Here is a 91,110-nt window from a genome sequence, read left to right as displayed (position 1 = left end):
AAGACGTTCTTCCCTGGCAACAGAGCTTTACGATCCGAAAACCTTCATCACTCACGCGGCGTTGCTCCGTCAGGCTTTCGCCCATTGCGGAAGATTCCCTACTGCTGCCTCCCGTAGGAGTCTGGGCCGTGTCTCAGTCCCAGTGTGGCCGATCACCCTCTCAGGTCGGCTACGCATCGTCGCCTTGGTAGGCCTTTACCCCACCAACTAGCTAATGCGCCGCAGGCCCATCCACAAGTGACAGATTGCTCCGTCTTTCCTCCTTCTCCCATGCAGGAAAAGGATGTATCGGGTATTAGCTACCGTTTCCGGTAGTTATCCCTGTCTTGTGGGCAGGTTGCCTACGTGTTACTCACCCGTCCGCCGCTAGGTTATTTAGAAGCAAGCTTCTAAATAACCCCGCTCGACTTGCATGTATTAGGCACGCCGCCAGCGTTCGTCCTGAGCCAGGATCAAACTCTCCATTAAAGACCAACCGAAGCTAGTTTATTAAAAGAGCGATTAGCTCATGTTGAAACTGACGAGATAAAATATCTCATGTTTGATTTTGCGAACAAAATCAGTTTACTCACTCGTTGTTCAGTTTTCAAAGATCAAACTTTTTTCTTCGCCGCATTTTTCAGCAGCTATAAGATCATATCATGTTCGCTCCAAAAATGCAAGGGTTATTTTTTTCTTTTTTTTACGAAGATCATTTCGCCCTAGTTATTTTCTTTTGAAACGGCTGTTTTGTTGTCAGCTAAAATAATATATCATATTCCTTAGCAACTTAGCAAGCACTTTTTTTATTTTATTTTCAGAATAAATCCGCTCATTTTCACTTCATAAATCAATCAAGGGGTTAGCTGCCCCTTGATTGGCTGGTAACTCCCTCTGCTTCGAACACTTCTGCTGGCCAGTGCAGCTCCACACCTTGACGAAGAAGAATATTTTGAAAGCGTCCAAGATGTTCTGCTGACCGGCCCACTTCAATAGGATATAACCCGTTAGAGACACAGTAAGCCGCCAAGCTTCCCGATGATTCTCCTATATTCCACTCTGTAGGATGCAGACGATAGCAACCATTGGCTATTTGAGTCATACCTATATTTTTGCAAGCTGGAAGCAAATTACGTACCCTCACAGGAATAAGTGAGCCCAATGGAATTTCATAAGGATAGTTAGGGATGTAAAAGGTACGCTGGGATACCGTGGTCGGATGAAGATCTAAATGATAGCTTCCCACTCCTACACTATCTGAGTACCGTTTGGGTCCCTCTTCCCCCCGAAGTTCACGGCTTACATCAAATTCGGAAATTGTATACTCGGCTTTAATTCGGCGCGACTCACGAATATAGGCCGTTTTAGCCAGCCCGTCAGAAGTGCCGAGATAATCACCTCGTGGTCGAATTCCCGGGTAGCCGAATCCTCCATCTAACCGGGGAGCTTCGGTTTGAAGCCAATATATTAATGAGCGGGTCAACTCACGTGCTCCTTCGCGATGTCTCGCCTGCTCCTCAGCAGTGACACCGATCAGGGGTCCTAGGTAATAATCATTTTGCGCCCAGTTTAGAAGAGTTACTTCGCCATCATTTAGCGGTACGCTCCATATAGAGGGATCTACGATACGACGATAATCCCACAAGGATACAATGCCCTGATCGTTAGGGAATAATGTGAACTGTTTTAGTTTACTGGTATCATCTGCATCGGTAGCAAACCAGCTTAAAATCGGAAACCGGGAAAAAGAAGGGATGTAATTTCTCCAGAAGTCATATTGTTGCGGTCGCTCTATAATGAAGCTTTCCTGGGGAATGTAGTCTACAGCCGCCACATGCGTGACAGACTGCATATCAAGAGGGTTGGCGCACCCCAGTGCATGAGGCTCCCCCGTTGCTGCCTGTGATTCTGCTCCACTCGTATGCTCCACACCTGCCATAGGAAGGAGATCACCACACTCTGTGGCATCCAGATAAAACGTACCATGCAACACTCTGAGACCACTCTTATGATCAGGATTATGCGAGGTACGAACGGTCACAGAAGTAATACAATCTCCATCGGTATGAGCAGCAATAGGCACGGTGTGATAATATACACGAACACGTCCCGTATTCAGATACGGAGCAAGCATATCCTCAAGCACCTGTAGAGCTACCCGTGGCTCATGGGCCAGACGGCTTACCCAGCCGTTTCCTGGATTAAGAAGGGGATCATTATGAGCTTCTTCGGTTAACGGATAGTTCTGACGGTAGTAGTCACGCACACGATTGCGGAACTGACGATATGTTGCTGTGCAACCAAACTGTTCGATCCAGCGGTGCTCATCCGGGGGAACAGCCTGCGAAGTTAACTGCCCTCCCAACCAGTCCGTCTCCTCTGTTACGATGACTCTCATACCAGCTTTTGCCGCAGCTAAGGCTGCTGCTGTCCCCCCCAGACCTCCGCCAATCACAACAATATCGGCATCGAGCCGTTTTTGCGTCATGGTTCGTTCCCCTTTCATTTTTGTTCTAAGATTCCGTCATTTCAAAAGCAAGCCTGGCAGCGCCGATGAACCCAGCGCGATTCCCCAACATTGCCCGACTGACTTCTGTCTGAACTCCCAATAAAGCAATATGCTTTTCCAGCAAGGGCCACCAAACCTCTCCAGCATCTGCTACTCCTCCCCCAACAATGATCAGCTCAGGATCAAGAGTCACCGAAATATTAGCCAGAAGCACAGCTAAATCTGCTGTGTAGTCATCTAGCGCCTGAATTATCCTCAGGTTGCCTTGAGCGACCTCTTTCACAATCTCGCTCCCCGAACGGTACAATGTTCCGGTGTATTCACTGCCACGGCGTAACAGGGCGCTACCCGATACGTATTGCTCGGCACATCCTTTTTTTCCACAGTTGCAGGAGTGGCCTCCAGGAAATAAGATGCTGTGCCCCCAATCGCCACCGCTCCAGTGAGCTCCTCTACACAAGAGGCCATTTTCCATATATGCGCCGCCGACCCCAGTTCCCAAGGTGAGCATAGCCAAGCGCTGTTTGCCTTTCCCTGCCCCCAGCCACGCTTCTCCAAGTAACGCAGCGTTCGCATCATTATCAGCAACCGCACGTAAAGCCAGCTTTTCTCTCGCCCAGCTCACCAAGGATGCCCCCTGCCAGCCGGGCAGGTTATCAGTGGCGTACACAACCTCACCACTCTCCACATTCACTCTGCCAGCAGTAGCAATGCCTAAAGCGACTATACCTGCAGGAGTACCCACACTGGTATCTCCATGAGAACGCATCAGTCTGCATACGGACTCAGTCACACGCGACAACACCCGTTCACGTCCACGAGAGGCATCCGTATCCATTCGAATTTCGTCCATTACTGATCCATCCCTTGCCACTATGGCGGCCTTAATAGAAGTGCCTCCAATGTCGATCCCAATGACTTTACTCAATGCAACTGCCACCACCACATCCTCCTTGTTCCCCCCATATAAAAGCTTATGAGTTCTTAGCACAAACCTTCTATAGATAGAAAAACATGATGAACTGCCGGAGCGTACCGTATTCCAATCTACGATCGCAGAATCTCAATAACTTCGTTCAATAACCGCCCTCGCTGTTTTTTCCTTCATCTGTTCGGTGCGGCTCGTGTGCTTGCGAGCAAGTCCTTCGCAGATGAGGTCAATAACGAATAGCTGTGAGATTTTAGCACCAATTGAACCGCCTTCTATCGGAGCTTCCTTACCTGCGGTTAGCAGAACAATATCTGCAATGGAGGTGATAGGTGATTTTGCATAATTCGTAATTGCGATAACTGTTGCACCGTTCTGCTTGGCCTTGTGCAGCATATCGTTCGTATCCAGCGTACTTCCTGATACACTGATGCCAATAGCAACATCACCAGGGTTCATGGTCACCGCCATCATCGACTGAATATGTCCGTCTACCACAGCCTCGGCGCGCCGCCCAATCCGCAAGAAGCGGTTTTTAGCATCCTGAGCGGAAATTCCCGATGCACCTACACCGAAAAATTGAACATAACCCGCTTGATCGAGACATGATATCGCACGACTAAGCTCCGAACGGTCAAGGAGTCCCATGCTGGAGTGCAAAATATCAAGCATATTGTGATACACCATACGGGTAATATCATGTTCGTGATCTGGGTCGATGTCCTCCTCGCTCATATCGCTTTTGCGATAAGTCTGGTTTTGTGCTAACGACAGTCGGAAATCCTGATACCCTTTAAAACCAATTTTCCGGCAAAAACGCATAACCGTCGTTTCACCTGTACCTGCGAAGTCAGCTAGCTCCGTCACGGAGAAATATATGATGTCTGCAGGGCACTTCATTACGCACAACGCGACTTTCTGCTCCGATTTTGTTAATGAAGGATAATATGTGTTAATTCGGTCGTTCATCTCCATAGATGCATTTCACTGCCTTCCTTGCGGCATCGGCAAACCGCTGCGTAATCAATTGGGGCCTAGTAATCGCCGAGCCTACAACAACTGCATGTGCACCCATCCGAAATGCTTCCTCTACTTGTGCCGGATCATGGATTCTCCCCTCTGCAATGACAGGAACAGGAACCAGCTCCGATGCTCTTCGAACCAATTCCAGATCCGGACCCCCTATCTGATTAGAGTATGGCGTATAACCGGATAACGTCGTGGATACACAACCTACACCAAGAGACGCTGCATGAAGCGCCTCCTCTAGCGTCGATATATCCGCCATGGAAGCAACTCCGCGCTCATGGGCGTAATCTATGAGGCGCTTCAGCTTGCACCCCGCTGGGCGGGGTCTCAATGTAGCATCCAGCGCAATGATATCCGCGCCCGCCTCCACCAGTTCCTCCATTTCAAGAAGGGTAGGCGTAATGTATATATCAGAATCATCATAATCCCGCTTAATCAAACCAATGACTGGTAGAGGGATTGCCTGTTTAATCGCACGCACATCCGATGCACCATTGGCACGGATCGCTACAGCTCCACCCTCCAGTGCAGCACGCGCCATTTTGACCATAGAATCTGCTCCATGCAACGGTTCGCCTGGTAGCGCCTGACAGGAAACGATCAGTCCATGTCGAACCTTGGATAATATATCTTCCATCTCCATCGGAATCACTCCCTCTCCTCAGCATAATGCCGAACGGTCAATCCAACTTCAAAGGTACGATTCCACGGCATGTAGCAATCCATAATTTCCACGCACCCCTCCGGTCCGTTCACATATTCATCGAGCGCCTGCTCCAGACGTCCGCGAATGACTGCCGCTACCGAGCCTCTAGGTCCATCAAGCATAAACTTGTTAAAACCCATCTGCTCCACGATCCCGTTATTCATAGCTGTACGTACCACAGCGCAATAACAAGCATCCTCAGCATAGCGCAGCCCTAGAAAATCCAGGTGTTCCTTCGTAGGACCATAGCGAACATATAGCATGGACTGAGCAATGACAGTACCGAGCGTATTAGAACTGGTATTCCAGCCTGCATAGCCTGCCAGCTTAAATAGCAGTCCTTTTTGCTTCAATAATCTAAGCAGCTTGAGATCGGCTCCATTGGCATAGGCTACATCAGCAATAGCGACATTTTTATTGGCATAATGCTGCATATAAGCTCCGTACTCTACTAGTTCTACTAGATTTCGTTGTACATCATATCCGGTCATCGCATGCTGCTGGGAGGAGGCCTCTGCCATCGTGTCGCCAGGCGTGTTAGCTAGCAAAATCAAATCAGCCTCCGCTGCTGAGGAAGCAATCAGCCCACCTGCTGCTATAATCTGATACTTTAATGTCTCGTAAAAATAACGATCTTCAAAAAGCGGGACTACAAAAGCTCCCTGCAAAGCAGACAATCGAGGATACACCAGTGGAACGACATGATTCATCCGATTCACCCAACGAGCTAGCAACGTACAACCCACTTCGTCTGCCCCTGGATACATGTATACTTTTAGATCGAGCCCAAGCTCGGAAATACGCCCCCTTAGCTGCTGCTGATCCTTGGCGGTATAGCCGTAGGGAGCCGAATCATCCTGTGGGATGATCATAAAATCAATCACACCTTCTGCTACCAGTTCCAGTGTGAGTTGATTGGCTTCCAAATTCACACGGCGACGTCCCAGATAATCTTCCAAAATCTCTATAGGCAAACGCCCGTTAATGTCTGCTAATTCCAGCAACTCTTCTGCGGTAGCGATCGCTAGCTCCTGACGATGCTCGATGAAACCCTTTCTGAATATCTCACGACCCCAATCAGCATAGTAGTCTGGTTCCTCATCAGCCAAAGAGTATTGCGGACAACGCATAATCAATTGAAATGCATACAAAGTCAGTTGCGGGTACAACTGCTTCAACCTGCGAAGACGATTAGCCCTGTCCCTGACCTGCTCACTCGACATTCCGTGTAGCCGGGAGGGTACGATTCCCCCGTACAGCAGCGTATCCATCGCAATAATGGCTCCATCAGCAGTCGCCGCACGTTCTTCAAGCCATGCCCATAGTCTTGTCGTATCACCAGGGATTTTCTTTTGTCCCATCCATTCTAAAGGAGGGCGCTCCATTTCAAGCTCTGTACCCTGTGCCAATAAATAAGGAAATTGATAATTGCAGGGTCGCTCATCCAGCGGTACAAAAAGTAATTGGGTATTCGGCTTCACCATACGTTCCACCTCTCCTGAAAATTTCCGTTATCCTAACGGCATGGTTATTTTCAGGGCAGCTATGCTGCCTTGGTTCTCTTTTCCATGCAAATACTCACAAAATCAGTCGATATTTGCCCTTTTCATCCTGATTGACATAGCCCCACTGCGCAGCAGCGCGGATCGCCGGATCGCTCCCCAGCCGAGCCTCCGCTTCTAGGCAAGCCGTAATACCGCGTCGCAGTTCGTCGACGATCTCCCCCGTCAAAGACTGCGACCCTTCGCCGCCAACTGCATTGCTCTGCATGCGGCTTCCTTGCAGTTGCCCATCGTTCTGGCGCTCGCTGCCGAGCGCAGCTTGGCGCAGCACTTGCCACAGGTTCACGTCCAACTTGGCACGTTCCAGCCAAGGTCTCGCCTGTGCTACGAACCCCGCCACCGGATCACCAGCAGACATGTTCTGGAGGATGCTCACGGCATGTAGCAGCCGCTCAAAGTAGATATCCAGCGCAGGGATATCACGCATTTGCAAGGCAAGGTCTACGTCCTCATACGTGCAGCTACCCAATCGGCTGTTCCTGTTTTGGCGACAGAAAAACATCAGTTCATCGGAATGCTCTCCTGCTAACTCCCGCACAGCCCATTCCCACGACAGCTCCGGCATATACCGCTCACTGTTCCACATATAGTGGGACATTGTAATGAGCGTCACCTTGGAGCACTCCCACTGGTTCATCGGGTTGGTTACCATGCCGGTATGTCCGCAATCTGGAAGACCGGGATACCGCCCGCGCAGTGGATCGAGGAATAGCCGATCATGGTCACAATCATTCACCGGGATGTTATCCCACAGCCACAGTTCATGCCCATAGAACGCATGATTATCGGCAGCATGCTGGCGACTAATCTGTGGAGCAAACACAAAGTATCCCGTCCAGAACACCTTAATCTCCGAATGCAATCGCTCCCGGAAATCCCTTTTGTATTCGGTATCCCAATAGGACCAATACTCTGAAGGACAGACCGTCAGCGTAAATTCAGGCAGCCGTTCAGCCAACCATGTATGAACCTTATTCGTCAAAAAGACATGAGCGTGGCCCGAGCGGCCCAGCAAATGTCGATTTCCCCCTTTGAGTACGTAATCAATATCATCCATTAATACAGAAAAGTGACGCACGCCTATCGCTATCATGGCTGCCAGCTTTTCCGTCAATTTGAGAAAATCTTCATCGCTGCCAAAGTTCAGATCATTCCCTGGACTGATACAATAATGAAAATCAACCTCGTGCCGTTCACAGACCTCCTTTAATTCGCAGATTTGCGCAAACATCTCCTCAGGGTACGGTTCCCTCCATAGCTCACGATGATATGGATCATCCTTGGGGGCATACATAAACGTATTCATCCGATGCGCCGCCATAAACCGGACGGCATCCAGCCGATCCGCGAAACTCCACGGCTTTCCGTAGAAGCCTTCAATGATTCCTCTGACCGGAAAGGAAGGCTCATCCCGAATAGATATCACCGGCAGCGTACATCGTTCCTGTTCTACTTGGAGCAGGAGATGTAGGGCATCCATACCGTATTTAAGGCCTCTTTTATTGGATGCATGGATTTCAATTTTCCCTTCCTTCTGAATGTCCAAACGATATCCATCCGCTGTAAGCGTCCCGTCATATTCGAGCACCAACTGCACGCTTCCTCTTGTTTCCGTCGGAACACCGGGCCCCGGAGGTGCAATGAGTCTAATCGGTCCCTCGGGGTCCAGCACACCTTCATACCCCTGATTCATTGCGAAGCGAGAGGAAAGTTCACAGATCAGGTTTGGTTCATTGATAACCAATTTGTCCCCACTGTCATACGCATCACGAAAATAATATTGAACCTCCTGCGCTGTTAGTCCTCCACCTGAATTAGGCCTCATTCCTTTGGACAGTTCCATCGCAATCGTCTCCTTCCATTTACGGGCTCTCCGTAGCCGAGACTTCCGAATTATCCTTTTACCGCTCCCGCCAAGCCTTCCATATAATAGCGCTGTGTGAACAGGAACAATATAATGATCGGCAATACCGAAATCATCGTGCCTGCAGCAATCCAGCCAAAATTATAGGCAAACTGGCCATTGAGATACGTAAGTGCAGCTGCCAGCGGATACAGCTCTGTATCGTTCAAAATAACAATAGGCCACAGGAAGCTGTTCCAGAATGACATGGCCTCCAACAGAGAAATCACAGCAAGCGCCGGCTTGACTAGCGGAAGCACCAGCTGCCACCAAATTCGAAATTCCGAAGCGCCGTCCATTTTACCGGAATCGCGCACATCGGTGGGGATATGAATAAACGTCTGCCGCATGAGGAAAATGTTGAACACAGAGACTGCCCCAGGCAACACCACACCCATATATGTATTGCCCAGATGAAGCCCTTGAATGGTCAGATAATGCACAATAAATGCCGTGTAAGAAGGAATAATCATCGTAGCAATCAGCAGCGTAAACACCACATTTTTACCCTTAAAACGAAATACTGCCAAGGGATATCCCGTCAAACTGGCCAGTATCACATTGAGCACAACACCCAGCGCCGTTATGATGACCGTATTCAGCATATATTTTGGAAAATCCATGAACTGCCACACCTGAACATAGTTGTCGAAATCAATAAAAGTCGGAAAAATCGCAGGCGGTGTTGAAAAAATATTACGGCCTGGCATGAGGGATACGCTGAGCAGCCATAGAAATGGTCCCATTAAAAAAATGGCAAGCAAGACTAAAAGCACATATATTACGGTCATTCTGAGTACTCGACTAAGAGTACGCATGAAACGTCTACTTTCCTTGTTAGGAGAGCGCAGCATTTTGTCATTCTGTAGATTCATCAATAGGGATTGACACCGCCTTTCCTATTGAATCGGAACACGATAATACTAAGTACCGCAATCATTGCACCGACAATTAAGCCAAGTGCCGAAGCGTACCCAAAATTAAACTGCTCCATCCCTTTTTGGAAAATATACAAGCTGGATGTCAACGTGGCTGTTCCCGGTCCACCCTTGGTTAACACATACACCTCATCAAATACGCGGATTGCTGCCATGAGCGATATGAGGGTACAGAACAGCACGTAAGGCTTCAGCAGCGGAAGCGTAATATGAATAATCAGTTGCCACCGGCTTGCCCCGTCCACCCTGGCGGCTTCGTACAAATCCTGAGGAATATTTTGTAATCCCGCCAGATAGAGCATCATATAATAGCCGAGTCCCTTCCACATCGTGATGAACATCAGTACATACAAAGCCAAATTACTGTCCGCTAGCCAGTGTATGTCTTGGCTAATCAAACCGGCCTGTATAAGCAAATAGTTCACTACGCTGTTATTGCCTAACAGCCAACTCCAAATTAAGGCTACAGCCACCATCGAAGTCACAACAGGAATGTAGTAGGTCGTACGAAATATTTTGATTCCAGGGATACGGCTGTTCACCAGCACGGCCATCAGGATAGAGAAAAATTGAAGAAAGGGGACAATGAGCACGTACAACAATGAATTCCAAATCGAAATTAGAAAGTTATGGTCCTTAAACGCCGCTTCAAAATTATCCAAGCCGACAAAGTGGGTATCTGATATGACAGAGTAGTCCGTCAATGCCAGCGGAATGCTGTAGATCATAGGCCAAAATACAAAGACGGCAAGTAATAACAGTCCCGGCGTCATAAAGGCCCAGGCCGTAAAGGACTCCGACCTCAACCATTTGATCATGCTGCATCACCACCTGATTTTGATAAATGAACAGGGGAGTATTTGCATTACTCCCCTGTCATACCTATTGCTTTAAAATATCGTTTACTTCCTGCTCCAGAGCAGTAAGGGTCTCCTTCGTATCCCTTCCGTTCAATAAAATATTTTGCAAGGCTCGTGCGATCGCACTGTTTACATCCTTGGCATTAGGCACCCCGACCATATAATCTGTCGCCTTATCCAGGCTTTGTGCAGATACTACCTTGGCTTGTGCTTCTAATGACTGGTCAGACTGAGTAAAATACGGGTCTTTAATAGATTCCTTCGTAGAAGGTAAGGTATTGGCCTCTTTCGAAAAAGCCGTTTGGCTCTCTGCATTGGTTAAGAAAACAGCAAATTTTACAGCCTCGTCTACATGTGCAGACTTGGTAGGCACGACCAAGTCCATCGAATTGGAGAGCCGCACGTCAGCCTTACCGGTTGGGACAGGGACAGCAATCGTATTCTTATATACGTCCGGCGCTGCCGTTTTGATAAAATTAATGAACGTTGGGCCAGCCAGCTCGAAGGCGACCTGCTCTCCGGCATAATATTTCACTTGCTGTGAGAAGTCAGCATCTTCCTTGAGCACGGCACCATCTTCCATCTGTTTTTTTAGATTATCAATCATGGTCACTGCTTCTGGTGTGTTGAATGCCGCTGCTGTCTTTTCTTTATTTAGAATAGGAATACCGTCAACCGCAAATAGCTTGGATACAAGCTGCTGTACATAGCCAGCTTTACCGATTTTTCTATTGATCTGACGACCCCATTCTGTCAGCTCCTCCCGCGTTTTTGGCGGATGAGCAGGGTCCAATCCGGCAGCTTTAACCAGCTTTGTATTCATATAAAGCACTTCCGTGCCAGTGTACCAAGGTAACGCATAAGCTTTACCGTTAATAACTGTGGAGTTGTATATACCCTCGAAATAAGCAGCCTTTTCCTCAGGCGATAAGTGTTCATTCATATCAACAACAGCACCCTTAGATCCCATTTGGCTAGCAAATTCCGTATTGAGATTCACTACATCCGGGCTGCTGTTGCTAGCGATACTCGTCAATAACTTATTGGTCACTGCGTCATATGGGTAATCCTTCCAATCAATTTTGACATTAGGGTTCTTCTGCTCATAATCGGCAATGACCCGATTAAAATACGGGGTAAATGTAGGTTGTAGCGCAATGGTCCAAAATTGCAGTGTTACTTTCCCGCCGTCTACCTTTTCCGACTTTGAGCCTCCGCCACCGCAGCCGCTCAGCAGTACAACCAGCGCCAGCATAAATACAAGCAACCGTAACCTGCCTTTCGCTTTCTTTGTCACATGGTGACCCCCTTGTTCTTAGTTGATTAAGGTAAATTATAACAGAAATACCGTTATGGAAGGAACATTTTTTCAATAAAATAAATTTAGAAGGAATAATTTTTCTTTTATTGGATACAAAAAAGACGCCTCTTCAACAGAGACGCCACGGTTTCAACTCAACCCGCAGAGGGTTCATAGCTATTAATAATATGGGGCCATGAAAACATACACTAACACCCCGGTCAAGCTCACATATAGCCAAATAGGCATCGTCCAACGCGCAATTTTACGATGTTTTGCTACCTGCATCGTCCATCCCCATACAACTGTGAACAATGCCAGTGGTACGATAATCGCAGCCAGTATACTATGCGAAATCAACAGCGTAAAGTAAATCGGCCGAAGGATACCCACACCGCCATATTTTGCAGTTTCCGGCGAAATGTAATGGAAGGTCAGGTAGGAGAATAAAAATAAAACGGTAGTGGCGAAAGCCAGCAGAATAAAGGTTTTATGCACCTTAATGTTTTTCTTGAAAATCGCAACCAATGCAGCCACCAGAAAGATAAATGTGAAGCTGTTAAAAATCGCATTCAACCTTGGGAAAATCGTGAGATCAAAACTGACACTCCCTTGGTATCCGATCGGCGAAAAGAACAGCAGTAAAATAATCACATTGGCTATAATGGAAACCGTGATAATCAAGGCTGTAAAATTACGATTGCTCGTTGGAACGTACTGCTTGTCCTCACTCGCTTTATTCATCATGAGCGTCTCCTTCGTTTAAATTCAGGTTTTCGTTATTTTTGCGGTCATCATCATAATATATTATATAGAACTCATAGATAGCCTGTGAAGTGACAACAGTATGAACAATTTCACAGCTATTCTCCAAAAAATATGCTTCATCGGTTGGGTAACCGCCTTATTTGCCAATATCAACGGTAGAATGCATCCATTTTACAAGCTTTATGCACACAAAAAGCACCGGAAGGGTTCGTTTCCCACTCCGGTGTTTTGTTGGCTATGCAAAAACGCTGCCTTGATCGCCATATTCATTGCTGCCAGATGTCACTGTATTCCTGATGGCGCTTGAACAAAGCCAGAGCGTACGAGCAAGCAGGGATCACTTTTTTATGCTGTTCCCTCGCCATAGCAACAACTTTGTCAATGAGCTCCTTGCCAATGTTTTGGCCTCGTAACTCCTCAGATACAAATGTATGGTCAATGACCAACGATTGGTCATCTACAGATTTATAACCTACTTCCGCAACTACCTGTCCATCATCCACCATGACTACTGCATGGTCCTCTTCACGAATTTGTCTCATAAGACCGATCTCCTTTCTAACTGAAGAAAATCACGTAACACCCCTGTGCTAACGAATCAGAGCAATCTGCAATCACTTCATGCCCACGTTAGATATCCTTATCATTCCCCTTTTTGGGGAATAGCGAAACATCACGTACATAAAAATGGAACTATCGTTGACACTATATTTATTCCATTTAAGGTAAAGTGAGGTGCTATTTTGGATAAGGAAATGAAGCCTGTCATCCCGTTTGAGCCGGAACTGAGCGAAAAAGTACCTGTCGATGCAGGTGTTTGGCGTTATGAAATAAAATGGGACGGTACGAGAATTTTGACGTATCACGACCAGGGCAATACGCGCCTGTTTAATCGCAAGCAGCATGAACGTACGCTGCTGTACCCAGAGCTTGCTCATTTCTCCTCTTACTGTAGGGCAGATTCAGTCATACTGGACGGGGAAATGATCGCACTTGGCGCCGATGGTAAGCCGTCGTTCCATGAAATTATGCGCCGGGATCTGATTCGTCGGACCGATCGAATTCAGGCAGCCTATGAAGCAGTACCCGCTACTTACATGTTGTTCGACATTGTTTATCTAAATGGGGAATGGGTTCATCGCAAACCGTTACAGGAAAGACTTAAACTGCTAGATCAGGTCATCATACCGAACGAACGGATTCAACTGGCTCCTGCCCATCCTGATGGACAGGCTCTATTTCAAGTTATGTGCAGTCAGGGAATGGAAGGTATTGTGTGCAAAAAACTGGATAGTCCATACACATTGGGCGGACAGGACAGACGATGGCTCAAGGTCAAAAATTATGGTGATATCATTGCCGTTATCGGTGGCTATACTTTGAATGGCGGTGTTATCAACGCTGTATTGCTGGGCCAGTACGATAAACAAGGACGGCTGCGCTATATCGGGCATGTGGGTACAGGCAAGCTGACTCGTGGAGATTGGCGTCAGCTTACCGAGCGCCTGATGCCTCATACCTTATCAGAGCGCCCTTTTATCAATAAACCAGATCGACATCAAGACGCATTTTGGGTGAAGCCTATGTTTACCGCCAAGATTCAATATAGTGAGTGGCGATGGCAAGAAGGACGTACTTTGCGTCAGCCCTCCATTCAAGCCCTTGTGGATCAGGGCATTGAACAGTGCATCGGACCCTGGAAATGACGTATTACAGATACTTTTTCAAAAAAATGCAGAACAAAGTTTGTATAAATCATTGCAACCAGTGGTTAATTAAATTACAGTTAACTAATTAACTACATCGAGGTGGATCGCATGTTCTTTTTTTTGGACTCCGAAATTCGTCAACTGGCCTATAATCTATTCCCAGGTGGCAATAAACCGATTGGTGTTTTGGTAGATTTATTTTCCATAACGTATGAAATAAGAAAAAGTATGGAAAAACGTTCGCGTGAGTTTGGTCTCTCCTACGGACAATATATTGCACTTTGTGTACTTTCTGCGCAAAGAGATGAAATGTCGTCTCCTTCTGCTTTGGCTGAAAAGATGGGTGTCAGCCGAGCAGCCATCAGTTCTATGGTCATTTCTCTGGAGCAAGAAGGATTCATTAATAAATACGACGATCCCAATGACAAGCGGGGAGTATTTGTGTCCCTGAATGATAAAGGAAGAAGCAAAATTCAGCAGATGGACCCTTTTTTTATAGGACTAGCCTCACGTCTGATGTCAGACTTTAGTGAGTCGGAACTCTGCCAGTTTCAAACCTATTTGTCACGCGTACGAGATGCGTTTGAAGATGTTAAAAGTGCGCGTCTAACCACCCCCAGCTCCCTCAGAGAGGAGAAAGACAAATGGTGCAAAGACTGAGACAACACCTGTTCGTCTAACTTGCCCGCAGATCTTCCAGCCGAGTGATAACAGCTTCCCAGTATTCGTCAATTTTCATGGTAGCGGATTCATAATGAGGAAATAAAAATAAGCCTCCTGCTTCCCTGCCTTCATGCAGTCGGGTTCAAGAGGCTTATTATTTATCATTACAAACTGTTAAAAGCTTCGGTCAATACAGGTACAATTTGCGATTTGCGCGATACGACACCTTTCAGAACTGCCTTGTTGTCATCCAGCTGTACATTATAGGCTTTTTCAACCGCCTGAGCTTGGCTTCCCAGCGCAATACCAATGGAATCACTGTTCACAATGTCTGTTACGACGAACAAGAACAAATCGAGATTTTTGGCCGCAATGGTTTGGGACAAAGCAGCTTCCAGATCAGCTTGACGGGACAACACGTCGTTTACGTCTACTGCGTTCACTTGTGCAATTTCCACTTTACGTCCATTCATCTGGAATTCTTTTGCATCCAAGCTTACTAACTGCTCAATCGTGTGCCCACTCAAATCAGCACCCGCTTTAAGCAGGTCAAAACCGTAACGTTCTGCATCCACACCAGCAATTTCAGCCAGTTCGCGAGCAGCGGCTACATCCTGATCTGTGCAGGTCGGGGATTTAAACAACAGGGAATCAGAAATAATCGCGGACAACATCAGACCTGCGATTTCTTTGGGAATGGCTACACCATTTTCCTTGTAGAGCTTGTTCAAAATGGTAGCTGTGCAACCTACTGGCTCAGCGCGGAAGTACAGTGGCTGGCTTGTTTCAAAGTTAGCGATCCGGTGGTGATCGATGACTTCAGTTACACGTACCTTGTCAATGTCCGTTGCGCTTTGCTGGCGTTCATTATGATCGACCAGAATAACGCTGTCTGTTTCAGCAGCAACCTGCTCAACCAGACGCGGCGCGCTCACTTTAAAATAATCCAGCGCATACTGCGTTTCTCCGTTAACCTCGCCCAGACGAATCGGCTCTACGTCCGCACCCAGTTTGGTTTTCAAATCTGCATAAGCAATAGCTGAGCAAATGGTATCCGTATCCGGATTTTTATGCCCAAAAATCAATGTTTTTGCCAACATAATCGACTCCTTCGCCTTAAGCATTTTACGTGATTGTGAAACCTCAACAATTCCAATGCAGATTATATCATTAAATCTCGCATTCTCCCATTCCCCTTCGAATGATTTCAAAAATAATCTAGTAAATTCATAACATTTCCATGGAATCTATATGTGAAGTTACTCTTATTTTTTCTAAAAATATAAAAAACATATAGTAATATATCCCACCAATATGGTAAGATATGCCTCAAAACTGGCAAGTTAGTCACCAGTGGTCAATTCTATTATTTTAGATATAAAGGGAGGCATGAGAACAACGGCAGTGGCTTCAAATCCTAGTATGTAGATATCATATTTTGATTGAAAAGAGGGAAATCTTTGAAAAAGCCGATCATTTTGCAAAAAATACCTGTCGTATCACTCGCTCTTGCCCTGACGGTAAGCTTATCTCTGCCGTCTTTCAGTTCTGCCGCTCCTGCGGATCTGTCCATCGACTCATTTTTAAAAGCTCAAGAAGCATTAACTATTGAGTCGGTTCCAGCCTTTATCTCACCTGAGCTGAGCACAGACTCCTCCCGTCAGGTCAGAGTCATCGTACAGCTTGATGGCGAGCCCCTAGCTGTGGACAAATATACGGCACGTTCTAGCGCCAAGGCGTTCACCGCTCAATCCGAGCAAAAAGCCGAATCTGCGATCGCTACTGAGCAAACCACATTCGTAGACCAAGCCGCTGAGCACGGTATTTCCCTTCAAGTGAATTACCAGTACAACACGGTGCTTAATGGACTGGAGGTTACCGTGCCAGCCAATAAAATCCCAGAATTGGCTAAACTACCAGGCGTTAAATCTATTCACGAAAACAAAACATATTATTCTATCCCCGTACAGGACCCGCCAACACTTACAGCCAATGAAGCCACTTATGACAATGCGCCACTAGACCAAATTGGTGTTCCTGAAGCCTGGGCCAAAGGATTGCATGGCGAGGGAATCAAGGTCGGGGTTATTGATACCGGTATCGATTATGAGCATCCGGATTTGAAAGAAGCCTACAAAGGCGGTTATGACTCTTTTGAACAGGACAACGATCCTTACGAGGAACCGTTCCTTGAAAAAGAGAATGATCCGTACGGCACAGGTTTTAGCGGAACGACACATGGTACTCATGTCTCCGGTACAATTGCCGGGAAAGCCGCAAATAAATCCTCGGATATTGTGCAAAAAGGAATTGCCTATAAATCGGACTTATACGTATATAAGGTACTTGGACGCAATACCAAAACCGGGCGCTCCTCCGGTTCCTCCGCACAGGTCATCGACGGTATAGAACGTGCTGTCAAAGATGGCATGAACGTCATCAACCTATCGCTAGGCTCGGATTCTGAAAAAGATCCTAACTCCCCAGATGCTATTGCCATCAATAATGCGGTACTTTCCGGGGTAGTCGCGGTCATCGCAAACGGTAACGCTGCACAAGATGGACCTTATTTTTATTCGATGGGTTCTCCGGCCACATCCCAGCTGGCCATTTCCGTTGGGGCAGCCACTTCCCCGAGTAAAAGCTTCTCGGGCACAGCCTCGGTCACCCGCGACTCCTATTGGGAGCCTAACGGTGAATTAAAGAAAACCGTAACTGCTGATGCTTATGCACATTACGATTTTAATTTGATGGGCTGGGAGACAGGCAGAGAAGACTTTGCCTCCGTTTTGGGAACTGCTCCTTATGAGCTTGTATATGCTAATTTGGGACAACCTGGTGATTTTGAAGGAAAAGACGTAGCAGGCAAGATTGTTCTCGTTTCACGGGGCAACTTGGCATTCATAGATAAAATTACAAATGCGAAAGAAAATGGCGCGAAAGCCGTGATCGTTTTCAATGGAAATACGAAACCTGGTGACATCACCAAGGCTGATTTAGGGGAAAGTATTTCAGGTCGCGATGACTACGTTAATTCGAATTTGGGTGACAGCTTTGACTTTATCCCAACCTTTGATATGAAAGGTAAGGAAGGCCGCGCACTGGCTAAACAAATCGTAGACAACGCTGGAGAAAAGTTCTCCGTTTCCTTTGGAGCAGACTATATTCGCACAGATCATGCAGGTAACACCATGGCCGATTTTAGCTCCCGTGGGCCCAATGGAGATGAACTGCTGAGCATCAAGCCAGACGTAAGCGCACCGGGTGTTGGCATTTTGTCAACGTATCCTGCCTTTGGCAAGTTCTATCCGGATGCATCTTATGCGCAAGCTTACAAACGCAGCAACGGAACGAGTATGGCATCCCCACATGTAGCTGGACTGGCTGTGCTGCTGAAGCAGGAGCATCCGAACTGGACACCTTTTGATATCCGCGCTGCTTTGGCAAACACTTCGGTTACACTCTATGATGAGGATAAAACCCAATATGATGTGTATTCCCAAGGTGCAGGACTTGTAAACATTGCGAATGCAATCCAGACTCCAGCTCTGTTGGAAACCGTTGAAAAGATTACGATTCTTGATAAGAACTTTAATCGTCAGGAAGTTGTGAATTACAATCCTTCCGCCAGCTTCGGGGTGTTACGACCTGGTAGCGATGCGAAGCAGATTCAGCTTCAACTCAAAAACTTGTCTGCTAACCCTGTGCAGTATGAAGCTAGCTATGTTTTACATGATAAGGTTACCTCTGACCCGACCAAGCCTATTGCAACACCTGATGTGAGCAACATTGCCGTTCAGTTGCAGGGGGTTGGCGCGAATGGATCTATCTCGGCAGAACCAGGCAAATCGCAACCGTTCTTCCTGTCTGTACAACCAAGTGCGAATGCAGCTACTGGTGTATATGAAGGAGAGGTTATTCTAAAAAGCGCTGGACAGCCGACACTTCATCTTCCGTTCGTTGTGCATGTCGGCACAGAAAATCCAACGACAGGCTTCGGCTTGCAGGACCTGAGTTTCACGAACCCGATTATTTATCCAAATCGTACAGGTGCGGATCGCACAACAGATTTGACTTTCCGTCTGACCACAGATAAAACCAATCAGATCGCGCTCTATGTATACGGATTAGATGATAAGCTGATCGGTCTGATTAATGGGATTGCTACTCCCAAGGACCAAGGAGCTAATGCTCGCCTCAAACAAGGCGCATATTCCTTTAAGGGGATTGACGGAAGCTACGTCGAATTTGATGACAATGGCAAACCGATTCTGGATGCGAACGGTCAGCCCGTTATTCAACACTTAAAAGATGGTGTGTACAAGCTGGAAGTCAGCTCCCCAGAACTGAATGAAAAGGGAGAAGTCGAACGTAATACCGCTGGTCCTAAACTGTTCACTGCCACGAAATCCATCCGCGTGGATAATAGTGCCGCATCTGGTGGTAGTAGTGGCGGCGGAGGGGGTGGAGGTGGCGGCAGAAGCAATACTACACCTTCTGCTGTAGCTAACACCTCTACCCCTGTCGCTACATCTGCACCTTCACTGCAAAGCGTGGTGAAACAAGGACAAGCTGTAAAAGCTGTGCCTACAGCCGTTGCGTTAAACAATAATGTACAGTCACTGACAGTAGCTGATGCAGACCTACAGGCTGCCGTGACAGCAGCTGGCTCCAGTCCGACAGCTATTGTATTGTCGGCTACTAGCCAAGCAGGCCAAACGACTAAAGCATCACTCACTTCGGCACAGCTGGCAACGCTGGGCAAAGCCGCAGCAGGAAGCAACTTGATTGTGGGCAATACAGGTTCTTCCCTGGCATTGCCAATATCAGCTCTAAAAAATGCACCTCAAGGTGCAAGCATTGAAGTGATGATCAGCAGCCAGGCAGAGGCGAGCGTGACATTTACAAGCAAGCTTAAAGACTCGAATGTGATCGGCACCCCGGTAGGATTTGAGGCCAACGTTATCACGGGTGGCAAGAGTCAACCGCTCAAAGTTGCGCCAGGACAATTCATTACCCGATCCTTTACCGTACCTGGTCAAATTGATCCTAATACAGCCGGTGTACTTTATACGGCGAATGGAAATGTTTATCCCGTTCCATCTATCTTCACCAAGCAAGCTGATGGATCTACCGTCGTTAAGGTAAGTCGTCCGGGCTTTTCAACGTACGCAGCGGCAACACGCCCTGTAAGTTTTGAGGATATTTCATCATCGTATGCCCAATCGGAAATTCAATCGCTAGCGCATAAGTTGCTGATTAACGGAACAACCGACACGACATTCTCACCGAAGCACAACGTGACGCGTGCTGAATTTGCAGCCTTGGTCACACGGGCACTTGGCCTGACACCAGGTACCGCTGCACCATTCAGTGATATTCCGGCAGATAGCTGGTATGCCGGCGATGTGGCAGCCGCTTATGAGGCTGGATTGATTACAGGTCGCAACAACGGCAAGTTTGATCCGCACGCAAATATCAGTCGTCAAGAAATTGCTGTTGTGCTGGGTAAAGCAGTAGACTTGCTTCAAATCAAAACAACAGCCGACGGTCCTACACGCACACCGTATCATGATACTTCATCCTTTGCTGGCTATGCCAAGGACAGTATTGAAAAAGTAAGTGCGGCGGGAATTATTAACGGAGCGACGATTAAAGGCTCTTCCTACTTCCAGCCAGATGCACCTACAACACGTGAGGCATCTGCCAAGGTGCTGCATGTACTTTTACAAAAAGCTGCCCTCATTAACTAACAATTAAAAAAGCCCCTCGAGCCGTTATTTCACCAAAGTCGCGGTTCGGGGGGGCTGTTCTTATGTTAGACCATAACCGGCAATACTATACTGTCCCTGCTAAAGGCAGCGTTACTTTAAACACACTTCCTGTCCCCAGTGTGCTTTCAGCCGTAATACTCCCACCGTGTGCTTCCACGATGGATTGTGTAATAGCTAGACCCAGGCCCGCTCCGCCCGAGCTGCGTGTACGCGATTCATCTCCACGATAAAAACGCTCAAATATCCGCTCCAGCTGCTCCTTACCCATACCGGATCCATTATCACGAATTTGAATATCGGCCATTTTCTTACCCGCCGACAGGTTGACATGGATTATGCCTTTTTCCATATCGGTATGCTGAACAGCATTGTGAAACAGGTTAAGCACGACCTGTTTGATTTTATCGCTTTCTGCCAATACCTGAACCCCTGCCGTCATATCAAAAACCACCTGACGTGTGCCTGCCAGCATAAGGAGCTGTGGCTTCATTTCCAGTAGCAATGCATCTAGCGATATATCCTCCAGCTTCAACTCCGGTGTTCGGTCCAGCTTCGCCAACAATAGTAAATCAGAGACAAGCTTATTCATCCGCTTGGATTCACCATACATACTTTCCAGTGCAGATTGGAGTTGCTTTGGATTGGATGCTGCTCCACGAAGCAGCACTTCCAAGAACCCGTGGATGGATGTAAGCGGGGTGCGCAGTTCATGGGAAGCGTCTGCAATAAATCGCCGCATTTGCATCTGCAATTCGCGCTCAGCAGCAAAAGAATGCTCCAGACGCTCCAGCATGCCATTAAATGAAACCGCCAGACGATCCACCTCATACTGACCCTGCTCTGCGTCAAAGCGCTCGTCCAGATTGCCTGCATCAATACGTTTGACTGCCTCGACCATTCTGGAGAGGGGCACCAATGTGCGGCGAAGCACAGGAAGCATAAGCGCCAAACCAATCGCAAGTGCAATCAAAGACAATAAAATAAAGGTGCGGAGTTGATTAATCAACTGCTCTTGCATCGAATTCGTGGATACGCCCATTTGCAGTAATCCTGACGAACGGTCTGGTGGACCGAGCGGGCGAAACACGACCAGTTGCTCATTGCCCTGAGCATCTGTAATTAATTGATAGCCGTGACGCATGCGCTTGCTCTGCTGCATTGCTTGATACTGCTGAGAAGTGAGACGCGGCGGTTCAAGTCCATTTTCGTTGGACAAGCTCTGGAAGGTGCCGTCTATACCTATAGAAGCAAGCGACATATCCGGCCAAAACAGAAACGGCCCCGGTCGATTAATCCTCCGATTGATACCATCTTCGGGAGCAGCGTTCTCTTCCTCACCCTTTTCCTGTGAATCTTTAATCAGTAAGTCGGCCGGAATTGAACTCAGCTGTGTGTTCATAGCGTCTGCCCGACTGCGATACAGAAAATCTTTCATTAAAAAGTATTGGAGAAAACCGATCAATACGAGCAGCAAAGCCAAAATGAGTAAGGTTCTGGCCAAAAGCTGAGACCGGAGAGAACCGAGCGCATATTTTCTGCGACTTTTCCTCCCCGCTTTCATAACAGATCCACACGGTACCCAACGCCGCGCAGCGTCCGGATAACCCGATGCTCCTTATCTTTGAGTTTTTCACGCAAGGAACGAATGTACACTTCCACAATATTATCCTCGCCCCCAAAGTCATACCCCCAGACTCGGTCCAGAATACGACTTTTACTCAGCACAATTCCGTGATTCAACACCAAAAACTTCAATAGTTCGTATTCGGTAGGCGATAGCTCCAGCACCTGACTCTGATAGCGAATTTCTTTCCGCCGATCATCCACCTGAAAGGGTCCGTGAACCACTTCCCCCAGCAGGTCGGGGAACTGATTTCGCAAGCGCGCTTCAATGCGAGCCAGCAGTTCGTTAAAGCTAAAGGGCTTTACGATATAATCATCTGCGCCCAGCTTTAGTCCCTTTACCCGATCATCCACATCGTCCTTGGCTGTCAGCATAATGACTGCGATGTTATCCTCCGTCTCCTTGAGACTTTGGCATACCTCAAAACCGTTCATTTCAGGCATCATCACATCCAGCACTGCTACATGCGGACGAAACTCTCTTGCCAGATCGAGCGCATCACTCCCGTTCTCAGCGGTTCTGACTTCATAGCCTTCATTAATCAGTCCAAGCTCTAAAAATTGCAAAATATGAGGCTCATCGTCTGCCAGCATAATCTTAACTCCGTATATCGGATTCATTATTAATCTTCCCTTTCATATGGGTACATTTTTTCATGATTAAAAGTCGGTTCATGTTCACCTGTATCTAATATACCTGAATCCTGCCGTAAAAAAAGCACCTCGCCTCAGCTTTCAGCTAACGTTCAGGGAGCGCTCAGAACCCATTAAGGTACGTCTGGCATGATAATAGCAAGCCGGTAGTTCACCGGGCCAAGAACGGAATAAATACAAAGAAACTTTCACAGGGAGTGGAATGAACATGATTAAGAAATGGTTTAAGACCAGGGCGGACATCCCCCTGATCATCATTATGCTGATATCCGCATTTTTGAACGGATACAACATCTGGCAAGACAAGTACGTAAACACCTACTACACAACGGCAGTAGCAAGCATGCTGCAAAGCTTTCACAATTTCTTTTTCGCGTCACTTGATTCTGCAGGATCGGTAACGGTAGACAAACCGCCTGTCGTGTTCTGGATTCAGACGTTGAGCGCTTATATATTCGGGCTTCACGGATGGAGCGTAATCCTGCCGCAGGCGCTGGCTCAGATCGGATCGGTCTTGCTCATTTACTTACTCGTCAAACCAAGCTTTGGTACACTGGCCGCACGCTTGGCTGCCTTCGCCATGGCAACGACACCGATAGCCGTAGCGGTTAGCCGCACGAATAACATTGACGCTATGTTGGTCTTCACATTATTGCTCGCAACATGGCTGTTGTTCAGAGGGCTTAAAAACAGCAAAACCGGGTTGATCCTGGCTGCTTTCGCAGTCGTCGGCATCGCCTTTAACGAAAAAATGCTGCAAGCCTATATGATCGTTCCTGCGTTGGGCCTCTTTTATCTGCTGGATTCCAAGTATAACTGGAAACGAAAAGCAATAACGTTGGCAGGATCGGCAGGGGTCCTCCTGATTGTATCGCTCTCTTGGGCAGTCGTAGTGGACTCCACTCCGGCCGATGAACGTCCTTATATGGGAAGTAGCGGCAACAACTCTGTATTGAATTTGGCCTTTGGTTATAACGGCCTGTCCCGCCTGACAGGAGACCAGGGAACGAGTAGCAATCGTGACGGTCAACGCGCAGAGCAGAACAATAATGCTGCAACGAATAGGAACAATACGAACACGGATCAGGCCCAGACGGCTACATCATCCAGCAGCATTACCACTACAGATAGCTCTGGTGCCAATAGCATGACAGCAGGCGGCCCCGATGCAGGTGGTCAAATGCCACCGGGTGGATTTGGTGGGAACGGACAAGACGCCCCAGATGGAGATGGGCAAGGTGGTCAAGGCTTTCCTGGTGGTGGCCCGGGCGGAAATTCCGGTGGCGGCATGTTCGGCACTGGTGAAAAGGGACCTTTGCGGTTGTTCCAATCCGCCCTGTCAGGCCAAGCCAGCTGGCTGCTTCCGTTCGCAATCATAGCATCCATCGGTCTGCTTGCTGGCATTCGACGCCGTAATATCACACAGAAACATAAAGAAGTTATCTTCTGGCTTGCCTGGTTGATTCCCGCAGCTGCATTTTTCAGCGTAGCAGGCTTCTTCCATCATTATTACCTGATTATGCTCGCACCACCGATTGCAGCGCTCTTCGGAGCAGGATTCGTAGAATTGTGGCAGCAGTATCGTGAGCGTTCCAACTGGCTCTCCTGGATGTTACCTGTGGCAGTATTGGCAACCTCGGTATTTAGCTGGTTCGTTCTGCAAAATTACAACGACACCATCGGCAGCGGCTGGTCCATCGTGGTATTGATCCTGGGGATCGTCGGCACAGCGCTCTTGGTGGTATCACGAATGAAATCTGAGAAGTTCACAAGATACGCTATCATCGCAAGTGCACTCGCTATGTTTATCGGCCCTGTGTACTGGGCACTGACACCGATCGTCTACGGAGGTAACAGCATGATTCCACAAGCTGGACCAACTCAATTTGGCGGTGGTGGCGGAATGCCAGGCCGCAATGATGGCAATAGAGATCGAGGCTTCAATGGACAACAAGCTGAAGGAATCCAAGCCAATAACCAGACTAATAACGTAGGAAATTCCAATTCTGATAAAAATATTTCAAGCACGCCGACAAGTGCAGACGCGGAACAGAGATCTTCTACCCGCTCCAGAGGAATGGGTGGCCCGAACGGCAGCCAAAGTCTGGATCAAAAAACGTTGAGCTACTTGCAAAAAAATAACACAGGTGAAACCTATCTTTTCGCAGCAAGCAATTATTCAACTGCCGCTCCTTACTTGATCGAGGCCGGCCAAAAAGTAATTATTATGAACGGCTTTGTATCTTCCGATCCGGTCTATACCGTCGATAAGATCAAGGCGCTGGTCGAAAGTGGGCAAGTGAAATACTTTATGATTTCTGGTGGCGGCGGTGGACCGGATGGCGGCAACTCCGAAGTCAATGCATGGATCAAAGAACATGGCAAAGTAATCCCTACAGATGAATGGAAAACAACAACCACAGCAGAAACAAGTTCAGCAGTGAAAGCAACCGACAGCGTAAGCGACGCTACGAACAGCAACGCAGGCGCTCAGGATGGTCAAGGTGGATTTGGCGGAGACGAGCGTGGCGGAAGCGGTACTTTATACGAAATCACACTATAAATGAGGAGGAACTACGAATGAGTGAACCTATCCGTTATTCCATAGTTATTCCAATGTACAACGAGGAAGCCGTTATTACAGAAACCTATCGGAGGCTGAAACAAGTCATGGGCTCAATGGGCGAGCCCTACGAGCTGATCTTCGTCAATGATGGAAGTTCGGACCGCAGCGTCCAGCTCATCAAGGAATTCAGTCTCCGAGATGACACGATTGTATTGATTGATTTCTCTCGCAACTTTGGTCATCAGCTAGCCATTACCGCCGGGATGGATTATGCGGTGGGAGAGGCGGTCGTCGTCATTGACGCCGACCTCCAGGACCCGCCGGAACTGATTGTTGAGATGGCTAACAAGTGGAAGGAAGGCTACGAAGTCGTCTACGCCAAACGACTCAAACGCAATGGCGAAACTCGCTTCAAGAAATGGTCTGCCAGCCTCTTCTATCGCGTACTTAAAGCATCAACGGATATTAATATCCCGGTCGACACCGGAGACTTCCGTCTGATGGATCGCAAGGTCATAGATGAATTGAAACGGCTGCCGGAAAATAACCGATTCGTACGCGGTCTGGTCAGTTGGATCGGCTTTAAACAAACCGCTGTTGAATATGAGCGCGATGAGCGGCTCGCAGGCGAAACCAAGTATCCGCTAAAACGCATGATCAAGCTCAGTCTCGATGGGATCACTTCTTTTTCGATCAAGCCGCTCAAGCTGGCAGGTTATATCGGAGCACTTCTGTCCATGTCCGGCTTCCTGTATCTAATGTATGTATTGTTTCTTAACTTTTTCACCGATTCCTATGTGATGAAGGGCTGGTCGTCCATGATTAGCATCAGCCTGATCTTCAACGGGGTGATTCTGATTATTCTCGGTATTATGGGTGAATATATTGGGCGGATTTATGACGAAACCAAAGCGCGTCCACTCTACATTGTCCGTGAACGTCTGGGTGGACAATACGATAACGGTCCGACTCATGCTATGAAGGTCCCTGAACAACGCGATTCTCTGTATATGCAAGGAGCCCGCGACAGCCTGATTTCAGGTGGACGCACAGTGCGCGGCAACAGCGCGGTATATACTGGGCCTAAATCCGGTCATGGAGCCTAATCCAATGAAAAGTCGCATAGCCCAGCTGCTTCCCATGATCCGATTTGGCATCGTAGGTCTGGTGAATACGGGCGTAGATTATATCATTTTTATGCTGCTGGCTTGGGCCGGAGTGCCGGTCGTGGTGGCACAGATCATTTCGTATAGCTGCGGCACAGCCAACAGTTATATTTTGAATAGCAGATGGACTTTCAGCAAACAACAAGCAAACAACACGAATAAGGGCCAATTACTCAAATTTATCGTCATCAACCTCATCGTATTGGGGATAACCTCCTTATTATTGCAAGTCCTTCACACTGAAACCGAGCTGCCGCTTGCTTTAAGCAAGCTGATCGCTACCGCAGCCGGAATGATTATCAATTATATCGGGAGCCGATACTGGGTGTTCGGTTCCCCATCCTGAAAGGAAAGTGAATCTCTATGAGAACAATTACAAAAGCCGTGATCCCTGCCGCTGGTTTAGGAACCCGTTTTTTGCCAGCTACAAAAGCATTACCAAAAGAGATGCTCCCAATCGTAGATAAACCAGCGATTCAATATATTGTTGAAGAAGCCATCAAGTCTGGAATTGAGAGCATCATTATCGTTACAGGGCGTAATAAAAAAGCCATCGAGGACCATTTTGACAAGTCTGTAGAGTTGGAGCAAGTACTGGAGAGCAAGGGGAAATATGATCTCCTGCGTGAGGTTCAAAGCATCGGGGGCAAAGCCGTCATTCACTATATCCGTCAAAAAGAGCCCCTCGGCTTAGGACATGCGGTACGCTGCGCTCGTCAGTTCATTGGTGATGAACCCTTCGCAGTGTTACTGGGCGATGACATTATGAATTCCTCCACTCCAGCGATTCGTCAAATGATGGATGTATACGAAGCCACTGGCAAGCAAGTGGTCGGCGTACGCACGGTAGAAGAACAGGATGTCAGTAAATACGGTATTATTGACTCTATCCACCAGAATGGTCTTATTCATGAAGTCGGCGGGCTTGTTGAAAAACCCGCTCCGGCAGATGCTCCTTCACGGCAGGCCGTCATTGGCCGCTATGTATTGGAGCCGTCTATTTTCTCCATATTGGAAAACATGTCCACTGGAGCGGGCGGTGAGTACCAATTGACAGACGCTCTGCATCAAGTAGCATTGCAGAATCAACTGCTCGCATTGGAACTAGAGGGCACACGCTACGATATCGGTGATAAAGCAGGCTATCTGGAAGCGGTGCTTCATATGGGCATGCAGCGCGAAGATTTGCGTCCAATGCTTGACTCCATGATGCGGGAGTGGGCGCTTGCTTCCATGATAAAGTAGGCAAGTTTCCTCCTACCAAAATCCGATGATGTTGCAAAATCACGAAAGTAGCTGGTTAAGCACATAAAAATGTACAATGTAAGAGTACAGAGCATCGGAATTTGCGCGATCGCCCGCCCAAGCTAAGGAGGAAAGGAACCTATGATCCCTGAGGGAAATCTGCAAAGTAATGTGGATCGTTTCAATGGTTTTGCTGACAACTACGATCAGCACCGCCCAGAAGCACCATCACTCGTCGCGGAAATCATCAGCCGCTATCTGGATCGGAACGTAGAGCTAGTTGCCGATCTTGGTTGCGGTACTGGACTTTCAACCTTCATATGGAAAGACATCGCTCGACGAATCGTCGGCATCGAGCCTAACCCGGACATGAGAGGGAAAGCGCAACGCAAGCTGGAGAAAGCAGGAACGACAATGGCAGGAACTATTTCCTTCGAAAGCGGGTTCTCCAACAACCTGCCCTTTGAGGATGGCACTGTAGACGTCATTACCTGTTCTCAATCCTTTCACTGGATGGACCCTGAGAGCACGCTCCAGGAAGCAGGCAGGGTCTTGGCTCAAGGCGGCGTGTTCGCGGCCTTTGACTGTGACTGGCCTCCAGTGCTGCAATGGCAGATCGAGCAAGCTTATACAGAGCTGATCACCAAAGCGGATGCCATTTTGGAACAGGAAGCTCCTATAGAACAACAAGCTCACAAATGGAGCAAGGATCAGCATCTAGCTAATCTGCACCGTAGCGGTCAATTTCGCTATATTCGGGAGATTGTCTTCCACAATCGTGAGCAATGTGATGCTGCTCGTTATACCGGGCTCGCTCTTAGCCAGGGAGGGATTCAGAGCCTTTTCAAACTTGGTAATCGAACGCTTGATGACGATATAGCTCGCTTCATCCAGCTGGTAGAGAATCATTTTGAAGGCAGGACACTGGATATCCTGTTCAGCTATCGTATGAGACTCGGTATCAAGTAGAACAGAATCAAAACGTCGTGATGGTATTCTCTTCAGCTCAAGCCAGAAAAGACTCTCCTCGTCTCGTGAAAGCGAGTACGTAGGAGAGTCTTTTTCTTTCAATACATAGCCTACAACTATTTCCATACAATCCTTAATTGTAGTTTTGCTGTGTCTTCCACTTAGGAAGAGTGAACAGCTAGAAGGTGCGCCAACCGATCAGGATAGTCTGTGATGATGCCGTTCACTCCGGCCTCCAGCAGACGTTCCATTTCTTCTGGCTCATTCACCGTCCATGGATGGTAGACGACGCCTAATGCCAAAGCCTCAGACACCGCTTCTGGTGTGACCACTTGCTTGTAGGCATGAAGTGCTGTTGCCCCGAATTGGGTTGCATACTCCGCTGGGCGAACCAAAATCTCAATATATAGCGCTCCCGTCTTGATCTCGCTCGCACTCTGCGCGCAGAGTGCGAGCGATTCGTGATTGAAGCTGGATAAGATCACCCGCTCTTCCAATCCAAAACGCTTCACAGCGGCAATAACCTCTTTCTCCATCCCCGGATAGAGATGAATGCTATTTTTCAGTTCCAGATTGATAATGGTATCCGAGGACTGTGCCAGTTCCAGTAACTCATCCAGCATCGGTACCCGTTCGCCTTGGAATTTCTCATTAAACCAACTGCCCGCATCCAACTTATTCAATTCTTCCAGCGTAATATCTTTTACATCCAGTGGGCAACCTGTCGTGCGCTCCAGCGACTCATCGTGAATCAGCACCAAATGCCCATCTTGGGTACGCTGCACATCCGTTTCGATGCCTGTTGCTCCCAGTTCTAACGCGTGGCGGAAAGCCGCCATCGTATTTTCAGGACATACCCCCGAAGCTCCGCGATGTGCAAAATTAATGACCTTCCGGGTCATATTCACGATCTAATCCCCCCTGTCCATTCAAACAAGAACATTGTACTCGTTCATTGTTTGGGCTGTATTAAAATATTCGCCACAGTCGCCTGTCCTTCTACGCCGTTTGAACGATCTTTCCGATCCAATCCGAATAAAATGCATTTCCGTTCCGTCGATCAAATTCAGCTGCCGCAGACTCTGCCAGTGGTTTGAAGTACGCAATAATCTCTTCTAACGTACGTTCCTGTTTACCCCATTCAAAAGATGCAGGCATCCGAATCAGACGAAGTTTTCTTGAAGTATCCAACTTTTGCAGCAGCCCCACCATCGCTGCGTAAAAATACATTTGCTCCAATCCGCTCTCATAGTCCAATGCGATGTGCAAATGACGTTCCACCACTCCGATTCCTTCAATCGGATTGGCAACCGTCAAATACTCGATATGCTCTGCTATCGTTTTCAGGAAGTCACGGTCATCACGAACCAGGCGATAGCCTTTGCGATGCTGCTCCTTCGCTTGATCAACCTCGCCTTGACGATACAGCGGCAAAAGCACCTGTGAGAGCGTCACATGCGGCACTTCTGCACATCTCATCCGTCCCGACAAAATCGGCTTGGCCACGGCAAGCGCCTGCTCGTCTTCTCCGGTCAAGTAATAGAATCGCACCATCTGGCTCTGCTCACAGGCTTCACAATCACTCATACTGTCCGGCTCAATCACGCGGAACATATCCAGATACCGCCGTGCTTCATCCAATTCACCCATGTCCATCGCGATGCGGAATTTATAATAGTAATATGGACGCTCATTATACCCGTACTCGGCATAACGTCTGCGCATATCCTCTACCAGATCCTCGATTTGAGTCTTCGATATATTCGGAAAACTGCACACCTTCCCGAGTATCCATTTGTAATTCCATAACAGTTCAACGGGGTCGTACTCCTCTGGATTTTGGTCAAATTGACCCAGCTGCCATGAAAAAGCAATCAGCGATTTCAATGGATATCCGTTAAAAATAGCACAGTCTACAATCTCTCCCCGAATTTCATAAGCGAGCTCCTTCAAGCCTGAAGAATCGGCCAAGCGAACAGCCTCTTCCAGAATCGCCAGCTTTGCTGCCCCCCCGGGCATATCCTGCGCCTGCTCCATCAATTCATATATCGTCTCTTCCATTTGAATCCTCCTCTAGTTACGCAATTACGTGTTCTGTCCGTTTCCTAATCCCCAATTGATAAAATGCAGTACACTCCGGTTCATCAGCCCTAGCTCACTGCGGTTCATCGGATAGTGACCCATCATAAGCGCATTCACATACATCATTTCGGTCGCAGCCGTAATCATCTGTGTATCAGTAGCCTCAAAAATCCGCGCCACTACCGGGTTATTCAAATTAAAATATAAGGTTGAGTAGCCGGCGTTCTGCTGGACTCCTGCTTTTAGACTATCAAGCACATTGGAAAAAAGTGAAGTTGTCTCTTCAACGGTGTTTTCCATAGAGCGCAAGGTTAGTGCATCCTGTGAAATGGTATACAGCACAGGCAAGCTCGCAGGCTCAAAACGTTTTAACTCAGCGCGGCAACGCATCGGCTGCAAAGCAGCATCCATCACACGCAGCACACCGTAATACTTTGTATGCTCTTCCTGTGTCAGTCCGGTAAAAGAAAGAGATACGTCTTCAGGGCTAAGTCGCTCTGTGTGCAGGGTAGCGTCGACCCAATGCAGCCTTTCTAAAATTTCCGAATCATAGATATATCCGCCATTGATCACTAGCATGGATTGTGCTGCCGCCACATGCGTAATCTGACGATACTCATCCACGGTCGCCGTGTAATGGAGCGGACGTCCGCCCGCCTCTCGGATCAGTTCACTCAGCTCGCGCCGTCCAAATGTACTTTCGAAGGAAAACCAGCGATGCATAATCCGCAGAAATTCATCATCCTCGACCGCGAGCGCCTTCATGGACAGCTCGTGCAAATGAATCCAGTGCTGCAAGCGGTCTGGCTCATATTCCGCCATGCGTAGCAGTTCTTCGCGAATACAGGTCCCCAATTCAGAACGAACCGCATCAAGCTGCTCATTTTCATAAAAATATTCACGTGATGCCGTTGGTTGCAACTCATCTGTCCAAATCAGGCTTTTAATGAAAAATGCCCATTCTGGCAATACATTTTCCGCTTTGTCAGACACGAGCATATGCTTCAGATACACCCGATGCAGCCGCTTGCTGTTCAGATTAACACTACGAGGCAAAATGAATGCAATCCCGCCGGTTCTGCCCGATGTCGTTCGCAGCGGTATAAAATCACTGAAGCGCTCACCCATCAGGCGATAGCCTAAATCCAGCACCTCACCGCGGCGACTCCGTAATTGTTCCGGGTCCTGCATCCAGCTTGTCGATGGAAGGTTGACCTGTTTGGTCTCTCCGTCTACAGACAGCAGGACAGGATAAGGAAGCAAGGCTCCATAATAAAATAGGGAATCTTTCACCTGCGCTGGCTCATAATAAAACTCGCTCCCTGGCTTACAGCGCAAATAAATTTGCGTTCCTGTAGGCAGCTCAGTCTCTAATCGACGAATCGTATACGTCCCATCCGGCTTCCCTCTCCATTCCATAGAAATGCCTTCCTTCACCGAACGGGTCAGTACTACAATTTCATCGCTCACCATAAAGCAAGACAGCAAGCCAATTCCAAAGCGCCCGATAAATGAAGTCTCTGAAGTCAGCAAATCAGCTCCCTTCTTGGAAGATTGCCCGATGATCGACAGAAATCGGTGAATGTCTTTTTCCGACAATCCGATCCCGTTATCCTGAATCATCAGTACTTGCTGGTCCCCGGAACCGGATAGCTCGACGATGACTTTGCCTTCATAGTCGCTACTTTCAGAAGCTATATCATCAAGGGCATTGTCTTCTTTTAATGCTCTGCTTTCAGCGGTAGTCCTCCGCAGCTCCTTGCGAGCTGTGATCGCATCTGTTGCATTTTGTAGTATTTCACGTATAAACACTCGTGGACTGCTATATAAATGATTGGCCAAAATATCGATCATGCCGCCCAAATTCACTTGAAAACGATATTCGTCTGTTTGACTCATAGAGATCATCCCTTTCTCGAAATGCTACAGCCATCTTTTATTTAAAATAGCTATCTTTTAAAGTATAACGTGGATTTAAATCGGATTACACACCCTCATTTCAGATATCAATTCATTGACAACGGTATAACAGGGTCTTTTTTCACCCAGGAATATTAGCACTGGGTCTAAATAACTTCATAAAAATGTACGATGCACAAACACATAGTGATTAAGGATCATCTTTGCCTAGTTAAATTTAGGAATAAATATAATATTTATTGGAATTACCTCTTCCTTTTGAGCACTATATCGATGGAGGGACAAATGGCTCATTTTTATACAAAAGCCCGCATTGCTGCTCTTGTAGTAGCCTTACAAGAGAGAATGCGGGCTTTTTAGGTATAACCCAGTCCGTTCCTTTTATATAAAAGAATTAATGAGACTTAGCAAGACGGATAACGTTCCAAGAGGCTTTACCCAAATGAGCTTTTACAATTCCGTCTTCAAGCTTGGCATTGCCACCGTTATGAGGCGTAACCTTTTCACCAGCTGGGCTGTTGGTCGCTTTGAGATCATCATGCTCCAGTACGGTATGCTCGACAATACGGTAGCCCTCGAAACTGCGTACATCTACCGTCAGCTCCAGCGATTCAGACAAGTGGCGGTTCACTGCAAAGATAGTCAGAGCGTCTCCCTCTTCATCATAAACCACAGCGCTATCCAGATAAGGAATGTCCGTAAAGTCCCTGGAATCGTATTTTTCGGAATCCACTACAGGCATCAGCGATACCCCACGACCATAACGGGAAGCATGCAGATATGGATAGAAGATTGTTTGTTTCCACGCTTTTCCGTTATTTTCAGTCATGATTGGCGCAATAACGTTGACCAGTTGAGCCATACAAGCCATTTTCACACGATCTGCGTGACGCAAGAACGTAATCAACATGCTGCCAACCAACAATGCATCTTCAAAGTTGTAAATATCCTCAAGCTGCGGTGGCGCCACAGACCATGGATCGATTTTTTTGTCTGCATCGTTGGAGTGGTACCACACATTCCATTCGTCAAAGCTGAGCATTATTTTTTTCTTGCTGCGTTTCTTCGCTTTGATATAATCACAAGTCGAAATGACGGTTTGAATAAAATGATCCATGTCCATAGAACGTGCCAGATAATTAGCCGTATCATTGTCATGGTTGCCGTAGTATTGGTGGAGAGAAATATAGTCAGCCACCTCATACGTATGATCCAGTGTCGTTGCCTCCCATTCCGGGAACGTCGGCATCGTAGAGCTGGAGCTTCCACAGGATACAAGCTCAATGTCAGGATCAATCAGCCTCATGGCTTTTGCCGATTCTACAGCCAGACGACCATATTCCACTGCTGTCTTGTGACCAATCTGCCACGGACCGTCCATCTCATTGCCAAGACACCAGGTTTTAATCTTATGGGGTTGCTCTACACCGTGACTACGACGTAAATCACTCCAATAGGAGCCTCCTGGATGGTTGCAATATTCCACCAGATTACGTGCCGCATCAATTCCACGCGTACCCAGATTCACCGCCATCATCACTTCGGAGCCAACATCCTTGGCCCATTTAAAAAATTCATTTGTTCCTACTTCATTCGGCTCCACTGTTCTCCACGCCAGCTCCAACTGTCTAGGTCTGGATGCGACCGGGCCGACACCATCCTCCCAATTGTAACCGGATACAAAGTTACCGCCCGGATAGCGTATAATAGGAACATCCAGCTCTTTTACCAGCTCTTTAACATCATTTCGGAAACCGCTTTCATCACTAGTCGAATGAGTAGGCTCATAAATACCACCATATACAGCACGTCCGAGATGCTCTACAAAAGAACCATAAATGCGTTTATCGACTTCAGCAATACGAAAAGATTTGTCTACAATCATCTTTGCTTTTACAGCTGCTGCCACCTAAACCATCCTCTCTGAATGCGAAATAAGATCTGTTGTACTTTAAGCTAATAAGCCGTTTAATTACGGTTCCAGCATAACACACCGTAATTACCATGGTCAACATTATCATTAAATACTTAACATATATATTACGAAACTAATGATAAAAGATAAGCATTTGGTTACGTTTTCTAAATATTTTTTAACAGACCTATTGAACAAATAACCTTCTTTGCTTGATAGTAATAATAGATTGCGTTGAGCGGAGGGCCCCTAAAAACGATAGCTCGTAGAGGGGCCCTCCTAATTAGTGCGTACTATGGCACTATGCGCAAAATAACCAGCTCAGACTGCAATATTTACCTTCGTGCCCGCAGTCTTCGTATCTTTATTAGCCGAATCCTGATAGGCATTGATTTCTCGTTCAGTCCACACTCTGCTAGCCTCTGGATTTGCTTCCTTCTCACCCTTTGGCTCATCCTGTTCTGTAATCACCGGTGCATTATTCACTGCTTCACTGACGTGCTCATTGATATTCGCGGCGATTTCCATGATTTTACCATCGAGTCCTTCTGCCTTCTCATGCAAAGCCGCTGATTTTGCAGGGTTAGTGCTTTCCCAGCCCTTAGCCTCGCTTCCCAAGGTGATTTGTGCCATTTTAGCTATTTTGGCATTATTCAACTCGTTATGTGCAGATACAATACCATGCATGGTATAGGTGATCAGATTTTGCCTTTGCTCCTCTGCTGTCTTGGGTATATATTGTTCCTTTTTACCTTCCTGAGCCTCCTTTTTGCTGTCCTCATCCATGCCTAAAGCCTTTTTTTGTTCCTCCAGCGACTGCTTCTGAATGTTCTCATCAATTTGCTGAATCTGCTTATCGATCTCTTCCATTTCAGCCTTTACAGCTTCTGGACCAAGACCACGCTTGAGGGCATTACTTACGTAGTCTGAACGCCTCTCCACTAAATTTTGCTTCTGCTCTGTCAATTGTTGAATAATCTTGTTTTGCGGTTTGCCTATACTCTTTCTTTCAGCCTGAGCAGAAAGTGGATGCCGTATTTCAAGTCGGTTGTTATCTGAGGTGCGGAACGGCGATTGGTGAGATGATGTAAAAGATACACTCATCTTAAAACCTCCAATTCTCTTCTAATAAGTGATTCTAGAGGTATATCGGATTTTTTTGTATGTTTTTGTATATTTTATCATCATTTTCACAAATCCTTCATTCCTTTTCCACTGCCAAGCAGTCCTTTACCGTCTATCAATTTATTATATGTAAGCAACCTCTCCCAATATAACGCTGTCTATGTCCTTCCTCGCTGACAAATATAATATTTAAGTTACGGCGACAATGACCCGGATTTACAGACAAAAAAAATTCGTACATTATCCTATCAATATTGTCTAACTCATATAGAAAATGTCCAATATGAAGCCCAAAAGAGGGCCTCTGGAAGGGAAGCTCCGCTTTTTTATTATAGTCTACTTCTCATAAGGTAAAAGAACACCTCTGTTCGGATTCCCACTATTTTCTGGAGTTCCAATACACAGTTAACGTGTATCATTAGTAACTAGTGCTTTCTGGAATGTATGAATTTCATCAGAAAATAAATTATAGTAAAACCCTCTACTTTTAATTAGTTCTTGGTGGGTTCCTTCTTCTACAATCTGCCCCTTTTCCATAACTAAAATTTTATCTGCATATAAAACAGAGGTATAACGATGAGAAATGTAAAGGCAAAGCCTGTCCATAACATAATTTTGAAATTGGCGAAATACTTGTTTTTCTGATTCTGGATCAAGAAATGAACTAGGCTCATCTAGTACATAAACGTCAGCTTCTTTGAAGAGCGCTCTTGAAATCGCCATTTTTTGCCACTGCCCTCCTGAAAGCTGTACCCCCCCTTCGAAGTTTCTTCCCAGCTGGTGCTCTAATTGATTAGGCAAATTTCGTATTACCGAATCTACTCCTGTTTGTTGTGCCAATTCCCATATCCTAGTATCAAGTTCAAGATCTCCTATACTGCCAAAACCTATGTTTTCTCTTACTGAAAAATCAAATTGGACAAAATCTTGAAATATAACACCTACTTTCTTGTAAAGCATTTCTTTATTGTAATTCCGAATCGAGATAGAATTGATTAGAATATCTCCTTCAAATTCTTCATATAACCCCGTTAAAAGTTTTATCACTGTTGTTTTCCCTGATCCATTCCTGCCCACTAGAGCAAGAGGTTCACCACGCTTCATTTTAAAACTTATATCTTTGAGGGCTAATTCTTTTTGAACTGGGTAGGCAAATGAAACATTTTTAAATTCTATGCATTCTATTGTTGAATCAGCACATATATCTGATTCTCTTAGCAACATACTAGAATTCTCTTGTCTATGTTTTATGTTAAAAAAAGCAAATAATTCATCCAGATACAGATTATGGTCACACAATGAAATCAATCCTTGAGATACTGTGTTAATATTTTGATTAGTTAATAATACTGCTTGAACTAATGCATAAACACTGCCAACAAGTAATTTATCTTTCCATGTTATTTGTATAATCATGATCAAAGTAATGGCTATAACTAATGTACTTATCACTTGAAATGATAAGTATAAAGTGATACGTTTTTTGGCTAAATACTTATCTTCTTTATAGAAAATATCAAAAATACTCTTATATTTCGCCGTTAAGTAATCACTAAGTTGATACAATAAAATTTCTTTAAAAGACTTGTCATTAGTGAGTAAATAATTAATATACCTAGATTTGCGTTGTAAAGGAGCACGTTTTTTTTGGGCTATATACTGAATTTGTGTGAACCTCAATAAAGAATAAAAGGATGCTAGGGGAGAAAGAATGAGAATAAGTAAAATCCACCACCTGAACGCTAGTAAAATGGCAATACTAGAGCATAGTGTAACCATGGAACTTAACAAATTAATGAGTTCTTTATAGATCTGGATAGGTCTATCTATCGAGTCGTTCTGAACTCTTTTGAGCTGATTATGTATTTGCGGGTTTTCAAAATCCGAAAGATTAAATGTTGAAGTTTGTTGTACTATTAATGTTTGCAATTGATTTATTAGAGTAATTTGGAATAGTTTATCAGAGTATTCAATTAAACTTGAAATGAGCAGACCACTAAACATCACAAGAACTAAAGGGTAGACTATGCTTATTTGAAGCATATGCGATAATGGTCTTGTCTCTATTTCAGAAACCAAATACTGTATGGAAAGGAGATTGGCAATCGGGAGTATTCCTTTTAAAAGATAACCAATGATGATGATAATAAAATAGATAGGTTTTGTATTCCATAATAACTTAGTTAATTTCGGCCAATATTGGAATGAATGAAATATAGCTCTTATATTCAAATGGTCTGCCTCACGTTCCATTCATTCCATCCCTTTCTTTTATATCCACTATTATTGGTTCTTCACGAAACCTGTTATTATTTTAGCTCTCAGTCTCCCTGAATTGTATAGACATTTCCGGGATTTTTTCTGCGAACTTCCACAACAATATCACTTTTGACGCGTCTAAATGCGTCCACTTGCTCATTGGACAAATGAGTTGATTGCGGCAAAATAAAATCAATCCACTTACTAGCCCAATCCATTCCGAAATTAAACTCTAAAAGCTTATTTGAATAAATATTGATTTGAAGTTTATTATGATTTTGCACTATTATTTTCGGCTCAAACGATGACATGGAGTGTATTCGGGTGATTTCCAAGGTATAGCGAATCGGGTGTGTCTCCTTTTTTTTAGCCACGTGATACAGCGTTTCAAAAAGGGTGGCAAATTGCCTAGCCTGATACGAACTAATCCCCTTATACTCTACTTGTGTTTGTCCCACAGTTATTTTTTGAAACGACGATGTCTGTACATTCTCATCAAATAGCCTCTCATATCCCCATACGCCCATCAGTATACTACAAGCAAGGACCGTACTAATCCAAGGGATTATAGACTTTTTGCCGCCTCCGCGCCGACTGGATAACAATGTGCCTAATCCGTAAAATAATAAACTACAGCCTAAGAGTCCAAAGAGATTTCGCCAGTTGATCATATAGGGGTTGAATATATTCACTACAGGAGATATGTAACGTAACTTTTCATTAAAAGACCAGGAAACTAAACCTATAGGAAGGTAAAAAGCAATGAGAAAAGTGAAAGCCAACCCATAATGCTTTACTACCTGCCCCAGGAAGAGACCCAACATCGATGAAAAAACACTAGAAAAAAATACAATGATAACTAAATTCCATAATGATACATCAGCGAATGATTTCCATAAAAGTCCTACCATCATGAGCAAGAGAGGAAACGAAAGAATTAAAGAAACATAAAGCTGGTAAGCGATTAGACGATAATTAGGAAAGACAGAAATATATATATACGGTTCTGTATGATTACGATTGTGTATACTCGCAATCTGTAAAGAAAAGAAAGCCACAAACAACAAGTTGACACTATAAGTTATTGCAATACCTTCATTCATTATTAAATTGAATAAAAGAACCACACTAAAGGAAACGAGCAAGGTTACTGCTTGTTCTCTTCGAAGTAAAAGCTGTAGCCAGAAACGAACTATAATTCCATTCATTCTTGTACCCTCGCCATCCATAGATGATTACTGACTTTCATCAATACCCACATAAGCAAAAATAGGAATACTCGCCCAAAAGCAAACGACTGTGTGAAGAAATTGGAAATAATCCAATCTGGATTAAACCAGATTGAAATGTAAGGCAAGTTGATAGTAATACTGATTAAAAGGTAAACGATCATTACAATGTTCACATACAGTTGTTTACGTAAGAGCAAGTTCAATATGGCGGTAATTTGAACAGAATATCCCATAGTTGCTACACCTGCTACTGTTAGATGAAGCAGTATCAAGAATGGAGCCTTACCATGAGTCGTCCAATAAACCATACAAAATATAGATAAAGCGACAAATTGAAATAAGCAAACCACTCCCCATAATACACAACTCTTACAATAAAAATATTGGGCTCCTTTAGGCAATTTAGGCATAATAACAGAAGAAATCATTTTTTGCTTCTCGCCATCATAAAGAACAGAATACATTAACGGCATTAGTAATATGGTAAAGAACATTTGTCCATGATGCAAAAATATCCATAACGCGTTATTCTTATTCCCTGCTCCTAGATATAAAAATAAAGGAATTAAAAAACAAGAGAACGTTAGTGCTATAAAAAAAACTACACTTTTCTTCATAAGCAAAACTTCAAATTGAACTAGGGCTCTGATTACTTGTCCCATTCTGCTAACTCTCCTCCGGATCGGAAATGTACAGATACGCATCCTCAAGATTAGCCGTTTCGGGTGTGACTTCTGTACAACAATCTGGAGGGTCGTTACACAGTAATCGAGCCTGAATTCTTCCTTCCTTCCGCACAATGGAAGTGATTCGAGCTTGTTGGCTTAATTGTTCCAATTGACGCTTGTCAACATCAACCAACCACACTTTACCCTCGACAGTTCGAATCATATCGTCTATAGCCCCTTGGTACAGACAATGGCCTTCTTTTAAAACGAGTAGTTTGTCACATGTGCTTGAAACGTCAGGAACAATATGAGTAGATAACAATATAATCCTGTCTTCTCCATAATTTTGAAGCAAATTTCGAAAAGCAATTCGTTCTTTGGGGTCCAGTCCAACCGTAGGCTCATCAACAATTAACAACTTAGGCTGTCCTAACATAGCTTGAGCAATTCCTAAGCGCTGCTTCATTCCCCCAGACAGCTGTTTTATTTTCTTATCAACTTGATCGATAAGTCCCACCTCAATTAATCGCTGTGATGTCTCCTCTTGAATATGATGTTTACCTTGAATACCTTTTAAAGCCGCAAAATAGTTCATGGATTCCAAAATAGTCACATTTGGAAAAAAATCAAAATACTGCGGCAAGTAACCTAGTAAAGAACGAATAGCATCAGGTTCTTTTTTCAAAGAATGTCCGAATATTTCAACTTCTCCTCGATCGAATCTAAGTAAAGTGGCAAGGATTTCCATTAAAGTGGTCTTACCCGCTCCATTGTCTCCGAGCAGTCCGAATATACCATTATCAATGTGAAAATGAAGCTCATTAAGTACTTGGTGAGAACCATATGACTTACTTAAAGCTTGAATATCAATTGTCAAATGAGGCATCCTCCAATAGTTGCTCTCGCTTCCGCTTAGCAGAGAACAGGTTTTTCTTGTCTTCTTTAGTTAATCGTAAATACAATTTCATACAATCCATTATTGCACTACGAGTAAAGTTACAGTATTTATCCACTGGCTCATTAATTGAACCACTAAGCACCATATTTTCTTGAGGACAACCTCCACCACATAGATTCTTAGCCCAACATTCTCCGCATACAGTTCTCTTCTCTAAACGCATCTCACTAAGCATGCTACTCTTCTTTCTTACATCCATCCCTTCCCTTACATTCCCTAAAGAATAATCCTTTTCATTAACAAAGCGTTGACAAGGATAGAGATTACCATGCACATCAACGGCAAGCATATGCGAGACCGCCCCACAAAAGTAATCTCGCTTAGAAGAAGAATGAATCATCTTCAAGTATTTTAGAATGTTCGAAATTTGACGTGCTTCCCCATATTTTTTTGCCTGAAGCAAAGATTCAAAATGAACAACCAATTTGGTGAATTCTTGTGCATACTTCTCAAAGTCTTCCTCACTAAGCATCTCGACTGCAGGATACATCGCAACATGGCGAATACCAATCCCCATTAAATGTGTAAGTGTATGAGTTATATCCAATTGTACTGGTGAAATCGTAGCTCTTGCTGTTATGGCACCTTTTTTTCTTAAACTTTCTGTTCTATTTAAAATGATTTCATAGGTACCTTTTCTGTTCTGATAATATCGATTGAAATCGTGCGTCATTTGATCACCATCTAGACTTATCTGAATAGAAACATGATGATCTAATAAAAAATTTTCAATTTCTTTGGAAAGCAACGTGCCGTTCGTTGTCATACTATATGTAACACGTTTATTTGATTTTTCTTCTTTTAGCTGAGTATAGGCTACAACTTCTTTAATAACTTCAAAATTCAGAAGTGGCTCCCCTCCAAAAAAGCAAATATTCAGTTTTTCTTCCTCACCAGAATGATTAAACAGATAATCAACTGCTTTTAATGCGGTCTGTGTGTCCATCCGTCCTCGATCATTATATTCTCCGTCTCCTCCATAACAGTAAGAGCATCTTAGATTACACTCTTGAACCAGCATAAGGATTATAGATGATAAGCTTACTTGCTCATCATTGTAACTTCCCGATCCCTCTTGAATAGACAAATCTTTATTATATATAACCGATGCTTCCTTTAGGCTGGCTAATAACCTATCTACCTCTTCTCTACTAGAACGATGCTTAAGTAATTCATATATTTCTTCAATTTCCTTACCTTCGCTATCACATATATCTACTACGACATCGTCAATCTGAAAAAGCCCATTTGTTTTTATATTATATAAGTATAAATTTTCGTTTTCTTCTATGATTTTGATGGGGTTCATTTTAAATGGAACACTAATCACCATTGATCACCCTTTCAAAGTTAGAAAATAGGAGGAAGCCCAAGAAATTCAGTTCTCAGACCTCCTAATTGAATGCCTTGTGTTTAAAAGCTATCGTTGTGAGTGTTACTTCAATCAATCGCTATCATTATTAGTACACCAATGGCCACTTTCTTTGCTACAAAACCAATCGGTAGCATCACAATTTACACAACGATCATGGGTATCACATAAAACACATACCATAGGGGAAACACTACCTTCAGCTGCTTGGTTAATAGGATCGAACAATTTGAATCACCCCATTTTTTTGTATTTTTTTATTTCCTTTCCAAAATAATCATTTTTCTATTGCATTTCAATACTTTTTTTAAAATAATTGTATAAAATTTGTTAACATATCATTTTTGAAATATATTCAATTAAATATAATAAAAGTATAATTTCTTTATCGAAAAAGCTGGTCGTTGTTAATGTAATGCAAACCTTAATGATTCTGAAGGTCGGAACTTTTATTCACCTACGTAACACGAGATCTGAATTCTAATCTTCGTTCTCCCGTTCTCATATATAAAAAATGATGCGGCCTTTTAGGAAATGAATGTTAACTAGCAGGCCTTTTAATTTTTCTATAAAACAAGAACAAAAAAAAAACGGAAGACCTCTTTGGATTAAACTTTGAGGTCCTCCGTTTTTTTGCGTTCATTAATCAAACTATAACCCTATTTAATACCCGAAATCGTATAATTCTCGATAATATACTTTTGGAAAATAATGAAGATGATCATGATCGGAACGACCATGAAGGTCGAGCCCGCCATTTGCAGGGCAAATTGGCTTTCGTTCTGTCCCTTGAGCAGGGACAAACCTACGGACAAGGTGTACAGCTTTTCATCGTTCGCAATAATGAGCGGCCATAAGAAGCTGTTCCATCCGCCGATAAAGGTCAGGATGGCCTGCACTGCAATAATTGGCGTCGAAATGGGCAGCACGATTTGTAAAAAGGTGCGGAACTCCCCTGCTCCATCCAGACGTGTCGCTTCCAGCAGTTCATCCGGAATATCAGACATGAACTGCCGGAAGAGGAAGATTGCGAACGCGCCTACCAATCCAGGAAGGACAATCCCCAGCATAGAATTGGTCAACCCCATCTGGTTTAGAATCAAATAGACGGGAATCATCGTCACTTGGCCCGGAATCATCATGGTTGCCAGTACCAGATAGAACAGGAAACCTTTGCCCTTAAACTGGAATTTAGCAAAACCATAACCTGCCATGGCGTTAAGGAATAATCCGAAGAAGGAAGCTAGAACAATGATTAGTGTATTCGTCAGATAGGTTCCAAACGCCATGCTATCGAACAGGATTTTAAAATTATCCAGAGTAAAATGCTCCGGCCAGATGGTTGGAGGGATTTTGGTCACCTCCCCCTCTGTCTTAAAGGAGGATAAAATCATCCACGCAAAAGGCAGCACCATCAACAGACCTCCCACAGTCAGGAGAATCGCCACGAACCATTGAAATGTTTTTTCACCACTGCGCGTATTGGCGCGGGCTTGCTGAACAGCTGTTTTCACGTTCATCACCTCTCTCTATCAGGACTCCGCTTTATTTTGCAAACGGAACTGGATCAGCGTTACCGCGATGATCGCAAAGAACAGAATGAACGATCCCGCCGCGGCATACCCGAATTTACTAAATTGGAAGCCGTTATTGTAAATGAACAAGGATGCCGTCAGCGTGCCGTCCAGCGGTTTCCCTTTGGTCATGACAAAAGGTTCCTCGAAAAATTGCAGCCAACCGATCATCGTCGTGATGGACACGAAGAAAATAGCGTAACGAAGCTGCGGAAGCGTAATATAACGAATTTGCTGCCATGTATTGGCCCCGTCAAGCTGGGCCGCTTCATAATAAGAGCCGGGAATCCCCTTAATAGCAGCAATAAAGATGATCATGTTTAAGCCGATACCCCGCCAAACCGCTAACACAATCAGCGAAATTTTCGCTACTGTTGGATCGGTCAGCCATGGGACGGGACCCAAGTTCACCAGACCAAGTACGTAATTGAATAATCCAAGCGTCGGATTATACAGATAGCTCCAAACGACTGCGACCGCAACCACATTCGTTACAGACGGCAGATAGAACACGACGCGGAATACCTTAAAAGCACGTGATTTACCCATGTTAATCAGGATCGCAATGCTGAGTGAAAATATCAGCACTAGCGGAACACCGATGATGACGAAAAATAGCGTATTCCCAATCGACTTCAAAAAAGAAGGGTCCAAAAGCACGTTCGTGTAATTTTCCAAACCTATAAAGCGAATGCTATCAAAATTAACGAGTCCAGACAGATCCATATCCGTGAAGCTGATCACAAGCGCCAGTAATATCGGCAATAGCGAAAACAGCGTTAGCAGGATGATGGAGGGACCGATAAACAAGTATGGCGCAAGTTTCTGCGAGCTTCCTTTCATGCCTTCACTCCCTTTGACAATGACAGATACGGATCATTATTTTTTCATAATACTTGCAGCCTGCTGATTAAAGTCATCCATTTCCTTCTGTACATCGGCATGACCGCGGTAAATACGCTCGAAGCTCTTGATGAATTGTTGGGAAACCTCTTCCCATGCAGCCAGTTGCGGCAATGCTGCGGAATGATCCAGCTGTTTGCGAATCGTCAGAAGCATCGGATCACTCTTCAGCTTGGCATCTTCCCATGATTTGGTAGCCGCAGGCAAGTTACTGGATAGATCCATCCATTTCAGCTGTGTTTCTGGTTTGCTCATGTAAGCCAGGAATTTAGCCGACTCCTCTGGGTGCTTGCTGAATTTCATAATGGAAAGGTTGGCTCCACCCAAAACGGACAGGTTGTTTACTTTGCCAGGAAGCTCCGCTATATTCCACTTACCTTCCAGTTCTGGTGCCTTGCTCTTGATTTCTTTAATCATAAAAGGACCGCTGATAAACATTGGAACGATCCCCTCGCCCTGTAAACCTTGAACGGAGTCAATTCCAATATCCACTGCATTAGATCCATTTTGGAAAAAGCTATTCACATACTTTACAGCATCTACAAATGGTGGTTGGTTGAACAACGGATTGCCCTGCTCGTCAACCAGTTTGGAGCCGTTCTGGAGCGCAAACATAAAGCCCATAGACTGCTCCTTAGCACTAAAGGAGATACCGTACTTGCCTTTCCCCCGAGCCGCCAGCTTTTGCGCAGCATCGGAAAGTTCTTCCCACGTTTTTGGCGCTTCATTGTATCCCACTTGTTTCAATAGATCGGAACGATAGAATAAAACTCGCGTTTCAGTGTACCAAGGTACGGCGACCGGTTTACCTTCAAATTGAGCCGTACTCACAGCGCCCTTGAAGAAATTTTTTGATTCAAGCTCAGGGTATTTGCTGATGTAAGGCGTGATATCTGTTAATGCACCCGCAGATGCTAATTCCGGCACCCATGACGTACCTAACTGAACAACATCCGGGCCGGATTTTGAGGCAACCGCTGTGAGCAATTTGTCGTGAGCGTTATCCCACGGCAACGCCTGTACATCAACATGAATATCCGGATTTTCTTTCTCAAAATCTTTTACGATTTCAGGCAGCAGCTTTCCTTCCGCTCCCATGCCCCATAAGGTGATGGTGGTCTTGCCATTCGCATCTTTGCCGGATGAATCATCCTTGGATGAACAGCCTACCAGCGCGCCTCCCAGTAACAAGGTGCTTGCCAAAATGATCCCCAACGTTCTTTTCATCATACGAATTCCTCCCGAGATGATCAGTTTACTGATCATGCAATATGATAAAACGGATTCAAATGCTAGAGTTTTGCAGAAAATCAATAGTAACTTCCCATAAATAATATATAGATCGAAATGGTCTGTTTCGTCTATATATTGCGCTTTGGAGCGTTTAAAATCAAATTCTGCAAAATCCTTGTACACGTAAAAACATAGCATTTAAAGCATACAGTTGTAATAATTATGTTTAAAACCTAAGGACCATACCCATCAATAGAAACGTTTCGATAGTCATTATAGAACAAATTGAAACCGTATTCAATAGGGTTATTATATTTTATTTCTCCTGAATCGCGGCTTTTTTTCATTCGTTTCATCTTTATTACGCTATTTATCCTATATAAAAGCTCCTATATTGGATTTGACTCTCCTTTTGAAAGCGTATATAATCCAACTGAGTTCAGAAATAGAAACGTTTCGATTAATGATAAAACAGAAGATTATGCTTCTATACTAGCTATTAGCCTGTTCAGCACTTTTTTGAATCAACTTTATCCAAAAAATCTCATGAATCTGAAAAAGAGAGCTGTCGACCAACAACACAGCTTATGGAGGATTATGATGGAACAACACCTGAATTCCTTTCTACAAAACATGACGCTTGAAGAAAAAGTCGACCAACTGCTACAGCTTGTGGGTGGCTTTTTTGAAGAAGCCGGCACAGAGGGCCAAATTACCGGGCCTATGGCTTCTCTCGGTATCACAGAACAAACGGTCCACAATGTTGGTTCTGTGCTCGGTCTTGCAGGAGCCCAGGAAGCGATCCGTGTTCAGCAGGCTCATTTGATTAAAAACCGCCTAGGTATTCCACTTTTAATTATGGCAGATATTGTACACGGCTTCAAAACGATTTTCCCGATCCCGCTGGCCATTGGCTGTTCATGGGATATGGAGCTGGCAGAGGAGAGCGCCACCATCGCTGCCCGGGAAGCAGCTGTATCCGGTGTTCACGTCACATTCGCTCCTATGGTCGATCTGGTACGGGACCCACGCTGGGGCCGTGTGATGGAATCTACTGGAGAAGACCCTTATCTCAACAGTCAATTTGCCCGTGCGTTTGTGCGCGGATTTCAGGGTAAAGATCTGACGAAGGATACCGAGCGGGTAGCCGCATGCGTGAAGCACTTTGCTGCCTATGGAGCTGGTGAAGGCGGGCGGGATTACAATACCGTAGATGTATCGGCATGGCAGCTGCGAGAGTATTATCTCCCCTCCTACAAAGCTGCTTTGGATGAAGGCTGCGAAATGGTGATGACGTCCTTCAATACCGTAGAAGGCGTGGCCGCAACGGGCAATAAGCGTCTGATGCGAGATCTGCTTCGTGATGAATGGGGCTTTAACGGTGTACTCATTTCAGATTGGGCCGCGATCAAAGAGCTTATTCCTCACGGCATCGCCGAGGATGAACGGGAGGCGGCGAAAAAGGCGTTGCTGGCAGGCGTAGATATTGAAATGATGACCTCCTGCTATAACGGACACCTGCCTGAGCTGGTTCGCAGCGGAGAGCTGGATGAAGCGCTCGTTGATGAAGCAGTGATGCGTATATTGAGGCTTAAGCAAAGGCTGGGCTTGTTCGAAAATCCGCTGCGCGGCGCAGATCCTGAGCGTGAGCGTGAAGTTGTGTTCTGCGAAGCCCATCGTGCGGTTGCTAAAGAACTAGCGATTAAATCATGCGTGCTCCTCAAAAATGATTCTGTGCTTCCATTGAATCGCAATCAACATATCGCGTTGATCGGACCTTTTGCAGAAAGCGGCGATATCTTGGGCTCTTGGTCGTGGAGCGGTTCACAAGAGAAAGCCATCCGTGTTGTTGACGGGTTCCAATCCAAAATATCCTCCTCGTTGCTTACGGTTGCAGTAGGATGCTCTATAGACGATATAACAGAGGAGCAATATGCAGAAGCTCTGCATGCTGCCAGTCAAGCAGAGATTATCGTATTGGCGCTTGGTGAGCGCTCGGATATGAGTGGTGAAGCAGGCAGCCGTTCGAATATTCGCCTGCCGCAAGCCCAGTTGGAATTGGTGAAGCGCCTGAAGACACTGAACAAACCCATGGTAGCCGTACTGTTTAATGGCCGTCCATTGGATCTGCACGGCGTCATTGAAGAAGCAGATGCTGTACTGGAAGCCTGGTTCCCTGGTGGCGAAGGCGGCGCGGCGATTGCCGATTTGTTATACGGCGATGCCGAACCTACGGGGCGTCTGACGATGTCTTTCCCGCAATCGGTCGGACAGGTGCCTGTGTATTATAATCATTTTAATACAGGACGTCCGCAGTTAGATCCGAACACAACAGAACGTTACGTGTCCCAGTATCTAGATATACCGAACGAACCTTTATTCCCGTTCGGCTATGGTCTGAGCTATACCGATGTAGCCTATAACAGCGTACAGCTTTCCGGCGATATCCTTATTCCCGGTCAAGAACTGACCGTTAGAGTACAGGTAACGAACACAGGAACACGTCCAGTCGAGGAAACGGTTCAGCTCTATGTCCGTGATATCAGCGGGGATACGGTTCGACCAATGAAAGAACTGAAAGATTTCTGCAAAGTCCTGCTTGCCCCAGGCGAAAGTCAGGAAGTGGAATTTACATTGACCGAGCCTCAGCTGCGCTATCATCATGCAGATTTGAGTTTTGACAGTGACAGCGGTGAATTCGCCGTCTTTACAGGACCTAACAGCCGAGATACTACTGAAGGCCGTTTTCGGTTAGTAAAAGAAACAGGAAAGTGAGGCGTTCCCTTTGATGAATACAAGTCTGGATCAAAATATTTTGCTGCGAGCCGGAGACCTGTCCTTTACCTTCTTAAGCAGCGGTGATGTATACAAGATTGCCCACGGCTCAACGATGATCAACCAACTGTTGACCAATTCAGTCGATGGTTCCCTGAACAATCTGTACTTGAGACTGTATCGTCCTTCCGGTGTAAGCATTACTCCTCTGCTGGGAGTTCGTTCACCTGGCGTAATCCGACAAACAGATCAGCAGATTATTTGGGAAGGTTTCACTGCCGGTGTAGGCTATCAGGTGACCTTCACACTCAGCCGCCTGGGAGTATGGTTCTGGGATGTAACCCTACAGGGCGATGACGTTGAAGCAGATATTGTGTACGGTCAGGACCTCGGCATTGCCGATACCGCTGCTGTACGCAGTAATGAAGCTTATTTGTCTCAATATATTGACCACACTGTCTATCATGATGAACAAAGAGGCTATACCGTTTGTTCCCGTCAGAATCAGCCGCAAAATCAGGCATTTCCTTACATTCAACAAGGCTCGTTAACCCGCACTGTCGGATACTCGACAGATGGGTTTCAGTTCTTTGGACTTTCTTACAAGGAAACGAATGAGCCGGAAGCACTCCGCCGCGATTCGCTCGCCAATGAAGTGTACCAATACGAATTTGCTTATACAGCGCTGCAATCTGAGCGGGTAAAACTCGCCGGGGAAGCTCGCTTTACATTTTACGGTCTGTTCCAGCCGAACCATCCGGCCGCAGTGACGAAGCTGGAGTATCAGGAGCTGGTGACCAAAGCACGTGAAGAAGTAGCGGCCGTGCTAGCGGACGCTTCCGCGAACATCATCCCAGCGCGCATCGCAAGTGAGTTCCAGGCAGAGCGCGTAGCTCCAGCGCAAACCATCGGTGAGCCACTGTGCACACTGGATTTGACCGCTGCCGAAGTGGAGCAGCTTTTCCCAAAACGCCAGGAAGAAGAGCGGGATGGTGATGAACTACTTTCCTTTTTTACGGAAAGCTATGAGCATATCGTACTCAAATCCAAAGAGCTTCGTGTAGAACGTCCTCACGGACACATTTTAATGGGTGGGCATTACTCTGGAGGTAAGGAAGAAACCATTACAACGACCTCCTATATGTGCGGGGTATTCAATTCCCAGCTCGTGATCGGCAATACGAATTTCAACAAGATGATCACCAACGTACGTAATGCGCTCAATATTCCCAAGACATCCGGTCAACGTATCTACGTCGGCATTCAAGGAAAATACCACCTGCTCACCATGCCTTCCCTGTTTGAGATTGGCTTTAATTATGTGCGCTGGTATTACAAAACGGCTGACGATACATTCATTATTACAAACCATACGAATGCTGATCGCCCGGAAGTACGGCTTCACTTGCGTTCAGCAAGCGGCAAAGCTTACCCATTCCTGATCACTCAGCAAATGTCTATGCATGTGAACGAATATGAGCTTCCGTTTCATATGGAACGCGAAGGTGACGACCTGCTCTTTAGAGCTGATTCCGCTTCCCTAAGCGCCGAGGCTTATCCGGATCTTTTGTACCGAATGCATGTAGCAGGCGCTCCATTACAGCAGGTAAGCGACGCTCACGCACTCCTGCGGGGCAAGGCTTCACCTGATGCATCCTTGGTCGTGCTGGAACTGGGTGAGAGCAGCGAATGGACCTGCACGGTACAGGGTTGGCTGCATGGCCGTTCGTCCGGGAAAGACCCAGCACGCAAGGAGCCTCACGCCTCCTTTGAGGAGGAGCGCGAGCGCTACCGGGAATATTTTGCCGAGCTTATGAATGGCTTCCATCTGACACTTGGTCAACAGGAAACGAGCGAGCTATTCCGTGTGAACGCCGTGGCCTGGTGGTACACCCACAATATGCTCGTCCACTACTCTGTACCTCACGGTCTGGAGCAATACGGCGGAGCAGCTTGGGGAACACGCGATGTATGTCAGGGACCTGTAGAATACTTCTCGGCGGTGCAAAAGTTTGATGAGGTTCGTTCCATTTTGCTAACGGTATTCAGCCATCAGTATGAAGACACTGGAAACTGGCCGCAATGGTTTATGTTCGACAACTATACTCACGTACAGCAAGAAGAAAGCCATGGGGATATTATCGTTTGGCCGCTCAAGGTATTGGGCGATTATTTGACCGCGACCCGTGATTACAGTATTCTGGAAGAAAATGTTCCTTACACCCATCGGCATACTTTCGATTATACCAAGCAGACCGCGACTCTCATGGAACATGCCCTGAAGGAGATCGAATATATTCGGGAGAATTTCCTGCATGACACGTACTTATCGGCTTACGGTGACGGCGATTGGGACGACACCCTCCAGCCAGCCAATGCGCAGCTGAAGCAATACATGGCGAGCAGCTGGACGGTCGCACTCACCTACCAGGTGGTTCGTAACTTTGCTGCTGCGTTGGAGCAAGCTCCAGCCAACGTAGTAAGCGGAGCTGATAAGATCGCACAAGATTTACATCAGATGGCGAACGGCATCCGTAAAGACTTCAATCGCTACATGCTGGAGAGCGGAATTATCCCAGGCTTCGTATATATGGAAGAGCCTGGTCAACCTAAGCTCATGCTCCATCCGTCCGACACCGAGACGGGAATTCACTACCGCTTGCTGCCGATGACACGCAGCATGATTAGCCAGTTGCTCACGCCTGAGCAAGCATTGGCTCATGAGCAGCTCATCCGCGAGCAGTTTCTCTGCCCGGATGGTGTGCGTCTGATGAACCGTCCTGCACAATATGACGGTGGTGTGAGTTCGCACTTCAAGCGCGCAGAGCAAGCGGCCAACTTCGGACGTGAAGTCGGACTGCAATATGTACATGCCCATATCCGCTTTGTGGAAGCGATGGCCAAGTTAGGACGCAAGGATGACGCTTGGCACAGCCTGAAGCTCATCAATCCGGTCGGCATCCGTGCGACCGTACCGAATGCCGACTGGCGCCAAAGCAATGCCTATTTCAGTAGCTCGGATGGTAAATTTAAAACCCGCTATGAAGCACAGGAGCGGTTTGGTGAACTACGGGAAGGAGCCGTCCCCGTCAAGGGTGGCTGGAGAATTTATTCCAGCGGTCCGGGAATCTACATGAATCAGCTCATATCCAATGTTCTCGGTATTCGTCAGTCAGGCGAGGACCTGATTCTGGACCCTGTGTTGCCGGACGATCTCGACGGATTGGAATTTAGATTTTCCTTTGCAGGGAAACCCGTCACTTTTGTCTACCGCATGCTGCAAGAGCATACGAACGGTGAGCAAGGACGTGCAGTATTGAACGGAGTCCCTCTGGAAAGCGAGCCCGCTGATGATAATCGCTACCGTTCCGGTGCCTTGCGTATCAAACGTGAGACCTTCGAGCAGGCATTAGCAAACCATGACGGTGTGCACCGTCTGGAGATTGTTTTATAGAACTGAATGATATCGTAAGCAAAATCAGGTATAGCAACAAAGGGTTGGCGATCTTACGGGATCGCCCTTTGCTGCTTGCATGTAGAACTACGACATTTGGAATAGATATGTGGTTAATAATGCATATACAATAGCACATATAAGACGGACACAAGGAGGTGACGCTGTGGTCAGCATTAAAGATATCGCCAAACAGGCGGGCGTTTCCATATCTACCGTTTCATACGCTTTGAACGGTAGCGATAAGGTAACAGAGGAGACTTGCGCACGTATTTTGGCCATTGCCAAAGAGCTTAATTATGTACCAAATGCCGCCGCACGCAATCTCAAGAAAAGGCAAACCAAAATTATTGGCGTTTTCCTCACAGATTTTCGCGGAGACGTTTATGGAGATTTACTGTACGGCATCAAGGAAATTTTAAACCGCAAGGGCTATGACCTCATTGTATGCAGCGGCAAGCAATCTCATCGAATGCTGCCAGAACGCATGATTGATGGAGCCATCGTACTGGATCAGACGTTTGATAGTCAGGAGCTGCTGAACTACGCCGAGCGCGGACATAAAATTGTCGTATTAGACCGCGAATTGAATCACCCCAACATTAACCAGGTGTTGCTGGATAACAAAGCAGGTGCCGCGCTCGCAGTAGAGCATCTCTTGGAATTGGGACACCGCAAGCTATATGTTGTGACCGGACCGGAAGGCTCTTATGATTCATGGCAGCGGATGCAGGCGGTCAAGCAGACCATTGAGCGCAGCGGTGTCGCCGAGATGGTCGAAATTGGCGGCAATTTTGAGAAATCCGGCGGTGAGCAGGCGGCCGAGATCATTTTACAGCATCAGGCTGACCCGGATTCGGAGCCTGTAGCCGTATTTTGTCTCAATGATGAAATGGCCGTAGGTTTTTACAATCGAATGGCCCAGTCAGAGCTTACCATTGGCAAGGATGTTCATATCGTCGGCTTTGATAATATCGAGCTGGCGCAATATATTCAGCCCCGGCTGACCACGATAGACTATTCCAAACGCAAATGGGGCGCTGTAGCCGCCGAACAGGTTCTCAAAATCATTGCCGGGGAAGACGTGGAGCATGAACGGTTGTACGTTACGCTTGTCCAAAGAGAATCGGCAGGCGCAGCATCCATCTTCCAAGACCAACAGAATCCCTGATGAACAGCACAGAGGTACCCCACCCACCAACTCCAAAAAAAGAACTTCCACTGTCCCAAAAATGGGTTGGAAGTTCTTTTGGCTGTACTTATTTAACCTAACAAAACCTCAATTAAATTCACCAACGACCTTAAAGGATTTCCAATCGTTCGCCCTGTCTCCAGCTCCACCTGTAACGCAGCGTCGACCATGGATAACTGTGCTACAGCTAGCCCTCTGCCTGGATCAGCTTTCCTCAGTTCATGCAATGAACGAACGAGCAATTCCTCATACTCATCTTTGCGTCCCTGCATAATCAGTTCAAAGGCGTTCTCCACCACCTTGACCTCTATCAAAGAAGAGAGGTTCGGCTTGCCTAACAGACTGGCCATATGATAAAGACGCTTCATCGTCCCCTCTACGGTAGCTGGATTCGTGAAGACCAAGGTGCGTGGCAGCAAATCATCGCATATCTCATGAAAAAAGGGCTCATCCAGTGCGACTATTGGTGTAGACATGGTCCCTTGAACCTTCTCCGCCAAAGCGATATAATTCGTGCACGTTATCAAAATAACGTCTAGATCGCTTTGCGACATCCATCTCAGTTGCTCCTCTACCTTGCGACTGGCATCATCTGCAGAAAAATGCGGGTCCGACGAAACCCGGCGCATAAGTCCCGGTTCCACAAAATGTACCAGCTCCACCTCATAAGAAGCAAAAGCTCGTTCCATATAAGCTATATTCGAGTGATGCGCATGCAAGCAGCCCACGCGTTGCTTCAGGTCTTCCACCGTCCAACCCCCTGATGTGTTTGCACCATTTTAACAGGAAGCGGACGGTCTGGACAGTGCCAATCAGATCACACTATAAGCGCATTTTCTAAAATTTACCGTTCGTATTTTTCCACTCTGTTTTAGCTGGAATCTCCTGAACTACATCCCAATGCTCGGCTATTTTGCCGTTCTCCACACGGAACAAGTCATAAACAGCGGCTGAGGTTCCTTTAGGAGATTTCAATTCACTTACTACCAGCACGAAGTTGCCTTCTCCAAGAACCATATGCACCTGATCATATCCAAAAGACGCTCCCTGACCCGCTGCGGTTAATGCCTGCTTCAGACTGGATACACCGTCACTAAAAAGAGGATTATGCTGAGTATACTGATCCCCATTATAATAGCTTTCCAAAGCTGCACGATTTTTGCCAACCAGCACGTCATCCACAAACTTGCGGATCAGCGTTTTGTTCGTCTCCGTTTGATTAAGATCTGTGATTTGTGTTGTTCCGTCAATCATAGTGTGTCCGCTTGGATTGTTTGGAGCCGAGTCCTGCATGTTGTCCCAATGCTCAACAATTTTACCATTGCTATCGAAGCGGAAAATATCAAAAACAATGCTCGTTTTCCCTGCAATAGACTTTTTATAATGTACAGCTACATGATTGCCGTCCTGAATAACCCGCTGAATTTCAACCAGCACGTTGGCTCCCTTCGATTGGCTAATCGCTTGCAACAAGGCATCTTTCCCGCTAGCAAAGCTCGGATTATGCTGAATATACTGATCTTTGCTGATCCAAGCCTCGGCTGCTTTTGTATCACCCGTTTCAAAGCTCTTAAGGATCTCTACAACCTTATCCTTATTGCTTACCCCGATTTGCAGGGTTTGGCTCGCCGGGTCCCACATCACTTGCTTGCCCCACGCTTCTTTGACGACATCGACTGGCACATAGGTTACCCCTTGCTTGGTCAAGATGGGAGAGGTGGACAGTGGTACCTTAATCCCGTTAATCTGCGCTTCCGGATTGCCTGACACCAGAACAACGGTGGCCTGGTCATATCGAATGGTGGTACTTTGACGAGCTGTATTGAACGTAACATGCTTGGCGTCCAGCGGAATTCCTAAACTGGATGCCAACTGTCTCAAAGGAATTAAAACCTGCTTATTTCTCACAATAGGTGCTATGTTGTAAGCCTCCTTCTTGCCGTCTACCCAAACTTGAATACCCGTAGCAGGTTTTGCGTCGGCTGCTAAAGCCGGTACAGCAGAAGTCAGAACAAGCAAGCCAGCAATCGCAGCAGTAACCGTATGTTTTTTCATGAATGTAAGCCCCTCTCAACCTGTAAAATAGAATGTGGAACATAGTCTCTTTTTATGTAACTAATATAGTTGCAGTTAACTACGAAAGTATGAACTCTTCCCCACCTACCTAACTTTAAACCCCATTTCAATCATTTGAAACCTAATAACCCTTCTTTCCTTCTTTGAATTTTTATACTTATAACCGTTGCCACGCAAGCACAAACCTTCGAATAAAGGATATGGAAAGCCATAACAATGTATGATCATCTTCACCGTTTTATTTAAATAGCATGTACTTATAAAGTTAGTCCCGCCAAAAAAGCGGCTCCTATCGCCAAGCGAATGAAACGCTTTGGGAATAGTAAGCCGCTGTAACCTCATTAATATTGGGATACAGATAACGTCCTCCGAAACTTGATGAAGCTCCCAATCCGCCAGATCGAGATATACACCAGCGCCATCGTAATGGCCAGCATGCTAATTTCGCTTGTACCCAAACTACTGAGATACTGGGTCAAAACGACGCGAATCAAAATAATGGCGATAATAATGTATTTGAAATATTGGTTCGGCTTGGGATAAATAAGACCGTCATCCCGTTTTTCATACGCCGTATGCAGCAAAATGACATAGCCAAACAGAACCCCTAGCAGCCCGGCGACCAGCAGCTCCCAAAAGGCGGGAAGCGCATGCGTCTGACCAGGAATATGCATCAATTGATATAGGGATACCATCATAAGCGGGAAAGCGATAAACAGGGGGAGCAAAATCCGGAATCCGTTACCTTTTACCGGACCCCTTCGTCTTTTGGTTCTCAACCAGATCATCAGCCCCACCAGAACCGCCATCAAGGCATATATGAATATTGTCGTCATGGTGAAATTCCTTTCTGTTATATAATCACTTATCTAAACTAAAGCGACAGCTTTTTCTCCAGTAAATAAGCATTCAGTCGAACTAAGACATATGCAACCATCCAACTGATCAACACTGCGACCGGGAAATGCCAAGTAAAGGGAAACCAATGTCCGTTTTGGACACGATCAAACTGCTCATAAATCCGCAGATCGCCTGACCAATAGAAAATACTCCCTCCGCCCATCAAAAGAATCCACAGGATCGGGCTAAGCGGCCGCAAAGTGCTGTATTTAGTGCTGGCCGTTAGCAGACCCACCGCAATAACCAACGGAGTAAAGCCGATAATCATCACAAACCAGTTCAAGCCGGCTAGCATAAAAGACGCTGTATCCGCAAACGTATAAGCCTGTATGGTCGATGAGATAAACAGCGCGTATAGAGAACCTACCACAAACAGGATCAATATCACGACAATGGTTTGTAAAATAGCAGCAATCCATTTGGCGCTGATCAACCACATACGCGGATAAGGAAGGGTCAGCCACCAGCCGTAGGTATCATTTTCCCATTCTCTTCTGAGTGTTCCTACACCCATAAAAACGATCATGTACGGCAGGCCCAGGGTGACATACCACAGCCTTGTCAATTCGAGTTGGTTGTGAAGCGCAAAATACAAGGAAATCGTGAACGCCGCAATTAGAAAAAATGAGAAATATACAAGCCTCCACGATCTGGGCAGTCGATTGCTACTTTGCTTTCTCCAGCTTCCTTTATTTCGAAATTCATGGCGTATCAAATCTTTGAACAGCCCGGATGAGTTCACGCCTTCCACTCCTTTTTATACAAATTGCGGAACACCTGATTCAGCGAGCCATGCTCTGCACGCAGATCATCTGAATCACCGGACCATATCACTCGCCCGCGGTCCATCATAACTGTGTAATCAAACAAGCCTTCCACTTCCTGAATATCATGTGTGCTAATGAGTATAGATTGTTGCCGGTCCTCCAAATAATCAATGATCCCTGCTATGATCGCTTCTCTAGAGAGAACATCAATACCTACAAAAGGTTCATCCAGGATCATAAGCGGTACTTCTCGTGCCAGACACAGAATCAGCAGCACACGTGCCTCCTGTCCGCGGCTCAATCCAGCCATCTTCAGCCCCAATTCCACGTCCATATGTTCAGCTAGTTTATAGGCATCCTTTATATTGAAGCCAGGCAAAAAGGATTTCCCCCATTCCAGCGTCTGCTGAACTGTATGATTGGGATACCAGCGCGCCCGGTCAGGAAGATAGGATATGCCCCGGTTGGTTTCCCAGCCAGGCTGTTGGCCCAGTACTTGGAGCTCGCCTCCGTCCAGCTGAATTAACCCCGTAATGGCTCGGAAGAAACTGGACTTCCCGCAGCCATTGGGCCCTAGCACGCCCACAATACGTCCTGCCGGAATGACGACATCCAGTTGGTCCAATGCTTTTTTACTGCCATATTGCTTTGTTAGCTGCTTTGCAGTTACCACAGACTCTGTCATGCCTTTTCGCCTCCTTCCTCGTGATCTTCGTCCTGTCGGCTTTCTATATAATGCTGTATATCTTCCCAGGATAATCCCAGGCTGCTCATCTGTCCGAGAAACTGGTCTATATACGTCATAGCCAATTGTTCGCGAAAGCTAGCAATCCGTTCACTGGACGAAGTTACATAAGTGCCCAAGCCGCGTCGCTTCTCAGTCAATCCGTCCCGTTCCAGTTCCTGATATGCCCGCATCACAGTATTCGGATTCATACGCAATTCCTGCGCCAGATCACGTACAGATGGCATTTTGCTTCCCATTTCGATCTCTCCTTTAGCAATGGAGCTTCTTACTTGATTTAGTATTTGTTCATATAATGGCTGGCTAAAGTCAATTAAAAATCGGAACGAGCCAACCCGTTGTTCTTCCATGGGTATTTCCCCCTAATCGGCTGTTTCTATCGTGCCTGTAGTGTATTATATCACTTAATACACATAATACAAGTGCAATTCGTTAAAATGCTAGTCTTGCCAGCCAAATTTCATTCAGTAAATGCTCAGCTTGCGCTCAGATAGCATTCAAGTTAATCCCTTATGATGTACCACGTACCAAACAAACCAAAATGAAAGGTGGAAAATGAAGATGAAAAGCACCAGGAAGGCAATTTGGGCTGGAACGATGGCGTTGGCATTTTTAGGAGGCGGAGCGCTATACTCCACAGGCGCAGCCCATGCTGCTTCAACTACACCTGAGAAGGCTCCCGTAGCAAACAAAGCACAGGCACCTAAGGGTAACCCCGGCGATGCTAATGGTCCACAAATGGCAGGAGGAAATTATGCTGAGAATAAAGCTCTCCTGAAGCTATTGAAATTGTCCTCCAGTCAGTTGAATACACAGTTGAAAGCTGGTAAGTCTCTTGCTACGATCGCCAAAGCACAAGGTGTGAGTGTAAACTCCGTGATTGATGTGATGGTTTCGGATATGAAATCGAAGCTAGTTACGGAAAAACAAAACGGCAAGATTACCGCAAGCGAATATAACCAACGTGTTTCCAACCTGGAGCAAATGATTACCGATATGGTGAATGGCGTTAAGCCTTCCAAGCCACCAGTAGACGGAGAGAAAGCAGATCCAGATAAAGCTCCTGCTAATGCTAAAGCAGATACGACCAAGGCTCCTGCCAAAACCAATGCCACGAAAACCTCTGCTAAGCAGAAATAGCTACAGCTTCTGTGTCTTCCAAAAGCTGTAGCCTGATAAGTCACACTCATAAGAACCATTTGTTCATCTGTACAGCCACTCCATCATAATAAATCTCCATCCGGCTTCCCTGTACTGATCGAGAAAGCAATAAGCCCGTCCTCTGCTCCGACACACAGCAGAGGACAGGCTTATTTTTCATGCTCTTTATACAACATGTGGTAAACTGGCATAGCCAGAGGATACATTTTTCATCCTGATTCAGGTAAAAGGAGTATGTAATGAAAATAAATAAACAGGAATTTGATGTACAAGAAATGCGCTATACCATCAGATCGGCTATGGTTCAAGATGCAATGAATTTGTCTGAACTCCGCTTACGGATTGATGGAGAGACTGAAAATTTAGACAGAGAGAAGGGGGAAGCATTCATAAGTACAGCCGGTTTTGAACAGCTTATTCAAGCCGATACAGAGAATGACAAAAATCTATTTTTAGTTGCGGTCGTTCATGATAAGGTCGTTGCATTCTCAAGATGCGAAGGCCATGTGCTGCGCAGATTTGCTCATAAAGTCGAATTCGGTGTTTGTGTACAAAAGGACTATTGGGGTTATGGGATCGGGACGAACCTTTTGAAAGAATCTATTTCCTGGGCAGACTCCAACGGCATCCGCAAAATGACACTACAAGTTTTAGAAACCAACAATAAAGCTATTGCGCTTTATAAAAAGCATGGATTCGAAATCGAAGGGGTGTTAAAAAACGACAAGATTCTTTCAGATGGTCAATACTACAACACCATACTCATGGGAAGAATTCATAACTAAAAAAGATCCTGTCCACAGGATCTTTCATCATCTCAGCGCGGTATTTGCCCTAGTAGCGATAATCATCGTAGGGATTGCGATTGCGATACTGATCCCGCGGCTGTTGGGCTGCGGTAATCATCAAAAATATGCCTGAAATCAAGTGCATTAACCAGCCCACAAATGGAATCCACCCAATAACTGAGGTTACAATCCCTAAAACAGATCCATAATACGCCTCTTTATTAGTCACCGATAGCACCAACGTTACAATGTGAAAAATCAACATAAAGAACAATACAGTATACGCAGAATTTACGACGAGCAGCCCGCCCAAAATGGGAATAGCAAAAAATAGCTCCAATCCGCCTGTAATCCATTTTAATGTTTTTGATGGTGTCATTGTTCCACTCTCCCAATGCTGTTTCATTCCATAAGTATATCCTATCCCTATGCAGGAGGACATACATATTTTACCAATTATATGCTTCCATAGCGACGATTCAAATCTTTCGAATGAGCTAAGCCCTGGCTACATATATGTGAGAGAGAACGAATTTCGTAATTTTTAAAGGGAGGAGCATTATGGGATATTATATTGAAGTGGAACGTGGCGTTAAGCTGTATGTAGAAGATATAGGAGCAGGCATCCCTATTCTGATGGTGCACGGTTAGCCGCTGGAGCATCGAATGTACGAATACCAGGTTGCCCTGTTGCCCGCTTACGGATACCGCTGTATTCAGGTTGATCTCCGAGGATTCGGGAAGTCTGATCGACCCTGGCATGGGTACAATTATGATCGATTGGCAGACGATCTCCTGGCTGTGATAAAGACCCTTCAATTATGCCATGTACGGCTGATTGGGTTTTCCATGGGAGGAGCTATTGTCACGCGCTACATGAGCAGACACCGGGGATGGGGTGTTGATCAGCTGATTTTGATCGGAGCCGCAACGCCTCGATTCACCCCAACCAGCGACTTTCCCTATGGCACTCCTGTTGCTGAGGTAGATCAACTCATCAAACAAGCCTATACAGATCGCCCCCAACTGGTAACATCCTTTGGCGAAATATTGTTTGCCAATCCTGTCAGCCAGAGTTTACGTGACTGGCTGCGTGATCAGGGCTTTGCGGCTTCGGTCCATAGTATGGCTTGTACTTTGTACTCACTGCGTGACTCCGATTTACGATCTGATTTGCCATGTATACACGTACCTACGTGGATTCTACACGGTAAGCTAGATCGGGTCTACCCTTTCCCCTTAGCGATCCAAACTCAACAAGGAATTGCCGGTTCCAGGCTCATTCCTTTCGAACGAAGTGGTCACGGTATATTCTATGAGGCGCTACCTGAATTTAATTCTACCTTACTGAGCATACTATCCCCATCCTCTATACAACACAATTGAAAACCTATTCATATAAAAACAAAAAAGACGCCTCAGCGCCGTTAGGGCTATGGGGCATCTTTCACTACAAACATGAATCCGCTTAGGATTGTTTGGTATGATTAAAGCTAGTATTATTTAAAACAGCCAGTTTTTTCTCGCCCTTCACCATGGCAGAACCGCAAATGGGGCATGTCGGCTCGACAGAAAAAGCGAAGTTATCCCGCATCCAGCCGTTGCATGTATCACTGGCGCAATTCCAGACAGTTGTCATTTCCTCAGGAATTTCATCCATTGGCTTTTTCCGTGAATTGTACATAAACATCCCTCTTTCTTCATGATTTATAAAGCGATAAGATGTAATCAGTTCAAAAACGGTCTTGTGAACAGATAAAAACAAATGCCCCAAACGCTATGTTCGGGGCATCTGAAGTAGGCTGTAATTTAAAATTACAGTTTTACAACGTTCTCAGCTTGTGGTCCACGGTTTCCTTCAACTACGTTGAATTCTACGCGTTGGCCTTCGTCCAAAGATTTGAAACCTTCGCCTTGGATTGCGGAGAAGTGTACGAATACATCGCTTCCACCTTCAACTTCGATGAAACCGAAACCTTTTTCTGCGTTAAACCATTTAACTGTACCTGTTTGCATGGTATTACCTCCAAAATATATTTATATGACCTTTATTTTTTACAAATAAAAATTCACATATTGCACAAGGTTATTTCAACCTAAAACAATAACCCTCTACAATATGTGAATCTCAGGTCACAATTTCAATATACTCATATTACCATAAGTGTATTGAAAACGCAAGCACTGGTGAATTTAATTTATGTAGAGTGCTTATGTCATCATTGCTGCTTCAAACTGTTTTCATTAGAGAAGAGCGAGTCATTAACTCCTACTTAAAACATTATATCCGCAATTACTTCTTATTATACCAGTAATCAAAAAATAAATATACAAAAATTGCGCAGGAGATGAACTTGTGGTGAAGAGCCCATCCCCTGCCTTTAATGCTCATTTTAATTACAAATCCGCCAGTGCTTTAATTTCCTCTGCTGTCAGCGCTTTGTTATATAACTGTACCTCATCCAGGCTGCCGTTAAAGTAAGCATCAGCGACAAAGCGACTTTTACCGAGATAAGCCTCGCTCGTCAGCAGCTCATTTGGGTTAAAAGTGATACTGTCATTTACGGCTACTTCTTCACCATTTACATACAGTTTCCCTGTGTTCCCCTCTAGTGTAACTGCTACATGCGTCCACTGGTTTAGAGGCAATGATGATTTGGCAAGCAAACTTTGATCCGTACCTTCATGGATTGTAAACTGGAGCACACCACTTCCTTGGGAAGGGGTGAGGAACATATGGCGAGCCTGACCGTTGCCAAAGTCAAAAATCCGCTGCCAAGCTGCTCCGCCCTTCCAGTTCACCCAAGCGGAAAATGTAAAGTCCTTTGCATCTGTTACCATATTGGGGAGCTGCACGTAGCCATCCTTGCCATTCAGGACAAGAGCACCACCAAGCTTCCCGTCTTTGTCCCATGTGGCACCCCCATAGGCCTTACCATCGAATTGATTGTATGTGCTGTCGACAACCGAAGTTCCTTGATTCTCACTCCACGAATAGCGTGCGAGCTCAGGACCCTGAGCCTGCTCGGGAACAATGGCTGTAAAGCTTTTCTTTGCTGTAGCTTTGTCCTTTTTAATAGTCGCTGTCAATGTAACTGCTGCAGGCTGGGCACCGACTTCTGGACGGTATACTTCACCTGTGACCGAAATAATTTCTGGACGGGAGGATTCCCACGAAATAGTAGTATCTTGGGCAGCCTGAGTAGGCAGCGTGAGATTATACAAGACGTTGCTCGTGTCGCCGAGACTCAGGTCCTTCTGCACCGCAGTTACAATCTTGCTGGCCTTCAGGTCAGGCTTTAGCGATCCCCATACCGCAATACCCCTGGAGGACAGTGCGGTAAAAGCAAGCGTTTTGGCTCCTGTGTCTGGATCACGGTGCCGCAGGAATACCCCTTTGTACTTCGTACCATCTGCTATAATCTCTAGCTGATTCTCTGCCCCCAGCTTCCATGTGCCGTTCACATCACCAGACAATTTGCCACCGCGATCCAGACTAACAGTCACGGCTTGCTTAATATTGGCCGATATTTCCTTCCCGTGATTTACATACGCATATTGACCGATGACATCTTTCTCTGACAGTTTTTTCAGCGAATCCTCATCTCCTGAATAGCGATAAGGAGCAACTACAGGCCAACCGTCAGCGTTCATGAACATTTCGTGTACCCGCACTTCAAACTGCTCGCCTCTCCCCGGAAAACGGGAGTGAAAAATGACAAAATGCTTTTTCGTCTTGGGATCATAATAAGCCGAGTTGTGTCCGGGAGATACATAGCCTGTACCCAGCCCTGTTCCCGGATCACCAATTTCTCTTGGAATCAAGTAATTACCTATTAATTTGACACCATATGGCTCAATGGAAGCGTCGTCAAAGAGAGGTTTGTTAGGATCCGCCTTGACCTTGATCATGTCGTTGCCCTCAGCATCGTAGAACGGACCATTCGGTGTTTTGGACCGAGCCACACGCAAGTTGTATCCGCCATCCGCTGACAATCCGCCATAGGACAGGAACAGGTAATAATAGTCGGTTTGTGGACTGTATTGTATGTATGGCCCCTCCATACGAGCATGGTTACCGCCTGTCAGCTTTTTCCCATAGCCCTGCCCAGGTAGAGGCTTCCCTGTTTTTTCATCCATCTGCATAATAAAAATGCCTCCAGAGTAGGAGCCGTATACCATCCACAGCTTGCCATTTTTATCATAGAAAGTGTCAGGGTCTACGGCATTGGGATGCTTGGTCGCGTCATAGATCGTCCCATCTTCACTCGGTTGACCCCACATGCCGGATTTTAGAAAAATTCCTTTATTCTTATAAGGTCCTTCAATTTTATCAGCAACCGCTAGACCCATAGCTGAACGCGGGGAGTCACCTTTGCAAGCATTGTAGTACATATAGAACTTGCCATCCGCCAGTTGAATGACATCTGCTGCCCACAGCGTATCTGTCTGCGCCCAATCCAGCGCTTCCTTTAATTCCTCTTTGACGTTGGGAATCAATGCATTACCATTCGCCACGCCTGTCGCAATCGTATCCCAATTCATGAGGTCCTTGGACTTGGCAGCCGCCAGATGTGAGCCAAAAATGTAAAATGTGTCTTTCACTTTGAGGATAGACGGATCATGTACAGAAGTCTCCTTAAAAGAAACGGCCTTTTTACTTTGAATTGAAAGGTTCCCCGGATCTTGAGCTTGAAGGGAAGTCTGCCCCACACTCTGAATTTCAGCTGTATCTAAATCGAGTGTTGGCTCGGCGCCTGCCAAAGAGGCAGGCAACAACAGCGCACCTGCCAGAGAAGCAGCCGTTACTTTACGAACAAATAGATGCTTCATAATTCAATCTCCTCTCGTATTGAACATTCCTGATAACATAAAACAACATGAAATAAGGCGGTCAGGATTATGTTTGAATTCACTTCTTCACCCTTAAAATTTAATGCTGATCATCCTCCTTTTTAAATTAAAGCGCTTTTAATTGATTGAAAAAATAAAACCTTCTTCTGTTAAGAAGGCCGATTTAAACCTGACGGTTAATCGTATCTCTATATTATTCAATGAGTATGGAAAATTCAATATTAAATTTTATATTTTTATGAATTATTTATTTAATTGTTAATCTTAATAAATGTATTGCTTTAATTCCTAGTTTAAAGTTATAATTTTACAAGTTAAATTCTATATGTTACCTGCCGATATATCTAAAAAGAACTGTTTTATGATGAATATAATACAAATGTTTACATTTTAAGAGGAGGTGAAAATATATGCAATGGTATTTAAAAGTGCTGCAAAACTATGTAGGATTCCAAGGTAGAGCAAGACGTACAGAATACTGGATGTTTGTTCTATTTAATGCGATAGCTGGCCTGGTATTATACTTGTTGGATTTCCTTTTGGGACTTCCTTTCGTATTATCACTTATCTATGGCTTGGCTGTTTTATTACCGTCTCTGGCAGTTCTTTTCCGCAGACTACACGACACGGGCAAAACCGGGTGGTGGATTCTGATCGCTTTGGTTCCTTTTGGGAGCATTGTTCTGCTTGTATTCACATGTCTAGACAGTCAGCCTGGCGACAACAAGTATGGGAAAAATCCTAAATTGTAATGGATGTAGTTGTCTAAAACCTCTTTCACTTTTGTGAAGGAGGTTTTTTTCATATCCTCCTTTTTGTCATCTGTGAATTATTTTTGGCGTAACCTGTTTATAATCCTCTCTTTTAGTTTATTTTAAACGAGTATTAAGCTGGCGCTAAGATTGGGCGTGTATGATGTAATTAAGAATCTGGTCACTACATAAGCCGGATGTGCTAAAGGCGTAGACTTTACTCCCGTTGGATATCCATATACCGCTCCACCTTGTCAGAATTTTAATGAAACACAAAGGAGACTTACAACTATGAATCGAAAACGAATGTTGGTCATCTGCACACTGTTGCTGGCGTTATCTATTGGGCAGTCTTCCACTTGGGGAAGTCGGGCTAATGCTGCTGCACTGGCTCCAGAGAAAGCCCTCCAGGTACAGGACAATGAAGCTTCCAAGGATGATGATGATCTGTTAAGAACACTGGGTATATCCTCGGATGAGGAATTATATGACGCGTTATATAACGGTCAAACCTTGGCTGATATTGCACAAGCTCATAATCAGGATGCTCAGGCTATCGTTGATTTGCAGGTAGCTCAGTTAACAGAGCAGTTGGATCAACGACTGGCCAATAACAGCATTACACCTGAACAATACCAAGCCCATAAGGCAGAATTGACTCAGGTCGTTGCCAAAAGTGTATTCGGACTATAATCCTAAGGCACGACTGAATGTGAAAAAGGCGCTGAATCCATAGAGGATCAGCGCCTTTTCTGTATTGATCTAGCTTACACTTGATATACCCGGATCAGGTTGGTAGTGCCTGCCTCAGCGACAGGAACACCTGCCGACAGGACTACAGTATCCCCTTTATGGATATAGCCTGCATTGAGGGCGTTGCGGATAGAAGATTCGAACATTTCATCCGTTGTTGCTACTTTATCCCCCTTGATCGGAATTACACCGGACAACAGACAAATTTTAGCGAATACCGTATTATTCGGGGTAACCGCAATGATCGGTGCCTTCGGACGATATTTGGACACCATCCGTGCCGTGAATCCACTAGCCGTCGAGGTAATAATCGCTTTGGCATCCAGCTCCAGAGACGAACTCACCGCACCCTGACTAATGACTTCGGTAATGTTGGTGCTTTGGCGTGCTCTGCGCTTATCGAACTGCTCCTGATAATCCAATTGCGATTCCGCTCTGGCAGCTACTGCAGCCATGGTCCGTACGGATTCAACAGGATATTTACCTGCAGCAGATTCGCCGGATAGCATCACTACGTCAGCTCCTTGCATAACAGCATTAAACACGTCACTGACTTCGGCTCTCGTCGGACGCGGGTTCACCTGCATGGATTCGAGCATGTGAGTAGCAACGATAACGGGCTTGCCGACCAGATTACATTTGTCGATCATTTCTTTTTGCATCACCGGCACGTCTTGAATCGGCACTTCCACGCCCAGGTCGCCACGAGCTACCATAATACCGTCTGAAGCTTCGATGATGTCATCCAAGTTTTCCATACCTTCAGCATTTTCAATTTTGGAATAAATCTGTACATGCTCAGCCTGGTGTCCCTTCAAAATTTCACGGATTTCGCGGATGTCGTCGCCTTTACGCACAAAAGAAGCCGCAATCAGCTCAATGCGCTGCTCCACCCCAAATTGGATGTGCTTCACATCACGTTCCGTTACGCCTGGAAGAGTGGTATGAATCCCTGGCAGGTTCACACCTTTTCTTGGTTTCAAAACACCGCCACTTACGATATTACAAATCATTTCCGTTTCTTCGACAGAGGTTACAGTCAAGTCAACCAGACCGTCATCAATGAGAATACGGTCACCTGGTTTGATGTCCTTCGGCATATCCGGATAATTCACCGAAATACGATGCTCGTCCCCCAAAATCTCTTCCGTGGTCAGAATGAGCTGACTGCCTGGCTTCAGCAGCACAGATGCCTCTTTCAGCTTGCCAATCCGTATTTCCGGTCCTTTAATATCCATCATGACAGGGATACAGGTATTCATTTCCTTCGCAGCCTGCCGCACATTTTCAATACGTTTAACGTGATCCTCCAGCTCCCCGTGAGCCATGTTTAGGCGGGCTACCGTCATACCAGCCTGGATCATTTCTTTTAACAAATCAACGGAATCGCAGGCAGGTCCCATAGTACAAATAATTTTCGTTTTTAGCATAGTAATGTCATCCTCCTGAATGTCTTTACTGTATAGCTTCTTCTCCACTTTGCTTCTCTATCTACATTAAACTTATATAGTTCTATTCTACCTGTACTCGTTCACCAAGACTATGAACTATAGTATGATGGATGTATTACAGTATGATGAATGTTGAAGACATTGGAGAGTGAGTTTTGTGATTACATTGACGGGTATACGACAGGACAATGGCGTAGACTGGTATGAAAAGGCTGGTGCAAATACCGACAACGATGACTTGCTGTTCATTTTGGTCACCTTTGGCAAATGTGTATATTGGGTGAACGATAGCAAGATCATTCTCGGCAAGGGTGAAGCTCTGCTTTTACCCCGTCATCTGAATTACTATGGCAAGAGCATTCCTACGCTTTTCCATACCAAGTATGTGATACATTGCCGCAAAACATGTACGAACGGCACACTTCCCATACTGGATACAGACCAGCCGTTATGGGTCAAACCCGGATGCTACGATTTGCTGCATGAACGGATCAAATCGATGTATTATCAATGGACTGAACACCCAAGCTACTACGCCCTGATGGCTGACTGTCTGCTGACCGAAGCCATGATTTATATGAACCAAGAATGGGACAAAGGTACCGTTCCTCGCGATAAAGAACGGCATGTAGAACATATGAAACAGTACATTCAGAATCACTACAGGGAAAAGGTAACCAAAGAAGAGCTTGGTGATGCCATCCGCAAAACCCCCAATTATGCCGCGACGCTGCTGCGGGAGGTTACAGGCCAAACGATCAGCGAGCATGTACATACGCAACGTATTAAAACCGCCATCTACATGTTAACGGAGTCTCGGCTAACAGTTCGTGAGATTTCAGAGTACGTGGGATATAGTGATGTGTCTTATTTTCATCGAATCTTCAAACGCTTAACAGGCTGTTCCCCGTCGGAGTTTCTGCATGAGCGTTCCTCCATCGTCTGATCTGATAGCCTGAATCCAAACTCCATAGTTAGAAAAAATGGCCGCCCCACATGGAGTTCATGTAGAAGCGACCATAATATTTATACTACGTGCATGAATCTGCGTGTATTTGTGCTGACTGGATGATATTAATTGGAGGAACCCGCTGTTTTGACTTTCTCCAGCATTTTATCGTTAAAGCCAAACATCCAAGTCAAGACAAAAGATACAACCATCGCAGCCAGATTCGCTAAAATATAAAACGGAAGCTGATGGTTCATGTAGAGCAACGTACCTGGAATCACTGTAACTGCCATCCCTGTAGCCGCCAAATGCAAGACTGAAGCAATAAAGCCACCAACCGCCCCGCCGATGAGACCCATGACAAAAGGCTTCATATATCTCAGGTTGACCCCGAAGATAGCTGGCTCTGTAATCCCCAGGAAAGCGGAGAACGAAGAAGGAAGAGCCAACGCTTTCAGCTTGCTGTCCTTCGTTTTCAGACCAACCGCCAGACAAGCAGCACCCTGGGCAGCCATAGCGCAGGTAATAATAGCATTAAAGGCATTTACACCGTTCTTTTCAAGCAGTTGGATCTCCAGAAAGTTAAAAATATGATGCACACCTGTAACGACGATAATCTGATGCAAAAAGCCGATGATAATCCCGGCAATACCGAAAGGTAAATCCAGTACAAATGTTGTTCCATGCAGCACCCATTCTTCAAGTGAATGGAACACTGGACCGATGGCAAACAGTCCCAAAGTGATCATAATCAACAGTGTTAAAAATGGTGTAAGAATCAGGTCCAGCGCTTCAGGTACCCGTTTGCGCAGCGCCCGTTCCAGCTTGGCTCCGATCAAACCGACGAAGAAGGCTGGCAATACCGAGCCTTGATAACCGACGACAGGAATGAAACCGAACATCGTCAACGGGTGGGCTGAGCCGTCGGCAACACTATATGCGTTGGGTAGGGCCGGGTTTACCAGCATCAGACCGAGAACGATACCCAGCACCGGGCTGCCGCCGAATACTCTAAAGGCTGACCATGCAACTAATGCCGGTAGAAAAGCAAAAGCCGTATCCGTTAAAACTTGTGTATATAATAAAAAGTTAGGTGAAATATCCTGCGGCGTCATACCGAACAGAGCGAGAATTTGCGGCTGAGTGAGCAAACCGCGCAGCCCCATGAACAGCCCCGTAGCGACTAGCACAGGAATAATCGGTACAAATACATCGCCAAAGGTACGAATCGAGCGCTGGAAGACGTTGCCCTCCTTTTTCGCCTGACTCTTGACCTCTTCTTTAGATGTACCTGTCACACCGAGCTTTTCAACCTCTTCAAAAATCCGATTGACCGTACCTGTACCAAAAATAATCTGATATTGACCTGAATTGAAGAAAGCACCTTTGACCTTGTCGATCTCCTCTACTTTAGACTGGTCAATCTTTTCTTTGTCATGCACCATAATCCGCAAGCGTGTCGCACAGTGAGCAAAGGAGGCGATATTTTCTTTTCCGCCGATCGCTTCGATCACTTCTTTAGCTATTTCTCTGTTTTCCGCCATGATGTTCATCCTCTCGTTCATTTCCGTTATGTTTGCTGATTAACGATCCACTTGTTGAATTAGCCTGCTCATGTAAAATCCCATTTTACCGCTTGGAAGAGAGCCTCTCCCTTGTCAGCAAAAAAGCGTATTTCGTCACTCTCTGGGTGCGGAAATATACGACTAGTGAACACTTCTTCCCCATCATTTACGAAAATCTCCACCGAAGATGTATCTACAAACAAATGAAGTTTGATATGATCTTTATCCCACGCACACTGCCGTACTTCACCATACTCAGCGGCTACAGACTCACCCGATTGCGAACGGTCCAATACAAGTTTGCGGCTGATGGCGTTATATTTTATCACCGTTTTCTCTGTCTCACTCGCACGGAATTCGATGCCAAATATATTCGCATCCAAAAGATCTACTTCACAGATCAGCTCATACGCTGTACCTTTAAATCCTTCATAGGTTTTGCTCTCTGAGGACAACGTATCAGCTACCCGATCCTCCCTATTTCTACGCAGCGTGGTTAGTTCTGGGATCGGGCGTTGCAAGAGTTTTCCCTCATAAAGCGTAAGTTCCCTTGGTAACGTCAGACAATGGGCCCATCCGTTTGGATCTGTCGGATATTCGATATCCGGCAGTCCCATCCAGGCCACCATAATACGCCGTCCCTGCGGGTCAATCATCGTCTGCGGTGCATAGAAGTCAAAGCCCCGGTCAAGCTCATGGAATGCACCGTGCTCCAGTGTTCTTGTCTTTGTATCCAGCAGTTGTCCGATGACGTAGCCCGATTGATAAATATTGTGGTTTTCATCCCCGGAAGGCTCCAAGCCCTGTGGAGAGAAGACCAAGACACCCGCTCCGTTCAGTTCAAAATAATCTGGACATTCCCACATATATCCGAACGATTTCAGCCCCGTGTTCAGTTCTCCCTCGAACTGCCAAGTATGGAGATCGGTTGAGCGATAAAGGACAACGCAGCCCGTTGAGTTCGTTCGCTGGGCACCAATCACACAATAGAAACTATCGCCGTCCTTCCACAGCTTGGGATCACGAAAATGATCTGTATAGCCTTCTGGCACATGGTCTATAACAGGATGCTCCCACTTGGTAATCTGACCGTTCTCATCCATGACAGCCATGCATTGATAAGGATGTCTGATCCAGTTTTCGTCTCGTGTATTTCCTGTATACATCATGTATAATTTGCCCTCATGCTCCAGCGCGCTGCCGGAATATGCCCCATGCGAGTCGAAATGGTCTCCAGGTGTGATACCAATGCCTGCACTATTCCATGTGGCCAAATCTTTGGATTTCAAATGATACCAATATTTCATCCCATGATCAGTTCCGAGTGGGAACCACTGATAAAATAAATGGTATTCACCTTGATAATATGAAAATCCATTCGGATCATTAAGCAAACCTGTCGGTGGCTGGATATGAAACGACTGTCGCCACGGACATTGCTCCACCTTTTTCTGCAAGCTCGCTATTTCACCGGGCTCTGCCTGCTCAATTAGTCGATACTTTTGTTCTCTTGTCATTTTCATAGGTGTACCTCATTTTTTAAAAACTTTGATTTAGGGAACCGGTTCCAAGACAAGGAAAAATATTGGACCGGAACCGGTTCCCATGCGATTAAAAAAAATACTCATCCATGGATTTGCAACCGATTCCAATTGTGCAAGAGTGCAATGGAACCGGTTTCGAAGAAATTATAATCCACCTGTTCAGCGTTTGTCAACGCTTTCTCTTTCAATAAGGGAATAATCCATGACCGTCACTGGCTCTACCGTTTTATGTTCTACCAGCCGTACAATATTTTGTGCTGCTACACGTCCAGCCTCCATATACGGATATTGAACAGTTGTTAGCGCAGGGTGAATGACCTCTGTGATATCGTATCCCCCAAAGCCAGTTACCGACAAGTCCGACGGGATGGTAATTCCTTTGGAATAAGCCGCGTTGATTACCCCAAGCGCGATATTATCTGTAGCACACACCATTAACGATGGCTTGAATTGGTCCAAGATGGCAGATGCGGCAATCCGTGCATCGGACATTTTAAACCCGGTTTCATAGTACCGTATATCATACCCGGCGGCTCGCATTTCCTCGTCCGTATAACATCCAGCAGGCAATGCATCACGTACAGCCTGCCTAAAGCCCTCTTTGCGCTGCACACCGACAGCCACATCTCTTTCAGTAACCCCGACATAGGCAATTTCACGGTGGCCTTGCGACAGGACATATGCACCGATATCGTATCCAGCACGATAATCATCATGGATAAGGCTATGGATCTGCTCATGCTGTTGACCTACCAGCAATACCGGAATACTGATGTCTTGAATTGCGGTCAGATGGTCGTCTGTAATTTGAGCAGCCAGCAGAATGATGCCTGAAATTTTTTGCCGTGCGAATTCATAGATCGCCTCGATTTCACGTTTTACATCCTGACTTGTATTCGAGATCAGCATCTGGTAATGCTGGGAACGTAGCTCCTCATCAATCCCCATTAACGTATGGGATGTCGCAAAAGAATCCAGTCGTGGCACGACCGTTCCGATAATGTTGGTTCGTTTTGCTTTTAGACTCTGGGCAAAGGTGTTTGGCACATATCCCGTGGCTTTAACCACCTTTTCAATTTTACGCTTTGTGTCCAGGCTGACGGATCCACCGTTCAAAAAACGGGATACCGTGCTCTTGGATACACCAGCCATTTGGGCTATATCTGCAATCGTCTTATTCATGAGGTCCCCCGGAGATTTTCATTTTCATAGGCGTCTAAAACTTCTCATTTCATATAATTCTATAATACCATATGGCGGGATTGGATTGCTGTAGCTCCAGATTTCTCATATACAAAAAGCCGTCCCTTCCATGAAGAAGGAAACGGCGTTATAGAATGGACTGAATTTAAAAATCAAAGTTGTCCGGATCTGGACCTACACGCAGATTGGCATTTAACGCCTGAATTCGATCCATATCCTCACGCGTCAATTCAAAGTCAAAAATATCGGCATTTTCGATGATTCGATGCGCCTTGGTGGACTTGGGAATCGTCACGACTCCCTGCTGTATATCCCAGCGTAAAATCACTTGAGCTACCGTTTTTCCGTGCTTGTGTGCGATCTCTTGCAGTACCGGATGATCCAGCAGCTGGCCTTGCATAAGCGGGGACCAGGCTTCCATTTGGATGTTGTTCTTTTGACAGAATTGCAGCAGCTCGGCTTGGGTTAATTGCGGGTGGAATTCCACCTGATTGACCATTGGCTTGATTTCTGCATCCTTCATGAGATCTTCCAAATGATGAATTTGGAAGTTGCTGACTCCGATGGCCTTAATTCGTCCTTCTTTGTACAAGGACTCCAAGGCTCTCCAGGCTTCTTTGTACTTCCCTTGAACCGGCCAATGAATCAGGTAAAGATCGAGATAGTCCAGTCCCAGTTTGTTCAGGCTTGCTTCATAAGCTGCCCGTGTCTCTTCATAGCCTAAATCTGCATTCCACACTTTGGACGTGACGAACAGATCTCCTCTGGACAGATTATTCTCCAACAGAGCCTCCTGAATAGCCTGTCCCACGCTGTTTTCATTTGCATAGATTGCCGCTGTATCTATACTACGGTAGCCATGCTTTACAGCAGCCTTTACAGCATTGACCAGCTCTGAGCCTTCTTCCACTTTAAATACCCCGATGCCAAACCAAGGCATGTGGACTCCGTTGTGCAATGTTGTAGTGCTCTGTAGGTTTTGTGTCATTTTGTATCTTCCTCTCTGTTTTTTAAAAGTTTTAGCCTACCAAGGCGGTTGTATCCCTTTTGTCAAGCATACGACTCCAGGCTGTCAGTAGAACCGCCACCAAAACCATTACCCCACCGACCCAAGTTGTATGCATGAGACCTAGTGAATCCGTCACAATGCCTCCCACATATGCCCCGATTGCGATCCCTGCGTTGAAGGCCGCAATATTAACAGCCGAGGCGACATCGACCGCTTTGGGTGCAAAACGTTCGGCTAGCATAACTACATATACCTGTAGACCCGGCACATTCATAAATGCAAGCAAGCCCATAAAGAAAATTGTCATTAACCCTGCCGCTTTGAATGGTACGGTAAACCACAGCAAGAACAGGATCACAGCTTGAATGAGAAACATATAAAATAAAGCTGAAAGCGGCCTGCGATTTGCAGCTTTTCCACCGATCACATTCCCGATAGCAATGGCAATTCCATACAATAAGAGAATGAACGTTACTGTATTTTGTCCAAAACCGGTTATGTCGTGAAGTAATGGAGATAAATAAGTAAACACGACAAACGTGCCTCCGTATCCCAAGGCAGTAATGATAAATGCAAGTAGCAAGCGACCATTCGTAACCAGTTTGACCTGCTCACCCCATGGGGTCTTGTTTCCTTTTCGCAGTGTAGAGGGCAGCAGGATCAGATTGGCGATGAGTGCCACAACACCGACCACCACAATCGCCATAAATGCAACCCGCCAACCCCATTGCTGCCCAACGTAGGTACCCAACGGCACCCCTGTGACGGTGGCTACGGTCAAACCGGAGAACATAATCGAAATTGCACTCGCCCGCCGATCATCGGGAACAAGATCGGCTGCGATAGTGGACCCGATGGACATGAACACTCCATGGGAGAACGCCGAGATGATACGTGCAATCAGCAGCAGGGTAATTCCGCTAGAGACTGCGGCAAGGCTGTTCCCTGCTATAAACACAATCATGATCCACAGCAGCAGCGTTTTACGAGGAACACTCGATGTTAATGAGGTCAACACAGGCGCCCCGATAGTAACCCCCAACGCATACAGCGTTACAGTTAATGCGGACATCGTTACAGATATGTGCAAGTCTTCAGCGATCAGGGGAAGCAGTCCTACGCTGATGAACTCAGTTGTCCCAATGGCAAAGGCGCTTACGGCTAAAGCCAGTAAAGGCCAAATACTTCGTTTGGATTCTGGCGACATGTTTTTCACTCCTATCTATAGTAATCTTGGACCAGCAGATGTTATTATGAGGTATTCAATTCATTATGAACAGTACGTACTTTTTAGTGATATAGGTACCAAAAAGTACCCTAGAGGCGACATACACGGAGGGATCGGCGTTGGGAAAGAAAAAATACAATATTTCTGTTGAGGCAACATTAGAGGTGATCGGAGGAAAATGGAAATGTGTGATTCTGTGTCACTTGACCCACGGTAAGATGCGGACAAGTGAATTAAAGCGAATGATGCCTTCTATAACACAAAAAATGCTGACTCAGCAGCTGCGTGAATTAGAGGAGGACGGCATTGTCAATCGGATTAGCTATAATCAGGTTCCACCCAAAGTGGAGTACGAGCTTAGTGAATATGGATGTAGTTTGAAAGGCATTCTGGATTCTCTGTGTGCCTGGGGAGAAAAACATATCATTAAAGAATACGGGGATAAATCGGCGGTTCTGGAGGATAATATTCTGAATAAGCTGTAATGCAAAAAAGCGTCTGCAGTGGATCGGCAGGCGCTTTCTCTCTTGGATTTCCCAGAGTTACGAATGGGACATCATTTTTATTTTGTGAAATCGATGACCATACGTCCTTGGATTTTTCCATTCTCCATCTCTTCGAAGATTTCATTAATATCTTCGATTGGACGCTTTTGTACAAGAGGAACAACTTTACCTTCTGCAGCGAACTGGAACGCTTCTTTAAGGTCTTCACGAGTACCGACCAAGGAACCGATTACTTGAATACCGTCCAGAACCAGACGTGGAATGTCCAGATCCATCTTATCGGTTGGAAGACCTACAGCTACGACACGTGCGCCAGCTTTCACAACGTCAATCGCTTGATTGAAAGGTGTTTTGGCAACAGCAGTAACCACGGTTGCATCCAGCCCAGCACCGTTCGTTAATTCCTTAGCTCGGGCGACTGGATCTTCCTTCATGCTGTTAACAACATAGTCAGCACCAATTTTCTTGGCCAGTTCGAGTTTTTCATCACTGATATCAAAGGCTACAACTTTAGCATTGAATACATTTTTGGCGTATTGTACAGCCAGGTTACCCAAGCCGCCAATACCGAAGATACCGATCCATTGGCCTGGTCTGATATCACTTACTTTAACAGCTTTATATGTTGTAACTCCTGCGCAAGTTACGCTGCTTGCAGCGGCAGGATCAAGATTGTCTGGTACTTTGACCGCATAGTCAGCTGTGACAATACATTGTTCTGCCATTGCACCATCTACTGTGTATCCAGCATTTTTAACTTCACGACACAAAGTTTCCCGTCCTGTCAAACAGTATTCGCAGTGACCGCAGCTTTCGAACATCCAGGCAATACTTACGCGATCGCCAATTTTAAGACTGGTTACTCCTTCGCCTAATTCAATGACTTTACCAATACCTTCATGTCCCAGTACTCTGCCTGTAACATCACCGAAATCTGCATTTTTCACGTGTAAATCTGTGTGGCAAACCCCACAATATTCAACTTGGACTAACGCTTCTCCATGTTTCAGGGAGCGCAAAGGTTTCTCTTCTACACTAACTTTCTTGTCTTTTGTAACTATGGCTGCTTTCATGTAGATCTCTCCTTTGAGTGGATATGGAATTATTTTGTAATGCACACCCCACTATTATAGTTACTTCCCCCAAAGAGGACAAACAAATATTTCACTACTTCATTATTTTGTCTACACCCCGGTAATCATAAGCAACCATTTCTACCTTTTTCCTAAGTCCTTGTACCCTTGCAGGAACTTTGTACAGTAATTTACAATGTAAAAAGTTTCACACACTCTATTTGGAAGAAGGATAAAGAAACATGAAAAAACACTGGAGAGGTTGCTTATTCAGCATATTTTCCATCATCTTGGGATTGTCGATAACAGGATGTACACCATCCGCTACTTCTAGTGCTCCTAGCGCATCCTCGTCATCCGCTAGCAACGCACATGCAGTTGTCCAGAAAAGCGCGCATTGGTCCTACGAAGGGGATGAAGGGCCTGAGCATTGGGGGGAGCTGGAAAAGGATTTTGTCGCTTGTGGTCATGGTCAGGAACAGTCTCCCATCAACATAGAGCATTCCCATCTGAAAGATTCGCATACACAGCAACCATTGCAGGTTCATTATTCTACCACCAAATTATCCATACTGAATAATGGACACACCATCCAAGTCAATGCCGCTAGTCCCAGCAATGATATTGTCGTAAACGGCACTAAATTCACACTAAAGCAGTTTCATTTTCATCATCCAAGCGAACACCAAATAGATGGCAAAAATGCTGAAATGGAGCTTCATTTTGTTCATCAAAGCGATAGCGGAAGCACAGCCGTCTTAGGCGTCCTTATTCAAAAGGGGAAAGAAAACCAAGCTTTCAGCCGCATTTGGTCCAAACTTCCAAAGGATACCTCTCAAGAAGCGAACCTGGAGGGAGAAATAAACCTGGCCACCCTGCTGCCAAAAGACCTGCACTCCGTTCGCTACAACGGATCGCTGACTACCCCGCCATGCACAGAGCATGTGAATTGGACGGTGTTGGAGCAGCCTATTGAAATGTCGGCAGACCAGATTAATCAGTTTGCTGCCATCTTTCCCGATAACCATCGTCCTGTACAACAATTGGGAACCCGTGAGCTGGAGGCCGATAAATAGTAAACTATAGCGTCCTAAGATATAAAGTTCTTACTATCTTTAAATATAAACAAGAAGCCCCCTCGTTCATCTGGTTAGAGAGGGCTTCTTGCTATTAAAGCTGCTGCCTACCTACAACCGTTATAATCGCACCAGTTGCTCTACCTTCACTGGCTGTCCTGTGCGCATAGAGCGATTGGCGGCGATGCCCGTTAAAATGGACCATGCGCCGTCAATATGGGAGGCCGCACGATGAAACCGATCCTCTGCCGACTTATCAAAAATATCCCGTAGCATGACCGGATCTCCTCCGCCATGCCCCCCCACGCCTTCCTCTACTTCGACCTCGTAAGGCGCTGCAAAGTGAGGATAAATCGTGATGGTTTTCTCCTTTAACGCCCCCTCCTTTGCCTTGCTGCCACCGGAGTTAACATAGGATTGCTCGGATACCCGAACTTCCATTCTTCCCTTGGTGCCGTTAAATACGATGATAAAGCCCTCCCAAGGCATATAAGCGTTCAGTGAGTAATTCATCACTGTTCTGTTCTGATACTTCACCATGACACTCAGCGTATCCTCGATGCTGATATTATCGCCAAATACGCTTTGATCGCGTATATACCCATCCTCATGCTCCGCATCCAAATACATGCTTTTTAGATGCTCGTTACGATCCAGGTGTAAGGCAAAAGGGTCATTTTCCGCCGCCTTGCTGCCGTAAGCCCGCTGATAGAACTCCGTCACGCCTCGCTGCTCTGCATTCTCCCGGCCGTAAAATCTTAAATCACCCAGCGCATACACCGTCTCCGGCTTCGAGCCAAGCCAGAAGTTCATCAGATCAAAATGATGCGTCGATTTATGCACCAGCAGACCGCCGCTATTGCGCTTGTCCCGGTGCCAGCGGCGGAAATAATCCGCCCCATGCTGGGTATTCAGCAGCCATTCAAAATTGACTGACAAGATGTCACCCAGCGTCCCATCCATAATAACTTCACGAATTTTCGTATTATGCGGGGCGTAACGATAGTTAAAGGTGACGCGCAGCTTCCGTCCCGTGCGATCTATGGCATCCAGAATGTCTTGGCATTTGTCCTCGTCGACCGTCATCGGCTTCTCGGAAATGACATCACAGCCCAGTTCCATCGCCCGGATAATATATTGATGATGCACCCGGTCAATGGTGGTGACGATGACGATATCTGGCTTCGTCTCCGCGATCATCCGGTCAAATTCGTGAGCTTTATAAGTCGGAATCGGTTGGTGCTCGTATTTCTCCTGCAACAGCCGATTGGCATAATCCATTCTCGTCTGGTTGACGTCACAGAACGCAACCAGCTCCGATGCATCTTTGAAAACGGTAACAACTTCACCGTAAAAAAATTCAGCTCTTCCACCGGTGCCTACAAGTGCATATTTAATTTTAGCCAATTGGTTCACACCCTTTACATGAATTACTTACATTTTATAGTATAAGAAAGAGCAAAATCTTCACCTTTATTGTGAATTCATCCGAAAAGTATGCATATATTATCCTCATGAACGCCTTCATAAAGGAGAACGCTGCTATGATTGCTACACCTTTTTTTGCCATCGAGCAAGCGCTTCGGACGGTGCCGTTTAGCATGTCTGCCGACCATGTCCATCAAGCGCATGAAATCTATTATCTGCTGGCAGGAGAGCGCTACTACTACATTAATCAGCGTGTATACGCGTTACAAAAGGGCGATCTGATCTGGATCAGCAAACATGATTTTCACCGTACGAGTAACAAGGGGAGCGACAGCCATGAGCGAATTTTGATCAACTTTGATGAGGCGTTTGTAGCCTCGTCCACGCCTGTCACTCCATCCGTCGTTCAAAGCCGCCCGCTTTTGCCTGAAAAAAGCTTTTTGCTTCGCCCCTCCGCGCAAGAACAACGCAAGCTGGAGCATTTGTTCCAGCAAATGCTGGATGAATACCATCAAGAGCATGCCTACCGTCATATGTATCTTCAAAGCCTATTGCTCCAGCTGCTGATCCGAATCGGCCGCATACAGTCAACGGCTCCTGACACTATAGCACCGGAACGCAGCGAGCAGCAGCAACGTGTGTACTCGGTGATTGAGTACCTGCATGCCCACTATGCCGAGAAGCTGTCGTTGGAGCAACTGGCAGGACATTTTTATATTAGCAGCACGTATCTATGCCGCATTTTCAAGCAGACCACTGGCTTTACTCTGGTCGAGTATCTTCAGGATGTGCGGGTCCAGCAGGCTCGGGCCTATTTGAAGGAAACGAACTGGAAAGTGACCGCCATTGCTGAAAAAACAGGCTTTGACAGCATCGCTCACTTTGGGCGTGTGTTCAAGCATTTCACCGGACATACTCCGTTACAGTACCGGAAAGCACACAAAAAGGAGTAGGGAAAACGCCCCTACCCCTTGATGCCTGTTAAGGTAATGCCTTCAATAATTTGCTTTTGAGCGATGATGTAAACGATGAGCACCGGCACGACAGAGATGGTGGTGCCTGCCATCATCAGTGACCAATCGGCGGTATATAGTCCTTTGAAATTGTTGAGCAGAAGCGGAACCGTAAATTTCTCCGGTGTATTGAGATAGATCAGCGGATCAAGAAAGCTGTTCCAGGCACCCAAAAAGGTGAAAATTCCAATCGCCGCCAATGCTGGACGAATGAGTGGCAGAATGACACTCCAGTAAATGCGAATGTATCCCGCCCCGTCCATGACTGCTGCTTCCTCCAGATCTCGCGGAATACCCATGACGAATTGACGGAGCAAAAACACCGCGAATGCATTAAACAAGGCCCCAGGCACGATTAGCGACCAATGCGTATCCAGCCAACCCATACGATCCATCACCAGGTATAACGGAATCATTGTCACCTGCTTAGGTACCATCATCGTAGCGAGGAACAATATAAACAATATATTCGAACCCGGAAAACGGATTTTAGCAAAAGCATACGCCGCCATAGACGCGCTAATCAACGTTGCTGTCACAATGATAAACGTAATGTAAAAGCTGTTCATGTACGCCTGCACAAAAGGCATCGCCTCCAGCGAAGCCGGATAGTTACTCCATACGAACGGATCGGGAATCCATTGCGGCGGAACGACAAAAATTTGAGAAATATCCTTTAGCGAACTAAGGATGGTCCATAGAAATGGAAAAAACATGATTAAAGAGCCGACAGCGAGCAGCACATGGCGCAGGAACACCCTGCCTCTGCAACTAATCTCCATAGTGCACCCACCTCTTTTGCATTTTGAATTGCAGCAGTGTAAATATGAGAATGATTACGAATAGAATCATCGCCGCTGCCGCACTTTCTCCCATTGTGAAATCAATGAACGCCTGATCGTAAATGTGATATACGAGCGTATAGCTGGCTTTGGCCGGCCCTCCGTTCGTCATGACGAACGCCTGATCGAACACCTGAAAAGAGCTGATGACCATCATAATGGTCACAAAAAAGGTCGTTGGCGACAATAGCGGCAATGTAATATACCTTAACTGCTGAAACTTGCTCGCCCCATCAATCTCGGCTGCCTCGTAATAGGTTTTGGAGATGCCCTGGAGCCCTGCCAAAAAAATAACCATATTGTACCCCAATCCCAGCCATATGCTAAGTAGAGCAATCGACGGGATCACCCAATGCGTATCGGTCAGCCACATCGGGCCTGCAATCCCAATCGCTCGCAGCAGGTGGTTGAAAATGCCGAATTCACCGTTCAGTATCCACATCCAGATGACCCCAACCGATACCGAACTGGTTACGACAGGCATGAAAAAAAATAAACGATAGATTTCCCGGCCCTTCACTTTATTGAGCACGATGGCTACGAGCAAGGCTAGCACAATCCCCACCGGGATGACCAGTGCCATATAATACATCGTATTGATGAGTGCCTTCCAAAAATCGGGGTCAGATAATTGACCTTTAAAATTATCCAAGCCGACAAACAAAGGTACGCCAAAACCATCCCAATTGACAAAGCTTAAGTAAAATGCATATAGCAAGGGCAGCAACGAAAAACATAACAAACCAAGAAACTGGGGGCCAATGAATAAATAGCCCCACAGCGCTTGATGCTTTTTGTGCATCTTGTCACCTTCCTCCCCGGTCACGATCCATCCCGTGTTTACTTGATCGCCTTGGATATGATCTGATTCAACTTTTCAATGGTTGTCGCAGCATCCTGCTTGCCCAAGAACATCAAGTCAATGGTTTCCGTGATATCCGAGTTCAACCCCGGCACCTGTGCGTCATAAGCCAATGTAGAACCATAAGCGTGACCTTTATCACGTCCTTCGGTCAAATAGCTTGAATGCTCAATCTTCGCCTTTTTCATTATGCTCTCATCTGCGGCGGCAAGCGTACCCATGGCATTTCCGCCTTCGACCAGCCGTGCCTCCTGCCCTTTCACAGAGACATAGAAGGCTGCCAGCTTCATCGCCTCTTGCACATGCGGGCTATTTTTGTTGACAGCTACATATGCAACCGGAATGGCAACAGGTTCATTTTTACCGGTGTTAGAGGGCCAGTAGATATAATCAAAGTCGAGGCTTTTGTTTTGGCTAAACAAAGGCTCCAGCCATCTTCCCGCCGCCAGCATGCCGACCTGATTGGACATGAACATCGCATCTGCTCCCTGCCCTTTCGGAAGGGAACCAAGGTATACCGCGTTTCCCTTTTTCACCATATCGTGCATGAAGACGAAGGCTTCCTTGCCCTTTTCATTGTGGTCCAGCACATATTTGCCTTGTTCATCAAAGATCCGGCCACCATTCGACCACACCCATGAATACCAGTGAGCCCACCAGTTCTCCGCAATATAGCCCTGCTTTCCAGCTGCCTTCAGCTTGGAGGTAACCTCCTCAAAGGCGTCCCAGTTCCACTTGCCTTCGTCATAGTATTCCTGCGGTGTCTTCACGCCTGCTTCCTTAAATACCTTTTTGTTGTAGTACATAACCATCGGGTTGGAGTCGGGAGTAACCCCATAGATTTCCCCATCACGCTTGGCTGGTCCCCATAATCCTTCCGGGAAATCCTCAGCCTTTACGTCGCTTGCTTCACTTTTTAGAAATTCGCCCAAAGGCTGCACCTGTTTTGCTCTGATCAAACGTGCCATCGTCGATTCATAGGAATAAAAGACATCCGGTCCGTGGCTTCCCTGTAGCTGTGTCAACAGTTTTTGCTCATATTGGTCTCCCGGTACAGGTACCAGCTTAACCTCGATATTCGGATTTTCCTTTTCAAATGCATCCAGGGCCCGCTGATACACCTTCACCTCCGCTGGATTACCCCAAGCCTGCATCGTAAGCCGCACCTTTTGCCCATCTGTATTTTCTATTTTGGGAGAAGTGCTGCATGCCGCTGCAAGTAATAACAGAACGCTGAGGAAAAATCCAACTTTTATCCAGCTCATGTAATTGTCCATCTTAATCGCCTCCTGTAGCTTCGCATGGTTGTGTGCCCATTTACATTGAAGCGCTTACAAAACTTTCCCTATCATCATATGTAGAAGAGGGAATTGCGATATCCCCATTTTCATTTTTAAATAAATTTTTTCTTTTGGACACAACAAAAAAAGAAGAATGCAGATGACCTGCCTCCTTCTTTCGTATTCCTACAGCTACAATTCCGTTTTCTATGAATTGATTAGCATCTTTTCAAAAGTGTTATAGCCATTCATTTCGCCCATATAGGTATAGCCGCATTGTTTATAAAACCCGCTAAGCTTGTCATTGCCCGCAATACAGTCTAGACGGATTCGATCCTTGCCTGCAAAATGGATGCCTTGCTCAATCCACTGCATGAGCTCACGACCCAGCCCCTTCCCACTATTATCTCGATCTACAACCAAACGATGCAGATATACGGAAGTTCCTTCCTCGGAATCTGTCTCCTCTAATCCCCACAACCTACTATCCCAAGCACTGGGCTGCTGCTGCAAGATCACTGCACCTGCCAAGCGATGATCCTTTGACGTTCGGAAAATAACCACTTCTCCGCGTGCAATAGCGCCACCCAGATTGTGGTCATCTTCTCCTCTTAGTAATTTGCCCCATTGCGCGGAACCCTTGCTGTGCAGCCATCTAGCCGTCTTTAAAATTAACTCGTGAACCTCAGCCTGATCTTCAGCACTTGCCTGAAAAGCTGTTAATCCTGGTTTGACGGATGATTCGACAATAATCATTGATGTCATGCTGCACCTCAACCCTCTGATTAATTTATTACGTATAAAATATAGCATAAAAAAGAGAGTATGATGAGTTGGTAGAGCAGTATGATAACAGCCCAGCTGTGGGGTAAATATTACATCATTCGATAATCTATTACTTCTCAAGCAGAGAGCTTCTTTTCCATTCTCTCCACACCATAAAGATCAAGAAGGGAATGCCGATGCAGGCCAGCACCGGGGTTAAGGGAATCCCAACCGGCTCGTTGATTCTAGCGGAAATGACTTTGGCCAGCATCAATAGGCCTCCCCCCCAGAGGATGGAGCCCAACATGAGCAGCCGCGGACGGTTTCCTATCATGCAACGCATGAAATACGGCACAATAAGCCCTATATATCCGATGGTGCCACATGCCCACACCGTAGCAGCGGTCAACACAATTACAAAGGGAATGTACAGGGGTCTAAGCAGCTTGGGGAATGCGAAGACAGATCCTGCAACGAGGAGTGTAACCAAGGCAAGCCAAAACGTGAATGATCCTTCCCTTATTCCCCAGCCTCCCACAGAAATTGCCCACTCTTGCTGATTTTCTCCAAGTAGCACAATATATCCAGAAATTGAACGAAGGGCAACATCAATAATGAAACCAATCATAAACAAATGAACCTCCGCAGACCGGCCACGAATGAAATGGATTTTATTCAATGTAAATACAATGAATCCCCCAAACACCGCCCCTGCAATACAAAGGGCCATACTACCAAAGGAGTCTAAGTTCATTCCAAGTAAAAGGACAACACATAGCCCCACCATTGCCCCAGGCATAAGTCCGGTTAAGGTGGGTGATGCAAACCGATTAGCTGTTCGTAATTGTAAGAGAGTTCCTGAAACGGCCAGACATCCTCCGAGCAACAACATATCCAAGGCAAATGGCAGACGAGTTTGGTATACAACCTCCTTCAATATAGGGTCAGGATTGGCAGAAAACAATACTTCCCATAACTCTGCATAGCTGATAGGGAATATACCTGTGGTTAGCGACAGGAATAAACTAAAGATCAATAAAGCCAAGCCTGCAACCAAGGTCAAAATAATTCTTTGTGGACGCGGTGGAACTGCGTTCGGTTCAGCGACGATCGTCCCATCTTCGCATTCACTCCTATGTATTTCTTGTTCATTCATCAGGCTTAAAATATCTCCTTTCCTCATTTCCCATAAAATACGAATGCCATTATACTCTTATCGGTCATATATGGTGAAAAATGTAACCTTTCTAATTATTTCAACCAATGATATCCGTGTGGGAAAGGATAAATGGTTGTAAACGGGGTGCCAATTCGTAAACCGTAACCTCTCAAGTATGAAAATGTTGAAAAGAATCGCATGAAAAAACGAGCTGGCCTCTTCGATCAGCTCGTTTCAATTCCTGATAAAGTGTATGACTCCATCTGCGTGATTTAATTCGTCTGTGCAGCAGGTACAATTCGGTACAATCCTGCAGCATCGCTAGTCGCAGGCCGTATCTCCTGAATGACCCAGCCTAATGACAGCACCTGCTGTAGCCGATCATACTCAGCCTGCGTCAGTTCGGATGTGACAGCTTCGCTTCCTTCCTCCAGAGACAGTTCAGGCTCACGTCCGAGCGCCACGATAATCCACGTACGAATGCCCCGGATCGTATTGTATTTGATCTGATACCCGTCTGTTACGGCGCTGACAAACACCTCTGGCTCTTTGGACGCCAGCCCGGTTACCAGTTCCGTATAATCAAACTGTCCATCTGTTGGCAGCTCATTTTGCTGCACCTGACGGATGAGTTCCTCATGGGACCAGCCTAATGAACGCAAAGATTCCAGCATGAGCGCGTCCCACTGGGAAATGCGTACTCTTTTCGTCGATTCAGTCATCGTTTTTTACCTCCTCTAGGTTATGTACACCGTAAAATCGATCTTAACCTAACGGCTAACCGGGTACGCCACATAATGACCGGGGCTAATTTCCTTCAGCTCGGCGGCAGCATTGCTGTCCTTGTCCCATACTCATTTAAGTGATCGAATTAGCAAAAATGACACTCGTTAAGAGTGCCTTTTAGAAGATCAGCAAACTGATTAAGGCCAGAATAGCAGGCAGGCCTTGCTTTAATAAAATAGACTTATTGGCAGTTAATGCACCATACACCGCAGCCACTACCACGCAAATGACAAAAAATAATTGGATTTGCCGCCCAATCACAGGATCGGGATAGACCAAACTCCACACCAATCCAGCTGCCAGAAATCCGTTATACAGCCCCTGATTGGCTGCTAGAGATTTGGTCAGTAGGCTCAAATCATTCCCTCTTTTCCACGTAAAGTTACTATGAGGTCATTTTCAGATTAATCCTCAAAAAGTATAGTTCATCTGCCAAAAACAGTAAAGAGACCGAGCCTATGGCTCGGCCTAGTTATTAGCACGAGGTCTTACATCGTTCTCGCAAAATCCAGCAAAGCTTTGGACATACTGTTGATCTCGTCCGTAGAAGCATTCACTTGCTGCGTTAGTGCAGCCTGTGTTTGTGTCAGCGTGGACATATTCCCAATGTTGTGCAAAATGCGCTCGATAAGTGTTTTCATTTCATCCAAACTAGTTTCGATATTCCCGGTCGCATCAGCACTGTGGATGGCAAGCTTTCTCACTTCATCTGCAACGACCGCAAAACCACGCCCCTGCTCGCCTGCTCGCGATGCCTCAATGGCAGCATTCAGACCCAGCAGATTCGTTTGATTCGCAATCTCTTTAATGAAGTTCGAAATGTTTTGCGTCTCCTCTGCGCTGACTTTGGCTTGATTGGCTGCCTCTGTCGATTGCTCTTGAGCCGTAGCCAGCTCCTGCGCCTGGTTACTAACCGAGTTAACGCCGTTCACCATTTCTGTAATGGAATCAGAGAGATGCTGAATTTTGAGCGTAAGCTCATCCGCGACAGCCTGCTTTTCCTTTTCTACTGTAATATCACGGATTGTTCCGGCAATGCGAATAGGTACTCCCTTACTATCGCGCAATGTTTTCCCACTGCAATAGTACCAGCGATGTTCACCATTCTTACGCACTAAACGGCATTCCATTTCGTACGGTGTGCGCCCCGTATAATCATTTAAATGATCATTCAAAACTTTAATCGCCATTTCAGCATCCTCAGGATACAGGATTGAAGCCCAACTGCTAAGCTTGCTTGGAAAATCCTGCTCGTCCTTAAAGCCCAGTGTTTCGCGGAATTGCGGTGACCACCAAAATGTATTATCCGGATTCTCTATGTCCCCTCCGATAATATTTACATCGTAAGGAGCTTCAACCAACACGAGGTTAATGAGGTCGTATCTTGTAACTAGCGCCTGAAGCTCCTCGGACTTAATCTTCTGATCATGCACATCCAGCAGAGCGCCTGCAATCCGAAGCGGGACTCCCTGCTCGTTGCGGATCGTCGTTCCGGTAGCCCGGAACCAGCGGTATTCTCCATGCTTCAGCTTCAAACGATACTGTACGTCGTAAGGCGTCTTTCCCGTAAAATCCAGCAAATGATCCGACAATTCTGCTAAAGACCTGTCATAATCTTCGGGGTGCAGTCGAGATGACCAGCTGTCCAATACATTAGGGAAGTCTTTTTCGTTCTGGTAGCCCAGCATAGCACGGAATTCTTCTGACCATGTGAACGTATTATTGGGATTGACGGGATCACCTGCAACGACCTCCATATCCCATAATCCAATCTCTATAGCCTTGGTCACAAGTTTCAGGCGGATGTCGACATGCTCAGCATCATTTTTCATGGAATCGATCGCTTGGTTAACATTGTTTGCGATTTCCTGAATCTCAGGAGATGTTGAGGACACCTGTATTGCAGCAGCATAATCCTTTTGCTGTATTCTTTGTGAGAGTTTGCGGCTTTCTTCTACTAAAGGAGCAAGTGATTCAGACTCATTTTTCTTGAGAAACATATATGATCTTCCCTTCTAAGCCAATATATAAAACGGTATAATTTAATATCGGAATTTTATTAAGAATCATTATAAATAAATCTATAATCGCATAGGTATTAAGACTTATTTTTCATGCCCATATACCTAAATTTCCATACAAAAAACATCGAAAAATGTCGAAAAAGGAAAGATATTTACAAGTCTGGAAACAAAAAGAACACCTCTGCAAGACTTCGCAAAGGTGTTTCTTGTTATCAGATCATCAGTACAATGTACCTCATTTAAGTGTGGCAACGTATTCCTCGCCTTTTTCTTTATCATATTGTCCTTCCCATTTGGACATGACGACAGCCGCAAGCGAGTTTCCTAAAACATTGACTACTGTACGCGCCATATCCAGGATACGATCAATACCCGCGATAAAGGCCAAACCTTCCAGCGGAAGATTCACAGCGCCCAGCGTAGCGAGCAACACGACAAAGGAAGCACCCGGCACACCTGCAATCCCTTTGGAAGAAATGATCAGCACGAGTACCAGTGTGATTTGGGTCGTAATCGGCAAATTGATGCCATACATTTGGGCAATAAAAATGGCAGCTAGTGCCTGATACAGCGTGGAGCCGTCCAGATTGAAAGAATATCCGATCGGAATGACAAAGGACGTAATTCCTTTTGGACATCCGAATTTCTCCATCTTCTCCATGATCTTAGGCAGGACACTTTCCGAGCTAGCCGTCGAATATGCAAGCAACAGCTCACTTTTCAAAATTTTGACCATAGTCCAGAGACGGGTGCCGCAAAGTTTGGCAATAATTCCAAAAACAATCACAATGAACAGTAACATAGAGCCGTACACTGATAGTACAAGTTTCAATAACGGCCATAACGAGGCCAATCCAAACTTGGCCACTGTCGTTCCAATTAGTGCAAATACACCGAACGGAGCCAGGCGCATAACCTGATTGGTTACCCAGAACATGGCATCGGCTACACCTTCAAAGAAATTGAGCACAGGTTTGCCCTTGTTGCCGATTGCCGCTACTCCTAGCCCGAATAATACGGAGAAGAATATAATAGCCAGCATATCTCCTTCGCCCAGGGCTTGAACAACATTGGTCGGTACAATGTGTACAATCGTATCTATAAAGCTATGACCTGACTTCTCCGCAGTCTCTACATAGGAATGAATATCGCTCTTGGCCAGGTGGGACATGTCCACGCCATCACCGGGTCGAACCAGATTGGCAACAAGCAGTCCAAACAGGATCGCAACGGTCGTTACAATTTCAAAGTACAGAATCGACTTCCCGCCGAGTTTCCCTAGCTTTTTCATGTCTCCGACACCGGCTACACCGATAATGAGCGTTGAGATTACAATAGGTACGACAATCATCTTGATCAAGCGGATGAAAATATCACCGATCGGCTTTAAGTAGACTTCCACCCCTGAATTGCCGTAAAATAAGGCACCAACAATAATACCTAAAGCCAGACCAATAAAGATTTGCATTGTTAAATTAATCTTTTTCACTTCATGTCCCCCCTCTGGCTGGTTTGTATATTTTTGCAGTATGCAGCTCTTAATATTCAATTGATGTTATTTATACTACAATCCGAACTATAAAAACCGACAGTTATCTACACATGTATTTGTTTTTTTCTATAAATTCACAAACATTAATGCTGAGCCTGTGAATTTATCTTACATTGCCTTTCTGAAACAAATACCCGGAGGTGAATATGGATGAAACTGAATACCCTTCTCTTCCTGCTGATGCTTATCTTTGTACCACTGGCAGGTGAGTTGAATATTCACCCGTTCAATAATACATTCCGTCTCAGCTTTGGTACGCCCGTATTTTTTTTCTTCCTGTTATCCATACGCCATATTCCGCCTGCACTATCAGGAGTACTTGCCGGGATCGCAGTAGTCGCCTTTCGCATTTCACTCAATCATTTCCTCCATCCCGGGTTTTCCTTTGAAGAGTTGGTGACCTTGCATGGACCTACCTTTTTTTATTACATGGTTTACGGCCTGCTCTTTCAGGTTCTTAACATTAATGCTGAGCCTTACCGCGCACTGCGCGTGGGCATGCTCTCGGTGGGGATTGAGGTTGCTGCAAGTGTGGCGGAACTTAGCGTCCGGCGAAGTATTGACGGGGATTTCTGGGACATCGTTAAGATCAGCCAAGTGGCTTTTATGGCTATGATCCGCAGCTTCTTCGTGCTTGGGTTCTATAATATGATTCGATTAAATCAATCAGTTCAGCACGAAGAGGCACAAAGACAGCAGACAGAGCGAATATTACTTATGGTATCGGACCTGTACGAGGAGTCAGTCCAGTTAGGCAAAACCCTGTCGCACGCAGAGCAAATTACCCGTGAAAGCTATGGGCTGTACCGCGAACTGCAGCAGGATGAATCTCTGAAAGATAGAGAACATTATGCCAGACAGGCACTTCGTATTTCCGGACAGGTTCATGAGATTAAAAAAGATAGCCAGCGGATTTTTGCCGGTTTGTCCAAGCTCATTGATTCCGAAAGCGACGTGCATTATATGACTTCACAGGAACTTGGCGAGCTGATCGTCCGAACGAACAGTAAATACGCTCAATCGCTGGGCAAGTCCATCCGTTTCACGCTGAATTTCGAGCCTTTGTTGCCCAAACTGCATGTTTATACCGTTCTCACTCTGATTAACAACCTGACATCCAATTCAGTGGAGGCGATGAAAGACAGCGGAAGGATTGACGTTTCCATTCAAATTCTACCGGGACAAGAGGATATAATATCGCTTAGTGTCACCGATAACGGTCCGGGTATCCCTGAGCGCAAACGGGAAATGATCTTCACACCGGGATACACGACCAAGTATGATGAGGGAGGACAGCCTTCGACTGGCATGGGTTTATTTTATGTGCGTGAAGTTGCGGAGAGCCTTGATGGAACGCTTGAACTGCTACAAAATGAAGATGAACATACAGATAGATTACAGACTACTTTTAGAATTATATTGCCTTTACGGAAACTGACGGAGAAAGGAAGATAGCCTGGATGCGTTTTTATATTGTAGATGACGA

At 45.8% G+C, this 91,110-nt stretch carries 74 protein-coding genes, 1 rRNA gene and 2 pseudogenes (1 of these 77 cut by a window edge); 22 read left to right on the top strand and 55 right to left on the bottom strand.

All coding sequences use genetic code 11. The annotated features are described in order from the left end of the window. The 12 genes from FKV70_RS21540 to FKV70_RS21485 form a co-directional block, all read right to left on the bottom strand. A 16S ribosomal RNA gene (locus FKV70_RS21540) occupies positions 1-468 on the bottom strand; the annotation flags it as partial. Between the two features lie 373 nt (positions 469-841). After that, on the bottom strand, positions 842-2,467 hold the full coding sequence (locus tag FKV70_RS21535; RefSeq protein WP_142614321.1) for an FAD-dependent oxidoreductase: 1,626 nt from the start codon (positions 2,465-2,467) through the stop codon (positions 842-844). 25 nt (positions 2,468-2,492) lie between these two features. Then, entirely contained in the window at positions 2,493-3,431 is a 939-nt protein-coding gene (locus FKV70_RS21530; protein ID WP_425280374.1) for an ROK family protein, read from the bottom strand. Between the two features lie 120 nt (positions 3,432-3,551). After that, positions 3,552-4,391, bottom strand: coding sequence for a MurR/RpiR family transcriptional regulator (locus tag FKV70_RS21525; protein WP_142614317.1), 840 nt, complete (start codon positions 4,389-4,391; stop codon positions 3,552-3,554). Beyond that, positions 4,369-5,088 carry an N-acetylmannosamine-6-phosphate 2-epimerase gene (locus FKV70_RS21520; RefSeq protein ID WP_063207026.1) on the bottom strand — a complete coding sequence of 240 codons (720 nt, stop codon included), beginning with the start codon at positions 5,086-5,088 and terminating at the stop codon, positions 4,369-4,371. The genes FKV70_RS21525 and FKV70_RS21520 overlap by 23 nt, the downstream gene beginning before the upstream one ends. A 5-nt stretch (positions 5,089-5,093) precedes the next feature. Further along, positions 5,094-6,635, bottom strand: coding sequence for a DUF4127 family protein (locus FKV70_RS21515; protein ID WP_142614315.1), 1,542 nt, complete (start codon positions 6,633-6,635; stop codon positions 5,094-5,096). 94 nt (positions 6,636-6,729) lie between these two features. Then, on the bottom strand, positions 6,730-8,556 hold the full coding sequence (locus FKV70_RS21510; RefSeq protein WP_142614313.1) for a protein O-GlcNAcase: 1,827 nt from the start codon (positions 8,554-8,556) through the stop codon (positions 6,730-6,732). Between the two features lie 50 nt (positions 8,557-8,606). After that, complete coding sequence (locus tag FKV70_RS21505; protein ID WP_142614332.1) at positions 8,607-9,491, bottom strand: carbohydrate ABC transporter permease; 885 nt, start codon at positions 9,489-9,491, stop codon at positions 8,607-8,609. Beyond that, entirely contained in the window at positions 9,491-10,372 is an 882-nt protein-coding gene (locus FKV70_RS21500; RefSeq protein ID WP_063206996.1) for a carbohydrate ABC transporter permease, read from the bottom strand. The genes FKV70_RS21505 and FKV70_RS21500 overlap by 1 nt, the downstream gene beginning before the upstream one ends. A gap of 64 nt (positions 10,373-10,436) precedes the next feature. Further along, positions 10,437-11,711, bottom strand: coding sequence for an ABC transporter substrate-binding protein (locus FKV70_RS21495; protein WP_142614311.1), 1,275 nt, complete (start codon positions 11,709-11,711; stop codon positions 10,437-10,439). A gap of 183 nt (positions 11,712-11,894) precedes the next feature. Next, on the bottom strand, positions 11,895-12,461 hold the full coding sequence (locus FKV70_RS21490; protein WP_419866070.1) for a DUF420 domain-containing protein: 567 nt from the start codon (positions 12,459-12,461) through the stop codon (positions 11,895-11,897). 287 nt (positions 12,462-12,748) lie between these two features. After that, entirely contained in the window at positions 12,749-13,024 is a 276-nt protein-coding gene (locus FKV70_RS21485) for a GNAT family N-acetyltransferase (protein WP_063206987.1), read from the bottom strand. 201 nt (positions 13,025-13,225) lie between these two features. Here FKV70_RS21485 and FKV70_RS21480 point away from each other — a divergent pair, with 201 nt between their 5' ends. Together FKV70_RS21480 and FKV70_RS21475 are read left to right on the top strand one after the other, a co-directional pair. Next, complete coding sequence (locus tag FKV70_RS21480) at positions 13,226-14,188, top strand: ATP-dependent DNA ligase (protein ID WP_142614309.1); 963 nt, start codon at positions 13,226-13,228, stop codon at positions 14,186-14,188. 111 nt (positions 14,189-14,299) lie between these two features. Further along, a complete protein-coding gene (locus tag FKV70_RS21475) occupies positions 14,300-14,851 on the top strand; it encodes a MarR family winged helix-turn-helix transcriptional regulator (protein WP_142614307.1) in 552 nt (183 codons plus the stop codon). Positions 14,852-15,018: 167 nt separating this feature from the next. Here FKV70_RS21475 and FKV70_RS21470 read toward each other — a convergent pair whose 3' ends face one another. Continuing rightward, positions 15,019-15,954, bottom strand: coding sequence for a manganese-dependent inorganic pyrophosphatase (locus tag FKV70_RS21470; protein ID WP_280115099.1), 936 nt, complete (start codon positions 15,952-15,954; stop codon positions 15,019-15,021). Positions 15,955-16,314: 360 nt separating this feature from the next. Between FKV70_RS21470 and FKV70_RS21465 the strand changes: the two genes are divergently transcribed. Further along, positions 16,315-20,607 carry a S8 family serine peptidase gene (locus FKV70_RS21465; protein WP_142614303.1) on the top strand — a complete coding sequence of 1,431 codons (4,293 nt, stop codon included), beginning with the start codon at positions 16,315-16,317 and terminating at the stop codon, positions 20,605-20,607. Positions 20,608-20,692: 85 nt separating this feature from the next. Here the strand turns inward: FKV70_RS21465 and FKV70_RS21460 are convergent, their stop codons facing one another. After that, the gene (locus FKV70_RS21460) at positions 20,693-22,189 is read right to left on the bottom strand and encodes a sensor histidine kinase (RefSeq protein ID WP_142614301.1); all 1,497 of its coding nucleotides are present in this window, start codon (positions 22,187-22,189) and stop codon (positions 20,693-20,695) included. Further along, a complete protein-coding gene (locus FKV70_RS21455) occupies positions 22,186-22,872 on the bottom strand; it encodes a response regulator transcription factor (RefSeq protein ID WP_063206977.1) in 687 nt (228 codons plus the stop codon). The genes FKV70_RS21460 and FKV70_RS21455 overlap by 4 nt, the downstream gene beginning before the upstream one ends. Before the next feature lie 241 nt (positions 22,873-23,113). On the opposite strand from FKV70_RS21455, the gene FKV70_RS21450 reads away from it, so the two are divergent. The 5 genes from FKV70_RS21450 (at position 23,114) to FKV70_RS21430 (ending at position 28,851) form a co-directional block, all read left to right on the top strand. Continuing rightward, positions 23,114-25,468 carry a glycosyltransferase family 39 protein gene (locus tag FKV70_RS21450; protein ID WP_142614299.1) on the top strand — a complete coding sequence of 785 codons (2,355 nt, stop codon included), beginning with the start codon at positions 23,114-23,116 and terminating at the stop codon, positions 25,466-25,468. Between the two features lie 17 nt (positions 25,469-25,485). Beyond that, entirely contained in the window at positions 25,486-26,577 is a 1,092-nt protein-coding gene (locus FKV70_RS21445; RefSeq protein WP_064795652.1) for a glycosyltransferase family 2 protein, read from the top strand. 4 nt (positions 26,578-26,581) lie between these two features. Further along, positions 26,582-26,983 carry a GtrA family protein gene (locus FKV70_RS21440; protein ID WP_142614297.1) on the top strand — a complete coding sequence of 134 codons (402 nt, stop codon included), beginning with the start codon at positions 26,582-26,584 and terminating at the stop codon, positions 26,981-26,983. Between the two features lie 17 nt (positions 26,984-27,000). After that, positions 27,001-27,882 (top strand): UTP--glucose-1-phosphate uridylyltransferase GalU, encoded by an 882-nt coding sequence (galU, locus tag FKV70_RS21435; protein ID WP_142614295.1) that lies wholly within the window; start codon positions 27,001-27,003, stop codon positions 27,880-27,882. Positions 27,883-28,023: 141 nt separating this feature from the next. Continuing rightward, a complete protein-coding gene (locus tag FKV70_RS21430) occupies positions 28,024-28,851 on the top strand; it encodes a class I SAM-dependent methyltransferase (RefSeq protein WP_142614293.1) in 828 nt (275 codons plus the stop codon). A 161-nt stretch (positions 28,852-29,012) separates the two neighbouring features. Here FKV70_RS21430 and FKV70_RS21425 read toward each other — a convergent pair whose 3' ends face one another. The 13 genes from FKV70_RS21425 to FKV70_RS21365 form a co-directional block, all read right to left on the bottom strand. Further along, on the bottom strand, positions 29,013-29,759 hold the full coding sequence (locus FKV70_RS21425; RefSeq protein WP_142614291.1) for a glycerophosphodiester phosphodiesterase: 747 nt from the start codon (positions 29,757-29,759) through the stop codon (positions 29,013-29,015). A gap of 91 nt (positions 29,760-29,850) precedes the next feature. Then, a complete protein-coding gene (locus FKV70_RS21420) occupies positions 29,851-30,912 on the bottom strand; it encodes a hypothetical protein (RefSeq protein ID WP_142614289.1) in 1,062 nt (353 codons plus the stop codon). A 24-nt stretch (positions 30,913-30,936) separates the two neighbouring features. Beyond that, on the bottom strand, positions 30,937-32,832 hold the full coding sequence (locus FKV70_RS21415) for an HSP90 family protein (protein ID WP_142614287.1): 1,896 nt from the start codon (positions 32,830-32,832) through the stop codon (positions 30,937-30,939). 415 nt (positions 32,833-33,247) lie between these two features. After that, complete coding sequence (gene arfA / locus FKV70_RS21410) at positions 33,248-34,762, bottom strand: arabinosylfuranosidase ArfA (protein ID WP_142614285.1); 1,515 nt, start codon at positions 34,760-34,762, stop codon at positions 33,248-33,250. Between the two features lie 327 nt (positions 34,763-35,089). Beyond that, positions 35,090-35,872 (bottom strand): muscle M-line assembly protein unc-89 Uncoordinated protein 89, encoded by a 783-nt coding sequence (locus FKV70_RS21405; RefSeq protein WP_142614284.1) that lies wholly within the window; start codon positions 35,870-35,872, stop codon positions 35,090-35,092. 426 nt (positions 35,873-36,298) lie between these two features. After that, positions 36,299-38,146 (bottom strand): ABC transporter ATP-binding protein, encoded by a 1,848-nt coding sequence (locus FKV70_RS21400; protein ID WP_142614281.1) that lies wholly within the window; start codon positions 38,144-38,146, stop codon positions 36,299-36,301. 68 nt (positions 38,147-38,214) lie between these two features. Beyond that, positions 38,215-39,360, bottom strand: coding sequence for a hypothetical protein (locus FKV70_RS21395; RefSeq protein ID WP_142614280.1), 1,146 nt, complete (start codon positions 39,358-39,360; stop codon positions 38,215-38,217). Beyond that, a complete protein-coding gene (locus tag FKV70_RS21390) occupies positions 39,357-40,046 on the bottom strand; it encodes an ABC transporter permease (protein ID WP_142614278.1) in 690 nt (229 codons plus the stop codon). The genes FKV70_RS21395 and FKV70_RS21390 overlap by 4 nt, the downstream gene beginning before the upstream one ends. Before the next feature lie 4 nt (positions 40,047-40,050). Further along, positions 40,051-40,938 carry an ABC transporter ATP-binding protein gene (locus tag FKV70_RS21385; RefSeq protein WP_244310801.1) on the bottom strand — a complete coding sequence of 296 codons (888 nt, stop codon included), beginning with the start codon at positions 40,936-40,938 and terminating at the stop codon, positions 40,051-40,053. Then, the gene (gene papB / locus FKV70_RS21380) at positions 40,919-42,343 is read right to left on the bottom strand and encodes a PapB family radical SAM/SPASM ranthipeptide maturase (protein ID WP_244310800.1); all 1,425 of its coding nucleotides are present in this window, start codon (positions 42,341-42,343) and stop codon (positions 40,919-40,921) included. The genes FKV70_RS21385 and papB overlap by 20 nt, the downstream gene beginning before the upstream one ends. A gap of 698 nt (positions 42,344-43,041) precedes the next feature. Then, positions 43,042-43,896, bottom strand: coding sequence for a carbohydrate ABC transporter permease (locus tag FKV70_RS21375; protein ID WP_063206929.1), 855 nt, complete (start codon positions 43,894-43,896; stop codon positions 43,042-43,044). An 18-nt stretch (positions 43,897-43,914) separates the two neighbouring features. Beyond that, on the bottom strand, positions 43,915-44,799 hold the full coding sequence (locus FKV70_RS21370; RefSeq protein WP_063206926.1) for a carbohydrate ABC transporter permease: 885 nt from the start codon (positions 44,797-44,799) through the stop codon (positions 43,915-43,917). Between the two features lie 36 nt (positions 44,800-44,835). After that, positions 44,836-46,089, bottom strand: coding sequence for a sugar ABC transporter substrate-binding protein (locus FKV70_RS21365; protein WP_142614274.1), 1,254 nt, complete (start codon positions 46,087-46,089; stop codon positions 44,836-44,838). Positions 46,090-46,638: 549 nt separating this feature from the next. Between FKV70_RS21365 and FKV70_RS21360 the strand changes: the two genes are divergently transcribed. The 3 genes from FKV70_RS21360 (at position 46,639) to FKV70_RS21350 (ending at position 53,492) form a co-directional block, all read left to right on the top strand. Further along, positions 46,639-48,867, top strand: a complete 2,229-nt coding sequence (locus FKV70_RS21360; protein WP_280115098.1) for a glycoside hydrolase family 3 N-terminal domain-containing protein — start codon at positions 46,639-46,641, stop codon at positions 48,865-48,867. A 13-nt stretch (positions 48,868-48,880) separates the two neighbouring features. After that, on the top strand, positions 48,881-52,321 hold the full coding sequence (locus FKV70_RS21355; RefSeq protein WP_142614328.1) for a GH36-type glycosyl hydrolase domain-containing protein: 3,441 nt from the start codon (positions 48,881-48,883) through the stop codon (positions 52,319-52,321). A 166-nt stretch (positions 52,322-52,487) separates the two neighbouring features. After that, positions 52,488-53,492: a LacI family DNA-binding transcriptional regulator gene (locus FKV70_RS21350; protein WP_142614270.1), complete on the top strand. Its 1,005-nt coding sequence runs from the start codon at positions 52,488-52,490 to the stop codon at positions 53,490-53,492. 92 nt (positions 53,493-53,584) lie between these two features. Here the strand turns inward: FKV70_RS21350 and FKV70_RS21345 are convergent, their stop codons facing one another. The 6 genes from FKV70_RS21345 to FKV70_RS21320 form a co-directional block, all read right to left on the bottom strand. After that, positions 53,585-54,262 (bottom strand): hypothetical protein, encoded by a 678-nt coding sequence (locus FKV70_RS21345; protein WP_142614268.1) that lies wholly within the window; start codon positions 54,260-54,262, stop codon positions 53,585-53,587. Between the two features lie 88 nt (positions 54,263-54,350). Further along, on the bottom strand, positions 54,351-55,568 hold the full coding sequence (locus FKV70_RS21340; RefSeq protein ID WP_142614265.1) for a stalk domain-containing protein: 1,218 nt from the start codon (positions 55,566-55,568) through the stop codon (positions 54,351-54,353). 362 nt (positions 55,569-55,930) lie between these two features. Further along, positions 55,931-56,425 (bottom strand): CcdC protein domain-containing protein, encoded by a 495-nt coding sequence (locus FKV70_RS21335; RefSeq protein ID WP_142614264.1) that lies wholly within the window; start codon positions 56,423-56,425, stop codon positions 55,931-55,933. 38 nt (positions 56,426-56,463) lie between these two features. Beyond that, entirely contained in the window at positions 56,464-57,231 is a 768-nt protein-coding gene (locus FKV70_RS21330) for an ABC transporter permease subunit (protein WP_142614262.1), read from the bottom strand. Beyond that, positions 57,228-57,941: an ABC transporter ATP-binding protein gene (locus FKV70_RS21325; RefSeq protein ID WP_142614260.1), complete on the bottom strand. Its 714-nt coding sequence runs from the start codon at positions 57,939-57,941 to the stop codon at positions 57,228-57,230. Before FKV70_RS21325 ends, FKV70_RS21330 begins: the two co-directional genes overlap by 4 nt. Next, a complete protein-coding gene (locus FKV70_RS21320; protein ID WP_142614258.1) occupies positions 57,938-58,351 on the bottom strand; it encodes a GntR family transcriptional regulator in 414 nt (137 codons plus the stop codon). The genes FKV70_RS21325 and FKV70_RS21320 overlap by 4 nt, the downstream gene beginning before the upstream one ends. 211 nt (positions 58,352-58,562) lie before the next feature. Between FKV70_RS21320 and FKV70_RS21315 the strand changes: the two genes are divergently transcribed. Together FKV70_RS21315 and FKV70_RS21310 are read left to right on the top strand one after the other, a co-directional pair. Continuing rightward, positions 58,563-59,141, top strand: coding sequence for a hypothetical protein (locus tag FKV70_RS21315; RefSeq protein ID WP_142614256.1), 579 nt, complete (start codon positions 58,563-58,565; stop codon positions 59,139-59,141). 260 nt (positions 59,142-59,401) lie between these two features. Next, complete coding sequence (locus tag FKV70_RS21310) at positions 59,402-59,947, top strand: GNAT family N-acetyltransferase (RefSeq protein WP_063206892.1); 546 nt, start codon at positions 59,402-59,404, stop codon at positions 59,945-59,947. Between the two features lie 49 nt (positions 59,948-59,996). Here FKV70_RS21310 and FKV70_RS21305 read toward each other — a convergent pair whose 3' ends face one another. Further along, a complete protein-coding gene (locus tag FKV70_RS21305; RefSeq protein ID WP_063206889.1) occupies positions 59,997-60,329 on the bottom strand; it encodes a hypothetical protein in 333 nt (110 codons plus the stop codon). Positions 60,330-60,511: 182 nt separating this feature from the next. Here FKV70_RS21305 and FKV70_RS21300 point away from each other — a divergent pair. Next, positions 60,512-61,336 (top strand): annotated as a pseudogene (locus FKV70_RS21300) (alpha/beta fold hydrolase). Positions 61,337-61,418: 82 nt separating this feature from the next. On the opposite strand, the gene FKV70_RS21295 reads toward FKV70_RS21300, so the two are convergent. From FKV70_RS21295 to abnB, 3 genes are all read right to left on the bottom strand, one after another. After that, positions 61,419-61,634 (bottom strand): cold-shock protein, encoded by a 216-nt coding sequence (locus tag FKV70_RS21295; RefSeq protein ID WP_063206886.1) that lies wholly within the window; start codon positions 61,632-61,634, stop codon positions 61,419-61,421. 131 nt (positions 61,635-61,765) lie between these two features. Then, positions 61,766-61,966 carry a cold-shock protein gene (locus tag FKV70_RS21290; RefSeq protein ID WP_007428290.1) on the bottom strand — a complete coding sequence of 67 codons (201 nt, stop codon included), beginning with the start codon at positions 61,964-61,966 and terminating at the stop codon, positions 61,766-61,768. A 381-nt stretch (positions 61,967-62,347) separates the two neighbouring features. Beyond that, entirely contained in the window at positions 62,348-64,783 is a 2,436-nt protein-coding gene (gene abnB, locus FKV70_RS21285) for an arabinan endo-1,5-alpha-L-arabinosidase AbnB (protein ID WP_142614254.1), read from the bottom strand. A 431-nt stretch (positions 64,784-65,214) separates the two neighbouring features. Between abnB and FKV70_RS21280 the strand changes: the two genes are divergently transcribed. Both FKV70_RS21280 and FKV70_RS21275 read left to right on the top strand, forming a co-directional pair. Beyond that, on the top strand, positions 65,215-65,556 hold the full coding sequence (locus FKV70_RS21280; protein WP_142614252.1) for a DUF805 domain-containing protein: 342 nt from the start codon (positions 65,215-65,217) through the stop codon (positions 65,554-65,556). A 291-nt stretch (positions 65,557-65,847) separates the two neighbouring features. Beyond that, a complete protein-coding gene (locus FKV70_RS21275) occupies positions 65,848-66,249 on the top strand; it encodes a hypothetical protein (protein ID WP_063206878.1) in 402 nt (133 codons plus the stop codon). Positions 66,250-66,323: 74 nt separating this feature from the next. On the opposite strand, the gene pyk is transcribed toward FKV70_RS21275, so the two are convergent. After that, positions 66,324-67,739, bottom strand: a complete 1,416-nt coding sequence (gene pyk, locus FKV70_RS21270) for a pyruvate kinase (RefSeq protein WP_063206875.1) — start codon at positions 67,737-67,739, stop codon at positions 66,324-66,326. A gap of 178 nt (positions 67,740-67,917) precedes the next feature. Between pyk and FKV70_RS21265 the strand changes: the two genes are divergently transcribed. Next, positions 67,918-68,706, top strand: a complete 789-nt coding sequence (locus FKV70_RS21265) for a helix-turn-helix transcriptional regulator (RefSeq protein WP_142614250.1) — start codon at positions 67,918-67,920, stop codon at positions 68,704-68,706. 128 nt (positions 68,707-68,834) lie between these two features. Here the strand turns inward: FKV70_RS21265 and FKV70_RS21260 are convergent, their stop codons facing one another. From FKV70_RS21260 to FKV70_RS21240, 5 genes are all read right to left on the bottom strand, one after another. Beyond that, entirely contained in the window at positions 68,835-70,253 is a 1,419-nt protein-coding gene (locus FKV70_RS21260; RefSeq protein ID WP_081276719.1) for a sucrose-specific PTS transporter subunit IIBC, read from the bottom strand. Between the two features lie 68 nt (positions 70,254-70,321). Then, entirely contained in the window at positions 70,322-71,797 is a 1,476-nt protein-coding gene (locus FKV70_RS21255) for a glycoside hydrolase family 32 protein (protein WP_142614248.1), read from the bottom strand. A 180-nt stretch (positions 71,798-71,977) separates the two neighbouring features. Beyond that, positions 71,978-73,000: a LacI family DNA-binding transcriptional regulator gene (locus tag FKV70_RS21250; protein WP_142614246.1), complete on the bottom strand. Its 1,023-nt coding sequence runs from the start codon at positions 72,998-73,000 to the stop codon at positions 71,978-71,980. Positions 73,001-73,166: 166 nt separating this feature from the next. Continuing rightward, entirely contained in the window at positions 73,167-74,009 is an 843-nt protein-coding gene (locus FKV70_RS21245; RefSeq protein ID WP_142614245.1) for an aldo/keto reductase, read from the bottom strand. A gap of 31 nt (positions 74,010-74,040) precedes the next feature. After that, complete coding sequence (locus FKV70_RS21240) at positions 74,041-75,237, bottom strand: MFS transporter (RefSeq protein WP_142614244.1); 1,197 nt, start codon at positions 75,235-75,237, stop codon at positions 74,041-74,043. 140 nt (positions 75,238-75,377) lie between these two features. On the opposite strand from FKV70_RS21240, the gene FKV70_RS21235 reads away from it, so the two are divergent. Further along, a complete protein-coding gene (locus FKV70_RS21235) occupies positions 75,378-75,743 on the top strand; it encodes a winged helix-turn-helix transcriptional regulator (protein ID WP_063206854.1) in 366 nt (121 codons plus the stop codon). A gap of 77 nt (positions 75,744-75,820) precedes the next feature. On the opposite strand, the gene adhP is transcribed toward FKV70_RS21235, so the two are convergent. After that, positions 75,821-76,837 (bottom strand): alcohol dehydrogenase AdhP, encoded by a 1,017-nt coding sequence (gene adhP, locus FKV70_RS21230; RefSeq protein WP_063206851.1) that lies wholly within the window; start codon positions 76,835-76,837, stop codon positions 75,821-75,823. Positions 76,838-77,079: 242 nt separating this feature from the next. On the opposite strand from adhP, the gene FKV70_RS21225 reads away from it, so the two are divergent. Continuing rightward, a complete protein-coding gene (locus tag FKV70_RS21225) occupies positions 77,080-77,913 on the top strand; it encodes a carbonic anhydrase (protein ID WP_142614242.1) in 834 nt (277 codons plus the stop codon). Positions 77,914-78,033: 120 nt separating this feature from the next. Here FKV70_RS21225 and FKV70_RS21220 read toward each other — a convergent pair whose 3' ends face one another. Next, positions 78,034-79,320 carry a Gfo/Idh/MocA family protein gene (locus FKV70_RS21220; protein ID WP_142614240.1) on the bottom strand — a complete coding sequence of 429 codons (1,287 nt, stop codon included), beginning with the start codon at positions 79,318-79,320 and terminating at the stop codon, positions 78,034-78,036. 137 nt (positions 79,321-79,457) lie between these two features. Here FKV70_RS21220 and FKV70_RS21215 point away from each other — a divergent pair, with 137 nt between their 5' ends. Beyond that, positions 79,458-80,294 (top strand): helix-turn-helix transcriptional regulator, encoded by an 837-nt coding sequence (locus FKV70_RS21215; protein ID WP_142614238.1) that lies wholly within the window; start codon positions 79,458-79,460, stop codon positions 80,292-80,294. An 11-nt stretch (positions 80,295-80,305) separates the two neighbouring features. Here the strand turns inward: FKV70_RS21215 and FKV70_RS21210 are convergent, their stop codons facing one another. The 9 genes and pseudogenes from FKV70_RS21210 to FKV70_RS21170 all read right to left on the bottom strand — a co-directional run bounded on the left by FKV70_RS21210 (position 80,306) and on the right by FKV70_RS21170 (position 89,561). Next, entirely contained in the window at positions 80,306-81,136 is an 831-nt protein-coding gene (locus FKV70_RS21210; protein ID WP_142614237.1) for a carbohydrate ABC transporter permease, read from the bottom strand. Next, positions 81,126-81,998 carry a carbohydrate ABC transporter permease gene (locus tag FKV70_RS21205; protein ID WP_063206835.1) on the bottom strand — a complete coding sequence of 291 codons (873 nt, stop codon included), beginning with the start codon at positions 81,996-81,998 and terminating at the stop codon, positions 81,126-81,128. The genes FKV70_RS21210 and FKV70_RS21205 overlap by 11 nt, the downstream gene beginning before the upstream one ends. Before the next feature lie 38 nt (positions 81,999-82,036). Beyond that, positions 82,037-83,335, bottom strand: a complete 1,299-nt coding sequence (locus FKV70_RS21200) for an ABC transporter substrate-binding protein (RefSeq protein ID WP_142614235.1) — start codon at positions 83,333-83,335, stop codon at positions 82,037-82,039. Positions 83,336-83,545: 210 nt separating this feature from the next. Beyond that, positions 83,546-84,103, bottom strand: a complete 558-nt coding sequence (locus FKV70_RS21195; protein WP_142614233.1) for a GNAT family N-acetyltransferase — start codon at positions 84,101-84,103, stop codon at positions 83,546-83,548. A gap of 130 nt (positions 84,104-84,233) precedes the next feature. Then, a complete protein-coding gene (locus FKV70_RS21190) occupies positions 84,234-85,259 on the bottom strand; it encodes an iron ABC transporter permease (protein ID WP_142614231.1) in 1,026 nt (341 codons plus the stop codon). Positions 85,260-85,534: 275 nt separating this feature from the next. Beyond that, positions 85,535-85,984, bottom strand: coding sequence for a hypothetical protein (locus tag FKV70_RS21185; protein ID WP_142614229.1), 450 nt, complete (start codon positions 85,982-85,984; stop codon positions 85,535-85,537). 181 nt (positions 85,985-86,165) lie between these two features. After that, a pseudogene (locus FKV70_RS21180) lies at positions 86,166-86,399 on the bottom strand (DUF1304 domain-containing protein); the annotation flags it as partial. 137 nt (positions 86,400-86,536) lie between these two features. Next, complete coding sequence (locus FKV70_RS26965; protein WP_142614226.1) at positions 86,537-88,048, bottom strand: methyl-accepting chemotaxis protein; 1,512 nt, start codon at positions 88,046-88,048, stop codon at positions 86,537-86,539. A 259-nt stretch (positions 88,049-88,307) separates the two neighbouring features. After that, the gene (locus FKV70_RS21170; protein WP_063206805.1) at positions 88,308-89,561 is read right to left on the bottom strand and encodes a cation:dicarboxylate symporter family transporter; all 1,254 of its coding nucleotides are present in this window, start codon (positions 89,559-89,561) and stop codon (positions 88,308-88,310) included. A 213-nt stretch (positions 89,562-89,774) separates the two neighbouring features. On the opposite strand from FKV70_RS21170, the gene FKV70_RS21165 reads away from it, so the two are divergent. After that, positions 89,775-91,079, top strand: coding sequence for a sensor histidine kinase (locus tag FKV70_RS21165; RefSeq protein ID WP_142614224.1), 1,305 nt, complete (start codon positions 89,775-89,777; stop codon positions 91,077-91,079). A gap of 5 nt (positions 91,080-91,084) precedes the next feature. Continuing rightward, a protein-coding gene (locus FKV70_RS21160) for a response regulator (protein WP_063206799.1) crosses the window boundary here: on the top strand, positions 91,085-91,110 show its beginning. 904 nt of this gene lie beyond the right edge of the window; 26 of the gene's 930 nt are visible here — the first part of the coding sequence; it begins with the start codon at positions 91,085-91,087; the stop codon falls past the right edge of the window.

It is taken from the genome of Paenibacillus ottowii, from assembly GCF_006874425.1.
GTDB classification, from domain to species: Bacteria; Bacillota; Bacilli; order Paenibacillales; family Paenibacillaceae; genus Paenibacillus; species Paenibacillus ottowii.
This window is presented reverse-complemented; position numbering and strand designations above follow the sequence as displayed.

What these genes read in the sequence shown, in the direction of transcription:
- FKV70_RS21535 (WP_142614321.1), bottom strand. Translation starts at nt 2,467, where the DNA reads ATGACGCAAAAACGGCTCGATGCCGATATTGTTGTGATTGGCGGAGGT.
- FKV70_RS21525 (WP_142614317.1), bottom strand. Translation starts at nt 4,391, where the DNA reads ATGGAGATGAACGACCGAATTAACACATATTATCCTTCATTAACAAAA.
- FKV70_RS21520 (WP_063207026.1), bottom strand. Translation starts at nt 5,088, where the DNA reads ATGGAGATGGAAGATATATTATCCAAGGTTCGACATGGACTGATCGTT.
- FKV70_RS21515 (WP_142614315.1), bottom strand. Translation starts at nt 6,635, where the DNA reads ATGGTGAAGCCGAATACCCAATTACTTTTTGTACCGCTGGATGAGCGA.
- FKV70_RS21510 (WP_142614313.1), bottom strand. Translation starts at nt 8,556, where the DNA reads ATGGAACTGTCCAAAGGAATGAGGCCTAATTCAGGTGGAGGACTAACA.
- FKV70_RS21505 (WP_142614332.1), bottom strand. Translation starts at nt 9,491, where the DNA reads ATGAATCTACAGAATGACAAAATGCTGCGCTCTCCTAACAAGGAAAGT.
- FKV70_RS21500 (WP_063206996.1), bottom strand. Translation starts at nt 10,372, where the DNA reads ATGATCAAATGGTTGAGGTCGGAGTCCTTTACGGCCTGGGCCTTTATG.
- FKV70_RS21490 (WP_419866070.1), bottom strand. Translation starts at nt 12,461, where the DNA reads ATGATGAATAAAGCGAGTGAGGACAAGCAGTACGTTCCAACGAGCAAT.
- FKV70_RS21485 (WP_063206987.1), bottom strand. Translation starts at nt 13,024, where the DNA reads ATGAGACAAATTCGTGAAGAGGACCATGCAGTAGTCATGGTGGATGAT.
- FKV70_RS21475 (WP_142614307.1), top strand. Translation starts at nt 14,300, where the DNA reads ATGTTCTTTTTTTTGGACTCCGAAATTCGTCAACTGGCCTATAATCTA.
- FKV70_RS21470 (WP_280115099.1), bottom strand. Translation starts at nt 15,954, where the DNA reads ATGTTGGCAAAAACATTGATTTTTGGGCATAAAAATCCGGATACGGAT.
- FKV70_RS21460 (WP_142614301.1), bottom strand. Translation starts at nt 22,189, where the DNA reads ATGAAAGCGGGGAGGAAAAGTCGCAGAAAATATGCGCTCGGTTCTCTC.
- FKV70_RS21455 (WP_063206977.1), bottom strand. Translation starts at nt 22,872, where the DNA reads ATGAATCCGATATACGGAGTTAAGATTATGCTGGCAGACGATGAGCCT.
- FKV70_RS21450 (WP_142614299.1), top strand. Translation starts at nt 23,114, where the DNA reads ATGATTAAGAAATGGTTTAAGACCAGGGCGGACATCCCCCTGATCATC.
- FKV70_RS21445 (WP_064795652.1), top strand. Translation starts at nt 25,486, where the DNA reads ATGAGTGAACCTATCCGTTATTCCATAGTTATTCCAATGTACAACGAG.
- FKV70_RS21440 (WP_142614297.1), top strand. Translation starts at nt 26,582, where the DNA reads ATGAAAAGTCGCATAGCCCAGCTGCTTCCCATGATCCGATTTGGCATC.
- galU (WP_142614295.1), top strand. Translation starts at nt 27,001, where the DNA reads ATGAGAACAATTACAAAAGCCGTGATCCCTGCCGCTGGTTTAGGAACC.
- FKV70_RS21430 (WP_142614293.1), top strand. Translation starts at nt 28,024, where the DNA reads ATGATCCCTGAGGGAAATCTGCAAAGTAATGTGGATCGTTTCAATGGT.
- FKV70_RS21420 (WP_142614289.1), bottom strand. Translation starts at nt 30,912, where the DNA reads ATGGAAGAGACGATATATGAATTGATGGAGCAGGCGCAGGATATGCCC.
- FKV70_RS21415 (WP_142614287.1), bottom strand. Translation starts at nt 32,832, where the DNA reads ATGAGTCAAACAGACGAATATCGTTTTCAAGTGAATTTGGGCGGCATG.
- FKV70_RS21405 (WP_142614284.1), bottom strand. Translation starts at nt 35,872, where the DNA reads ATGAGTGTATCTTTTACATCATCTCACCAATCGCCGTTCCGCACCTCA.
- FKV70_RS21400 (WP_142614281.1), bottom strand. Translation starts at nt 38,146, where the DNA reads ATGGAACGTGAGGCAGACCATTTGAATATAAGAGCTATATTTCATTCA.
- FKV70_RS21395 (WP_142614280.1), bottom strand. Translation starts at nt 39,360, where the DNA reads ATGAATGGAATTATAGTTCGTTTCTGGCTACAGCTTTTACTTCGAAGA.
- FKV70_RS21390 (WP_142614278.1), bottom strand. Translation starts at nt 40,046, where the DNA reads ATGGGACAAGTAATCAGAGCCCTAGTTCAATTTGAAGTTTTGCTTATG.
- FKV70_RS21385 (WP_244310801.1), bottom strand. Translation starts at nt 40,938, where the DNA reads ATGCCTCATTTGACAATTGATATTCAAGCTTTAAGTAAGTCATATGGT.
- papB (WP_244310800.1), bottom strand. Translation starts at nt 42,343, where the DNA reads ATGGTGATTAGTGTTCCATTTAAAATGAACCCCATCAAAATCATAGAA.
- FKV70_RS21370 (WP_063206926.1), bottom strand. Translation starts at nt 44,799, where the DNA reads ATGAAAGGAAGCTCGCAGAAACTTGCGCCATACTTGTTTATCGGTCCC.
- FKV70_RS21365 (WP_142614274.1), bottom strand. Translation starts at nt 46,089, where the DNA reads ATGATGAAAAGAACGTTGGGGATCATTTTGGCAAGCACCTTGTTACTG.
- FKV70_RS21360 (WP_280115098.1), top strand. Translation starts at nt 46,639, where the DNA reads ATGAATCTGAAAAAGAGAGCTGTCGACCAACAACACAGCTTATGGAGG.
- FKV70_RS21355 (WP_142614328.1), top strand. Translation starts at nt 48,881, where the DNA reads ATGAATACAAGTCTGGATCAAAATATTTTGCTGCGAGCCGGAGACCTG.
- FKV70_RS21340 (WP_142614265.1), bottom strand. Translation starts at nt 55,568, where the DNA reads ATGAAAAAACATACGGTTACTGCTGCGATTGCTGGCTTGCTTGTTCTG.
- FKV70_RS21335 (WP_142614264.1), bottom strand. Translation starts at nt 56,425, where the DNA reads ATGACGACAATATTCATATATGCCTTGATGGCGGTTCTGGTGGGGCTG.
- FKV70_RS21325 (WP_142614260.1), bottom strand. Translation starts at nt 57,941, where the DNA reads ATGACAGAGTCTGTGGTAACTGCAAAGCAGCTAACAAAGCAATATGGC.
- FKV70_RS21320 (WP_142614258.1), bottom strand. Translation starts at nt 58,351, where the DNA reads ATGGAAGAACAACGGGTTGGCTCGTTCCGATTTTTAATTGACTTTAGC.
- FKV70_RS21315 (WP_142614256.1), top strand. Translation starts at nt 58,563, where the DNA reads ATGAAAAGCACCAGGAAGGCAATTTGGGCTGGAACGATGGCGTTGGCA.
- FKV70_RS21310 (WP_063206892.1), top strand. Translation starts at nt 59,402, where the DNA reads ATGAAAATAAATAAACAGGAATTTGATGTACAAGAAATGCGCTATACC.
- FKV70_RS21305 (WP_063206889.1), bottom strand. Translation starts at nt 60,329, where the DNA reads ATGACACCATCAAAAACATTAAAATGGATTACAGGCGGATTGGAGCTA.
- FKV70_RS21295 (WP_063206886.1), bottom strand. Translation starts at nt 61,634, where the DNA reads ATGTACAATTCACGGAAAAAGCCAATGGATGAAATTCCTGAGGAAATG.
- FKV70_RS21290 (WP_007428290.1), bottom strand. Translation starts at nt 61,966, where the DNA reads ATGCAAACAGGTACAGTTAAATGGTTTAACGCAGAAAAAGGTTTCGGT.
- abnB (WP_142614254.1), bottom strand. Translation starts at nt 64,783, where the DNA reads ATGAAGCATCTATTTGTTCGTAAAGTAACGGCTGCTTCTCTGGCAGGT.
- FKV70_RS21280 (WP_142614252.1), top strand. Translation starts at nt 65,215, where the DNA reads ATGCAATGGTATTTAAAAGTGCTGCAAAACTATGTAGGATTCCAAGGT.
- FKV70_RS21275 (WP_063206878.1), top strand. Translation starts at nt 65,848, where the DNA reads ATGAATCGAAAACGAATGTTGGTCATCTGCACACTGTTGCTGGCGTTA.
- pyk (WP_063206875.1), bottom strand. Translation starts at nt 67,739, where the DNA reads ATGCTAAAAACGAAAATTATTTGTACTATGGGACCTGCCTGCGATTCC.
- FKV70_RS21260 (WP_081276719.1), bottom strand. Translation starts at nt 70,253, where the DNA reads ATGGCGGAAAACAGAGAAATAGCTAAAGAAGTGATCGAAGCGATCGGC.
- FKV70_RS21255 (WP_142614248.1), bottom strand. Translation starts at nt 71,797, where the DNA reads ATGAAAATGACAAGAGAACAAAAGTATCGACTAATTGAGCAGGCAGAG.
- FKV70_RS21250 (WP_142614246.1), bottom strand. Translation starts at nt 73,000, where the DNA reads ATGAATAAGACGATTGCAGATATAGCCCAAATGGCTGGTGTATCCAAG.
- FKV70_RS21245 (WP_142614245.1), bottom strand. Translation starts at nt 74,009, where the DNA reads ATGACACAAAACCTACAGAGCACTACAACATTGCACAACGGAGTCCAC.
- FKV70_RS21240 (WP_142614244.1), bottom strand. Translation starts at nt 75,237, where the DNA reads ATGTCGCCAGAATCCAAACGAAGTATTTGGCCTTTACTGGCTTTAGCC.
- adhP (WP_063206851.1), bottom strand. Translation starts at nt 76,837, where the DNA reads ATGAAAGCAGCCATAGTTACAAAAGACAAGAAAGTTAGTGTAGAAGAG.
- FKV70_RS21225 (WP_142614242.1), top strand. Translation starts at nt 77,080, where the DNA reads ATGAAAAAACACTGGAGAGGTTGCTTATTCAGCATATTTTCCATCATC.
- FKV70_RS21215 (WP_142614238.1), top strand. Translation starts at nt 79,458, where the DNA reads ATGATTGCTACACCTTTTTTTGCCATCGAGCAAGCGCTTCGGACGGTG.
- FKV70_RS21210 (WP_142614237.1), bottom strand. Translation starts at nt 81,136, where the DNA reads ATGGAGATTAGTTGCAGAGGCAGGGTGTTCCTGCGCCATGTGCTGCTC.
- FKV70_RS21205 (WP_063206835.1), bottom strand. Translation starts at nt 81,998, where the DNA reads ATGCACAAAAAGCATCAAGCGCTGTGGGGCTATTTATTCATTGGCCCC.
- FKV70_RS21200 (WP_142614235.1), bottom strand. Translation starts at nt 83,335, where the DNA reads ATGGACAATTACATGAGCTGGATAAAAGTTGGATTTTTCCTCAGCGTT.
- FKV70_RS21195 (WP_142614233.1), bottom strand. Translation starts at nt 84,103, where the DNA reads ATGACATCAATGATTATTGTCGAATCATCCGTCAAACCAGGATTAACA.
- FKV70_RS21190 (WP_142614231.1), bottom strand. Translation starts at nt 85,259, where the DNA reads ATGAATGAACAAGAAATACATAGGAGTGAATGCGAAGATGGGACGATC.
- FKV70_RS21185 (WP_142614229.1), bottom strand. Translation starts at nt 85,984, where the DNA reads ATGACTGAATCGACGAAAAGAGTACGCATTTCCCAGTGGGACGCGCTC.
- FKV70_RS26965 (WP_142614226.1), bottom strand. Translation starts at nt 88,048, where the DNA reads ATGTTTCTCAAGAAAAATGAGTCTGAATCACTTGCTCCTTTAGTAGAA.
- FKV70_RS21165 (WP_142614224.1), top strand. Translation starts at nt 89,775, where the DNA reads ATGAAACTGAATACCCTTCTCTTCCTGCTGATGCTTATCTTTGTACCA.